The sequence below is a fragment of the Solitalea longa genome, from assembly GCF_002920915.1.
Lineage (GTDB): Bacteria > Bacteroidota > Bacteroidia > Sphingobacteriales > Sphingobacteriaceae > Solitalea > Solitalea longa.
In genome coordinates, this window is sequence record NZ_PQVF01000007.1 from 1 (window position 1) to 115,343 (window position 115,343).

At 38.7% G+C, this 115,343-nt stretch carries 92 protein-coding genes and 1 tRNA gene (1 of these 93 running past the window's edge); 60 read left to right on the top strand and 33 right to left on the bottom strand.

Going from position 1 to position 115,343, the window contains the following annotated elements; translation table 11 throughout:
- From C3K47_RS10575 to C3K47_RS10600, 6 genes are all read left to right on the top strand, one after another.
- On the top strand, nt 1–1,763 hold a 1,763-nt coding region (locus C3K47_RS10575; RefSeq protein WP_103789112.1), incomplete at its 5' end, for an eCIS core domain-containing protein.
- Nucleotides 1,764–1,868: 105 nt separating this feature from the next.
- Nucleotides 1,869–3,269 carry an eCIS core domain-containing protein gene (locus C3K47_RS10580; RefSeq protein WP_165784675.1) on the top strand — a complete coding sequence of 467 codons (1,401 nt, stop codon included), beginning with the start codon at nt 1,869–1,871 and terminating at the stop codon, nt 3,267–3,269.
- A 117-nt stretch (nt 3,270–3,386) separates the two neighbouring features.
- Complete coding sequence (locus C3K47_RS10585; protein ID WP_103789114.1) at nt 3,387–4,838, top strand: eCIS core domain-containing protein; 1,452 nt, start codon at nt 3,387–3,389, stop codon at nt 4,836–4,838.
- Between the two features lie 75 nt (nt 4,839–4,913).
- Entirely contained in the window at nt 4,914–6,251 is a 1,338-nt protein-coding gene (locus tag C3K47_RS10590; RefSeq protein WP_103789115.1) for an ATP-binding protein, read from the top strand.
- A gap of 308 nt (nt 6,252–6,559) precedes the next feature.
- On the top strand, nt 6,560–7,096 hold the full coding sequence (locus tag C3K47_RS10595; protein WP_103789116.1) for a dihydrofolate reductase family protein: 537 nt from the start codon (nt 6,560–6,562) through the stop codon (nt 7,094–7,096).
- Nucleotides 7,097–7,267: 171 nt separating this feature from the next.
- Complete coding sequence (locus C3K47_RS10600) at nt 7,268–7,861, top strand: DUF4886 domain-containing protein (protein ID WP_103789117.1); 594 nt, start codon at nt 7,268–7,270, stop codon at nt 7,859–7,861.
- Nucleotides 7,862–7,887: 26 nt separating this feature from the next.
- Here C3K47_RS10600 and C3K47_RS10605 read toward each other — a convergent pair whose 3' ends face one another.
- On the bottom strand, nt 7,888–8,769 hold the full coding sequence (locus C3K47_RS10605; protein WP_103789118.1) for a TraB/GumN family protein: 882 nt from the start codon (nt 8,767–8,769) through the stop codon (nt 7,888–7,890).
- A 227-nt stretch (nt 8,770–8,996) separates the two neighbouring features.
- Between C3K47_RS10605 and C3K47_RS10610 the strand changes: the two genes are divergently transcribed.
- Nucleotides 8,997–9,449 (top strand): DUF1569 domain-containing protein, encoded by a 453-nt coding sequence (locus C3K47_RS10610; protein ID WP_103789119.1) that lies wholly within the window; start codon nt 8,997–8,999, stop codon nt 9,447–9,449.
- 128 nt (nt 9,450–9,577) lie between these two features.
- Entirely contained in the window at nt 9,578–10,654 is a 1,077-nt protein-coding gene (locus C3K47_RS10615) for a serine hydrolase domain-containing protein (protein ID WP_103789120.1), read from the top strand.
- A gap of 63 nt (nt 10,655–10,717) precedes the next feature.
- On the opposite strand, the gene C3K47_RS10620 is transcribed toward C3K47_RS10615, so the two are convergent.
- From C3K47_RS10620 to C3K47_RS10645, 6 genes are all read right to left on the bottom strand, one after another.
- Complete coding sequence (locus tag C3K47_RS10620; protein ID WP_103789121.1) at nt 10,718–12,166, bottom strand: M20 family peptidase; 1,449 nt, start codon at nt 12,164–12,166, stop codon at nt 10,718–10,720.
- Nucleotides 12,167–12,204: 38 nt separating this feature from the next.
- Nucleotides 12,205–13,521, bottom strand: a complete 1,317-nt coding sequence (locus C3K47_RS10625) for a D-arabinono-1,4-lactone oxidase (protein ID WP_103789122.1) — start codon at nt 13,519–13,521, stop codon at nt 12,205–12,207.
- 42 nt (nt 13,522–13,563) lie between these two features.
- Nucleotides 13,564–14,754: an amino acid deaminase/aldolase gene (locus C3K47_RS10630; protein WP_103789123.1), complete on the bottom strand. Its 1,191-nt coding sequence runs from the start codon at nt 14,752–14,754 to the stop codon at nt 13,564–13,566.
- A 220-nt stretch (nt 14,755–14,974) separates the two neighbouring features.
- Nucleotides 14,975–16,408, bottom strand: a complete 1,434-nt coding sequence (locus C3K47_RS10635) for a glutamate synthase subunit beta (RefSeq protein WP_103789124.1) — start codon at nt 16,406–16,408, stop codon at nt 14,975–14,977.
- Nucleotides 16,409–16,514: 106 nt separating this feature from the next.
- Entirely contained in the window at nt 16,515–21,086 is a 4,572-nt protein-coding gene (gene gltB, locus C3K47_RS10640) for a glutamate synthase large subunit (protein ID WP_243392535.1), read from the bottom strand.
- A gap of 389 nt (nt 21,087–21,475) precedes the next feature.
- Entirely contained in the window at nt 21,476–22,375 is a 900-nt protein-coding gene (locus C3K47_RS10645; protein WP_207765279.1) for a 3-hydroxyacyl-CoA dehydrogenase family protein, read from the bottom strand.
- A 95-nt stretch (nt 22,376–22,470) separates the two neighbouring features.
- Between C3K47_RS10645 and C3K47_RS10650 the strand changes: the two genes are divergently transcribed.
- The 25 genes from C3K47_RS10650 (at nt 22,471) to C3K47_RS10770 (ending at nt 57,914) form a co-directional block, all read left to right on the top strand.
- Nucleotides 22,471–22,977 (top strand): ferritin, encoded by a 507-nt coding sequence (locus C3K47_RS10650; RefSeq protein ID WP_103789125.1) that lies wholly within the window; start codon nt 22,471–22,473, stop codon nt 22,975–22,977.
- Between the two features lie 163 nt (nt 22,978–23,140).
- On the top strand, nt 23,141–25,366 hold the full coding sequence (gene purL, locus C3K47_RS10655) for a phosphoribosylformylglycinamidine synthase subunit PurL (RefSeq protein WP_103789126.1): 2,226 nt from the start codon (nt 23,141–23,143) through the stop codon (nt 25,364–25,366).
- 81 nt (nt 25,367–25,447) lie between these two features.
- Nucleotides 25,448–26,080 (top strand): YiiX/YebB-like N1pC/P60 family cysteine hydrolase, encoded by a 633-nt coding sequence (locus C3K47_RS10660; RefSeq protein ID WP_103789127.1) that lies wholly within the window; start codon nt 25,448–25,450, stop codon nt 26,078–26,080.
- Nucleotides 26,081–26,123: 43 nt separating this feature from the next.
- Nucleotides 26,124–26,828, top strand: a complete 705-nt coding sequence (locus C3K47_RS10665; protein WP_103789128.1) for a tRNA1(Val) (adenine(37)-N6)-methyltransferase — start codon at nt 26,124–26,126, stop codon at nt 26,826–26,828.
- 65 nt (nt 26,829–26,893) lie between these two features.
- On the top strand, nt 26,894–27,388 hold the full coding sequence (locus C3K47_RS10670) for a metallophosphoesterase family protein (protein WP_103789129.1): 495 nt from the start codon (nt 26,894–26,896) through the stop codon (nt 27,386–27,388).
- A 222-nt stretch (nt 27,389–27,610) separates the two neighbouring features.
- Entirely contained in the window at nt 27,611–28,654 is a 1,044-nt protein-coding gene (gene fbp / locus C3K47_RS10675; protein ID WP_103789130.1) for a class 1 fructose-bisphosphatase, read from the top strand.
- Between the two features lie 401 nt (nt 28,655–29,055).
- Nucleotides 29,056–29,622 carry an RNA polymerase sigma factor gene (locus C3K47_RS10680; protein WP_103789131.1) on the top strand — a complete coding sequence of 189 codons (567 nt, stop codon included), beginning with the start codon at nt 29,056–29,058 and terminating at the stop codon, nt 29,620–29,622.
- Between the two features lie 65 nt (nt 29,623–29,687).
- Nucleotides 29,688–30,830, top strand: coding sequence for a FecR family protein (locus C3K47_RS10685; RefSeq protein ID WP_103789132.1), 1,143 nt, complete (start codon nt 29,688–29,690; stop codon nt 30,828–30,830).
- Between the two features lie 112 nt (nt 30,831–30,942).
- On the top strand, nt 30,943–34,314 hold the full coding sequence (locus C3K47_RS10690; protein ID WP_103789133.1) for a SusC/RagA family TonB-linked outer membrane protein: 3,372 nt from the start codon (nt 30,943–30,945) through the stop codon (nt 34,312–34,314).
- Nucleotides 34,315–34,331: 17 nt separating this feature from the next.
- The gene (locus C3K47_RS10695; RefSeq protein WP_103789134.1) at nt 34,332–35,771 is read left to right on the top strand and encodes a RagB/SusD family nutrient uptake outer membrane protein; all 1,440 of its coding nucleotides are present in this window, start codon (nt 34,332–34,334) and stop codon (nt 35,769–35,771) included.
- 14 nt (nt 35,772–35,785) lie between these two features.
- Nucleotides 35,786–36,559, top strand: a complete 774-nt coding sequence (locus C3K47_RS10700) for a DUF4843 domain-containing protein (RefSeq protein WP_103789135.1) — start codon at nt 35,786–35,788, stop codon at nt 36,557–36,559.
- 16 nt (nt 36,560–36,575) lie between these two features.
- The gene (locus C3K47_RS10705) at nt 36,576–38,045 is read left to right on the top strand and encodes a PKD-like family lipoprotein (RefSeq protein ID WP_103789136.1); all 1,470 of its coding nucleotides are present in this window, start codon (nt 36,576–36,578) and stop codon (nt 38,043–38,045) included.
- 156 nt (nt 38,046–38,201) lie between these two features.
- Nucleotides 38,202–39,635, top strand: coding sequence for a TlpA family protein disulfide reductase (locus C3K47_RS10710; protein WP_165784676.1), 1,434 nt, complete (start codon nt 38,202–38,204; stop codon nt 39,633–39,635).
- A 20-nt stretch (nt 39,636–39,655) separates the two neighbouring features.
- The gene (locus C3K47_RS10715) at nt 39,656–41,005 is read left to right on the top strand and encodes a TlpA family protein disulfide reductase (RefSeq protein ID WP_103789138.1); all 1,350 of its coding nucleotides are present in this window, start codon (nt 39,656–39,658) and stop codon (nt 41,003–41,005) included.
- A 56-nt stretch (nt 41,006–41,061) separates the two neighbouring features.
- A complete protein-coding gene (locus tag C3K47_RS10720; protein WP_103789139.1) occupies nt 41,062–42,546 on the top strand; it encodes an aspartyl protease family protein in 1,485 nt (494 codons plus the stop codon).
- A 388-nt stretch (nt 42,547–42,934) separates the two neighbouring features.
- A complete protein-coding gene (locus C3K47_RS10725) occupies nt 42,935–43,498 on the top strand; it encodes a hypothetical protein (protein WP_103789140.1) in 564 nt (187 codons plus the stop codon).
- Nucleotides 43,499–43,532: 34 nt separating this feature from the next.
- Complete coding sequence (locus tag C3K47_RS10730) at nt 43,533–48,764, top strand: MBG domain-containing protein (RefSeq protein WP_103789141.1); 5,232 nt, start codon at nt 43,533–43,535, stop codon at nt 48,762–48,764.
- Between the two features lie 25 nt (nt 48,765–48,789).
- Nucleotides 48,790–49,689, top strand: coding sequence for a PorP/SprF family type IX secretion system membrane protein (locus C3K47_RS10735; protein WP_103789142.1), 900 nt, complete (start codon nt 48,790–48,792; stop codon nt 49,687–49,689).
- A 68-nt stretch (nt 49,690–49,757) separates the two neighbouring features.
- Entirely contained in the window at nt 49,758–50,870 is a 1,113-nt protein-coding gene (locus tag C3K47_RS10740; RefSeq protein ID WP_103789143.1) for a TlpA disulfide reductase family protein, read from the top strand.
- Nucleotides 50,871–50,880: 10 nt separating this feature from the next.
- A complete protein-coding gene (locus tag C3K47_RS10745) occupies nt 50,881–51,981 on the top strand; it encodes a TlpA disulfide reductase family protein (protein ID WP_103789144.1) in 1,101 nt (366 codons plus the stop codon).
- A gap of 238 nt (nt 51,982–52,219) precedes the next feature.
- Entirely contained in the window at nt 52,220–52,822 is a 603-nt protein-coding gene (locus tag C3K47_RS10750; protein ID WP_133159365.1) for a hypothetical protein, read from the top strand.
- 75 nt (nt 52,823–52,897) lie between these two features.
- A complete protein-coding gene (locus C3K47_RS10755; RefSeq protein ID WP_103789146.1) occupies nt 52,898–55,081 on the top strand; it encodes a TonB-dependent receptor in 2,184 nt (727 codons plus the stop codon).
- A gap of 117 nt (nt 55,082–55,198) precedes the next feature.
- Nucleotides 55,199–56,065 carry a heme/hemin ABC transporter substrate-binding protein gene (locus tag C3K47_RS10760; RefSeq protein ID WP_103789147.1) on the top strand — a complete coding sequence of 289 codons (867 nt, stop codon included), beginning with the start codon at nt 55,199–55,201 and terminating at the stop codon, nt 56,063–56,065.
- A gap of 18 nt (nt 56,066–56,083) precedes the next feature.
- Nucleotides 56,084–57,145: a FecCD family ABC transporter permease gene (locus C3K47_RS10765; protein WP_207765280.1), complete on the top strand. Its 1,062-nt coding sequence runs from the start codon at nt 56,084–56,086 to the stop codon at nt 57,143–57,145.
- Nucleotides 57,138–57,914, top strand: coding sequence for a heme ABC transporter ATP-binding protein (locus tag C3K47_RS10770; RefSeq protein ID WP_103789149.1), 777 nt, complete (start codon nt 57,138–57,140; stop codon nt 57,912–57,914). Before C3K47_RS10765 ends, C3K47_RS10770 begins: the two co-directional genes overlap by 8 nt.
- Nucleotides 57,915–58,043: 129 nt before the next feature.
- On the opposite strand, the gene lgt is transcribed toward C3K47_RS10770, so the two are convergent.
- Nucleotides 58,044–58,877, bottom strand: a complete 834-nt coding sequence (lgt, locus tag C3K47_RS10775; protein ID WP_103789150.1) for a prolipoprotein diacylglyceryl transferase — start codon at nt 58,875–58,877, stop codon at nt 58,044–58,046.
- Between the two features lie 165 nt (nt 58,878–59,042).
- Between lgt and C3K47_RS10780 the strand changes: the two genes are divergently transcribed.
- From C3K47_RS10780 to C3K47_RS10790, 3 genes are all read left to right on the top strand, one after another.
- Entirely contained in the window at nt 59,043–59,525 is a 483-nt protein-coding gene (locus tag C3K47_RS10780; protein WP_103789151.1) for a TlpA disulfide reductase family protein, read from the top strand.
- A gap of 4 nt (nt 59,526–59,529) precedes the next feature.
- The gene (locus C3K47_RS10785) at nt 59,530–60,132 is read left to right on the top strand and encodes a thioredoxin family protein (RefSeq protein ID WP_103789152.1); all 603 of its coding nucleotides are present in this window, start codon (nt 59,530–59,532) and stop codon (nt 60,130–60,132) included.
- Nucleotides 60,133–60,234: 102 nt separating this feature from the next.
- A complete protein-coding gene (locus C3K47_RS10790; RefSeq protein ID WP_103789153.1) occupies nt 60,235–61,047 on the top strand; it encodes a 3'-5' exonuclease in 813 nt (270 codons plus the stop codon).
- A 63-nt stretch (nt 61,048–61,110) separates the two neighbouring features.
- Here C3K47_RS10790 and C3K47_RS10795 read toward each other — a convergent pair whose 3' ends face one another.
- The 3 genes from C3K47_RS10795 to queG form a co-directional block, all read right to left on the bottom strand.
- Nucleotides 61,111–61,515 carry a response regulator gene (locus tag C3K47_RS10795; protein ID WP_103789154.1) on the bottom strand — a complete coding sequence of 135 codons (405 nt, stop codon included), beginning with the start codon at nt 61,513–61,515 and terminating at the stop codon, nt 61,111–61,113.
- Nucleotides 61,502–62,647, bottom strand: a complete 1,146-nt coding sequence (locus C3K47_RS10800) for a sensor histidine kinase (protein WP_103789155.1) — start codon at nt 62,645–62,647, stop codon at nt 61,502–61,504. The genes C3K47_RS10795 and C3K47_RS10800 overlap by 14 nt, the downstream gene beginning before the upstream one ends.
- Nucleotides 62,648–62,714: 67 nt before the next feature.
- Nucleotides 62,715–63,638, bottom strand: a complete 924-nt coding sequence (gene queG, locus C3K47_RS10805; RefSeq protein ID WP_103789156.1) for a tRNA epoxyqueuosine(34) reductase QueG — start codon at nt 63,636–63,638, stop codon at nt 62,715–62,717.
- Between the two features lie 93 nt (nt 63,639–63,731).
- Here queG and C3K47_RS10810 point away from each other — a divergent pair, with 93 nt between their 5' ends.
- Nucleotides 63,732–64,274, top strand: coding sequence for a phosphoglycerate mutase family protein (locus C3K47_RS10810; RefSeq protein ID WP_103789157.1), 543 nt, complete (start codon nt 63,732–63,734; stop codon nt 64,272–64,274).
- Between the two features lie 10 nt (nt 64,275–64,284).
- A tRNA-Thr gene (locus C3K47_RS10815) sits at nt 64,285–64,357 on the top strand.
- Here C3K47_RS10815 and C3K47_RS10820 read toward each other — a convergent pair.
- From C3K47_RS10820 to ndhC, 3 genes are all read right to left on the bottom strand, one after another.
- A complete protein-coding gene (locus C3K47_RS10820; RefSeq protein WP_103789158.1) occupies nt 64,357–65,493 on the bottom strand; it encodes a BamA/TamA family outer membrane protein in 1,137 nt (378 codons plus the stop codon). The two genes, C3K47_RS10815 and C3K47_RS10820, sit on opposite strands and share 1 nt — an antisense overlap.
- 116 nt (nt 65,494–65,609) lie before the next feature.
- Entirely contained in the window at nt 65,610–66,095 is a 486-nt protein-coding gene (gene nuoB, locus C3K47_RS10825) for an NADH-quinone oxidoreductase subunit NuoB (RefSeq protein WP_103789159.1), read from the bottom strand.
- Between the two features lie 15 nt (nt 66,096–66,110).
- The gene (ndhC, locus tag C3K47_RS10830) at nt 66,111–67,769 is read right to left on the bottom strand and encodes an NADH-quinone oxidoreductase subunit A (RefSeq protein WP_103789160.1); all 1,659 of its coding nucleotides are present in this window, start codon (nt 67,767–67,769) and stop codon (nt 66,111–66,113) included.
- A 136-nt stretch (nt 67,770–67,905) separates the two neighbouring features.
- On the opposite strand from ndhC, the gene C3K47_RS10835 reads away from it, so the two are divergent.
- Complete coding sequence (locus tag C3K47_RS10835; RefSeq protein ID WP_103789161.1) at nt 67,906–69,129, top strand: BaiN/RdsA family NAD(P)/FAD-dependent oxidoreductase; 1,224 nt, start codon at nt 67,906–67,908, stop codon at nt 69,127–69,129.
- A gap of 87 nt (nt 69,130–69,216) precedes the next feature.
- Here the strand turns inward: C3K47_RS10835 and C3K47_RS10840 are convergent, their stop codons facing one another.
- Nucleotides 69,217–70,089 carry a TraB/GumN family protein gene (locus C3K47_RS10840; protein WP_133159366.1) on the bottom strand — a complete coding sequence of 291 codons (873 nt, stop codon included), beginning with the start codon at nt 70,087–70,089 and terminating at the stop codon, nt 69,217–69,219.
- Between the two features lie 80 nt (nt 70,090–70,169).
- Between C3K47_RS10840 and C3K47_RS10845 the strand changes: the two genes are divergently transcribed.
- From C3K47_RS10845 to C3K47_RS10875, 7 genes are all read left to right on the top strand, one after another.
- Nucleotides 70,170–70,853, top strand: a complete 684-nt coding sequence (locus C3K47_RS10845; protein WP_103789163.1) for a TatD family hydrolase — start codon at nt 70,170–70,172, stop codon at nt 70,851–70,853.
- Nucleotides 70,854–70,896: 43 nt separating this feature from the next.
- Nucleotides 70,897–71,619 carry a tRNA threonylcarbamoyladenosine dehydratase gene (locus C3K47_RS10850; protein WP_103789164.1) on the top strand — a complete coding sequence of 241 codons (723 nt, stop codon included), beginning with the start codon at nt 70,897–70,899 and terminating at the stop codon, nt 71,617–71,619.
- Between the two features lie 83 nt (nt 71,620–71,702).
- On the top strand, nt 71,703–72,065 hold the full coding sequence (locus tag C3K47_RS10855) for a cupin domain-containing protein (RefSeq protein ID WP_103789165.1): 363 nt from the start codon (nt 71,703–71,705) through the stop codon (nt 72,063–72,065).
- A gap of 111 nt (nt 72,066–72,176) precedes the next feature.
- Nucleotides 72,177–74,213, top strand: a complete 2,037-nt coding sequence (locus tag C3K47_RS10860; protein ID WP_103789166.1) for a S9 family peptidase — start codon at nt 72,177–72,179, stop codon at nt 74,211–74,213.
- A gap of 247 nt (nt 74,214–74,460) precedes the next feature.
- The gene (locus C3K47_RS10865; protein ID WP_103789167.1) at nt 74,461–76,497 is read left to right on the top strand and encodes a M13 family metallopeptidase; all 2,037 of its coding nucleotides are present in this window, start codon (nt 74,461–74,463) and stop codon (nt 76,495–76,497) included.
- A 136-nt stretch (nt 76,498–76,633) separates the two neighbouring features.
- Nucleotides 76,634–78,670 (top strand): M13 family metallopeptidase, encoded by a 2,037-nt coding sequence (locus C3K47_RS10870; RefSeq protein WP_103789168.1) that lies wholly within the window; start codon nt 76,634–76,636, stop codon nt 78,668–78,670.
- Between the two features lie 125 nt (nt 78,671–78,795).
- A complete protein-coding gene (locus C3K47_RS10875; RefSeq protein ID WP_207765281.1) occupies nt 78,796–79,290 on the top strand; it encodes a DUF4399 domain-containing protein in 495 nt (164 codons plus the stop codon).
- Between the two features lie 54 nt (nt 79,291–79,344).
- On the opposite strand, the gene C3K47_RS10880 is transcribed toward C3K47_RS10875, so the two are convergent.
- The 5 genes from C3K47_RS10880 to C3K47_RS10900 form a co-directional block, all read right to left on the bottom strand.
- The gene (locus C3K47_RS10880) at nt 79,345–80,397 is read right to left on the bottom strand and encodes a nucleoid-associated protein (RefSeq protein WP_103789169.1); all 1,053 of its coding nucleotides are present in this window, start codon (nt 80,395–80,397) and stop codon (nt 79,345–79,347) included.
- 145 nt (nt 80,398–80,542) lie between these two features.
- Nucleotides 80,543–80,998, bottom strand: coding sequence for a DinB family protein (locus C3K47_RS10885; RefSeq protein WP_103789170.1), 456 nt, complete (start codon nt 80,996–80,998; stop codon nt 80,543–80,545).
- Nucleotides 80,999–81,055: 57 nt separating this feature from the next.
- A complete protein-coding gene (locus C3K47_RS10890) occupies nt 81,056–82,471 on the bottom strand; it encodes a carbohydrate porin (RefSeq protein WP_103789171.1) in 1,416 nt (471 codons plus the stop codon).
- 117 nt (nt 82,472–82,588) lie between these two features.
- On the bottom strand, nt 82,589–83,449 hold the full coding sequence (locus tag C3K47_RS10895) for a hypothetical protein (protein ID WP_103789172.1): 861 nt from the start codon (nt 83,447–83,449) through the stop codon (nt 82,589–82,591).
- 241 nt (nt 83,450–83,690) lie between these two features.
- Nucleotides 83,691–84,563 (bottom strand): hypothetical protein, encoded by an 873-nt coding sequence (locus tag C3K47_RS10900; protein ID WP_103789173.1) that lies wholly within the window; start codon nt 84,561–84,563, stop codon nt 83,691–83,693.
- 177 nt (nt 84,564–84,740) lie between these two features.
- Between C3K47_RS10900 and C3K47_RS10905 the strand changes: the two genes are divergently transcribed.
- The 3 genes from C3K47_RS10905 to C3K47_RS10915 all read left to right on the top strand — a co-directional run bounded on the left by C3K47_RS10905 (nt 84,741) and on the right by C3K47_RS10915 (nt 87,192).
- Nucleotides 84,741–85,886: a trans-sulfuration enzyme family protein gene (locus C3K47_RS10905; protein WP_103789174.1), complete on the top strand. Its 1,146-nt coding sequence runs from the start codon at nt 84,741–84,743 to the stop codon at nt 85,884–85,886.
- 104 nt (nt 85,887–85,990) lie between these two features.
- Nucleotides 85,991–86,290 (top strand): YbaB/EbfC family nucleoid-associated protein, encoded by a 300-nt coding sequence (locus C3K47_RS10910; RefSeq protein WP_103789175.1) that lies wholly within the window; start codon nt 85,991–85,993, stop codon nt 86,288–86,290.
- 131 nt (nt 86,291–86,421) lie between these two features.
- A complete protein-coding gene (locus C3K47_RS10915; protein ID WP_103789176.1) occupies nt 86,422–87,192 on the top strand; it encodes a TIGR02757 family protein in 771 nt (256 codons plus the stop codon).
- Between the two features lie 97 nt (nt 87,193–87,289).
- Here C3K47_RS10915 and C3K47_RS10920 read toward each other — a convergent pair whose 3' ends face one another.
- A complete protein-coding gene (locus C3K47_RS10920; protein WP_103789177.1) occupies nt 87,290–87,844 on the bottom strand; it encodes a cupin domain-containing protein in 555 nt (184 codons plus the stop codon).
- 103 nt (nt 87,845–87,947) lie between these two features.
- On the opposite strand from C3K47_RS10920, the gene C3K47_RS10925 reads away from it, so the two are divergent.
- Both C3K47_RS10925 and mnmE read left to right on the top strand, forming a co-directional pair.
- Nucleotides 87,948–88,460: a YdeI/OmpD-associated family protein gene (locus C3K47_RS10925; RefSeq protein WP_103789178.1), complete on the top strand. Its 513-nt coding sequence runs from the start codon at nt 87,948–87,950 to the stop codon at nt 88,458–88,460.
- A 443-nt stretch (nt 88,461–88,903) separates the two neighbouring features.
- Entirely contained in the window at nt 88,904–90,292 is a 1,389-nt protein-coding gene (gene mnmE / locus C3K47_RS10930) for a tRNA uridine-5-carboxymethylaminomethyl(34) synthesis GTPase MnmE (protein WP_103789179.1), read from the top strand.
- 181 nt (nt 90,293–90,473) lie between these two features.
- Here mnmE and C3K47_RS10935 read toward each other — a convergent pair whose 3' ends face one another.
- Entirely contained in the window at nt 90,474–90,713 is a 240-nt protein-coding gene (locus C3K47_RS10935) for a hypothetical protein (protein ID WP_103789180.1), read from the bottom strand.
- A gap of 303 nt (nt 90,714–91,016) precedes the next feature.
- Between C3K47_RS10935 and C3K47_RS10940 the strand changes: the two genes are divergently transcribed.
- The 3 genes from C3K47_RS10940 to C3K47_RS19530 are packed head-to-tail and all read left to right on the top strand — an operon-like array spanning nt 91,017 to nt 92,343.
- Nucleotides 91,017–91,772 carry a hypothetical protein gene (locus C3K47_RS10940; protein ID WP_103789181.1) on the top strand — a complete coding sequence of 252 codons (756 nt, stop codon included), beginning with the start codon at nt 91,017–91,019 and terminating at the stop codon, nt 91,770–91,772.
- Nucleotides 91,772–92,167 (top strand): DUF5675 family protein, encoded by a 396-nt coding sequence (locus C3K47_RS10945; protein ID WP_103789182.1) that lies wholly within the window; start codon nt 91,772–91,774, stop codon nt 92,165–92,167. Before C3K47_RS10940 ends, C3K47_RS10945 begins: the two co-directional genes overlap by 1 nt.
- Nucleotides 92,168–92,172: 5 nt before the next feature.
- Nucleotides 92,173–92,343, top strand: coding sequence for a hypothetical protein (locus C3K47_RS19530; protein WP_165784677.1), 171 nt, complete (start codon nt 92,173–92,175; stop codon nt 92,341–92,343).
- Nucleotides 92,344–92,890: 547 nt separating this feature from the next.
- Here the strand turns inward: C3K47_RS19530 and C3K47_RS10950 are convergent.
- The 7 genes from C3K47_RS10950 to C3K47_RS10980 form a co-directional block, all read right to left on the bottom strand.
- A complete protein-coding gene (locus C3K47_RS10950) occupies nt 92,891–93,436 on the bottom strand; it encodes a hypothetical protein (protein ID WP_103789183.1) in 546 nt (181 codons plus the stop codon).
- Nucleotides 93,437–93,664: 228 nt separating this feature from the next.
- Nucleotides 93,665–94,036: a hypothetical protein gene (locus C3K47_RS10955; protein ID WP_103789184.1), complete on the bottom strand. Its 372-nt coding sequence runs from the start codon at nt 94,034–94,036 to the stop codon at nt 93,665–93,667.
- A 319-nt stretch (nt 94,037–94,355) separates the two neighbouring features.
- Entirely contained in the window at nt 94,356–94,718 is a 363-nt protein-coding gene (locus C3K47_RS10960) for a hypothetical protein (protein ID WP_103789185.1), read from the bottom strand.
- A 645-nt stretch (nt 94,719–95,363) separates the two neighbouring features.
- The gene (locus C3K47_RS19870) at nt 95,364–95,657 is read right to left on the bottom strand and encodes a pPIWI-associating nuclease domain-containing protein (protein WP_394341682.1); all 294 of its coding nucleotides are present in this window, start codon (nt 95,655–95,657) and stop codon (nt 95,364–95,366) included.
- Between the two features lie 207 nt (nt 95,658–95,864).
- Nucleotides 95,865–98,480: a S8 family peptidase gene (locus C3K47_RS10970; protein WP_103789187.1), complete on the bottom strand. Its 2,616-nt coding sequence runs from the start codon at nt 98,478–98,480 to the stop codon at nt 95,865–95,867.
- Nucleotides 98,481–99,476 (bottom strand): AAA family ATPase, encoded by a 996-nt coding sequence (locus C3K47_RS10975; protein ID WP_103789188.1) that lies wholly within the window; start codon nt 99,474–99,476, stop codon nt 98,481–98,483. It abuts the gene before it with no gap.
- Between the two features lie 212 nt (nt 99,477–99,688).
- A complete protein-coding gene (locus C3K47_RS10980) occupies nt 99,689–100,093 on the bottom strand; it encodes a helix-turn-helix domain-containing protein (protein WP_103789189.1) in 405 nt (134 codons plus the stop codon).
- A gap of 365 nt (nt 100,094–100,458) precedes the next feature.
- Here C3K47_RS10980 and C3K47_RS10985 point away from each other — a divergent pair, with 365 nt between their 5' ends.
- The 3 genes from C3K47_RS10985 to C3K47_RS10995 all read left to right on the top strand — a co-directional run bounded on the left by C3K47_RS10985 (nt 100,459) and on the right by C3K47_RS10995 (nt 107,516).
- Complete coding sequence (locus tag C3K47_RS10985) at nt 100,459–101,781, top strand: TlpA family protein disulfide reductase (RefSeq protein ID WP_103789190.1); 1,323 nt, start codon at nt 100,459–100,461, stop codon at nt 101,779–101,781.
- Nucleotides 101,782–102,242: 461 nt separating this feature from the next.
- Nucleotides 102,243–105,455: a SusC/RagA family TonB-linked outer membrane protein gene (locus C3K47_RS10990; protein WP_103789191.1), complete on the top strand. Its 3,213-nt coding sequence runs from the start codon at nt 102,243–102,245 to the stop codon at nt 105,453–105,455.
- A gap of 699 nt (nt 105,456–106,154) precedes the next feature.
- Nucleotides 106,155–107,516, top strand: a complete 1,362-nt coding sequence (locus C3K47_RS10995) for a RagB/SusD family nutrient uptake outer membrane protein (RefSeq protein ID WP_103789192.1) — start codon at nt 106,155–106,157, stop codon at nt 107,514–107,516.
- Between the two features lie 659 nt (nt 107,517–108,175).
- Here the strand turns inward: C3K47_RS10995 and C3K47_RS11000 are convergent.
- The 4 genes from C3K47_RS11000 to C3K47_RS11015 all read right to left on the bottom strand — a co-directional run bounded on the left by C3K47_RS11000 (nt 108,176) and on the right by C3K47_RS11015 (nt 110,701).
- A complete protein-coding gene (locus C3K47_RS11000; RefSeq protein WP_103789193.1) occupies nt 108,176–109,219 on the bottom strand; it encodes a hypothetical protein in 1,044 nt (347 codons plus the stop codon).
- A gap of 68 nt (nt 109,220–109,287) precedes the next feature.
- On the bottom strand, nt 109,288–109,485 hold the full coding sequence (locus C3K47_RS11005) for a DUF6520 family protein (RefSeq protein WP_103789194.1): 198 nt from the start codon (nt 109,483–109,485) through the stop codon (nt 109,288–109,290).
- Nucleotides 109,486–109,598: 113 nt separating this feature from the next.
- Complete coding sequence (locus C3K47_RS11010; RefSeq protein ID WP_103789195.1) at nt 109,599–110,021, bottom strand: MauE/DoxX family redox-associated membrane protein; 423 nt, start codon at nt 110,019–110,021, stop codon at nt 109,599–109,601.
- A 113-nt stretch (nt 110,022–110,134) separates the two neighbouring features.
- Nucleotides 110,135–110,701 carry a Crp/Fnr family transcriptional regulator gene (locus C3K47_RS11015; protein WP_103789196.1) on the bottom strand — a complete coding sequence of 189 codons (567 nt, stop codon included), beginning with the start codon at nt 110,699–110,701 and terminating at the stop codon, nt 110,135–110,137.
- A 655-nt stretch (nt 110,702–111,356) separates the two neighbouring features.
- Between C3K47_RS11015 and C3K47_RS11020 the strand changes: the two genes are divergently transcribed.
- From C3K47_RS11020 to C3K47_RS11030, 3 genes are all read left to right on the top strand, one after another.
- Nucleotides 111,357–111,887, top strand: a complete 531-nt coding sequence (locus C3K47_RS11020) for an RNA polymerase sigma factor (RefSeq protein WP_103789197.1) — start codon at nt 111,357–111,359, stop codon at nt 111,885–111,887.
- Between the two features lie 66 nt (nt 111,888–111,953).
- Nucleotides 111,954–113,114 (top strand): FecR family protein, encoded by a 1,161-nt coding sequence (locus C3K47_RS11025; protein WP_103789198.1) that lies wholly within the window; start codon nt 111,954–111,956, stop codon nt 113,112–113,114.
- Between the two features lie 691 nt (nt 113,115–113,805).
- A protein-coding gene (locus C3K47_RS11030) for a SusC/RagA family TonB-linked outer membrane protein (protein ID WP_165784678.1) crosses the window boundary here: on the top strand, nt 113,806–115,343 show its 5' portion. Its footprint extends 1,702 nt past the window's final position; only the first 1,538 of its 3,240 coding nucleotides appear in the window; it begins with the start codon at nt 113,806–113,808; its stop codon lies off the right edge, out of view.

Consider the following 115,343-nt stretch of genomic DNA (forward strand, 5'->3'; position numbering starts at 1 on the left):
GGCCTGTTGATGATCCATTTGAACGGGAGGCCGATGCCATGGCTGAAAAAGTAATGCGGATGCCATCTACTGAATCAGTTCCTGCGTATCAACCACCTCCCGATATCCAGAAAAAATGTGCAGCATGTGAAGAAGAGGAACAGATTAACAGGAAAGAAACGAAGCAGAATGGAACTTCCGTAGTATCTCCATTAGTAACACAGGTATTAGCATCAAGTGGACAACCAATGGATGAATCAGTTAGAAACTTTATGGAACCACGGTTTGGCTATGATTTCAGTAATGTTCAAATTCATAATAACTCACTGGCTCATCAATCGTCTTCAGCAATCAACGCCCTTGCATATACACACAAAAATCATATCGTGTTTGGAAACGGTAAGTATCAACCGGAAACTACAACCGGGCAACACCTACTGGCGCATGAATTAACTCATGTGGTGCAACAAAATGTAGGTATTAGTAAAAAAAGAGAGCCTACGGAACAAAATATCCAGCGACATACTTTAGAAAATGATCCGGCAACAGCACCTCCAATGACCTGTCAGGTAGCAACTTCTTCGCCACTGGGAACAAGTTTGGACATTTTATTTGCAAACAATAGCAGCACAATAAACCCAACTGACCTAGCTGCAATCGACAATTTTGTTAATAACTGGCATTTATCAGGAGGCACTGATCTGGTTAGGGTAGATGGATATGCCAGTATTGATGGAGGGCCAAGTTTAAACTGGCCATTGTCCTGCAATAGAGCTGAAATTCTTGCTAATGAATTAGAAACGCCCACAAGTGGCGCCACAGGCATTCCGCCGGCATTTGTCGAAGTATTTGCCAATGGCGAAACAGAGCAATTCTCCACCTCATTAGCTCCAAACAGAAGAGCTAGTGCAACCCTTCCACCAGCACTACCGCCACCTATACCGGCAACAGCGGCGATATTTTCAGAATCACTCATTCAGATATTTCAGGGATATGATGACTCTGTTACGCCTAATTTCCAGGTAATACCAGTAGGCGAAGACAGGATAGCAGCCGTAACTATTACCCCTGTTGGGGCTTCACCAACCTTTGTATCTTTGAATACAGGCATTGCAACCGTAGTAGCAATTGGTGCCGGCGTGAGGATAACAGGTGTTGCCGATGGTGCCACACGAATTGAAGCACGCCAAGGAGCTACGGTTTTGGATACTTTACGTATTGAGGTTAAGAATCAACGTCCGGTAACTGTCGATTATCATTTTATGAGTGATACAGCTCAGCCTGCCAGATTCTTTGGAATTATACCTGCGCAACCGCAACATCGTACAACACGCGCCGTAGGAACTACTCCTGCACTGACAGCAACTTTAAACAGAATTTGGCAACGACAGGCAAATGTGCAGTTTACTACAGGTACAGTAGATTCTCCGGTAGTAGCTTCAAATCTCGGGCCTCAGGTTGTATTTACAATTAACCCTCTTACAGACGAATGGAGAAAAGTGATTGCATTTGCTACTGGGGGTAATTGGAATGTGTATTTAGTTTGGGAATATGAACAGGATGCTACTCCGACAATCGATGATGCAAACGCGGGTACTCTTGGCTCTGACACTTTATTAGAAGATAATGACTGCTTTGATGGATTAACACTTTCCCATGAAGCGGGACACTTTTTGAGTACAGCATCGCCACTTCCACATACAGCTGCCGGTATTATGGGACCTTGTGGTTCTCCAAATTACGATAGAGTAAGGAAAAATGAAGCAGATGTGGTAAATCCGTGAGGAAATAAAAGCTAAAAAATTGAAAGTAAGAAAGAAGATCTGTAAGGGATGGTTAAACGAATTAACATACAGAGAATCTCAAGTTGTTATTCGAATATAAATCGGTTGAATTCCTTTTTTCAGCCTAAGTATTCTATCAATCAACCAAATGACATTTACGAACAGGAAGCTGATGTCATGGCCGATAGAGTAATACAATCTCCTCAAGTTGCAAAATCATTTTTTCAGCCTAAAACAAGCATAGAAAATGGTTTACAACGAAAATGTGCCCATTGCGAAGAGGAGGAAAAACTTCAACTTAAAGAAGCTGGAGGCAACCATTCTATTGGGGAATACACATCAGATGTTGCTGAGGTAATTAATTCCAATGGTCAATCTCTTGATGGCTCTACACGCGGTTTTATGGAGCCAAAGTTCGGTTATGATTTTAGTAAAGTTCAAATTCATTCTGATGCTAAAGCTAATGAGTCATCCAAAGCCGTTAATGCCAAAGCCTATACACATCAAAATCATATTGTTTTTGCTTCGGGCCAATATCAACCTGAAACTTTGGAAGGAAAACGATTGCTGGCGCATGAACTAACGCATGTAGTGCAACAAGGAAATGCCCAAAGCCCAGCAATACAAAGGGCCTGTGCCGACAAAAGCGTAAAATCAAGCGCTTGGGTAAGTGTAAAGAACCAACACGATTTTGCCGCTTTAGATGGATACACACCAATAAAAGGAAAGGCACACGACGTTTACTTTGATGGCAAGCATTATTTCTTCTGTTTCAATGACAAAAGGATCTATTTTAAATACGTTAAAACCGAGGATGGAGTAATTCCTGATTTCGAAGCAGCTTATAATATTAAGCTTGAAAATGATGGAGCAAAATGGCTAAAAAAGGAAGTTATTTTGTTGTCGGAAGCACTTTCTATGCTGAATGATACCGAGGCAGCTCAACTACGTGGGTACCGATTTATCAAACAAGGTGGTGTAATGCTTACAGATGACAACAAGGTTGTTGCCGGACTTACCACACAAGATATAGTTAACAATGAATATAAAATTGAATTTTGGAAGTTCTGCTTTGACGGAACATCAGATACCGAAGTAAAACATAAGCCAGGTATTTCTCAGGGTGTTTCGTGCATACTACATGAAATTGGTCACGCTCTGATGGCTTCAAGGCGACGACCTTACATGGAAGCCATGTATTTTAAAAGCAAGTATCAAAAGGAGTATGATAAAGCTTCACCCGAAGTGAAAAAAGGCATGAACCCTAAGCTTGATGAATTAACAGCCCGGGAAAAAGAAGCAGAAACCACCGACAAGAAGCAAGCGAGAGTTGAAACGGAGTTTTTAAAACTTGTTAAAGGTAAAAAGGCATTGACTCCCTATTCCGAGAAAAATGTGCGTGAAGCATTTGCTGAAGCTTTCTCCATTTTTAAGGTAAATCCGGGTCTTTTGGAAAAAACGAATCCTAAGCTTCATGAATACTTCGTAAACAGCAGCTTTAAATAGTTGTTACAGATTCTTACTAACTGATTTATGGTAAAAAAAGAAATCAATAAATAGTTAAGTTTTAATTCAGATATTAGCAATACACTGTATATCAATAGTTTGAAACAATAAGCAACTATGAGAAAGTGTCATAAAATATCAACTGGTGCTTCAAAACAACAGCGTTCTACCGAAAATAGGCTTTTCTTTAATCCCTCAGCTCAAAGTGAAGAACAGGAAGCCGATCGGGTTGCGGGTTCAATTATGCAATCATCCACTTCTCAAACAAGTGACCCTTTTTTTCAGCCTAAAGCCGTTGCTTCAACTGCTTCTCAAGCTGCTAGTTTACCAGTACCTCAGAGTGTTTCTCAAACTCTTAATTCAAGTGGACAGGTATTGGATAGGTCAGTCCAGCAGTTCATGCAATCGAAGTTTAATTATGATTTCAGTAAAGTGCAGGTGCATAACGATGCCGAAGCACAACATTCAGCAGCTGGGATCAATGCAAACGCTTATACCGTTAAAAATCATATTGTATTTGGAAAGGATCAATATCAACCTAATACGATAAATGGCAAACAGTTATTGGCGCATGAACTCACGCATGTGATACAACAGTCGAATTCAAATACCGCTACAGTTCAGCGTCAGAAAGCTACACCTATTCAATCCGACATTGAGGATCTGGTAAAAAAAGGACAGTGGTGCCGTGATTCAGCGGAATCCGGAAAATTGCATCCCGGTTTGCAATGCTATCGGGAGATTCCAGCCACAGAAGGTCATCCTGAGGGACAACAATATTGTTTTAGTAAAGAAACAGGAGCGTTTAAAGAGGAAAGCCCTGATTTTGTTTCAGCCGTTTCAGGGCAGCTAAAAGATGGCACCTGTGATATACCTATGTCGATAACAGACCCTCCGCAGCCCTTTACACAAAGGGGTCGAAGAGCTATGGGACACTTTATTGCTGATATTGCAACAGAAGATGCAAATCTTATTGGTCGTGGCTTTGGTGGATTTGCCGGTATAACCATGGGAATCGGGCTTCCAAAACAAGGATTTGGAGCCGGCAGTTTTATGATTCCGGCAATACTGGGTGGACTGGGTGCATACATAGGAGCTAAAGGATTGCCCCGCTTAAATAAGTTTACTCAACGATTTGGATTTTTACCTACTATTGGCTTAGGGGCAGGTACTAATTTTGATTTAAAACTAGGTATTGGCTTAGAAAAAAGAGACCGGCCTTTGCCACTAATACCTTTAAATTCATACCTGACATTTGGTGTTGATACTAGCTTAGGAATAAACGATGAACCCGGAATTGATGCCAGTTTCTTGGCAACGGTAGGTATTCGTATTGATCCGGGCAAACAAGGTGGAGGCTTTGGTTTTAGTTCAGTTGGAGGTGGATTCCAGGTTGGTAAAGATGCAAATTCCGTTAAATCTTACAGCGTGGGCGCAGGTTATCGCTTTACCGATTTCTTAGATGTACAAATAGAGCGTGAATCTATTTCAGGAGGTGATAAGGATGGTTCAACTTATTGGCTTACATTAAAATTGGTGGCTCCTCAAAACGTCCTTAGAGGTCATTAACAAATCAGATGACCATTAATATGTATTGCATTTGCTCTGTTTTAAAAGTAATTTTAGTAAAACAGAAACAATACCTTGGAATACTACCATCTGAATATTGCACACTCTCTTGCTTTTCTTCGCGAAACCATCAACCGAAGACTTCAGCAATTCTTTCAAAAGGATAATGTAACGCCTTTTATCTATCCTGAAATAAAGATAGAAGAAGATAACGCTCCATTGAATCTTTTCCTGGTACACTACCAGCTAAACATTGAAGAATACATTATTTTATTGTTAGCCCTGCTGCCTCATATCCAACCTAATTTTTTAGATAATATCATACAGGAATTTTTACCCAACGGTGGTGAATTTCCGGAAATAGGAGGAGTGAAAGGAAATAATCACCGTGGCACACTGCCAACTGGAGAAACCGCTTTATTCATTTTAGCCGGAAATGATATTCGGAAGCGTATGGAAGTGTCATTTTACTTATCACCTGAGCACTATTTCGCAAAAGATCAAATACTTGAATTAGAACGACTTGGCAACGTTGAACCCCGCATGAGCGGTCGTATTATTCTTCAGCCCGATTTTATAGATCTGTTTACTACCGGCACGGTTGCTAAACCCATTTTCGGCCCCGATTTTCCTGCCAAAAACATTTCAACAAAACTAAATTGGGACGACCTGATCCTTAATCCTAAAACAGCATTACAGATCAATGATATTAAAATATGGCTGGATCATAACTATTCCTTGTTGAATGACTGGGAAATGGGTAATAAGATAAAACCCGGATACAGGGCCTTGTTTCATGGCCCATCAGGAACAGGAAAAACGCTAACAGCCACGCTCTTGGGTAAACACTTTCAGAAAGAAGTTTATCGTATTGATCTTTCGCAGATAGTCTCGAAATATATTGGCGAAACCGAAAAGAACCTGGAAAAGATATTTAATAAGGCGGAACATAAAGACTGGATCTTATTTTTTGATGAAGCCGATGCCTTATTTGGAAAACGTACCAATGTGCAAAATGCACATGACAAATACGCTAACCAGGAAGTTTCGTACTTGTTGCAACGGGTAGAAGATTACCCCGGCCTTATAATTCTGGCATCCAACTATAAAAGCAATATCGATCAGGCATTTGTCCGCCGATTTAACGCTATCATCCATTTTCCTATCCCCAATGCTAATGAGCGATTGGAAATTTGGAGGTCATCTATACCACCAAAAGCCGGACTCGCCCAAGATCTCGACTTAAAAAATATAGCCCAGAAATATGAACTTAGCGGTTCATCCATAGTAAGTGTAATTCATTATGCAGCATTGCAAACCATACATAAAAAAAGCCTTACCATTGAACATAAGGATATCATTGAAGGGATAAAACGGGAATATGAAAAAGAAGAAAAAGTGTTTGTAGGTTGATTCTAATTTTATGCAAAACTTGGTATCAAAAATAAACCGCTACAACCATTTAGCTGCAGCGGTTTGGGGTTAGAGTAATATAAGGGTCGGTTTAATTAATTGACTTTTTGAAAAACTTGTTTTTGAAATATGGGCAAAAGATAGGTGCTTATTATTTAAATTGTATACACGCTTAAAAAAAATGACGAATTTGTATGTGAGCCAGCTATAAGGATTTAGCAAAACTAGCTTTCCTCTATTTTCCTTATTAATGACAAGTCCTAATTGTAGAAACCACTGGATTTGATTTAAAGAAAGTTCGATAGTAAATGTCTAAAGTAGTATTATTTACAGCAACAAGTTTAGATGGATTTATAGCTAAGCCGGATGGGAACTTAGATTGGCTTAACTCATTCCCCAACCCCGAAAACGGCGACTATGGTTATGAAGAACTTTTAGCCAATATTCAAACAATAATTATGGGTAGAAAAACCTATGATGAGGTGATGGGTTTTGGAATAGAATGGCCCTATGTCGGATATACAACCTATGTGGTAACTAATAATGTCAATTTCAAAACCAATAGCCCCGATACATTTATTTTTACCGGGAACATTAAAGATCTTGTAGTAGAAATAAGTACAAAATCTGATAAAGACATTTGGCTTGTTGGTGGAGGTCAGTTAACAACTTCCTTCATAAATAGCGGACTTATAGACAGAATGGCCCTTTCCATTATTCCAAAATTGATTGGTGAGGGTATTCCATTATTCGCCCCTAAACCAGCTGAAACAGAATGGAAGCTTGTGAAGATTCAGCAGTTTGATACCGGCCTGGTAAACCTAATTTACGACAAAATGGACTGAGCTTAGCACTTAAAATCCAAACAAAATTCCCTGCCATGAAAAAAATACATCTACTTAAACTGCTGTTTTTAGTGTTTCTTTTTTCGTGTAAAAAAAGATGAACGCAGTCCTTTCAAATCTCCCCAATCTATATTATTTATCGGCAACAGCTATACTTACTACAACCACGGTTTGGCTCATCATCTTAAGAACTTTGTGCTTAACGATCCTTCCATTCAATTTCAAACAATTGAGGAAATTGCTAAAGGAGGATATACCCTTGAAAATCATTGGAACGATATAGCAACCATTAATAAAATAAAAAATGGTTTATGGGATGTTATCATTTTACAGGAACAAAGCCTCAGACCTATAAACGAAAAGGAAAAAATGCTGCTGTATGCCCATAAATTCGATTCGCTGATAAAAAGCACGGGGAAAGCTAAACTCTATTTTTTCATGACCTGGGCCTACAAAGATTATCCGGATATGATTTACCCCTTATCGGAAGCGTATAATGAGGTTGCAAAAGACACACGATCTTCGATAGTTCCCATTGGTTGGCAATGGGATGAATTAATAAAATCAAAAGATTCAATGGAATTATACGATTCGGATGGTATTCACCCTAACCTTAAGGGTACTTTTTTTACGGCTGGTATATTTTATAAGATCCTGTTTAATAAAGATCCACTAACTAATCCATACACAGATCCTTTGGTAGCTATTGATACGGCCAATATTTTAAAAAAATGGGCCAATCATGCAAAGGTGATAGCATATTGACCATTAGACTTTTGATTTAATAGAGGTTAATTCAAAACATAATTCACATCCCGCAGATTAGGATCAATTGCTTTAACTTCAAACCCTTTAGCTTCCAATTGTTTTAAAATGCCTTTTTTACCGGGTAAAAGATACATTGGCACAACAAAAAAATTGGTTTTATTATTCATAGCTGCTTTCATTTTGTCGGTCCAGGCTTTAACTCTATCCTCTACAATGTATTTATAATGTGGTTTTGAAAAATAGGTTGAAATACCTTTTACATAAGTAAAATCTATTTCTGATGGACTTGCATATACATTTTTAACCTTATTAAAATTAGTAGATGCGGTTCTGTAGTTTCTCACAAAGTTCAGGAAACATGCCACCCTGTCTTTATTACTAATTTTCGCAAGTTGCTCAAAAATGGCTGTAGGGCTTTCTAATTCAATGATTTTTTTATTGTTTTCATTGGCAAATCTGATCAGGGTTGTCTCGGCCGATTGAGGTTCACAACCCACACTGCGACTTACGATCAGATTGAATAAAGCGTAATTATCCGGATAATTATTTATATCCACGCCAAGTGAATCTTTACAAAATGATTTCAAAAACGTGTATTCTTCTGGTGAATATATCTTTTTTAGCTCAAACCCTTTATGCTTTTCTTTGTAGGCCAGAATGGATGTAATAAATTCCGGCTTACTTATATCATTTTGAAAAAAAACCTGGTCGGCTGCCAACATCATTTGTTTTTCAGCATCGCCAAACACTAACTGGTTTGCGCATAGCACATAAGGAACAGCTAACAGATATGATGTTTTCGAATTATCTTTTGATTTGATTTCCCAATAAAGCGGATCGTATTGGGCAACAGCGAATTTTACTGAAACAAACAACAATACACCAACAATCACTAATCTCTTCATTTGTAATTTGTTAAAGTGTCGCAAGGTAAGTTGACAACTTTCTTTAAAAAATGATTTTTATCAACTTTTAATAATGCTCATTTCAACGGTTTGACTAACTCTAATCTTTCTCCACTTTACTAAAAAGAGTGTTATTGGTTCTCCAAACAAATTGATAAATTCGGTCAGTCTAATGAAAAACCGGATTTTGATTTAAAGTCAAAACAATCAACTATTTACAAAAACACGTGGAAAAAAACTTATTTAACAACGAAACTGCAGAGAAAATAATAGAAAGAGTAAAACAATTAGGCGCTGAAAGCTCGGGTTTATGGGGTAAAATGACAGCTGAAGAAATGTTGATGCATTGCAACTCTTGTAACCGGGAAATTTTAGAGGGTAGCAGGGGAACTCAAAAAACATCACTAAAACAATATTTGTTGAGAATTCTTGCTTTATATCTCGCACCCAATTTTAAAAAAGGGATTAAAAGTGAAGATCATCATATTATTGGACACAAAATCAACAATTTGAATTTTGAAGAAATAAAGGATGAATTTATTGATCTTATTCATCAATTTCCTCTAAATAAAAAGGAATTAACGCTTTCTCATCCTGCATTTGGTAATATTTCAACAAAACAATGGGGTATTGCAGCTTACAAACACATGGATCATCACTTGAGACAGTTTGGAGTATAACTCAGCAGTTTAAGTTAGATTTATTTTGATGTTTTTAAAGTTTTTATGCCATTAGGGAGGGATTATTTTGCTTTATTAATCATAATCTATTCTGGTTATATGATTTACCAATCTGAAATTAATACGTTATGAAAAAACTGTTTTGGGTATTTATCCTGCTGATGCATGCCTTACTTTCATCAGCGCAAACTCCAAAGGTTAATTCATTTATCGAATCCTTTGTATCAAAAAACAACTTCAATGGAATTGTTCTGGTAAAGCAGAACGGAAAAACAACTTATTATCAAAGTTTCGGTTTTGCTAATCTTTCGTTTAAAATACCCAATACAATTGATACCAAATTCAGGGTTGCTTCCATAACGAAGGCTTTTACAGCCGTTTTAGTTCTTCAGTTATCTGAAGAAGGATCGATCGATCTGAATAAAACAATTTCAGCCTATTTACCTGATTATAAAGGAGCCGGAAAAAATAAAGTTACCATAAAGCAATTACTGAATATGACCTCCGGGATGCGAAATATGGACGCTGGGGTTTCACTCGAAAGTGCCCTAAAAAATGGCATTCCACAGTATCAGCGACCTTTCACTTCAGATGAACTACTGGCAAAATTTTGCAGCGATACACTTGTTACCACTCCGGGTAAAGAGTTCGATTATAATAATGCCGATTTTATAATTCTTGGTAAAATTATAGAACGAGTAACGGGTAAAGGCTACGAGCAATATTTAAAAGAAAAATTGCTGGATCCATTGCAAATGCTGAATACAGGAATGTTATCACAAGAAAAGATAATAAGCAAACTTGCTGATAGCTATTTCTACAGGGATGATTTGAAATCTTTATCCAATGATTTACCGGTATATTGGGAAAATTGGTATGCTGCCGGATCTATGTATTCAACCGCTGGTGACATTTTAAATTTTTCAGACGCTTTATTTGAAGGAAGTCTGTTAAAACCGGAAACGATGAAGGAAATGTTCTGTTCGGGTTTAGGGGAATACGGCTATGGTGTTTGGGTTTATAAGGATTATGAAATTGGTCAGAAGAAATATACCATTATAAAACGTCCCGGATCCATTATGGGCGCACAAGCCATGTTGTTTCAGATTTTGGAAGCCAATTCTACGATCATTATTCTTACCAATACCGGAAATGTAAGCTTAGATGATTTTGCAGCCGATATTGCCAAACAAATAATTAATTAATTAATCACGATAGGAATGCTTTTAGATAAAAGGGCTCAAGTTTTTCGCTTGAGCCCTTTCAATTTATTTTATTTCATTTAGATTTTTGATCAATTGGTAATAAAAGGCAATTGCGCCTTTATAATCTTTCACTGCAATTCGTTCATTAATATCGTGATAACCAATAAGCTTTGAAGGCACGTAACGGTAAATATTGTCGGTAATATCTGCATAATAACGAGAGTCCGTTACGGCAATCAACAAAAACGGACTTACCGGAATATCAGGATTCAATTGTTTGTTGGTTTTAGCAATGGCCTGAAAACCTTTAGCTTGTGTGGATGATATTTTTGAAGGATTTGCCTTAGATTCAACTCTTTGGATAATTTTTACCCGTGGATCATTCACTGCAGCCTTAACATGCTCTAAAACGGTCTCAGGAGTTTCACCCGGAAGAATTCGGAAGTTGATAGTAGCCGTAGCCACTGTAGGAATCACGTTATCTTTAAAGCCACTTTTTAGAATAGTAGGAGCAATGGTAGTATGAAACTGGGCCGCCCCACGAGCGGTTTTTTCGTATTCTTTCTGGATCAAAGGTTTGGTGATCCATTTGTTTGCAAATACTGCCTTTAAAAACGGTGACATTTCCGGCCCTAAATATTCTACCAGTTCTAAAGTTGGAGTAGTAAACGAACTCTTAAAAGGATGGTTACGAATTTTAGTAACGCTCGAGATAAGGATATCTATTGCGGATTCTTTACCGGGTGCGGATGAATGTCCTCCTTCTGCATTTACTTCCAAATCAATGGAAAGATAGCCTTTCTCTGCAGTTCCAACTAAGGCAATGGTTTTATCTTTTACAATGCCGTCAATCATCAACCCTCCTTCATCCATAACAAATTCCGCTTTAACGCCACGTTCTTTCAATAAACTGGAGATTTTTGAAGCGCCCGCTTTACCGCTGATTTCCTCATCATGGCCAAATGCTAAGTAAATGGTTTGCTCAGGCTGGAATCCTTCCGAGACAAGCTTTTCCACCGCTTCCATAATGGTAATCACTGTGATCTTATCGTCTGTTGCTCCACGCCCCCAAATAGTGTCCTGCTTAATCTCTCCACCAAATGGATCAGCTTTCCACTTATTTCTTGAGGCTTCTTCTACCGGAACCACGTCCATATGGCCCATTAATACAACCGGTTTTAAAGAAGGATTTTTTCCTAGCCATGTGTACAACAAGCTGTATTTGCTGATTACCTCCCGTTTTAAGGTTTTATTCAGGTTAGGGTAGGTCGTTTCCATGAATTTTAGGTTCGCTGCAAATTGTGCAGTGTCAACCAGGGAAGTATCTTCAAAAGAAACTGTTTTTATACGAATAGCATTTTGAAAGTTAATAACCGATTGCTGATCAATCTCAATAGGTTTTATAGCTGCAACATCAGGCTGTTTCGATTTGAAGGTTAAAGTTTTGAAGGTCATGATACCAATAATGACTACCAAAACGGTAAGAATAAAAAGTAGAATCTTCTTTAGCATGGATTGGTTTTAGTATTTTATCAATAGTTAAGTAACTGTTAACGATTCATTGAAATTGCTTCTCCGCAAATTTGTTGCATGTAAGGTGAAAGAAAAATGCCTTCCGGATCCATTTCCTGGCGGGCGGCTTGGAAATCATTCCATTTAGGATACAGTTTTTCAAAATCGATGCCTGTGCGCGTATGCATTTTACCCCAATGAGGTCGTCCTCCAACGCCTAAACAAATATCTTCCATCACTTTAAAGTACTCTTTATAAGGGTTTGGCTTATAAACATGAAAAGCGATATAAGCCGATTCACGCTCAAAAGCAGGACTCAACCAAATATCATCCCCTTTAACAAAACGATTTTCAGTAGGGAAGTGCACGTCAAATTTATGCTTATCAAATGCTTTTTGAACCTCGCGTTTTACGTCTTTAAAATTCTCGATCGGAATGTTGTATTCCATTTCATGAAATTTCACCAAACGTGGTAAAGCGTATACTTTATGGCTCCAGTTAATTTTGTGGCTGGTTGAAACTGCTTTAGCCGAAATTTGAGCTATCGATTTACTTGCTTTAGGAAACCAATGAGTAATTTTTGATAAAGCACCAAACGCATGATTTTCCAACAACATATCAGTGATGTAATTGGCCGTACCATATTCTTTAGCCGGTAGATCACTAGCATTACTGAATTTGGTTTGAACAATATTGGTACCCGGAAACCAGTAAAACTCAAAATTCCGGTTCTCTCTATTGTACCGTTCATAGTTATTCAACACTTCATCCAATGATTCTTTTCCGGAGGTAAACTCCAGTTTATAAGCCGGTATGGCTTTAAAGGTTAGTTCTGTTATAATTCCTAATGTACCTAAACTAACCTGGGCCGCTTTAAATAACTGTTGGTTTTCGGAATCGGAGCAGAAAATTACTTCGCCCTTTCCATTGATAAACTTAATAGCAGTAAGCTGAGTTGAAAGGTTGCCAAAAGAAGTTCCGGTACCGTGTGTTCCGGTTGAGATGGCTCCTGCCAGCGATTGAACATCAATATCTCCTAAATTTTCCTGGGCTAGCCCGTTTTCGAAAAGTAGATTTCCGAATTCCTTAATTTTTGTTCCTGCTTTTACAGTAACCTCTTGTTTGCCCTTATCTATCGAAATAATCCCACGTAAATTATCAAGACTAACGATGTAATCATTCGTTTCCACTAGGTTTGAGAACGAATGTCCTGAGCCAACCACACGAATCTTTTTCCCTTCCGTAGTGGCCCTGTTAATGATCTGAATAATTTCTTCTTCCGATGCAGGAAGTAAAACACCCAAAGGCGAACACTGAACACTTCCGCTCCAATTGCTCCAGGTTGTAGGTTTCATTGATATAAAATGGTTTTTAGTTATTTAAATTGATAGCTGAATCTACAAAAAGCATTTTCCCTCGCCCCGATAGGTTTTAACACGATCTACAATCTGTCCTTTGGAAACAAGATAAAGTTCATTAAAACGCTCACACAACTCACCGGCTTTACTATGACGGAAAAACACCGGATCGCCTAATTCTAAATTTGTTCCGTTTATGAACGTCAATGGCGTTTGCACTTCACCCGCTCCTTCATTTTGAGTCAATTTTATGCCTTCAGGCAAATAGGGTAGCGGTTGCTTTTCGTTTCCGGTACCGCCAGAGGCAATATATCCGCCGCCTAAACAGGTAACCATACCAGCTTTTGGTCTGCGTACCACTTCAACGGCAAAACCTGCGGCTGGCTGATGTTTAAAGTTTTGATAATTATCAAACAAATGAGAATTAAAAAAGCCTGAGCCAACGGTTACCTCGGTTACATCTGTTTCTTCACGTGTGCTTTCCAAACTTCCGGTACCACCACCATTTACAAGCTGTATGTTATAACCTAATTGCTTCAACTTTTGAACGCTTTCTTCGCGGCGCTTTTTTAGTTCGTTTATTGATCTCGTTTTAAGCAAACGAACCACATGATTCTTTAAACCATTAGCCGGAAGATTATCAACTAATCCTGCAATTTGAGCCTCATAACCCATTATAGCACAAACAGATATATAATTGTATTTTAATAGATTTTTACCTAGGATTTCAACCGAAGTTGCAGAGCGAAGATTTGATCGCCAAACACCAAAATGTAAACCGGGAAAATCAGAAGACATATCTATATCCAAGCAAACCGGAACCTTTACGTTTAATTGCTTACCCACCTCATCTATTCGTTTAGCTTGTTCTTCGCTATCGATCATCAGGCAAATGTTTTTACCTTTTGAAACCCGATTTGCAACCTGTTCAATCTGACTTAAATCAGTGGTAGGATATCCGATCAATAAATTATCATAGCCTAAATCGCTTAACCATAATGCTTCAGTAGCCGTGTAACACATCAATCCTTCAAACTGATTATGGGCTTTTAAAACCCGGTCGATAATGGTACGACAACGAATAGACTTTGAAGCCACACGAATTTTCTTGTCTCCTGAGCGTTTTCTCAACGCTTCAATATTCTCGTCCAATAGATCTAAGTCAACGTAGGCAAAAGGTTTGGGAATGTTTTTAAATATTTCCTTGTAATATTCGTAACGGTTAAGCATTGATACAATTGATTATTTGCCTAACATATGAAAATAAATTAATTATGCAGGCATAAAAAATCAGGATTAAACCTAATTTAATCAGTCAGCAATATCATTTTATAACAAAAAAAAGACACCGGTCGTTATGACCGATGCCTAGTAAGCTATGAGAATTGGTTGATGAATGATGAAAGTACGCAGCACTTCAGTTCATCAACTGAGATTGTCTCTTTGATAGCTATTTGTCGCTTTGCGACTTAATGTATTTTTTAAGTGTGCTAGCCATTTGACGGCCGCTGTTTATTGCGGTTACAATCAGGTTTGCACCTTCAATCATATCACCAGCAGCCCAAATCTGAGGATCTGATGTACGGAAGTTTTCTACTTTGATGTTTCCACGTTTGTCTTTCTCTAATCCAAGGTAATCAACTAAACCTTCGTGAATTGCATGTTCAAAACCTAATGAGATCAATAAAATATCGCAAGGGATATCATATTTCTCTCCAGCGATCTCATAATTACGTTGGCCCGATTTGATCTCGCCATCAGGCCATTTGATTGGCTGAAGCTCAAATGCTTCGATCTTATCTCCACCTTTTACAGCGGTATTTACCACTGAGAAAATACGCTCACAACCTTCAGCCTGCGAAGAAGAAGTTGCAAAGGTTTTAGGCCACATTGGCCATGGGTTGCTTTCGTAACGCTCTTCTGGTAAAGCCTTGTGAATCTGAATTTGAGTAACGCTTTTTGCACCCTGACGAATGGAAGTACCAATACAGTCAGAACCGGTGTCACCGCCACCTAATACAACCACATGTTTATCTTTCGCATCAATTTTTACTTCCGGATGCAACTGGTCACCATGGTTTTCTTTGTTTTGCTGAGTAAGGAACTCCATCGCGAAGTAAATACCTTTTTTATCAGCATCAGGAATGTTTCCTAAGCCACGAGGTTTTTCAGAACCGCAGCATAAACAGATATAATCAAATTCAGCCTTAAGATCATCGATAGAGATGTTCTCTCCCACGTGCGCATTGGTTTTGAAGGTAACACCTTCTTCTTCCATTAAAGCAACACGGCGATCAATTACCCATTTCTCTAATTTGAAATCAGGAATACCATAGCGCAATAAACCGCCTAATCGATCATTCTTTTCGAATACAGTAACTGAGTGACCAACCAAATTCAATTGCTGAGCAGCCGCTAAACCTGCCGGACCTGAACCAATTACCGCTACTTTAATACCGGTACGGTAGGGAACCAGGTTAGGTTTTACCCAACCTTCGGCAAAAGCTTTTTCAATAATCGAAAGCTCAATTTGCTTAATACTAATTGGTTTTTCAACTAACGATGCTGTACAAGCCGGTTCGCAAGGAGCAGGGCAAACTCTACCTGTAAATTCAGGGAAGTTATTGGTACTCATTAAGGTACCATAAGCGTTTTTCCACTGACCTTTGTAAACAAAATCATTAAACTCCGGAATTAAGTTTGAGACCGGGCAGCCCCAGTTACAAAACGGTATTCCGCAGCCCATACAACGGGCAGCCTGAGTTTTTACACGCTGCTCGCTTTGTGGTTTTTCAAATTCATTAAAGTGCTGAACGCGTTCCATTGCCGGCGCTTTCTGCATATCTTCTCTTGGGTAATCAATAAATCCTGTAGGTTTTCCCATTGTATCGTTGATTTAAGAGCTTTTCACTCTTATCGTTCTACCATTTAATCATTTATCTATCCTGGTTTGAAATCCTTTATTGATCTCAAACCCGAAAAAGAGCGCTTTACTTACTTTCAACAGCTAAAGTCTTTATCGGCTGATTGCTGAAAACAGTTGGCTGTAATGCACTTGAAGTTCTCCTATCAAGCTGAACCTGAATCTTTCTGTATTCAAAAGGAATAACCATTACGAAATCTTCAACTCTGCGAGCCCAGTTGTTCAGAATAACTTTTGCTTTAGGGCTACCGGTATACTCATAATGCTGTTTAATAAGCTCATACAACTCTTTCTGACGAGCGTCATCAGTTACCTTTTCAACAGCAACCATGCTCAGGTTACAATTTTTCTTAAAGGTTTTATCCTGATCAAACACGTAAGCAATACCACCGCTCATACCAGCAGCAAAGTTTTTACCTGTACTACCCAGTACAACTACAATACCACCAGTCATGTACTCACAACCATGATCGCCTAAGCCTTCAACAACTGCTTTTGCACCTGAGTTGCGAACCGCGAAACGTTGTCCGGCCAAGCCCGAGAAGAATGCTTTACCTGAAGTAGCACCGTATAAGCAAGTATTACCCACAATTACGTTTTTGTGCGGCTCTAAAGATGATTTAAGAGGGGGAGCAACAATGATCTTACCTCCTGACAGACCTTTACCTACATAGTCATTGGCATCACCACGAAGATTTAATGTTAATCCGCTAGGAATAAACGCTCCAAAACTTTGTCCGGCAGTACCAGTTAGGTTCAATACGATATGATCTTCCGGCAATCCTTTTGCACCATGGCGTAGGGTAATTTCACTTCCCAGCATGGTACCAAATGTGCGGTATACATTAAAAATCTTTTTCTCTACTACGATTGATTTCTTACCATCAAATGCATCTTTAACATCTGCGATCAATTCATTGTCCACCGCCTCGCCTATAGCATGAACTTGTTTTTTAACATTGCGATAAACGTTATCAACAGAAGCAGGTTTTACAAACAGAGGGCTAAAGTCTAAGCCATGTGCCTTGTAATGGTCAATAGCTTTATGAGTACTTAAGCGTTGAACCTGGCCAACCATGTCTTCGAACTTACGGTAACCTAGTTTAGCCATTATCTGACGAACATCTTCAGCAACAAGCATCAGATAGTTCTGAACATACTCAGGTTTACCATGATATTTAGTACGTAAGTATTTATCCTGCGTTGCCACACCAACCGGACAGGTATTCAAGTGACATTTACGCATCATGATACAACCGGTAGCGATTAGAACTGAAGTTGCGAAGCCAAATTCCTCAGCGCCTAATAATGCGCCAATAACAACGTCTCTACCAGTCTTCAGCTGACCATCAACCTGTAAGCGAATTTGTCCTCGTAGTTTATTTAACACCAGGGTTTGCTGGGCCTCGGCCAAACCAATTTCCCAAGGCATACCCGCATGTTTAATTGAGGTAGCAGGAGAAGCTCCAGTACCGCCATCGTATCCAGAAATGGTAATTGAATCAGCAAGTGCCTTGGCAACACCTGCCGCTACTGTACCAACTCCGGTAGAAGAAACCAGTTTCACACTGATATCTGCCCAACGATTGGCATTTTTTAAGTCGAAGATCAATTGTGATAAGTCTTCGATCGAATAAATATCATGATGTGGAGGAGGAGAGATCAAGGATACTCCTGGAATAGTGTGACGAAGTTTAGCAATATAATCGTCCACTTTAAAGCCAGGTAACTGACCACCTTCTCCAGGTTTAGCACCCTGAGCCACTTTGATCTGCAACTCATCGGCATTAACCAGGTAATTTGAAGTTACACCGAAACGGCCAGAAGCTACCTGCTTAATTGCTGAACGACGAAGGTTACCATTAGCATCCGGTTTAAAGCGGATCTCATCTTCACCACCTTCTCCAGTATTACTTTTTCCACCTAAATTATTCATCGCAATCGCCAATGTTTCATGGGCTTCGCGAGATATAGAACCGATAGACATTGCTCCCGTGGTGAAACGTTTGACGATCTCTTTAGCAGGTTCAACTTCATCTATTGAAATTGATGGAAGCTCTGTTTCGTCTAAGTCAAATAATCCACGTAAGAAACTCAGCTCCTGAGTACGGTCATTTACTAAAGCGGAAAACTTGTTATAAATTTCCGGGTCGTTTTTCCATGCAGCCTGTTGCAGTAAGTGAACAGTTTCAGGGTTGTAAGCATGGTATTCGCCCTGTTGGCGCCAATGATATTCTCCGCCAGTTGACAATTTGTCGAAGTAGTGCTTTTCAACTTTGTATGCATTTTCATGACGAGTTTTTAATTCTCTTTCTAACCCTTCAATTCCAACACCTCCAATAGCTGAAAAGGTGCCCTCAAAGTAGTTATCAATAACTTCCTGATTAATTCCTATGGCTTCAAAGATTTGACCACCCTGGTAACTTACCAAGGTAGAGATACCCATTTTGGCCATAATCTTTAATAAACCTTTTTTGAGAGCGCTTATGTAGTTTTTATGTGCTTTACTTTCGTTAATACCTTTTTCAAGCTGACCGCTCATTTCCATGTCGGTTAGCGATTCAAAAGCCAGGTAAGGATTCACACCGCCGGCACCAAAAGCTAAGAGTAAAGCTAAATGATGTACTTCGCGAACCTCCCCACTTTCAACCACAATACCGATTTTACCACGTTTGCTTGCGCGGATCAGGTAATGGTGTACTGCTGAAACGGCTAATAAAGTTGGAATAGGAGCATGCGTGCGTGAATGATTACGATCTGAAAGAATTACCAGACGGTAACCCTGATCAACTATCTCTTCTACTTTTTTGCAAAGTTCGGCTAAAGCCTGCTCTAAAGATTGTTCGTAAATCGGGTAGCTGATATCAAGTACTTTTGAGCGGAAGCCAGCTGTTTTCAATTGTTTTAATTGCTCTAACTCATCATTGGTAAACACCGGCTGACTGATTTCAAGCATTTTACAATTGATCGGGTTGTCTTCCAGAATATTATTAGCACCACCGATCTCAATACGTAATGACATTACCAGATCTTCACGAATAGAATCGATAGGAGGGTTGGTTACCTGTGCAAAACGCTGTTTAAAGTAGTTATATAATAGTTTAGGACGTTCAGATAAAACTGCTAATGGAGTATCATTACCCATTGCATACGTAGCTTCCTGACCTTCATCTGCCATTGGCTTCATTAACATATGCAGCTCTTCGTAAGTGTAACCGAATACACGTTGAGCCAAACGAAGATTTTCGTGGTTAGGCTGATTTACATGGGCAGGAGCAGGAAGATCTTTTAAACGGATACGGTGCTCGTCGATCCACTGTTTATAAGGTGCTTTTTCTGATACGCGTTTTTTAATTGCCTTATCATCCATAATATCACCTGTTGTGGTATCAATTAAGATCATGCGACCAGAACCCAGGTTGCCTTTACGCTTGATCTTCTCTTCTGGAATAGGTAAAACACCACTTTCAGAAGCCATAATGAAATAGCCATCATACGTTTCGGTAAAACGAACCGGACGCAAACCATTTCTATCTAAACAAGCTCCAATTTGCAAACCATTAGTAAACATCATGGCTGCAGGACCGTCCCAAGGCTCAAGAATTGAGTTAGCATATTCATAGAAACCTCTTAGATCTGGATGGATCTGGTCATCATTTTCCCAAGCCTGAGGCATCATTAACATCATGGCATGATCTAAATCGCGACCGCATTGAACCAATAATTCAAGATAGTTGTCAAACGATGCTGAATCTGAATTTCCTTTTTGAATGGTTGGAAATAAGCGCTCAAGATCATTACCAAACAAACTCGATTCAAGGTTGCCTTCACGCGACTTGGCCCAGTTAATATTTCCTTGTAAAGTGTTGATCTCACCGTTATGCGCAATATAACGGAACGGCTGAGCCAAACTCCAGGTAGGGAAAGTGTTAGTTGAATAACGTTGGTGAATTAACGCCAATGAACTTTCAAAAGATTCATCTTTGAAATCGTGGAAATAATCTTCCAGCTGCCATGCGTTAAACATTCCTTTATAAACAATCACCCGAGAAGAAAGAGAGGTGATATAAAAGAATTTCTTTTGCTCAATATTACTTGCCGCTACTTTCTTTTCAATTTGACGGCGAATAATATAAAGCTTACGTTCAAACGCTTCTGAATCGGCTTCAGCACGTTGAACAAAAAACTGGTAAATAGAAGGTTCTAAATGAAGTAGATTTTTTGAAAGGCACGAATTATCGCAAGGAACCAATCTCCAGCCTAAAAAAGTTTCCTTTTCTTCGGCTACCACCTCTTCAATTAACTGTTTGCAAAGCTCGGCATCCTTTTCGTCACGTGGCAAAAAAGTCATACCTACTGCATACTCTTCTTCGTCAGGAAGTGAGAAATCAGCCTTCGCCAATACCTTTTTAAAGAAAGCGTGTGGTAATTGGGTTAAAATACCTGCTCCATCACCCGCATACGGATCTTCACCCGAAGCGCCGCGGTGTTGCAGATTCTTAAGAATTTGTAAACCGTTATAAACGATTTCATGTGAACGTTCACCGTTCTTTTGTACGATACAGCCAACTCCGCAAGCGTCCTTCTCATGTGCAGGGTCGTACAGTCCTTGCTTCTCTGGTAATCCGTGGTTGTTCATTCTAGTTCTCCTAACTTACTACTTTACTAATCTTTGTCTGAGAACCTCATTTAGTTTATTGAAAAATTGGTTCCTAAAAATACAAATGTTTATTATAATTTCATAACAGATGGTTAAAATTTGTTTATTTTATAATAAAATATGTGATTTTGAACGTTATTATTAATAAACACACCTTTTTTCAACACTTGCATTGATAAAGTGGAAAATTTAGAATTAAGTTTCAAAAAGAAAAGCTCAGTCAAAATAAATGACTGAGCTTTTGTTTTATGTAGAAATATTATTCTGAATAGAAACACTTTACATATAGTATCATTGTGTAAATAATACACTAAGTTAAAGTTTTCCGAATTTTATTCTGAAAATTATTTTTAAACACTGTTAAAGGTTTACTTTTTAAACTTGTCAGAAACCACCAGATCTTTACTTCCGGCAGTGTATTTATAAAATCCTTCACCCGATTTTACACCTTTATAACCTGCCGTTACCATATTCACCAACAAAGGACAAGGTGCATATTTGGGATTCCCGAATCCATCATACAATACATTTAATATAGACAAACAAACGTCCAATCCAATAAAATCAGCCAGTTGTAAAGGCCCCATTGGATGGGCCATACCTAATTTCATTACCGTATCGATCTCTTCCACACCGGCAACGCCTTCATATAATGAATAAATAGCCTCATTGATCATCGGCATTAAAATACGGTTGGCAATAAAACCAGGATAGTCGTTAACTTCAGTAGGAACCTTATTCAATTTTTTTGAAAGCTCCATAGTGATAGCCGCAACCTCATCGCTGGTAGCATAACCTCTGATAACCTCAACAAGTTTCATAACCGGCACCGGGTTCATAAAATGCATACCTATTACTTTATCAGCTTTTGTGGTAACCGAAGCGATTTTAGTAATTGAAATTGATGATGTATTAGTAGCTAAAATGGTATTAGGTGACGTGCAGGCATCCAGATCTTTAAAAATCTTCAGCTTAAGATCAATATTTTCTGTAGCGGCTTCTACCACCAGCTCAACGTTAGCAACACCTTCCTTTAAATCAGTATAAGTAGTAATATTAGTTAGAGTAGATTCTTTATCCGATTCGGTTAATGAACCTTTAGCAACCTGACGATCGAGATTTTTAGCAATCGTTGTTAAGCCTTTATTTAACGCATCCTGAGAAACATCAATTAATGAAACTTTAAAACCGAATTGGGCAAACGTATGCGCAATACCATTCCCCATGGTTCCGGAGCCGATTACAGCTACATTTTTAATATCAGACATATAAGGTTAATGATTAGTAATTTGAAGTTCAAATATTCTATAAATTATAGGATAAATAAAACCCAGCATATAAATTTGATAAAATTTGAGAAATTATGATCAGTAAAAACATGGAAAACATGCTCAATGAGCAGATCAACGCCGAACTCTTTGCCGCCAATTTATACCTATCTATTTGTTCTTATTTTCAGGATCAGGAGCTGGATGGCTTTGCCAATTTCTTTCGTGTTCAATCAAAGGAGGAACTTTTTCATGCAGGCAAGCAATTCGATTACCTTCATGCAGTAGGAGGAAAGGTTACCATGAAAGGGGTTGATGCTCCCGAAACTGAGTTTCATTCGATCATTCATGCCTTTGAAACTACACTTGCGCATGAAAAAAAAGTAACAGCAAGTATAAATAACCTTGTAAAGCATGCATTAATTGAGAATGATTTTGCCACACATAATTTCTTGCAATGGTTTATAGCAGAACAGGTGGAAGAAGAGGCGTCTATTTCAAACTTGCTTAAGAAATTGCGGATGATCGGCGACAATAGCTCTGCATTATATTTATTAAATACTGAATTAGGCAATCGGGTATTTACTGAACCAACAGCTTAATTAGGTAATATATCACAAAAGGTCCGGTTGAATTAAAGCACCCGGACCTTTATTTTTTACACTTTCGAGTTCCAGATAATTAATTCAATCAATTGTCATTTCACTTTCCCCTCCAGTTTTCTTTTTATATCTTTGCGCTTTCATTTCAAAAACCACTGTTACATTGGAACATCTGGAGTTAACCACTGTTGAAACCGCAAAAGATCTTGGACTTTTGCCTGAAGAATTCGAAAAAATCAAAGAAATTTTAGGACGCACGCCTAACTTCAACGAACTGAGCATTTTTGCCGTTATGTGGAGTGAGCACTGCTCGTACAAAAATTCAATCGTTTGGTTGAAAACTTTACCTAAAGAAGGTGCACGTATGTTGGCCAAAGCAGGTGAAGAAAATGCCGGCTTGGTTGATATAGGCGACGGTTTGGCTTGCTGTTTTAAAATTGAATCTCATAACCACCCATCGGCCTTAGAACCTTATCAAGGTGCCGCTACCGGTGTTGGTGGTATTAACCGTGATATTTTCACCATGGGTGCCCGTCCGGTTGCCCAATTAAACTCATTACGTTTTGGCGATATTAACCTCGACCGTACCAAATGGTTGGTTAAGGGTGTTGTTAAGGGTATTGGAGATTATGGTAACGCATTCGGTATTCCAACCGTAGGCGGTGAAGTTTTCTTTGATGAAAGCTTTAACGTAAACCCACTGGTAAATGCAATGTCGGCTGGTATTGTTAAGGTAGGAGAAACTGTTTCGGCTACTTCATACGGTGTTGGAAATCCGGTTTACATTGTTGGGTCTGCAACAGGTAAAGACGGTATCCACGGCGCTGCATTTGCATCAAAAGATATTACTGAAGACTCTGTTAACGATTTACCTTCTGTTCAGGTAGGTGATCCTTTCCAGGAAAAATTGTTATTGGAAGCTACACTTGAAGTGATCCAATCAGGTGCAGTAGTAGGTATGCAGGATATGGGTGCGGCGGGTATTATCTGTTCGAACTCTGAAATGTCGGCAAAAGGCGAGCATGGTATGCGTATCGATTTAGATAAAGTACCTACCCGCCAGGAAAATATGAAACCTTGGGAAATCCTTCTTTCTGAATCTCAGGAGCGTATGCTTATTGTGGTTGAAAAAGGTAAGGAAGCCATTGTTGAAGCTATTTTCGATAAATGGGACCTGAACTGTGCTATTATCGGTGAGGTTACTGATACTAAACGCTTACATTATTATATGCATGGAACCTTGGTTGCTGATGTTCCTGCGGAAGATTTAGTATTAGGTGGCGGAGCTCCGGTTTATCACCGCGAATACCGCGAACCTGCTTATATGGCTGAACACAATGCCTTCAAAATTGAAGATATTAAACAGCCTGAAAACTTAAAAGAAGTTGCTGATCATTTGATCTCGCATCCAAATATTGCTTCTAAACGTTGGGTTTACAATCAATATGACTCAATGGTTGGAACGTTGAACATGACCACCAATCGTCCTAGTGATGCAGGTGTTGTTGATGTTCGTGGAACTGACAAAGCATTGGCATTAACGGTTGATTGTAATTCGCGTTATGTATATGCTAACCCTGAAGAAGGTTGTGCGATTGCAGTTGCCGAAGCAGCCCGTAACATTGTTTGTGCCGGTGGTGAACCTGTGGCAATTACTAACTGCTTGAACTTTGGTAATCCTTATATTCCTGAAGTTTACTGGCAGTTTGTTAGCGCCATTAAAGGTATGAGTAAAGCTTGTACTAAGTTTGAAACTCCTGTAACAGGTGGTAACGTAAGTTTCTACAACCAATCAAGTGATGAAGGACCTGTGTTCCCTACACCGACCATTGGTATGTTAGGCGTTTTAGATAATAAGAAAACCCTTACCACTATCGATTTTAAAAATGCCGGCGATGCGATTTACCTTATCGGTGAATCTCAAAACGATATCGCTGCGTCTCAATATTTAGCTTCGTACCATAAGGTGGATAAATATCCTGCTCCTTATTTCAATTTGGATAAAGAGTATGATATGCATCAGGCTATTAAAGGTTTAATTAAAGAAGAATTAGTTGCTTCAGTTCACGATGTGGCTGATGGCGGTTTATTCATTGCTTTATTTGAATCGGCAATGCATAATGGTTTAGGCTTTGAAATTGAATCAGATGATACAATTCGTAAAGATGCCTTCTTGTTTGGAGAAGCACAGGGACGTGTAGTTGTTTCTGTTAAACCTGAACAACAAGAAGCTTTTGTTGAGTTTATGTCAACAAATGAAGTTGAATTCAGTTTATTGGGAACAGTTACCGAATCGAACGAAATGATCATCGACGAAGAGTCATTTGGTAAAGTACCTGCAGTAAAACAAGTTTACGATAATGTTTTACACGGTTATTTAGGTGAATAATCTCAAAAACCATAATATTTTAATAAAGAGCCTCGATTATTCGGGGCTTTTTTTCTGAAATTTAATTTATTAGTGTTTTATATGATCAGAGGAATTTGCTTTGCAATCGCTTGGGTGTTGTTATTCAGTTCCAATGTTTGTGCACAAACATTGGATAACATTCAACTTAAAAATGGTGATCTACTATTTGAAGACCTGGATTGTGGCCCCTTGTGCGATGCTATAGAACAGGTAACGCAAAGTTATGGCGATAATCACTTTTCGCATATTGGTTTGGTCTATTGGAAAGCTGATTCGGTATTTATTATTGAGGCAATTGGAGCAAAGGTGCAGTTGACGCCTTTAGAAAAATTTACCGGCAGAACTATTCATAAAATTTACATTGGCCGACCAATAGTCAAGCAAGAAGTTATTGAGAATGCCATACAGTTTTCTGTTTCGAAACTAGGCGTTGAATATGATGATAATTTCCTTTATGATAACGGAAAATATTATTGTTCGGAGCTTATTTACGATGCTTTTAAATATGCAAACCTGAACAAAGATTTTTTCAAATTAGAGCCAATGACTTTTAAGAAACCGGGAAGTAATGAGTTTTTCCCTGTTTGGATTGATTATTATAAAGACCTTGGTGCAGAAATTCCGGAAGGAAAACTAGGGATCAATCCTGGGGGTATCTCGAGATCAAATAAGATTGAAATTTTAAATCCATAAAAGCAATAATCCGTAACCCATAACCAACAATTCTAAATCATCAATGTCTAAAGAGTATTTTCAGTTTAAGCAGTTTAAAGTTTATCATGACAAATGTGCCATGAAAGTGGGCACTGATGGTGTACTTTTAGGCACTTTAACAGAAATCGGTAATGCGAAACAGATTCTTGATATTGGAACCGGAACCGGCTTAATAGCGTTGATTTTAGCCCAACGATCAAATGCATCTATCGATGCCGTTGAAATTGATGATGAAGCCGCTAATCAAGCTAAAAACAATTTTGATATTTCACCTTGGGGAAATAGGCTTCAATGCATTCATTCTTCCATTTTTGATCTTGCTACAAATAAGCAATATGATGTTATTGTTTCGAACCCTCCTTATTTTATCAATTCATTAAAATCCGAAGGAAAAAAGAAGGAAGTAGCAAGGCATGTTGACGATGAATTCTTTCTTCAGCTTTGCAAAAAAATAGAATCCTTGCTAACAGCGGATGGTTTATGCTGGATTATTTTACCCGTGAACGAAATGCAGCATTTTACAAACGAAGCGCTCAAAACTGGCTTCTACCCTTACAAGACCATTGAAATTCATTCATTTGATCATTCTGGTGTAAAGCGAATTATTCGTTCATTCTCAAAAGCCATGAAGGAACCGAAATTAGAGAAATTTGTGATTTATGACGCACCAGGCAAACACTCGGAGCAATACAAAGCAGTAGCAAAAGAATTCCTAACCATCTTTTAGAGTGCAACAATGTCCAATCTAAAATCACGCATCACATATCTCAAGTCTCATATCTAAAATCTCAAATGAAAAAAATAGGATTACTTTCCGACACCCACAGTTTTATCGATGATGCTCTATTTGAACACTTTAAAGATGTTGATGAAATATGGCATGCCGGTGATGTTGGGGCTGTGGAGGTATTAGAAAAGCTTAAGAAATTTAAACCCCTTAAAGGTGTTTGGGGAAACATTGACGGGCAGGAGATCAAATTGGAATTGCCATTTACAAACCGTTTTACCTGCGAAGAAGTGAAGGTGCTGATGACACATATTGGAGGCTATCCGGGTAAGTACAATCCAAAGTTTAAAGCTGAATTATTAAAGGAACCGGTTGATTTATTTATTTGCGGCCACTCGCATATACTTAAAGTTATTTACGACAAGCAATACAGCTTTCTGCATATCAACCCTGGGGCATATGGAAAAGAAGGGTTTCACCAGGTAAGAACGTTGATCCGCTTTTCAATAACCGGAAAAAAGATCCATGATTTGGAAGTTATTGAACTCAAAAAGTGGTAAAAAACTTAAAAATGCTTAATAATTTAAAAAACCTGAATTTTTCTCATGTTTTTATACTTTCAGATAATGATTTTCAATTTCATTATAAATTAGTCTGATTGTTTAGCTTTTTTTCATAAAAAACCTGTGTATTTGCTACACTAAGGCCTATTTATGGCCTTTCTTCAATTTCCCTATACCTAAAATTTGGCTTAATTTCGTAGCACCATATCAATAAACTTTATGACAAAAGTAATGACGCTTGGACAGTTCATTATTGAGCGCCAGGCTGAATTTCCTTATGCGAAGGGGGAGCTTTCCCGATTACTACGCGACATTGGCATTGCTGCCAAGATCGTTAATCGAGAAGTAAACAAAGCAGGACTTGTAGACATTTTGGGTGAAGCTGGTACGATGAATGTACAGGGTGAAGCCGTTAAAAAACTGGATGTTTACGCTAACGACCAATTTATCTCTGCTTTACAAAGTGGCGGCGAATGTTGCCTCATCGCATCAGAGGAAAACGAAGACGTGATTCAAATAAACAGCGAAGTATCACGTAACGCTAAATACATAGTAGCGATCGATCCCCTTGACGGTTCTTCAAATATTGATGTAAATGTTGCCGTAGGTACAATCTTCTCAATTTATCGTCGTAAAACAGAATCTGGTCCTTGTACAAAAGAGGATGTTTTGCAAAAAGGAGTTGATCAGGTTGCTGCCGGTTATATAATTTATGGTTCTTCAACCATGTTGGTATATACTACCGGTCATGGAGTAAACGGATTTACGCTTGATCCATCCATCGGTGAATTTTGTTTCTCACATCCAAACATGCAGTTTCCGAAATCAGGGAAAATGTATTCTTTGAATGAAGGTAACTATGTACACTTTCCGGAAGGAGTGAAGAAGTACTTAAAATACTGCCAGGTGGAAGATAAAGAAACCAACAGGCCATATACTTCACGTTATATTGGTTCAATGGTAGCTGATATACACAGGAATATGATCAAAGGAGGGATTTTCATTTATCCTACCACGGCAAGTTCACCGAAAGGAAAATTACGTTTGGTGTATGAATGCAACCCATTAGCTTTTATTGTTGAACAAGCAGGAGGACGTGCAACCAACGGATTTAAACGTATAATGGACCTGGAAGTACATGAAATTCATCAACGTACGCCAATCTTTATCGGATCAGAAGATATGGTAAAAAAAGCGGAAGAGTTCATGAGCGAATATTCTGCTGAATTAGAAGAATCACTAGAGGCTGTTGAAGCTAAATAATTCGAAATTAAATAAGATTCATTTGTAAAAACGAGCAAAAAATTTGCTCGTTTTTTTTCTCACATTTTCTTCTTTTGCGAGACCATGACTGTAACATATTGGTTATAGTAGGACTAAACTGATTCAAATCATTTCATTTTCTTAAAAAATAAAACATTTTTGAGATGATTTAACCTAAGCTTAATGAAGGAAGGACATTCAAAACCCAAAAGAATTTGAATGCCTATATAGCAATTTTAAAATCCTAAATCTTATCGCCGATCATTTTGTCGATAATCCGGACCTTGCCAAAGGTCTGGAAAATAGTTTTTTGCATATGTGTAACAGGAGAGAGCGTTTCTCTCAACTTCCTCATTTGAAGCTTTTGTCGATCATTTGACGTTGAAACAGTGCTTCAGAAAATGAACTACGAAGAGCAGAGTATTACAAAGGATCAAATAGAGGAACTCTTCCAGGCAAATTATAAAAATTTATGCATGGTGGCAGTTCGCTATGTGCATGATGCTGATGTGGCTCAAGATATTGTGCAAGAGTTTTTTGTGTATTTGTTAAACAAGCATGAGCAAATTCATTTGAAAAGCGCTTTTGAAGCATATGCTGTCCGTTCCATTAAATACCTCTGCATTACCTATCATCGAAGACAAAAGCGCCAGAATACAACTTCTTTAGTTGATGATTTACCCGAAACGCTATTTGACCCCTATGGTTTAATGGAAGATGAAAACGAGCGTACAGAAATGTTCGGCAGGTTGAATGCTGCATTAAATAATTTACCGACTGAAAGGCTCAAAATATTTTTAATGAGTAATATTGAAGGGCTCAGTTATGCTGAAATAGCCGAAAAAAACAATATTTCGATTAATACTGTAAAAACTCAAATTAAAAAAGCGTACTCTACACTTCGCGCCGAACTTTCTGTTCGTGCCATTGTTGGCCTAATATTATTCTTCAAAAAGAAAGATCTATAAAATTTTTTTAGTTTTTTTTAAAAATCCAATCACCCTTTTTTGCACTACGAGCGACTTGTGTGCATATGAAAAGAAAACAAGTCGATTTTAATAGCAAAAAATGGATTCATGATATCTTAGAGGAGCAATCATCTGAGGAGCATTTATTTCCTACCAACGATTCAGAGATTTTAAATAAGGAAAAGAAATGGTTTAATGATACCAGGTTAAAAGCACTTTTTGCAAATAAAATTGATGAGAAAGCTGCTTGGCTCCAAACACAAAATAAACACAGGGCTCCTCGTATCATTACGTTAAAGCCATTCTTGAAATACGCGGCCATTTTAGCTATCCCTCTTTTAATAGGGTCAGTTTTCTTTTTTAAATACAATCCCTCAAAAACTAACATAGCATTAGCTCAGAATACCTACCAACCGAAAAAAGTGACTTTAATACTTCAGGATGGTTCGAATGTCGATCTGGGGCAGACAAAAAATGTAACAGGGCTTTCAGGGCTTGTTAATCAAGACAGTACACTTGATTATACCAGTACAGAAAATATTGCAAATTCCCCGGTGTTTAACACCTTAGTAGTTCCCAAAGGTTTTGACTATAAGTTAGTACTTGAAGATAGCACCCAAGTGTGGGTAAATGCTGATACACGTATCAGGTATCAAGTCAATCTGAGTAAAACAGATACCCGTGAGATCTATTTAGAAAGTGGAGAGGCTTATTTCAAAGTGACAAAAAATCCCAAAAAACCATTCATTGTGCATCATGGAAATATGAACGTGCAGGTTTTGGGCACTTCATTTAACGTTAACGCCTATTCAAATACGATTCAAACCACATTGGAGGAAGGAAAAGTGAAGGTTAGCGCAGGTTCAGACAATAACTTGATTTTAAGTCCGGGTCAGCAGGCAAACTTTAATAAAAACAACGGCCTACTGCAAAAGCAGGAAGTGGATGTATATTCTTTTGTTTCATGGAAAGAGGGAGTAATTGTGTTTAACAATGAAACAACTGCCGAATTTATGGAGAGAGTTGGCCGCTTGTACGATTACGACATACAGATCAAGGATGAAGAAATCAAGCAATGGCATTATTCAGGCATAGTCAAAAAATCATCATCTGTAACAGACGTTCTAAACATGATTCAAGATATCTCAAAACTTAAGTTCACGATTAAAGAAAGGAGCATTGTAGTAGAAAAATCAACCGGAAATTAAAAAAAAACAGGCGATGCAGCAACATCGCCCGGACAGGTAAGTTTTATAAATCAATCGCTTCTGGACAAAGTGAAAGGATTTATCTGTTTTTTCTAATACCTAATCAAATCTAATGAAAAAAAATTACTTAAGATTTATACCAATCAAAAGCCTGAAAGGGTTAAGAAAAAAAGGGTTAACCGCCATTTTGCTTTTGACCTTATCCATAAATGTAATGGCCCAATCGGCGCCTAAAGTGAGCTTGAATGTAAAAAACGCTCAGGTTTCAACCGTTTTTGAGACACTAAAAAAGCAGACAAAAGTTTACTTCGTTTATAATCATGAAGAAGTAAATGCATTACCTAAAATTACGCTGAATGTAAAAGATCAGCCGATTGAAAAAGTGTTGGATCAGATACTTGAAGGCTCTGATCTAGTATATTCAATACAACAGGGGTCTGTTATTATCAGATTAAAAAATTCGAAAGAATATAAACTATCTCCTGCCCGTAAAAAAATAGCAATTAGCGGTGTAGTGACCGATGAAACTAATGCACCATTGCCAGGGGCGAGTGTGGTTGAAACAGGAACCAATAATGGTACAATGACCAACGAAAAGGGCCAGTTTCAATTGAATGTGGAAGATAATGGCAGCATAACGGTTAGTTCTCTGGGCATGGCTCCGCAAAAAGTTCAGGTAGCAGGAAAAACCAGCTTCAAAATCTCGTTGAATGTGACTAGCAATGGCCTTAAAGAAGTAGTGGTTGCTACCGGTATGTTCAAAAAGGCTACTCAAAGTTATACAGGTGCCGCTACAACCATTACCGCTAAAGAACTGGAAACGGCCAGCAACCGAAATCTTATTGCAGCCATCCGTAATATTGATCCATCTTTTAACGTGTTGGTTAATAACCAGGCTGGTTCTAACCCGAACTCGATACCGGATGTTACCATCCGTGGAGCTTCCAACCTGCCAAATGTAAATCAGGTGGGATATGATGATCAAGTGCGCGCCTTAAACGCTCCATATGTTATCCTTGACGGCTTTCCATCAACCATGCAAAAACTGTATGATTTGAACGTGGATCAGGTAGAAACCATTACGATTTTGAAGGATGCTTCGGCAACCGCTATTTATGGCTCTAAAGCGGCAAATGGTGTAATAGCCATTACTCTTAAAGCGCCTAAAGCCGGAAAACTTGAAGTAGGTTTCCGCACTAGCGTAAGTTTGGAAGCGGCTGACTTAAGCGCCTATAATCTTTTAGATGCCAGACAAAAGCTGGATCTGGAGCAAAAAGCAGGGCTTTACAGTGCTGCCCGCGTTGATGATCAACTCACAAGGAACAACTATTATAATTATTTACTAAATGAGGTAAACAGGGGGGTGAACACCTATTGGTTGTCTCAGCCTATTCGTACTGGAGTAGGGCAGCAACATAGCCTTAATTTGGGAGGGGGTGACCAGTCGTTTCGTTATTCGGCCAATGTGTCCTTGAATGATATTCAGGGGGCAATGAAAGAGTCGGGCCGCAAAACCTATTCTGCATCGATCAACCTTTCTTACACTTTTAAAAAATTTAAATTCAGCAATAATGCATCGTATTCTCAAGGTTATTCACAAGATTCACCTTATGGAAGCTTCAATGAATACGTGAAACAAAACCCTTATTGGAGAGCCTTTGATGAAAAAGGGAAGGTATTAAAATATTTGGGAGATCCTGGTGATGGTAGTTACTTCGGTCGTTGGAGTAAATTGCCAGTGAATCCTTTGTATAACGCCTCGCTAAATACCTTTAATAAAAGAGAAAACACAGGTCTTACAAACAATACAAGCCTTGAATGGCAGGTGCTTAATGAATTGGTTATGAGGGGCCGTTTAGGCATTTCCAAAGGCACGAATCAAAGTGATATATACCGGCCTGCTGATCATACTGCTTTTGATGATTATGGTCCTGAGAATGTGTTTAGAAAGGGTGATTATCAGTATGGAACTGGTAAAAACATTAACTATGATGCGTCGCTCAATTTAGCTTTTACTAAAACCTTTGTTTCAAAGCATACCGTTTTCGCCGGATTAGATTATAGCATTAGTTCAAATTCAAACTGGAGTTACGGCTTTACAGCGGAAGGATTCAGCAATCCAAAATTTAACTTCCTCTCTATGGGTTTGCAATATCCGGCAAATGGTAAGCCTTCCGGATCTGAAAATACAGCCAGGACAATTGGTGTGGTGGGCAATTTGAATTACATCTACGACAATCGCTATATGGTTGAAGGCTCCTATCGCCTGGATGGATCTTCTCAATTAGGTGATCAGAAAAAATTTGCTCCTTTTTGGTCAGTGGGCGGAGGTTGGAATATTGATAGAGAAGCCTTTTTTCAAGACCAGTCGATCGTAAACCGACTTAAATTGCGTGGATCCGTAGGTGTTACCGGCGCTCAATTTTCATCAGGTAATCTGGCCATGAGTGCTTACCAATATGATATGGGGGACCGTTATTACAATTGGACCGGAGCTAACCTGCTTTCTTTGGGTAACGAAAATTTAAAATGGCAATCGACACTGCAGTCTGACATTGGTATAGATGCAGAATTCCTAAATAGCCGTTTAAAAATTAATGCGGACTATTACCAGAAACTAACCAAAGATCTGATGTCATCTGTAAACCTTCCTGCTTCGAGTGGCTATACAAGCTATGCTGAAAATATGGGCAATATGCTGAATAAAGGTTATGAGGTTAGGGTTACAGGGACTATGGTCCGTGACACCCGCCGCCAGTTATACTGGAATTTAACGGTAGGTGCTATGCACAACAGCAATAAGATCACGAAAATCTCTGAAGCCTTAAAAAACGCACAAAATGCGTTGGTGCGAAATAAAACCGCTACTCCTAATACCTTATACCGAGAAGGTCAATCAATTTCTACCATTTACGTGGTACCATCCTTAGGGATTGATCCAAGTACAGGAAAAGAAATGTACAGAACTGCCGATGGGAGCGCCACTTACACCTGGAACGGAGCTGATATGGTGGCTTACGGCTCAACCGATCCTGATGTTCTGGGAAATATAAGCTCAATGGTTAGATACAAGAAAATAACCTTTAATATTTCCTTTGGATATCGTACCGGAGGCCAGTTATATAACGAAACGTTAATTAACAGGGTAGAAAACGCCGATTTTAAATATAACGTAGATGCCCGTGTGTATAACGACCGTTGGCAGAATCCAGGGGATATTGTTGAGTTTAAAGGATTAATGGTGACAACTGAAACCGGTAAAACTTCACGCTTTGTAGAGAATGAGACCACCATTAACTGTCAGAACATCAATTTGGCGTATGATATCAGGTCAGACTATTTACAAAAGCGTTTAGGGGTTAGAAGAATGTCTGTATCGGCAAGTTGGTCTGATCCATTCTATATTTCAACCGTAAAACAAGAGCGAGGTACAAACTATCCTTTCTCCAGAAATTTTTCATTCAGCCTTAATACAACATTCTAATTATCAAGATCTTAGAAATGAAAAAAATTAAATACATAACGCTGGTATTGTTGGGTGTTTTATCGGTTTCTTCCTGCAAGGACTATTTAACCGTGGAACCACTAACCACTGTGGCTCAACCAGCCCTCTATGAATCCGAAACCGGATTTAAGGATGCTCTTACCGGTATTTACATGCAAATGAAATCTAATCAACTTTACGGGGAAAACATGACCATGACCACCATGGAACATCTTGTTTCCAGTTGGGAGACCGACGTAAGTTCAGTAGGATCAAACCTGAATTCGTTTAATTATACGGATGCGGGGGTACAAAACACTTTTGAAGGCATTTTTGGAGCAGAGTATAAAGTTATTGCCAACATAAATGCCATTCTTGATCATATTGATGAGAAAAAGGACGTGTTTCAACCAGGCATGTATGAAACGATCAAGTCAGAATGCCTGGCACTAAGAGCGTATTGCCATTTAGACCTATTGCGTTTATTTGGTCCGATACCGACCAATCCAACTGTAGGCAATAAGCTTCCATATGTTACTCATTTTAACATTACACCTAATGCCGGAGTATCTTTTTCAGTTTACCAGGAAAAGTTATTAAAAGATTTGGATGACGCAGCGGCATTGGCTCAAAATGTAGATCCTATTCTTAATTATTCGTTGGCAGAGCTTAAAGATCCGGGGCCGGCCAAAGCTTTTTATCCTTCCGACTACTTTTTAGCCTATCGCTATCTGCGTATGAATTATTATGCTGTTAAAGCGCTTCAGGCCCGCGCCTATTTGTGGTTTGGCAATAAAGAAAAAGCCTATGAGTGCGCCCGGATAGTTATTGATGCCAAAAACAATAACGGTACTGAAAAATTCCATTTAGGAACTAAGGCCGATTTCGATCCAGCTGCGGATTACGTTTTAACCTGCGAACATATTTTTGGTTTGTTTGATAACGGACTTTTCAGAAGGAATGATGCTGTACTGAATATCTTGAAAAGAAGAGAAAAAGACGCTGCTCTTTTCACTGCATCTCTATATGGAGAAACTGGAAAGGATATTCGTGGGGAGAAAAATATTCTTTGGAGAACGAAAAATAATAAAACAACTCTGTATAAATATTGGGTGACGGCAGAGGCATCTACTTTGAAACAAATTCCATTATTGCGAATCAGTGAAATGTATTTAATTGCTGTTGAAACGGGTCCGCAGGCAGAGGCGCAACAACTTTGGGATAAGTTTCGTACTGCCAGAAATATTGGCCCCCTCGCACTTCCAGCCGATGCCAAACTTCTACAAGACGAAGTTATTCAGGAATATCGTAAAGAATTATATGGTGAAGGGCAGGCCTTTTTCGCATACAAACGCGTAAACGCGCCTATATCGATGATAAAGTTTGCGTCAGCTGATGCTATCGTAAATTATCTATTGCCCATGCCTAAAACCGAAACCGTTAACCTTGACCGATAATAGAATCAACGAAGATGAAGAGTATTAAACGTTTAATAGCAGTTGCTTTGGTGTCAAGCGTCTTAGTTTCTTGCGAAAAAGAAAAATTTCCGTTCACTGATGTGGCCCGGGTGCAATTTGGTCCGCAGCAGAGTCAGTTTTATACCCCCAATGCTAATCTTGCCGACACCTTAAAGAACTACAATTTTGTTTACATAGGAAATAAAGCCAGCGACACGGTTTATTTTGATCTCTATGCTAGCGGAGGGGTGTCTGATCAAGACAGGATCTTTACGCTGAAGCAGGTAAAAGTTGACGGAGCTAATAATGCGGTTGCCGGCCAACATTACAGGGCCTTTGATAATGAGTTAATGAAAAATAAGTACTTCGTAAAGGCCGGCCAGGTACATGCCAGGGTTCCCATTATAGTGTATCGCGACGCTTCTTTAAAAAACATGGAGGTAGTCTTAAAATTCCAGGTGCAGGAGAATGCAAACTTTAAACTGGGTGAAGCGTCCAACTTGTGGCGTAAACTCATTTTATCAGATCGTCTAGGCCGTAATGCTCAATGGGATCTAAAGATCTACAAAGATCTTTTGGGGGATTATAGCCGGGTAAAACACCAATTCCTGATCGATCATACCGGTCAGTTATGGAGTGAAGATTGGATGATTAAGATATTAGAAGAAGATCCTGGACAACTCTTCAATTGGGTTAATATAACCAAAGCGGCTTGGGTTGATTATAATAATGCTCATCCATTAGATAAATTAAAGGACGAGAACGGGGTATTTGTTATTTTTCCATAATTAGCGGATTTCATCAATGAAAAAAATATATACTATAGCATGGGCGGCAGTAGCCTTATTGGCATTAAGCTGTTCCAAAGATTTAGGTAATTATGACTTTAAGCCCAAAGAAGTTATTAGCGTAGAAGGGTTGCAGAAAGCATACAGTATTCCTGCAGCCGAAAGGCTTATGATTGACCCCTCCCTAAGTTCTTCTGAAGGGAATGGAAATTTTGAGTGTTTTTGGGGAATTTATGATGGCAATTATCACGGATTAAACATCCCAAAGATGGACACCATCTCTAAAACCCAAAACTTGGATTACCTGGTGACACAAAGGCCATATGACGAATGGAAACTCGTGTTTTGTGCAAAAAATAAACAAACGGGATTCGCACAATACTGGCAAATGCCTTTAAAGGTCACTACTCCCTCAGCTGGAGGATGGTATGTTTTAAAAGATGACGGCAGCCAAAGCGATATCGATTTATTTAAGACCCCTACTTCCATAATACCTGCCAGTAAGCTTGAAAATATATATAGCAGCTACAATGGAAAAAAATTGGAGGGTAAAGCTTCATTTTTGGCTTATTCAACCGATTATTTAACGGGTACTAAAACATTGTTTGCCGGAACTGATAAGGATCTTTCAGCACTTAGTATTTATACTTTTAAGGAGTTTAGAAACTTAGGCGGACTATTTTTTGAAGCGCCAAGTGTTAAAGCTCCCGGCTTTTTAATGAATACTGGTCCTAATTATTTTTTACTAAATAATGGTCAGCTTCATGGTTTTTCGGCGCAAATTTTGGGCGGAGGTTTGTTTAGTGCACGAAAATTAATAGATAATAATGCGCCCTATAAAATGTCAAAGTACTTTACGGTAGATGATTACTTAAAGGTCCCTTATTTCTTTGACGACATGAACAGTTCGTTTTTTATAGGAGGCGATGCTACGGAAACTGCCTTAACAGCAGTGACTGATATTGAAAAGGACAAGAATGGTAAGCCACAAACGGCTATGTCAGCTAAAAACAATAACAAGAAATTGTTATTTATGGATGGACTATATGCCTATTTTCAGGATAAGACAGATGCTAACCTGAAAATTTTATCCAACTTAACATTAAGTAGCAGCTCATTTCAAATGGTGAATGATACGGTTAAAGCCACGGATAAATTTTTCAATGCCTCCAATATTGCCATTTTGCAAGCAGGAGATGAAAACATGGTTTACTTTGCCAATGGCAATGAGGTTTGGTCTCGTAACTTGTCAAACAAACAAGAAACAAGGCAGTTCATCCTTCCTGCCGGTGAGGAGATCACATTTATCAAACATCGCAAATCAGAAGATGAGCAGTACGCTTACAATTATGTAATGATTGGCACCAAGGTAGGGGGCAATTATAAAGTACGCATGTTTGAGAAATCGTCCGGTGACTTAAAGCCTAGTCCTAGATTCATCCTTGAAGGTACAGGTTCAGTAGGGGACGTATATTTTGTTAAGTAGTGTTTAATTATTCAAGCACCTTTTAAATAGAAGCCGGCAGCTTTCCTGCTGCCGGTTATCATAATCAAATAAAATAGGATAGCGTATTTCGCCTGCTAAAAAAATAGTAGAATGGGATGGCTAATGCCTAAAAGAATTACCAATTTTTTAAACCAAATGAAGAAAAAAATTTTAGCAGTTGCCCTTTTGCTTGCGAGCTTCAGTGCATTTGCACAGGTGAGTGTCGTGAAGGGTGTCATTAAAGCGGAAACAAAAGAGGGCGAAAAGTCACTCTTTAAGATAAATACACCGGTTGCGGAAAATGATAACCCTTTTTATATCGTTAAAGATATTTCGCTTTTAAAGTTGGAGGACGGTGAATTTAAAGTTGCAGCTACCACTCAACTGAATGAAGATGGCAGCTTTGCCTTTAAGTTTAAGCCATCTTATGAAGGATTTTATGCAATTGGGTATGGTGGCAGGGACTGGGACAAAGGCCAGTTTCTCTTGTATTTGAAGCCTGGTGATAATGCCGAGGTTTCCATTAACATGAATAAATTTCATGTTGATATGGTTGGAAAAAATACGCCTGAAAACCAGGTGTTGGTCTCATGGGGCAATTTAACCGAAGAGGTTAAAAACATGGCAGTATACTGGACCTCTTTTTCGGGAAAAAACTATCGTGATTTCTTCCCAGTTTTTGAAACAGTACTACCTAAAGCTGAAGCATTCAGAAAAACCATCAATACAAAGAACGTCGCCTTTAATACCTTAATGAAAGAGCTGACCTATTACGACCTGGATAATTTTGCTCTTCGATTTATTTTTACACCTCGAATGGAGCATCCGAAAAAGGAAGATATGCTCGCTTACTATAATGGGATAGTTATTAAGAATAAATTTCCAAACAACGATATTCTTTCATTGCCTTATGGAGCAAGCTTAATGCAATTATATGCTGCATATGCCACACTCAACAGCAAGCCAAGTGCGTCTTTGGAAGATAAGCTGGCCTTATTAAGCACTGATCTGCAAAAGGGCGAATTTATTTTAAGAGAGAAAGTTCCTTTTTTTAAATATACCGATGAGCTGGATGACATGGTAAGTAAGTATGGTAATTATTTGCAGACGGCCAGCCAAAAAAAGCGTATTGAAGAGTTTCGTCCGAAATTAAAAGTACCTAATAAAGGATTTAAAGCGCATGATTTTACTTATCCTGATAAGGATGGAAAAATGGTTTCATTAAGCGATTGCCTTGGCAAAGTGGTAGTGGTTGACGTTTGGGCAACCTGGTGCGGCCCTTGTAAAAAGGAAATTCCTTATTTGAAAAATTTGGAAAAAGAACTGCATGGCAAGGATGTCGTTTTTATGAGCGTTTCAACTGATAAACTAGAAGATAAGGACAAATGGTTGAAAATGGTAGAAGAGATGGAGATGAGCGGGGTTCAACTGCTGGCCGGACAGGGTACCAAAATCAGCCAGGATTATAAAATAAATTCAATACCGCGATTCCTGGTGATTGACAAGAAGGGAAATATCGTATCAGATGATGCCCCGACTCCTTCCGATCCAAGATTGAAGGAAATGGTTGTGACTGCACTTAAAAACTAGGGTTCTAAACGTATCAGAAAATGAAAAAACAATTCTTAATAGGCTCATTATTACTTTCAAACGTTTGTGCCTTTGCTCAACTAAGTGAAATACAGGGAGTAGTGAGTTCAAATAACAAAGACAAGGCAGCTGGGGTATCGCTCGTAAAAGTGGTAAATGGCCAGTATGAGGTTTTTGCTACTACCGGATTAAATGCAGATGGTTCATTCGCTTTTTTAGTACAACCATCGCAAGAAGGTTTCTATGCAATACAGACAAAAGATCAGGGTCGTCAATTCCCTATTTATTTAAAGCAGGGAGATCACGTAGAGGTAAAAATTGATGATAAAAATAAGGTTGAATTAGCAGGTAAGAATACTCCTGAAAATCAGGTGCTGGCTTCATGGTCAAAAATGACCGAAGAATTAAAGGCCAGATCAATTAGTGCTGAGGGATACCAGGGAAACATGAACGATTTTTCGAAATGCCTTGCCCAGGTAGCTGATCAAACCGAAACCTTTAAAAAAGGCATAAACACCAAGAATGCAACGTTCAATGGGTTAATGAAGAAACTTACCACCTATGATCTGGACCTCTGTGCGCTATATTATTTAGCGAACCAAAAGGAAATGCCAAGCAGAGAGGGACTTTCTGCTTACTACAAGCAAATAGTTGTAAAAGATAAATTTTCCAATGATGATATCTTTTTAATGGGAAATGGGAAAATGCTGATGAAAATCTATCCTTACTTTGCAAATGGGTTTGATAAGCAACCAACTTTTGATGAAAGGCTTCAGTATTTAACAACCAATCGTCAAAAAGCTGAGATGGTTTTGGCCGAATATAAGGGCATGAAAACCTATGAACAGTTTGAAGACATGAAGGCCAAATACGGACAGTACTTACAAGCTCCAAATCACAAAAGGATTGTTGAGGACCTTGATAAAAAGCTGCTTATAACGAAAGCCAAATTTAAAGCACCAGGCTTTACCTACCCTGATCTAAACGGGAAAATGGTTTCATTAAGTGATTTTACCGGAAAAGTAGTGTTAATGGATATTTGGGCCTCATGGTGTGGACCTTGTAAACAAGAGATTCCGTATTTAAATGCACTTGAAAAAGAGATGCATGGTAAGGATGTGGTATTCATGAGTGTTAGTATTGATAAGCTGACAGACAAGGATAAGTGGTTAAAAGCTATTGCCGATAATCAGGCGGGCGGTAATCAACTCTTTTCGGCAAATGATACCCAATTCGCGAAAGATTATATGATCACTACGATTCCACGTTTTGTGGTCATTGATAAGAAAGGAAATATGGTTCAAATGAATGCGCCGCGTCCTTCTTCTCCTGATTTAAAGCAATTACTTCTGGAAGAACTTAAAAAATAGACCTGTTAACAAAGGATAATTAATCTAAGTTCTGATTTCGAAAAGAAAATATTCAAATGCGTAAAATAGTTTATTTGTTGTTCTTGGGTATATGGGCCGTTATTGGCCCTCTCCATGCACAAACTGTGAAATCTGATTCAGTTTTCTTGAAGCTTCAACAAGCATTTATGGCTAAAAGTGTAGGCTTATTGGAGCCTGTTCTTAGCAATGATTTTTCAGTAGGTGTTTATAACAGCCCGATTGCAAAATATATGTTGCAAAATATAGTAAGCCATTTTGCGGTTGATTCAATGAAATTGAAAGCAGTAGAAAGGGTTTCTGGGAAAAACTCAGTGCTGTTTATTGTCTATCCCCATGGAGAACCGGCAATCACTACCCGTGCCTGGTTAAATGATAGCCATAAGTTGTTATACGTTGATCTATTTGATCAATTGTGCGGTTTAAACCGTTATAAGGTTTCTACCTTACAAGCCACCATACCCATAGAGGTTAAAGATGGCTCTATATACTTAATAGCTACTATTAACGATAGCCAGAAGCCTTTGCGTTTTTTGTTTGATACAGGTGCTGATGGGATGGCAATGCGAAAATCTCTGGCTGACAGTTTAGGACTGAGAGTAGCACGGGAGCAAAATACTTCGGTTGTTGGCGGTAATATGCAAATTCAGGTTTCAACCGGCAATACCATCCATTTCGACAAGTTTGCTGTGAATAACCAAAGCGTGGCGATTTTTGAGCACGTGCGTGAAGGTACCGCTGGAATCATTGGGATAAATTTGGCTTACCAATATATCGTAAAAGTTGATTTCGATAAAATGATCATGCAGCTCTACAGCATGGGTAATTATAATGAAGAAGACAAGGGGGGAACCACCTTGAGCATTAAGAACGGCAAAGGTATTCTTGAACTTCCCCTTAATTTAAAAGTGGGCCAAAAAGAAGTAACCGGTAATTTTATTTTCGATACTGGTGCAGGCTATTATGTGATAGGCTTTGGCGATTTCGTGAAAAGAAATGAGCTTTTAAGCAGTGGGTTCAAGCCTTATTTCAGCTCTACAACGGTAAGTATGGGTGTGTCATCGCCCACCTTTACCGGAAATTTTGAAAAAATGACGGTAGGCGCAATTGACCTTCGCAATGTACCGGGAACGTTAAAAAAATATCGTGAGGGTGATGAGAGGGCCACAATTGAAGATGGTTCATTTGGAGTAAAAACCATCAGTCGCTTTAATTTTACGATTAACCTTGCTGAGAAAACCATTCATTTAACCCCTAACCAACGATTTAATACCCCGATTGATTTTATGCTTGGCGATAAAATGTTCAGCTTCAACGAAAGAGGGCAGCTGGCTGTGCTAGTTGACATTACAGCAGAACAGCTATTCAAGCAAGGAGATGTGGTTTTATCTATTAATGATATTGAATCGGAAACATTAAAGAAAGATCCTGCACGAATTCTGAAACTTCAAGCAATGCCCTCGGGCTCCAAACTTTCATTTAAAGTGTTGAGGGATGGGCAGGTAGTAACTATTTCAGCTTAATGAGTAGTAGGCATTTTTGCAGCGCATAAAAAAAACGGCCGTTTCTATGGAGAAACAGTCGCTTTATGCGGCAGAGGTTTCGTCAAACATATTGCTTTCCGAGTTAATATTTTTCTTACGTGGCGGCCATTAAAATATTATTTCGTTTTTTTTAAAAAACCAATCACCCTTTTTTGCACTGCGTGCGACATGTCATTGTATGAAAGAAAACAAGGCAACCATGTTGTGCATTTAGAGCAGGTGATAAATAGTTCAGCCTAAAGTTTGACAATAAATTCATTGAAGTTAACCGAATAGAATTGTACGCTAAGAAATCGAATCAATCACCAATATCAATTCAATAATGAAAAAAGTTAAAATCGGGTCTACACTAAGGACTTTACTTCTTATGATACCAATCCTGGGGATTGCTCAATTTTCATTTGCCCAAAAAAATAAAGGCAAAAACAAAGAGGTGCCTGCATGGGTCAGGATGATGGACGAGCCGGGAGTAAATTATAACCAGGCCATTGCGGAGTTTGAGAAATTTTGGGCAGGGCGCCAAAGGCCTGAGGTGGAAAATGAATTATTTGAGAGCGCAGGAAATGAGGAACGTGAACGCGAATTAGAACGTAAGCAAAAGCGTTTGAGTAAAAACGATCCGGCTGTCATTTATGCAAGTGAATACAAGCAATTTATACAGTGGCAAATTGATATGGCCGGTCTTGTAAAACCGGATGGCACGGTGATGACGATGGAGGAGCGTTTGGGTGAGTGGAAAAAGGATCAAGAGTTTCGTAAAGCCTATCAGTATAGACATCACAGAAAAGATAAGGAGCCAGGGAAAGATCATCCGGTGGATCCTCAGAAAAAAGAAAAAGAGGTAGGTAAAGACAGTCCGGTGGATCCTCAGAAAAAGGAACCTAAAGACAAGCAACCTGCACCGATCAAACCCATTAAGGGCAAAAACTAAAAGTAACTCTATTACCAGATACTAAAAGCAAAAAATGAAAAAAATATACTTTTTCTGCATTCTATTGCTCTCCATATTCCTCGCTTTTTCCGCGAAGACCTATGCACAAAACTATACTTGGAGAAATGTAGGGCCCCAAGCTTTTCCTATTGATGCAGCCCAAGCGATTGCCGGGCAGGGGAGGGTGACCCATTTCAAATTCGATCCAGTAAATCACAACCGGATATATGCCATCTGTGGTCTTTCGGCCTGGGTAAGTGACAATAAAGGCGATAATTGGAAAACTTTGGGTACGGACAAAATGCCCTATCTCTTGACCAGTTCCTCTATTTGTATCGATTATACGGATAATAACACACTGTATTTGGGTACAGGTGAACCGTGTTACTATGGGGGAGGAAATGGTGTGTGGAAATCGACCGATGGCGGGGCTACTTTTCAGCCTTCTAATACAGGTATGACTGGTGGATGTGTCAGAGAGATTTTAATGGATCCTACCGACCATAACACGGTTGTTGCCGCTACAATGGATGGTATTTTCCGTACTACTGATGCCGGTGCCACTTGGACCAAAATTGTTAATGATAAGTTTGTTGATATGCGCTTCGCTCCGGAGCCGGGTTCAACAACGCTTTATGCGGTAACCTATAACAACGGTATCTTTTACAAATCGACCGACATGGGCCTAAACTGGACCTCTCAAACTATTAATACAATACCTAATACTAATAATACCGCAAGGGTAGCCGTAAGTGATGCCGATCCAAATGTGGTATATGTGTCTTATTTCGGTAGCAATAGCGGTGCTATAAACGTACCTTCAGCATCATCCTATGGAGGTGTTATCTACATGTCAAAAGACCGCGGGGCAACGTTTACGCTGAAAAAAGGAGATAATCAGCCTAACCTGGTTGGATATGCCAGAAACGCGGCCGGTCAAGGACTCTACAATTTCGACTTGGTGGCCGATCCGAACAATGCAAAAACGCTGTACTTGTGTGGGCACCTTATCTGGAAAAGTACGGATGAAGGAGTGAATTGGGTTCAAGCCTATCAAACCACTTGGCAAAAAACCATTCATACCGACATGCACTGGTTAAGGTTTAACCCTTATAATTCCTCAGAGATGTATTGTGCTACTGATGGAGGTTTCTATTTGAGTAAAGATAATGCCGTAACCTGGACACCAAAAACCCAAGGTATGGCTAACACTCAGTTTGCCAGCATAGCCAATAGCCCAATAAGTAAGCATTTAATTGCTGGCGGTACTCAGGATAACGGAGAGCTATTTTATTATAATGGTGTGTGGACGAGTAGCTATCCTGGTGATCAAAACTCAGTTTACTATCACGATAACTTTTCTGACTTTGTCTATTTAGTCGCCCCCGGAACCTCCTCTGCCCCTGTCAACGCCTCTAAGAAGGATTATAAGCGATGGCCTAACTCTAGTTTCGTATGGGACATCGGTGTTGATCCTAATACTATGGGTCCTACTCGAACAAATTCTGACAAATTGGCATTTTCTAAATTTCAAGCAAATCAGGCTTTTTGGTCATATAGAGAAGTGTGGCGTTCAAACAACATTGATGCTGGGCCTACCCCTAACAACACTAGCCTTCCCAAGCCAACCTGGACCAAAATTTACTCCAAAGTGCCGATGACAATGGCAATGGCTCAATCGCCGGCAGATATTAATACGCTGTTTGTACTTGGTGAGGATAAGAAGATTTACCGTAGTTATAATGTCAATGCAGCAACACCCTCTTTTTCGGCAGGTGTGAGTGCTCCGCAGCCTTCAGGGAATGCCAGTACAGGCGCATTGGCGGTATTTAAAAACGGTGTAATGTACATGGCGAGTAATGGTTATGCGTATAGAACAACTGACGATGGCACTACTTGGACAGCAATAGGTTCAGGCCCTGTTACCACCCGTCTGAATTCTGAAAACATAGAGAATATGGTGGCAGATACCACCCGCCAGGATATTGAAGCGATATATGCTCAAACCGGACGAGCCGTTTATTATAAAGATAATACAATGACCGATTGGGCCCTTTATTCAGATGGTTTACCAAGTTTGGTGGCTTTAAAAGGTTTTGATATTTTCTATGATCAGGACAATAAAGAGAATAGCTTATTAAGACTGGGCACTTATGGCCGTGGGGCATGGGAATGCTACCTGGTTAATAGTACTCCTGATCAGACAAATTCGCCTCCCGTTGTTAACATCTCGTCAATGGTAGATGGGGAAAGCTTGTATGCAAATCAGTCAATAAAGCTTACGTCAAAAGCAACTGATCTAGATGGCCACATTGTTAACGTTGAATATTTTAATAATGGAAAATCAATTGGTAAGGCATCCCAGCTTCCATATGAGGTACCATTTACCGTTCCAAATTTAAGCGGTGAACAGCTGACCATTACGGCGGTAGCTACAGATGATAAAGGTTTGCAAGGTGTTTCTACTCCGGTTAAGGTTACTTTAACAGAGCCACTATGTGGAAGCGGAAGCTCTTCATTTATTGCACCACAAACAAAATTAAAAGTACATTCTTTTGATAATGAGCTCTTTTTTAGTGGTATACATACAGCACCTAGGGTTATAGATAATAATAAAACCTTGGCTTGGAATACAAATTATCCAATTGTACCAACGCAGCCAGGTCCTTATCCTCCTTTTCCGCATTGGATTGCACTTGATCTGGGAGCCGACTATTCAGTAAATCAATTTATGGCCACTTGGGCTAATGCTGGAGACGGAAGGGTTAAGGATTACGAGTTTTATGTGTCCATGGATCCCAACGATTGGGGCCAACCGGTGGCCAAGGGGTCATTTGAAAACACCGCTGATGATAAGCTGGTTACTTTTGCCGATAAAAAAGGAAGATACGTTAAATTTGTAGGGCTTTCAGGTCAAACTGATGTACCACAAATAGCACTTGGTGAGCTTTATGTAGGGGGTTGCCCTTTTAACGAGCCTCCTGTTGTATCCATTTCTTCTCCATCAGATAATCAGAAATTCGGTCAGAGTACAGGCGCTACAATAGAAGCTTCGGCTACTGATGCGAATGGTTCGGTTGTTAAAGTAGAATGGTTCGAAGGAACAACTAAACTTGGCGAATCATTAACATCGCCATACACCTATACGTTTAACAGCACTGTACCAGGGGCATATAAATTAAGAGCGGTTGCTACAGATAATTTAGGTGCAAAAGCAGCTGCATATGTCAGCGTAACTATTTTTGATGATATCCTTCCGGTTATTAACACAGTAGCAGGTGCATTAGACGCTACACTGCAATGTAGCGATGCAACAGGCTTAACCGCAGCTTCGGCAATGGTTCCTGTGTCTACAGATAACGTTACTGTAAATCCGGAACTTCATGTAGTGAGTGATAACACTGTTAGGGCTAATGATGCTGAATTTGTTCGTACCCGCGTATGGAATTTCACTGACGAAGCAGGCAATGTTTCGGATAACTATACACAGGTTATTAAAGTAATTGATGATACGTTCCCTGTTTTAACAGGAACTGCACAATTTAACCATAGTTTTACGGGCTCAACCTACACCGTGCCATCTGTTACTGTAACAGATAATTGTGGTATTAATACATTAACCTATGAGATTACCGGTGCCACCACCAGAAGTGGTGCAGGGGTTAATGCCAGCGGTCAATTCAATGAGGGAGAATCAAACATTATCTGGACGGCTTTAGATCACGCCGGTAATGCAAGCACTTTTAAAACTTTTGTTGTGATTGGTGCTCAACCAGGTCAATCAATTATTTTCCCGGCCTTAACTGCAAAAACATATGGAGATGCAAGTTTTGATTTAACAGGAACCGCCACTTCGAACTTGAGCTTGACCTATTCATCAAGCGACCCTTCTGTTGCTTCTATCAATAACAATACGGTAACTATCCATAAAGCAGGAACTGTTACCATTACAGCCAGACAGGATGGAGATGAACTCTATAAAGCGGCAACTCCTGTATCGCGCACCTTAACAGTAGGCAAAGCGAACTTGACGGCAAGCGCGGATAATTTGTCAAAAACTTATGGCGATGTCAATCCTGACTTAACAGTATCATACAGCGGTTTTGTAAACGGCGATAATGTTTCAAGCTTAACAAGTGCTGCAACAGTTTCGACCAACGCAACAACTACAAGTGCTGCAGGTAACTATGCGGTCATAGCCAGTGGAGCTGCTTCTTCCAACTATACTTTTGTATATCAAGACGGTACCTTAATGGTAAATAAAGCGAAATTAACAGTAATTGCAGATAATAAGTCAAAAACTTATGGTGCAGCCAATCCAGCTTTAACCATATCGTACAGCGGTTTTGTGAACGGTGAAAATGTTTCAAGCTTAACAAGTGCTGCAACAGTTTCTACCAACGCATCAGCAGCAAGTGCTGCAGGCACGTATGCAATAACAGCTAGCGGAGCCGCTTCTTCAAACTATTCGTTGGTATACCAGGAAGGTACCTTAACAATCAATAAGACGGTATTAATGGTAAATGCTAATAATCAGCAGATGTGCCAAGGTAATAGTTTACCAGCCCTTACCATCAGTTATAGCGGTTTCATGAATGGCGAAAATCCGGCTAATTTGCAAACAGCGCCAAGTATAAACACCACTGCTAGTGCTACGTCCGTACCAGGAACTTATTCCTTAACGCCGGCGGGTGGAGTTTCCAATAATTACATCTTTAACTATGTAAACGGAACTTTAACGATCAACGGCAATCCTCAGCTGAGCATCAGCAGCAACAGGTTCCAAAGAATTTATAAAGGAGATATCGTGGAGTTGAAGGCAGAAGGTTCGGCTACGAAATATGAGTGGGATGAAGCTGCCGGAATACTATCGGGTAGAAACTCGGCGGTTTTGACGGTTCGCCCTATGCAAACTACAACCTTTATGGTTAGAGCATATAATGCTTCAGGCTGTTATGTAGAGCAACTTTATAATATTGAAGTGCTGGATGAGTTCAAAATACAGGATGTATCCAATGTTTTAACGCCAAACGGCGATGGCAAAAATGATAAATGGATGGTGCGCAATATTGAGTTGTATCCGAATAACATGGTGAAAATCATAGATAAGTCAGGACGACTCATTTACACTAAGAAAGGTTATCTGAATGAGTGGGATGGTACTTTTAATGGATCAAGATTGCAGGAAGGTACCTATTATTATGTTATTGATTTAGGTAACGGAATGGAGCCAGTAAAAGGCTTTATCTCAATCGTGCGCAACTAATTGAATATTAAAAAAGCCAGAATCAATGAAAAGAATTCATAAAAAGTGTATTTATAGCCTAATGACAATTGTATTGTCATTAGGCACCATCCTGCCGGCAATGGCGCAAATGAGCTCGATGCCGGGTCAGTATTTTTTTAACCCGTATCAGGCTAATGCAGCCCTTGCCGGTGCTGATTCCAGCCTAAGTATGGTCATGTCATACAGCAAACAAAACACTGGCTTACCCGGAGCACCCATTAACGCATTTATCAGTGTTGATGGTTTTTTGGGAAAACGTGTTGGTTTGGGTTTAAACATTTTGAATCAGAAAGCTGGTTTGTTTAATCAAACCCGAGTAGCCATGTCTTATGCCTATCACTTGCCGGTGGCCGAGGGCAAACGTCTGAGTTTTGGACTTTCTGCAGCGGTAGGTAATGGGAACATTTATTTAGATGAGGCAATTGGCGATCAGGATGATGGATCGCTAAGCGACTATAATGAGAGGAGTATCTATTGGGATATTGACTTCGGATTAGCTTATGTCGCCAATGGTTTGACTGTACAGGCCGTTGTTCCTTCCTTTCGAAATCACCTTATAAAGGATAGTTATCAAACCGCCGACCGCCCGTCTTTTTTCAGCTCGGTATCCTATAAATTTAATTTGGGCGAACAGCTTAACAGTATCGAGCCCAAGTTATGTTATACACAATTCAAAGATTATCCGAATGTTTGGGACTTCGGGTTCGATATGAGATTTGCAAAGACGGTGAATTTACAGGCCCTTTACCACACGACAAACAACTATTCCCTAGGTATGGGGGTTGATGTTTTATCAAGATTTAAGGTATTGGCCATGTATACTTCACAAGCCGGTGAACTCAAAAAGTATAGTGATGGAGGCTTGTCTCTTAATTTGAGAGTTAAATTATATAAAGCCAACTAAAAAATAACTTTTGCCGGAAGGCCTGCAAACCAGTAGGCCCTCCGGTAATTCAATTATATCAAAATCTAATGAAAGTAAAATTACTAGCGCTTTCGGCCTTATTAATGTCTGGCAGCTCTCTTTATGCCCAGAATAGAAATTTTGTGCTGAACGGGAAAATTAAAGAACTAAAGGATGGGGAGAAGGTAATATTGCTTTACCGCAATTTTAAAGAAATCGATACCATTAGTACCGCTGTAGTTAAGAACGGCAGTTTTACTTTAATGGGATCACTTGCAAGTCCAACTTATCTGAAGTTGAACGTGGCTGGGAAAGACGAGATTCCTTTATTTATAGAAAACACCTCGATGACCATAGCCGGAGAGTCCCTGTTGTTGGCCAAAATCGAGGGCTCAAAATCAAATGCTGAATTTGAATTATTCCAGAAGTCTATGCAAGCAATTCTACTAGAAATGCGCAAAATTGGGGACTCAGCACGATTGGCTTATGAGCAGAAGGATCAGGTTAAAGTGGATAAATTGATGGCCGATATTAACGCCTTGGAAGTCAAAAGAGTTCAGTTGGCGCGTACTTTTGCTATTGCAAATCCGAACTCTTTTGTTTCTCCTGTGGTTATTTTAACTACAGATAAATATGATTTGGACCCGGCGGTTTATCTGCCTATTTATGAAAAGTTTTCACCCGCTGTGAAAGCCGGTATTGCTGGCCAAACGATAAAAAGTCGTTTAGATGCCGCGTTAACAATCAATGTTGGAGATACAGCCCCTGCTTTAGCTGCTAAAACTCCGGATGGAAAAGATCTTTCGCTAGCCGAGGTGTTAAAAAAAGGAGAGCTAACTCTGGTAGATTTTTGGGCCTCTTGGTGTGGGCCTTGTCGCAGGGAAGGTGCGGAAATCCTAAAACTCTATAAGCAATATCATGAGAAGGGCTTTAATGTATTAGGTGTTTCACTAGATACCAATGCCGACTCATGGAAAAAAGCCATTGCAGAGGATAAAACAAACTGGTATCATATCGCTGAACTAAACAATACAAAACTTAAAGCTGCTTTTGGTATCATTAAAATTCCAGCCATCTTTTTGCTGGATAAGGATGGAAAAGTAATCGCCAAGGATCCAAAAGTTGAAGAATTGGCGAAGATCCTTGCTGAAAAATTGAAAACTGATTTAAGTAAAAATTAACCTGAGTTTAATGAAAAAGCGATTATTAACAATAGCAGTCTTGTTAATGGGAGGAGGGGTGTATGCTCAAACGAATCCAAGTTTTGTGCTAACAGCCAAGATTAAAAATTTGAAAGAAGGAGCAAGGGTTATTTTATTGAATTACAAACTTTCAAAGGGAGAAAAAAGTGACACATTAGGCTCAGCAATTGTTCATGATGGTAAATTTCAGTTGAAAGGATCTGTTCCAGGTCCTACCTATGCTAACTTGCTTATTAGCGGGAATTTGCCTTACCAGTTATTTGTTGAAAATTCAAAAATGGAACTCGTTGGCGACTCTGTTAAATCTGCAAATGTGGTCGGCTCAAAATCTCAAACCGATTATATTGTTTTTAAAAAAATGGTGGCGCCAATAGAAGAAGAAATTCTTGCTATGTCAAAACCATTGGCAAAGAAGCCAACAAATGAAGAGCGTGAGCAATTCATTAACAAAGCCGAGGCATTAGCGGCTAATCGAGTAGAACAAGCTTGCTCCTTTGCAACTCAGCATCCTACTTCATTTGTTTCGCCGGTTGTTCTTATAACCACTGCACAATATAAACTTGATTTTCCGGTGGATGCTTACCTTCCGATCTATAACAAACTCTCTGATGCGGTAAAACGTAGTTATGCAGGGAAATTGCTTAAGTATCGTCTTGATAATGCAAAGATGGTTAGGGAAGGAGATATGGCTCCAGCAATATCCGCAAAAACACCTGATGGTAAGGATCTTTCTTTAGCAGAAGTATTAAATGAAGGTAAGCTGACTTTAATAGACTTTTGGGCATCATGGTGCGGGCCTTGTCGGGCATATGGAGCAGAGGTTAGGGAATTATACGCTAAATACAATTCAAAGGGCTTTAATGTTTTAGGCGTTTCAGTTGATACGAACTTAGAGCAATGGAAAAAAGCGATCGCTGAAGATAGAACAGAGTGGCATCATGTTTCAGATGCAAATTTAAAGATTAAAAAGGTTTATGGCATCCTTGCCGTCCCTGCCACTTTTTTAGTGGATGCTAAAGGTAAAGTAATTGCCAAGAATCCTAAAGTTGAAGAATTGGAACAGATTCTTGCCAAAGAGTTGGGGGAGTAACTTTAAAGTAAACCTGGATAAAAAAGGGTAGGATAATCCATATAAATGCGCAAATAATCCATTGTTATTGTCGTTTGATAAAGTCAATTTTCAGAACCAAATCAAAATAACAATCATCCATAATATTCCGGGAAACGTAAAAAACAGTGTAAGGGTGATGAAAATTCAGGAGGATGTAACTCTATTGTAAATAAGTTTATTGTCAGGATGGGGGTTGTTATTAAACGACCATTTCCCAGTGACAACTATTGATCTAAAAACGCCTCAAATTAAATCAATAACCAATAACCAAACCGTTTTGCTTTTAAAAGCCTCTAAAAAAATAACAGTAATCCTATTGTTATTCATTCTGTTTTTTCAGTTTGAAGGGGCTGGTCTATTGTTTCTTTTAAGGCATCAGCAAATCAAGAATGAGGTCAATGAGCAAATTTCATCAGGATCAATAAAGGAAACAGTAACGCTTAAGCTCTCCAAACAGCAAGCCCAAAATGATCTTCAATGGAAGGAGGAAGATGAGTTTAGCTATTTAGGAAAGAGTTACGATGTAATTAAGCAGGAACAGCGCGGTGATTCTACAGTGATCTACTGTATTCTTGATACTAAGGATACAGAGGCTTATGCATTGCATGAGAAAATTCAAGAGCAAAAGGCTATAGATAAGGAGAAAAACCAAAAGCAAAAAGTAGAACACTTTGTTGCAAGTGTTTATTTGAAAAACGACTGCTTCTATCAGTTTTATGAAGGTATTTCAACTCCATCCTCCATTGTAGTAGAAAGTGATATTTTAGATAGGGCTATTCGTCCGCCCAACCCTCCCCCTTGGTTTTATTTTTCATCTTAAACATTCGTCCAAATTACCAATGCTTATGGCATTGGCTAATTTTCACATTTTTTTAAAATTGATTAATAAACCAAAATGAATAAATTTTTATTAGCATCTCTTGCACTTTTCGGAACTGTGGGTGTGCAAGCACAAAATTCAACAAATACAAAAACAACAGATTCGCTAAAAATAAAAGAAACAAGCCGTCTGTTAAACGAAGTTACTGTAACAGAAATGTCCAACAAGAACAAGTCTGCTGCAAAATTAGCATTGGCCGATATTAAGCGTGGTCAGGGTGTTTTTATGGATGATGCAATTAATACCAGCATGCCTGGTGTGTTAATGATGCGTCGTTCGGTATCAGGAGGGCAACAATTTAATGTCCGTGGTTACGGAAATGGTTTAGGAATAAGAGGAGCTAACAATAATTTTGATAGCCAGGGTCTAAAAATGTATCTAAATGGCATTCCGGTAACAGATGCGGAAGGCGTAACCATTATGGATGATATCGATTTCGGATCCATATCTAATGTTGAAGTACTGAAAGGCCCTGCTGGAAGTTCTTATGGTTTTGCAATTGCCGGCGTGGTGAATATGCAAACCCAGAAAGCCGAGCTTAACAAAGTATCAATTGGGCAGAATGTAATGGTGGGTGATTTTGGCCTCCGTCGTTACACTACCAGTTTACAGGTAGGCGGTAGCCATTCGTCGATATTGGTAAATTATGGAAAACAGTTATCAGATGGTTTCATGCCACATAACGAATCAACCAAAGATTTCGTTAACATAGTAGGCGATTTCCAATTGAGTGAAAAACAAAAGATCTCTTCTTATTTAGGTTATGCCAACAGCTATGATGAGCGTGCCGGAGAATTAACCGTTGATCAATATAATAAGAAAGACTACTCAGGTAACCCTTCTTATATTAAAAACAATGCACATTCAGAGATTATCGGGTATCGTTTTGGTTTAGGCCATTCTTATGCTTTCAATAAATACCTGGCTAATACTACTTCCGTTTTTGGTTCGTCAAACAAAAATACCGCTAGTTCTGCTGGTGGGTGGACAGACAAGTCTCCTGTTAATGTGGGTATCCGTTCTGCATTCGACTTGAGATTTAATGTATTCGGACGTGAGTTGTCTGGAACTGCAGGAATTGAAGCACAGCAACAAACTTATGAAAGCATTGGTTACAACATGGTGGCTAATAATTTAGATCCAAATGGATATAATCTTATTGGTTCGATGAAGAGCAATATGGCAGTTACCAGTAAAACCTATAATGCTTTTACCGAATGGAATCTGAAGCTGCCATTCATGTTTGATTTTTCAGCTGGGTTGAGTTTGAGCACTATGGATAATCATTTGGAAGACAGATTCTATAATGCCGCCAATAATACCGCTTCTCCTGAAACAAACAAACCATCAGCATACGGTGTTAAATATTCAAATTTGGTATCACCTCGTATCGCTTTAAACAGATCATTTGGTCAAAACTTTTCGGCTTATGCTTCTTACAGCGTAGGTTACAGAGCGCCAGTAAGCGGTAACTTGTTTATCCCATATACAGGTAAAATTAATACTGATTTAAAACCTGAGAAAGGTTCACAATATGAGATCGGAGCTAAAGGCTCATTGCTAAATAATCGTTTAGCTTTCCAGGTAGCATTATTTAATGCTGTTTTCTCTGATAAGATGAGCTCAGTTTCAGTGGCTAATGCCGGCAATACAGCAACTTTGTATTCTTACCTTGTAAATAGCGGAAGCCAGGATAATAAAGGTGCCGAGGTAATGGTGAAATACCTTGCTTACCAATCGTCAAATGGTTTGTTCAAAACCGTTCAGCCCTTTGCTAACCTTACTTACAACGACTTTAAATACGATAACTACCAATACCAATCAAGTTCTACAAGAGTTGTAGCTGATTATTCAGGTTTAGCAGTAGCTGGCGTTGCCCCTTTAACCTATAACTTAGGTGTTGATGCGGCAACTAAATACGGTGTATATGCTAATGTGAATTACAATTACAGAGATGCAATGCCAATTACTTCGGATGGTGCATTTAAAACAAAATCTTTCGATTTGTTGAATGCAAAACTGGGATATCAGCGTAGTTTCTTAAAGAATTTAATGGCTGATATGTACGTAGGGGCAAATAATATCATGGGTACGCAATACTACAACATGGTATTTATTAATCAAATGCCTGATGCATATATTCCAGGTCCGGATAAAATCAATTATTACGGCGGAGTTAATTTGAAATATACCTTCTAATAGTTAAAAAAAGGGATTATTTAGATTTGCACAAAGTCCTGTTATTTTATAATAACAGGACTTTGTTCTAAATTTGCCATTCGAACCAAAACCAATCATTCACTTCTCAAATAACTCATGAAAAAAACAGCCTTCATTATATTGTCTTGCGTCCTGGCCTTTGGATTGGGAGCATGCCATCGTTCTGGCCATAAAGAGCAGCCACTTAATACCGATCGTATAGTTTGCGTATCAAAACAATTAACTGAAATGATTTTTGCCCTTGGTGCCCAAGATAAGTTGGTTGGCACTGACCTTTCCAGCACTTTTCCTGAAGCGGCAAAAAAACTGACCAAAGTAGGCTACCATCGTTTATTAAGTGCAGAAGGGATCATTTCTTTAAAACCTACAGTCGTTTTTCATGATGGAAATATTGCTCCAGCAGCAGCCATTGAACAGGTGAAAAATGTTGGAATTCCAATGCTTGGTTTTGGAAAGACAAAAACGATTGATGATGCCACAAAATTAATAGATTCATTAGGGTTGATCTTTCATAAAGAAACAGCAGCCAAGTTGTTGAATGAAAAACTGTTGAAAGATATGGCTCAAGCCGAGATCCAAATAAAAAATTATAAGGATAAGCCCAAAGTAGTTATTGTGCATTACGGCCAACAGATGAATAATTATATGGCCATTGGGCAAAAAAGTACAGCTACAAAAATGCTGGAATGGGCAGGAGCTGTGAATGTGGCGGAGGTTCCGGAAGGAATGAAACCTTTAAGCCCTGAGTTGATTGCCAAGGCTCAGCCTGATGTTATTTTGGTTACCGATTTTGGATATGATCGACTGGGAAGCATTGAAAAGATCAAACAATTGCCAGGCATAGCCTTAACTCCTGCGGCAAAAAACAATAAGATTTTCCGTATTGAGGAATACGATTTGATTTACCTGGGGCCTAGAACCGGTGAAAATGTGTTGAAATTAGGAAAATTAGTACGTCAATAGTTTGTAAATCTGGAGTAAATGATGAAATCAATAAATGGCAGAATCTATGGAGGTTTGGCATTTTTGCTTCTGGGTGTAATTATTGTTGCGTGTAGCCAGGGTGCCATCCATTTTTCTTACAACCAGCTATGGGATTTTATTCTAGAGCAATCAGGAATTTCGAATAATCAGTGGCCCGCGCTGGATAAAGAAGTGTTTTTTCAAATACGTCTTCCCCGTGTATTGATGTGTGCGGTGGTAGGAGCGGCTCTATCAATGTCGGGAACGTTGATGCAGGCATTGTTTAGAAACCCAATTGTTGAACCCGGTCTGATTGGAACTTCTTCGGGTGCTGCCTTAGGCGCAGCATCGGTTTTTGTTTTGGGTAAGCAAATGACATGGGTTACAGGGTCTGTTTTCGAACCAATTTTATTACCTGCAGCAGCGTTTGCCGGAGGTTTACTCGCAACGATCATTGTTTTTAAAGTGTCCAATACTAAGGGGAGGGTTATTGTGGCTACCATGATTTTGGCCGGTGTAGCAGTTAATGCTATCGCTGCAAGTGGAACCGGTTTTCTGTCGTACATAGCACGTGATCCACAAGCAAGGTCAATTACATTTTGGAATTTAGGCACTTTTTCAGGAGCAGATTGGCTCGGTTTAGCTCTGGTTCTAACAGCAACGATAATTTCTTTCGTACTGGCACTTCGATATGCTAAATCGCTCAACGCACTTTTGTTGGGAGAAGCCGAGGCTTTGCATTTAGGAGTTAGTGTAGAATCTTTGAAATGGAAAATTATCCTGATCAACACATTGATGGTGGGAGTAGCTACAGCTTTGGTAGGAGTAATTGGTTTTGTTGGATTAGTAGTACCACATCTGTTGCGCATGATCGGTGGCAGTGACAATCGTTTTTTGTTGATCGGCTCCGCCTTGCTCGGTGCTGTTTGGCTAGTACTGGCTGATCTATTAGCTCGTATAGTGATGGCTCCCGCTGAATTGCCAATTGGAATTATTACCGCACTGGTTGGGGCTCCTGTGTTTTTAATGATGCTTATTAATCAGGTTCGATCTGAGAAAAAAGGAGGTTTTTATGCTTAAGCTGGAGAATCTGCGTTTTTCTATCGGAGGTAATGAGATCATTAAAGGTGTTTCAGGAGAATTTGAACCGGGTAAGTTATCGATGATCATCGGTCCAAACGGATCAGGCAAATCCACCTTACTAAAAATGATGAGTGGAACGCTCACACCTACTATGGGAACAGTGTGGTTGGGCGATTCAGTATTAAAGAAGCAATCGGAAAAAAAACTGGCAAAATACAGGGCCGTACTTTCTCAACAAACCGATATGCCTTTTCCCTTAACAGTGGAAGAAGTTGTGATGATGGGCCGTTATCCGCATTTTCATTATAAAGCTTCTGTAAAAGATGTAGAGATCTGCCACCTGGCATTAGAAAGGTTGCAGATGAAAAGCTTTGCCAATCGAAATTATTTGACACTTTCGGGAGGGGAGCAGCAACGTGTACATTTTGCCCGAGTGTTAGCACAGATCTGGGAGCCACCTAAGCAAGGGCTGCGCTATCTTTTTCTTGATGAACCGATCACTTCGCTCGATTTAGGCTACCAACATGAGTTTTTAAAAATCGCCAAAGAAATAGCATTAGAAAACACCGTTGTTGTAGCTATTATCCACGATTTAAATTTAGCCATGCAATATGCAGATTATTTAGTGGCCATTAAGGCAGGAAGAATAGTAAGTGAAGGGCGGCCAGGTGTAGCTTTAACAGAAAAATTAATGTTGGATTTGTATGGTGTTCCTGCTCGAATAATTTATCCCCAAGAGGTGGATTTTCCAATTGTTGCCATCTGATAAATAGCTCATTCAACTTTTTCTTTAATCAGAAAATGAAGAATGATAAAGCAATTATTACATCCGTAGTTTATAAAAAAAGCGACTGTTTCATTAAGAACAGTCGCTTTTTATTGTAATCAAAAAATTTTATGCAGCAGGTTTTTGCTGATCAGCAATCAGGTAGTTATGTGGGGTTGTTCTACTTTGTTTTATAAAAAGTAAAACACCAATCAATACGAAAGGTACACTTAACCATTGCCCCATGTTAAAAGTCATCCCTTTCTCAAAATCCACTTGCTCAGCTTTTAAAAATTCAACAAAAAACCGGAATCCGAAAAGCAGTATTAAAAAGAAAGAGAATATGATTCCGTCTTTCATTTTGGTAACATGCTTATAATAATATTTAAGTAGAAAATAGAATAAAGCAAAACAAAACAAGGCTTCATAAATTTGTGTAGGGTGTCTCGGCAATGCATTAGGCCCATCAGAAACTACAAAACGAAACGCCCAGGCCACATCTGTAACCTTACCATAGATCTCTGAATTAAATAAATTGCCTAAGCGAATGCATGCACCGCCCAAAGCAACAACAATTACAATACGATCTAATATCCATAAATAAGGAAGCTTGCTTACATTCTTTGAGAAGAGGTATAATCCGAATAAGATACCCACTGCGGCTCCGTGACTGGCCAAACCACCTTCCCAAATCATTAATATTTTAAGCGGATGCGCTAAATAATAATCAGGCTCATAAAACAAGCAATGACCTAAACGAGCACCTAAAACGGTTGAAACTACCATGTACATGGTAAGTTTATCAAGCACTTCTTCTTTAATACCTTCCTGTTTAAAGATCTTCTGCATAATAAAATAGCCTATTGCAAAGCCCGAGGCGAACAATAGACCATACCATCTCAAAACCAGAGGACCTAATGAAAATATTTCGCGGCTAACATTCCACGTGATGTAATTCAGCATTTATTCAATTTTAAAATCCGGCCTAAATTATAAAAATTTAAACAGTAGCGAATGAAAATTAAAGCTTAAATACAATAATGTTGTTTATGTAGCCAAGATTATTTATAGCCGTAATTTTTCCGTTACCTCCTCATTTTCGGCTAACAGATGCGTTAAATTGGTGTCATGAAAAATTTATTGATCATAGTTATGCTGTTGTTTTGTTCTTTTACAGGCTTTTCCCAGCAAGTAAAGCCTATAAAATTTGAACAACTGCGGCAAATCATTACATCCAACAATGATACTACCTATGTAATTAATTTTTGGGCAACCTGGTGTGCACCTTGTGTTAAAGAACTACCCAACTTCATTCAATTGCAAAAGGAATATAAAACGGATAAGCTTAAAGTGATTTTAATAAGCATGGACTTCCGGTCGAAACTGGAAAGTTCAGTTGAGCCTTTTGTTAAAAAGAAGAATATTCCTTTAGAAGTATACCTACTTGATGAACAGGATCAGGGAAGTGTAATTGATAAAATAGATACCAGTTGGTCGGGTGTTTTACCCGGAACGCTTGTATTAAACAATAAACAAGAATACCGTAAGTTTTACGAACGTGATTTTACTTACAGTGAACTGAAAGAAACATATTTATCCTCAAAAAAATAAAAACATGAAAAAATTAAGTCTGATTGCCTTTATGGCTGTATTAAGTTTATCCGCTTTCGCTCAGGGCTATAAAGTGGGAGATAAGGCTACTGATTTCAAACTAAAAAATGTAGATGGTAAAACTGTATCACTGGCTGATTACAAATCGGCGAAAGGATTTATTGTGGTTTTTACCTGTAACCATTGTCCTTATGCAAAAGCTTATGAAAGCAGAATCATGGAACTAAGCAAAGCTTACGCCGCCAAAGAATATCCGGTAATAGCTATTAACCCCAATGATCCAACAGCTTATCCTGAAGATTCTTTTGATAATATGAAAAAACGGTCTTCTGAAAAGAAATATACATTCCCTTATTTGCTTGATGAATCTCAAGCCATTGCAAAAGCCTACGGCGCCACTAAAACTCCACATGTTTTTGTGCTACAAAAAACGGCCAATGGTAATGTGGTTGAGTATATAGGTGCCATTGACAATGATACCGAAGGCGTAAATGCTAATAAGGTTAAATACGTTGAAGATGCAGTGAATGCATTGTTACTGAATAAAAAACCTGAAACCACCACTACTAAAGCAGTTGGCTGCGGCATCAAATGGAAGTCGATTTAGACTTTCATTAAAAAAGGAAGGTTAAAAATTTTATCTTTGAGCCTGGTTAATACCGGGCCTTTTTATTTTCTGTAAAGCACAATACATTCGTTTATTAATACCATGAATTTAAAATTAAAACGTCCTCTTGCATTCTTCGATCTTGAAACTACCGGGGTAAATGTTGCATCAGATAGAATTGTGGAAATTGCCATATTAAAAATAATGCCCAATGGATCTACCGAAATAAAGACGCGAAGAGTAAACCCTGAGATGCCGATTCCAATAGAATCATCGTTGATCCATGGTATTTATGATGAGGATATTAAAGATGAACCTACTTTTAAGCAAGTGGCTAAAAGTTTGGCTCAGTTTTTAGAAAATGCAGATTTAGGTGGATATAATTCCAACAAATTTGATGTCCCTCTTTTAATGGAAGAGTTTTTAAGGGCAGGAGTGGAGTTTGACATTGAGGGACGTAAATTGGTGGATGTTCAGAATATTTTCCACCAAATGGAACAGCGGACCTTGAAAGCTGCTTATAAATTCTACTGCGGTAAAGAAATTGAAAATCATCATTCGGCTGAGGCTGACATTAAAGCTACCTACGAGGTATTACTTGCACAGCTGGTAAAATATGACGGGGTTGAATACGAAGATAAGGCAGGTGTAAAATCAATTCCGGTGGTTAACGATGTGGATGCCTTACATAAATTTACCTATATAAGAGATGTGGTAGATTTTGCTGGAAGAATGGTCTTTGATGACCAAGGCAGAGAGATGTTCAACTTTGGAAAACATAAAGGTAAATTGGTTGAGGAGGTGTTTTCATTTGAACCAACCTATTACGACTGGATGATGAACGGTGATTTTCCTCTTTATACAAAGAAAAAATTAACCGAAATTCGGCTAAGAAATGCCTTTAAAAAGAAATAATATAAACAAAAATGCCGGTAGCTGATAACTACCGGCATTTTTTGTTACTATAATTGTTTACTATCAATTTGGCAGCTGATGAAAAATATCCATTATCAGGTCTTCATTAATGGGTTTAATATAAAAACCAGCCACATCAATATACTGCTTCGCTTTTTGTTTGTCTTCTTCCTGAATAGACGAAGTAATTAAAAATATTGGGATCTTCTTATTGATCCATGGACGTAGTTTTTGATATTCATCCAAAAAACTCCAGCCATCCATTATAGGCATATTAATATCCAACATAATTACGTCGGGAAGTTGAAGTACATTGTCTGATGTATTTTTTAAATACTCAAGGGCTGTATTGGCATCAGCAAAAATATGGGTATTCTTTGCCAATGCTTTTGCCTTTGCATACGTTTTTATGATAAACTGACAAATTCTATCATCGTCTATAATGCATAGATTTTCAATGATTTTCATGGTAATTGAAGATGAGCGTAAATTTAATACCGTAATTTGGGTTGCTATCTGCAAAAATTTTACCACCCATTGCTTCAATGTGTTTTCGGGTTAGAAAAAGACCAACACCCTTTGCATCTTTATTTCGATGAAAAGTTTTGTGTAGTCCAAAAAGGTTCCTTGAATTCTGCTCTAAATTAATTCCCAAACCATTGTCAGAAAAAACCATTATTTCCTGTCCTTCGTTACTATAGGTTTTTACCTCTACTTTAAGTTTTCTATCCGGAGAACGATATTTCAACGAATTAGACAACATGTTTTGCAGAATGCTCTTCATGTAATTCTTAGAATAAGTGATCTCTTCAAGTTCAAAATTGGTCGTTAAATCGAAATCCAGATCTTTTGCTTTACCCAATAAGCTTATTAAAACCGAGTTAAATACCTCCGAAAAACGCACATTTTCCTTTTTTACTTCTGTTCGATCTTTTATATCTAAAGCACCACCAATAGTATTAATGGTATCTAAAAGACTGTACGTTAAGTTGCGATATTGTTCTGAAAACACACCAATATTTTGTTTGTTATCTACCACGCCAGAATCATACAATTCCAATAAACCGATCATACTTCCAACCGGCGCACGTAAATTGTGTGAAATTAAGTGGGCAAATTCTTTAAGCTGATCATTTTGATATTTAAGCTTATTGATCAACGCTTCACTATACTTCATTTGCGCTTCGAGATTTAACAACGCCCTCCTTCTTTCATTGATATTTTTGGCCAGAATAATAAAATACTCCACATTATTTTCCGTATCTCGCTTTGCCTGTGCCATGAGTTCAACCCAAATGCGGTTGCCTTTTTTACAGATATACTCTTTTTCAAATGTAAAACAGCTTACTTCATTGTTAAGAAGTCTATTGTAGTAACTGATTGTCAACTCCTTATATTCAGGAGCAGAAAACTGGGTCCAGCTAGAGCCTACTAATTCACGGCGCGTATAACCCAGCATATCGGCAAATTGTTGGTTAAGCTCAAGCATGTAGCCCTGTTTCGAAGAAAAGGCCACGCCAATTAATGGAGTATTGAAAAGAGCCTCCAATTTGTTCTCTTCCCACACTGATTTTATAAAAGCCGATTTTGTATGCTTCATTTTCCTGATTAATTATCAGAAATTTAATGAAAGTCAGCCAATTAAAAGAGTTTTTTATAGAATTGTTTCAGGAAAGGAATTTGATATTTCTTTGTAAGCCGGAATATTTTGTTCGTTTAACTGCCGAATTTTTAAACACTTTTCTAAAAACATCTTCAGTTAATTCTACCCATTCCTCTTTTTTTATAGATAATAAATCAGGATGCGGATTAAATAATGGTTCATTATGTACTATAGAAAACCTATTCCAGGGGCACACATCCTGACATACATCACAACCAAACATCCAGTCGTCTACTTTATTCTTAAACTCTGTAGGTATTTCATTTTTGAGTTCAATGGTAAGATAGGAGATACACCTACTGCCATCAACAATGTAAGCAGAAGTAATAGCCTGCGTGGGGCAGGCATCGATGCAACGGGTACATTCGCCGCAATGATCTGCGACGGGTTTATCGTATTCCAAATCAAGGTCAATAACTAATTCGGCCAGAAAAAAGAAAGACCCTTTTTTCTTACTTAAAATATTGCTGTGTTTACCGATCCAGCCTAAGCCTGCTTGCTGTGCCCAGGCCTTATCCATTATTGGAGCCGAATCAACAAATGCCCGACCGTTAACCTCCCCAACAGTTTCCTGAATAAACTGTAACAGCTCTTTCAACTTATCTTTTATGACAAAATGATAATCGGTACCATAGGCGTATTTTGATAGTTTGGGAGCCTCCGGATCAGACTGAACCTGATCGGTATAATAATTTAATGCCAATGAAATAACTGATTTAGCACCATCCACCAACTTTCGTGGATCCAGCCGCATATCAAAGTAATTCTCCATGTATTTCATCTCACCATGCTTACCTTGATTCAGCCAGTTTTCAAGTCTTGGAGCTTCATTTTCAAGAAAAGACGCCTTCGCTATTCCGCATTGTAAAAAACCCAGTCGTTTTGCTTCCTGCTTAATAAGTTGAGAATACTTTTCTTTCAATGACATGCCTCAAAAATAATGATGTTTTGCTGATTCAGCTATCGCTTATCATTGATAATGCGTTATTAAGTTTATAAATTAGGATAAACCTTAATTTAAATGAAACATACGCTCTCTAAACTACTGTTGTTCTTATTGCTTTTTAGTTTGATGTTCGGCTGTCAAAGTTCGAGTACTACTGATCCTTCACCCGAATTAACTACCATCATATTGGTAAGACATGCGGAGAAATTGAACCTCGATCCGGATAGCCCATTATCTGAAAAAGGGGAAAGGAGGGCCAATGATCTGGCCAATTTATTGGATGATGTGCATATTGATGCAGTTTATTCAATTGGCTTTCCGAGATATATAAGTACTGTTCAGCCATTATGCGACCGAAAAGGGATCGCTCCAGTTATTTATCAACGTAATGTATATGCCGGGGTGATTGAAACTATTGTAAATAGCTATGAGGGGAAAACGGTGCTGATTTGTGGTGATACGGAAACGGTTCCCGGAATGTTGAATATCCTCTCAGCATCACAAAAATACTCCGTCCTTAAAGAATCTGATTACACCCATATTTACTATGCCTTATCCAGGGATTTAGGTTTATCCGAAATCATAGTTAATACTTACGGAGAAGCAGAAGGTAATTAACACTTTAAAAGCCGATTTAGCTCAGCTGGTAGAGCGTCTCATTCGTAATGAGAAGGTCGCAGGTTCGAAACCCGTAGTCGGCTCAAAAAGCTTCATTCAACGAAATATAAAATCCGGTAGAACGTTTTTCTCCCGGATTTTGATTTCCTACACCATAATCAAAACGAAGGGTCATACGGGCAACGGGCTCAAACATGTACCTAAAGCCTCCGCCATAATTGGGTTTTAAATCATTAAAGCTGAAGTTTTGATTCGAAAAAACCATACCCGTACCAACAAACCCTGCAAAGCTTAATCGCGACAACGAAAACCAGCCATGATCTTCTTGCTTCCCCCAGGGCCTGTACCTGAATTCACTTTGAGCGGCCAACATATGTTGATCGCGATAACGGCCAACATAATAACCCCTCATAATTTGATCACCTCCAATAAATGGCAGGTAATAGAAGGGAGCCGAACTGCCTTGGGCCGTTTGATAAGCAAATTGAGCACCAACGCACATGGTGGGATCTATTTTAAAAAAATGCCTTGCATCTAAATTGAAAACAGAGAATTTATAATCATTGATCCCAAGGCTTGTCCAACCAAGCATTGATAAATAACTTCCGGTAGTGGTTGAGTTCTCATAATCCCTGTTATCAAAAGCTCCACCATAACCTATAAGCATGCTGTTCCCGCCTTGTTTACCATAGTAATCACCTGTATTAAAAATACCTGCAGGATCATCAGCTGTAAATGAATCGTTTTGCACCCATAATCCTAGACCGGCATATAGATCTTTGATGATCTTATGTTTTCCAATAACCTGAAATTTGAAGCGCTTAGATGTAATAAGATCCTCATCGCTTTGCCTGGTATCATTGCCTACACCGTAAAAGAATATGGGATAATCAGTGTAAATTCCGTTTACCGTTATGTTCCATATGTTTTTTGGCGTCCAAATGCTTGACTGCACCGCATACTGTGCCTGATTTTTGACCGTCCACATATTAAAACTGTAAATGAAAGAATTTCGGGTTTCGCGGGGATCATGGTTGATGAAAAAAGTATAGATAGCGCCAAACCCAAACTGAAACCCGGTTTCGGGAGCATTTCCAACTACAGGATAGGGAACAAACTGGTTTTTCGTCCTGAAAGACGAATCTGCTTTCTGTGCTTTAGCAGAAATAATAAATAAAAATTGCAAGAATAGCAGAAAGATAAATGGAGAGCGATTCATCTGTTTTTACTTACCATAAGATAAGTTTTTTAACAGAAAACTGAAAACATAAAACCGAAGTCGGATATCAATAGTCGGATTTGAGTATTTTCAGACCCCTAAATTTGAATCTCATATTACATGGAAAAAATACTTTCCTGGCGGATCTTTTTTTGAAGTTCAATGATGCCCCCTATCAATGCTTCCGGACGTGGTGGACAACCCTGAACATATACATCAACAGGAATAACCCGGTCAACACCCTTTACAACATGGTAACCATGTTCCCAATACGGACCGCCACAGTTTGAACATGAGCCCATTGAAATTACATATCTGGGTTCAGGCATTTGCTCATATAAACGTTTTATACGCTCGGCCATTTTAAAAGTGACAGTTCCCGCAACAATCATAACATCGGCCTGGCGAGGCGAGGGGCGAGGGAATACTCCCAGTCGATCCAAATCATAGTTAGCTGCCATGGAGCCCATCATTTCAATTGCGCAACAAGCCAATCCAAAACTCACAGGCCATAAAGAAGACAACCTAGCCCAATTCAACAAGTCATCTACCTTGGTAATAACAACTCCATTACTTTCTACTTTATTTATCAGTTGTTCCATTATCGATATAAATGCTTAGTTATTCTCTTCTTTATTTTTCTTAATTGCGGCGGCACTAAAACGAGGTTTATAGGCGTTGGCGACTTTTGGACCTTCAGTTTGCTCTACTGGTGCTTCGTTACTATTATTCTTATCAGGAACTTCTCCATTTAGCTCAGTACCATTTGCTGTTGATTCAGCATTTTCCTGCTTTTTAAGCATTTGAGGCTTAAACTTAGGTTTATAAGGGGCTGCAGGTTTTGGAGCTTCGATTTCTTCAACCTTAGCTTCAGCGTTTTCGTTATTAGTTACAGGTGATTGTTCCACTGATGCCTCCTCCTGTTTTTTAGTTAACTGAGGCTTAAACTTAGGCTTATAAGGTGCTGCAGGTTTTGGAGCTTCGGTTTCTTCAACCTTAGCTTCAACGATGTCAATATTAATTACCGGAGATTCTTCTATTGATGCCTCCTCCTGTTTTTTAGTTAACTGAGGTTTAAACTTAGGCTTATAAGGTGCTGCAGGTTTTGGAGCTTCGGTTTCTTCAACCTTAGCTTCAACGGTGTCAATATTAATTACCGGAGATTCTTCTATTGATGCCTCCTCCTGTTTTTTAGTTAACTGAGGTTTAAACTTAGGCTTATAAGGTGCTGCGGGTTTTGGAGCTTCGGTTTCTTCAACCTTAGCTTCAACGGTGTCAATATTAATTACCGGAGATTCTTCTATTGATGCCTCCTCCTGTTTTTTAGTTAACTGAGGTTTAAACTTAGGCTTATAAGGTGCTGCGGGTTTTGGAGCTTCGGTTTCTTCAACCTTAGCTTCAGCAGTTTCGTTAATAGTTACCGGAGATTGTTCAACTGATGGCTCCTCTGACTTTTTAACAAGCTGAGGCTTAAATTTTGGAACATATGCCTGTTTAGGCGGATCTTCCTGTACAGATTCAGAAGCTTCTGGCTGTATTTCTTTATTTTCTACAGGTTCCTTTTTCGCTAATTGCGGTTTAAACTTAGGTTTATAAGTCGCTGGCTCTGTTAATTGATTTTCAACTGGTTGAACTGTTTCAGTCTTTACAGTTTTCTCCGTTTCAGCCATTGAATCGGCTTTAGCATTCATTTCTTTTTCAGCTTTTGCTTTTAAAAAGAATGCTTTTCGCTCCGAGATCTTTTCAACAGCTGGCTCGGCTTCCAAAACTTCCACATTTTCTTGCTGATAGGCTCTTACTTTATAAACCTGATTATTGATATTCTGATAGAGCAGGGCAGGAACCTTGGCATCAACAGTAGGTATAACCGGCTGTGGTTTTATCCATTCTAAATCGCCCTTTTTCCAAACGTATAATAAGCCAACCAATAAAACAGCAATAAATACCGTCATTTCAAAGAAACTTAACCATCCCCAGGCAGGGGCAGCTGCAATAAGTTCCTTGTTTCCAAAAACAGTAGACCATGGGAACAAAAACACCAGTTCTACATCAAACAAAAGAAACACCAAAGCAATTACATAAAATCGCATGTTAAATTGGATCCACGAACTACCGGTAGGATCTTCACCACACTCATAAGTAGTTAATTTTTCAGGATTAGGTTTATTGGGGCTGATTAATTTCGACATGAAAAGCGTAAACAGTACAAACCCGGTTCCTAAAACAAGGAAGAGTAATATCGATCCGAATGCTGATATTTGCGTGCTTTGAGGCATGAAACAAAGTTAAGTTATAAACACGAGAAAAACAGCTTGTGTTTCAATAATACCATTTTAATTGATGGTTTAAGTAGATTACTATTGTTAAGCTTTAAAAAGTATTAATTAACATTCTGATTTAAAGGATTTTTGTATGTCGGCAGTTTGGCCAAGGGAGTTTAGCAATTTAGATGCAATTATTTTGGGAGCCGGAGCATGTGGCTTAATGTGTGCTGTTCAGGCCGGTTATTTAGGTAAACGAGTATTGTTGTTGGAAAAAAATGCCAAACCCGGCGCTAAAATTTTAATATCGGGCGGAGGCAGATGTAATTACACCAACATGTTTTCATCACATCAAAATTTCATCTCCGAAAATGAGCATTTCAGTAAATCGGCTTTCGCCCAATGGACCGTACAAGATACCATCAGCTTTTTTGAAACCTATGGAATTTATGGTCAGGAAAAGACGCTTGGCCAATTGTTTCCAACCACTAATAATGCGAAAGATATTGTAAAAGTATTTACTGATCTATGTGATGATTTCGGGCAGCAGATCATTTGTAATGCTGAAGTTTTGCAGGTAAAAAATAATGAAAACGGTTTTGAACTAAGTGTTAAGGATCTTTCTACCGAAAAAACGCATACGATCAGTGCACCAAAGGTAATCGTGGCCACAGGTGGCTTACCGATTCCTAAAATGGGGGCTACGGATTTTGCCCTTCGTTTGGCCCGTCAGTTTAATCTTAAGCTAACGCAAACTGCACCAGCCTTAGTTCCTTTAACGGTAACAGGCAAAGATCATGAATGGTATGAACAACTATCCGGGACAAGTATTTTTAGCAGGGTTTCAAACGAAAAGATAAGTTTTGAAGAGAATATCTTATTTACCCACTGGGGGTTAAGCGGACCGGCTATTCTGCAAATTTCCTCTTACTGGCGCCCAGGTGAAAAACTAGAGATCGATCTTTTCCCTGAAAACTCAATCATCGATTTAATTGAAGAAGAGCGGACACAATCCGGAAAGAAATTACTTGCTTCATTCCTGGAGAAGTTTTATTCAAGAAAGTTTGTAGATGCATTAAGAAAATACCTGCCGATTGATAAAAACCTGGCATCGCTAACAAAAAACGACCTCGAAAATATCGAAGAACTCATTCATCGCTTTACTGTAAAACCCGCAGGCGATAAAGGTTATGATAAAGCCGAAGTGATGCGTGGAGGCATTGATACCAACGAACTTTCATCAAAAACCTTGGAATGTAAAAAAATACCCGGATTGTTTTTTGGCGGCGAATGCGTTGATGTGACCGGCTGGTTAGGTGGTTATAACTTCCAATGGGCCTGGGCATCAGGTTATGTGATAGCCCAGAATATTTAAATGGATATATTGTTAAATGGATAAATTGTTGAATTGAAATTTTTATCAGTATAACAATAAAACAATTTATCAATTACACTCAACAATTTAATTCACCGGCTCAACCTTAAAACCTTGATTACGTAAAAGCTTAATTACTCCCGAATCACCAGCTAAATGACCGGCTCCAACGGCGAAAAAAGTAGGTTGTTTTAATGCAATTGCTTTGATCTGTTCGATCCAGGTTTTGTTACGGTTATAGATCAAGGTCTCATTTTCATTCTCAGAAGTCCCAAATTCAGGATCAGAAAACAGTTTTTGTAAACCTTCAATATCCTGTTCTTTATAAACGTTGATTAGTTTCGTAAAGTAGGTTCGGTAAACCGGGTAGTTTTTTATTGCTTTAACCAGATCGTCTCCTTGTTTTTCAGCCGATATCTGATCTATAAAACTCATTTGTTGTGCAACGGTTTCCAAACCCTTTACCTCTTTTTGCTGTTTTTTAGCCATTTCAACGAAAGCTTGCTCATACGATTTGATGTTGCAGCCATTCATCATTTTAATTAATACGAATGAATACAACAGCATAGGTTTGGTATCATTAAAAAAATCGACATTCACACCTAATGAATCTTTAAAAAAACGACTAACCACTTTATAATCATCTGGCTTTAATACATTTTGCAACTTCTGTCCATTTGCCATTTTCATGTACTGTTGCATTTGTGCGTTCAAATTGGGATCATCCATATCGATCTCTAAATAAACCTGCGAAGCGTTTTTAACGGAAGTCTCTACAGCAGGGCTTACAATAAAGTCGTTTTCACAGATGAGATGAATAGTTCCGAAAAGATAAGATGGTTGGGTAATCCCGTTGCCTGATATTTTCCATAATAATGACTTACTTTCCTGGCAAAAGCCGTTGAAAAGAAAGGTAAAAAACAATAAACAAGTAAGAGCGATTGATTTTGAATTGAACATTGCAGGTAATTTAGCATTCCAAGATGCTGATTTGCCGGAAGGATTCAAAAAAAGATTAATTATGATTTACCTTTGAAACTATGCTAATCTATCCTCAGCAAACCGATTTTATTGATATTCACACACATAAAAAACCTAAAGCAGGCGAGTGGGCTTTGCGCAATGGCTTTCATTTTCTTCAACCCGAAAATATTCAAAAGTTAGGTTATAATGTTTCTGTTGGTGTTCATCCCTGGTTGGTTGAAAAAGTGATTTGGGATGCCATTTATTTCAGGTTGAATGAAAGCTTGAAACATCCCAATGTGTTAGCAGTAGGAGAGATTGGCCTCGACAGGGCGATTGATATCCCCATTGAATTGCAGAAGAAACACTTCGAATCACAACTGGTATTTGCCAATCGATTTAATAAACCTGTAATCATCCACGCTGTTAAAACCTACACCGAATTTATTCCTTATCTGAAGCAATCACAGATTCCATTTATTTTTCATCATTTCGCCGGAAACGAATTTGAGCTAAAACAATTACTAAATTATAATACATACTTCTCGTTCGGAAAACTATTATTCAGAGCTGCAAAGACGAAAGACATTTTTAAAAATATACCGCTTAATCGCTTATTTCTGGAATCAGACACAGCTCCAATTTCAATTGAGCAGGTTTACGAAAAAGCTGCTGAACTAAAGAATATGAAAGTTATAGAGCTAAAAGAGAATGTTTTTCATAATTTTGCGGCCGTTTTTGGAACATCAACACTCATATAAAATCGATATTATCATCAGGTGATCATCGAAATCAATTAAAAAAATGGAAGTACCTTACTGGATGAGCCGCACTAACCTGTTGTTAGGCGAAGAAAAAATTGAAAAACTGGTTAATGCCCACGTACTGGTAGTTGGTTTAGGTGGTGTTGGAGGTATTTGTGCCGAAATGATTGCTCGTTCGGGCATTGGAAAAATGACCATTGTAGATGCTGATACAGTAGACCCAAGTAACCGTAATCGTCAGATTCCGGCAACAAAAAGTACAGAAGGCAAATTGAAGGCTGAAGTATTGGCTGATCGTATTCGTGATATCAATCCTGAAATTGATTTAACTGTTCTTTGTGAATATTTACGCGACGAACGCATGTTTGAAGTGTTGGATAGTGGTACATTTGATTACGCAGTTGATTGTATAGACACTTTAGCACCTAAGTTATTTTTTATAAAAGGGTGTAAAGACCGTAATATTCCATTGGTAAGTTCAATGGGAGCTGGCGGTAAAGTTGACCCTACGCGAGTACGTGTGGTTGATCTGTTTGAAACCTTTAATTGCACCTTATCAAAACATGTACGCAAGCGCTTACGCCAAATGGGCGTGAAAGAAAAAGTTACTGTAGTTTGGTCGCCTGAAGATATTGATCATTCTCGGGTGGTTCCTATGCAAGGCACAAACAAAAGCTCTATTATCGGAACCATTTCCTATATGCCTGCGGTTTTTGGATGTACAGTAGCTTCGGTAGTTATCAGAGATTTGTATAATCGATAAAGAACTATTAGTGTATAGCAATTGCCTTTTAGCTGATTTATCTAAAACTAATAACTAACTTCTAAAAGCTAATCACCAACTATATGCCTACATTCATTAAATCACCTTCAGTAATTGAAGCAGCCGGCAATAAGCCTAAGATCATAAAAGAATTTATAGGGCGGGTAAATTCTAAAACCGAAACGCTTAGTGTTGCCAAAATGGAAAGCCCTTTTGGTTGGGTTGAGCCAGGGCAAACGCCCGAATTTGATGAATACACCCTGGTATTAAAAGGCATGCTACAAGTTACCACCAAAGATCAAACTGTGAATGTTCATGCCGGTGAAGCCATAATTACCCATAAAGGTGAGTGGGTGCAATACAGTACTCCGGAGCCGGAAGGTGCAGAATACATCGCTATTTGTTTACCCGCTTTTTCTATGGATACCGTTCACAGAGACGAATAGGCTTTTCATACTTAATCAGAATGAATGAATTATCTTCCAATAACATTCATTCATTCTGAATTTCCACATTCATACTTTCCGCTTATCTTCGCTTAATCTTTTATTAATCTTATGAAGAAAATTTTAATAGCTGTGGCATTACTCGCATCCACTCAGTTAATGGCACAGAATCGTTTAACTCCTGAATTATTAATGAAGCTTGGCCGGGTGTCAGAACCTAAAGTTTCTCCAAATGGCAAATCGGTTATTTACAATGTTAGGAATATGGATATTGCTGCCAATAGCGGCAATTCTGATATCTACATTGTTGATATCAACGGCAATAATGCTAAAGCCATTGCTAATGAATCGGCGAATGAAACCAATGGTAAATGGCGCCCAGACGGTAAAAAGATCGGCTATTTAAAAGGCGACCAAATTTGGGAAATGAACCCGGATGGTTCGGGGAAAGTACAGATCAGTGATATTAAAGAAGGCATCTCTGGTTTTGGTTATTCTCCTAAAATGGGTTATGTATGGTTTATTTCGGATGTAAAACTGGATAAAAATCCTGCTGAATTATATCCCGACCTGCCTAAGGCAGAAGGCGCCAGAATTATCGATGGTTTATTTTACCGCCATTGGACAGCATGGCACGACTATGCTTACAGCCATGTATTCATTGCCAATTATGCCGATGGTAAAATCAGCAATGCAAAAGATCTAATGCCAAACGAGCGTTTTGATGCGCCATTGCAGCCAAACGGTGGCGAAGAACAATTTGCATTTAGTGCTGATGATAAAAAGGTGGCTTATACCTGCCGTAAACTGAATGGAACCGCAGAAGCCTTAAGCACTAATTCAGATATTTATGTTTTTGATATTACTTCAGGAACCACTGAAAATGTAAGCGCTTTTAACACAGGTTATGATACCAACCCTCGCTTTTCTCCCGATGGCAAGAAAATGCTTTGGTTAAGCATGGAACGTAATGGTTACGAGGCCGATAAAAATCGAATTTTAGTTTACGATGTAACTTCAAAAGCCCACAACGAAATCACCAAAAACTTTGATAACAGCGTATCTAAGGCAGAGTGGGATATGGATAGCCAGCGTATTTTCTTTATTGCAGGAATTAGCGCTACTGAACAGATAATGCTATTCGATCCGAAACTGCGATCAGTGAGCCAGATTATTCCATTAACTGATGTAGTTGCCGATATAAACGATTTCGATTTCACCTATGTAAATAAAAAGCCGGTTATGGTTACATCAATGATGAATATATCATTACCAACCGAAATATTTACGTTGGAAGTAGGCAAAAAACAATTGACCCAAATTTCAAAAGTGAACACACAGGCTCTTTCAGCCTTAAAAATGGGTAAGGTTGAAAAACGCATGGTAAAAACCACCGATGGTAAAGACATGCTGGTTTGGGTAATTTTACCTCCTGATTTTGATCCTGCTAAAAAATACCCAACCTTATTGTATTGTCAGGGTGGCCCTCAAAGTACGGTTAGCCAATTCTTTTCTTATCGTTGGAATTTTCAGTTAATGGCTGCAAATGATTATATAATTGTTGCACCAAACCGCAGAGGTTTGCCTTCATTTGGCCAACAGTGGAATGAAGAGATTTCTGGCGATTGGGGAGGCCAATGTATGCGCGATTATTTAAGTGCTATTGATGAGGTAGCTAAAGAGTCATATGTAGATAAAGATCATTTGGGTGCGGTTGGTGCTAGTTTTGGCGGTTATTCGGTTTATTGGCTGGCCGGTCATCATGAAAAAAGGTTTAAAGCCTTTATTTCACATTGTGGTGTTTTCGACTTAGAATCGATGTATGGCACTACAGAAGAAACCTGGTTCCCTAATTTTGATATGGGCGGGCCTTATTGGAAAAGTCCGCAGCCTAAATCATACGAACAGTTTTCACCGCATAAATTTGTTCAAAACTGGGATACACCAATCCTGGTTATACACAACGAGAAAGATTTCCGTGTTCCGCTTGGACAAGGAATGGAGGCATTCAGTGCTGCTCAGCTTCAAAACATCCCAAGCCGGTTCCTGTATTTTCCTGATGAAGGTCACTGGGTAACTAAACCGCAGAACAGTATTTTATGGAATCGGGTGTTCTTCGACTGGCTCGATAAATACCTAAAAAAGTAATAGTTAAAAATATTAAAACGAGATTCAGATTTTTTCTTCTGAATCTCGTTTTTTTTATGGCCACTTGCGTATAAAGGATTATCACCCTAATAATAAACTAACGATTGGCCAGTAAGCAAAATATGAAGTTTGTGGATCCAGCTAGTATGCTCATTAAACTTCGATTTTGATCATTAGTTAATATATCAAACAACGATTATGTATTAATTACTAAAATGATATATTGGTTGCGTTTTATTGATAAGATATGAAGAAAAGTAAATTAGTTTGGTATGTATTGATTATTAGCTCAATAGCTACCACAACGAAAGCCCAAACCACTATCCGTAAATTCATCGACAAAGCCAATATGGATGAATCGGTTAGCCCAAGAGTAAATTTCTATCAATATGCCAATGGAGGATGGTTGAAAAACAATCCTATTCCTCCAACAGAAACGCGCTGGGGAAGCTTTAATGAATTAGTTTCAAGTACCAACCAGGTTTTAAAAGGAATTTTAAAAGAGGCTGCTGATAAAAATGCCACTTATGGTAGTAATAACCAATTAGTGGGTGATTTTTTTGCAAGCGGAATGGATAGCGTTGAAATTGAGAACGCCGGTATTACGCCTGTTCATAACTTATTTAGCGAAATTAAAACCGTTAATTCTACCAGGGATCTATTAAGTGAAATAACAAGCCTGCACAAATCGGGTATTCCTGTAGCTTTCAACTTTTCGGTTTACCAGGATGATAAAAACAGTTCACAGGTAATTGTTCAGTTATCGCAGGGAGGATTGGGTTTACCTGACCGCGACTATTACACCAACCTTCTTGATGAACGCTATGAAAACCTTCGTACCGAATATGTTAAACACATGGTCAACATGTTTAAGATCTTTGGCGATGATAACAAAAACGCAAAAAAGAATGCAGAAGCGGTAATGCGCCTCGAAACTTCATTAGCGGGTGCTTCAATGACCAGAGTTGAACGTCGTGACCCGAACAAGAACTATCACAAACTAAATATGATGGAGCTTCAGAAAATAGCTCCAATGACCACCTGGAAAGATATTCTGAGTGATTATACCGGTCAGGAGGTAAAAGAAGTGATCGTTAGGCAAACTGAATTTTTTAAAGAGTTCGACCGTCAGCTAGTGGCAACACCAGTTAACGAATGGAAGGCCTATTTAAAATGGACAGTTATAAGAACAGCTGCACCGTATTTACATTCAAAGGCGGTGGATGAGCACTTTAACTTCTATGGCAAAATTTTAACCGGACAAAAAGTTATGAAACCACGTGCCGACAGGGTTTCGATGGTAATTGATAATGCGATGGGAGAGGTTTTAGGTCGTATGTACGTATCCAGATACTTTAAGCCTTTGGCCAAAAGCCGCATGCTTGATCTGATCAAGAATCTTACAACAACCTACGAAGAACGCATCAATAGATTGGATTGGATGAGTGATGCTACCAAACAAAAAGCCCTCACCAAATTGCATGCATTCATCCGAAAAATTGGTTACCCTGATGTCTGGAAAGACTATTCAACTGTTCACATCAGCCGTACCTCTTACTTTGGAAACGTTTTGGAATGCAATCGGTACGATTTCAATTACATGGTGAACAAATTGGGTAAACCTGTTAATAAAGCTGAATGGGGAATGAGCGCACCAACTATAAATGCCTATTACAATCCGATGGTTAATGAGATCGTATTTCCTGCAGGGATCTTGCAATCGCCATTCTTTGATTTTAATGCAGATGATGCAGTAAACTATGGAGGAATTGGTTGCGTAATTGGTCACGAAATGACCCATGGTTTCGATGACCAGGGACGCCAGTATGATGCAGAAGGTAATTTAAATGACTGGTGGACAAAAGACGATGCCACACGTTTTAAAGAACTGGCCTATAGAGTTGTTGAGCAATACAACAGCTATACTGTTTTAAAAGGATCGATGAATGTTAATGGACAACTCACATTAGGTGAAAACCTTGCAGATCTGGGCGGAATCAATATCGCGTTTGAAGCTTTCAAAAAAACCAATCAGGCTAAAACAGGGGAGCAGATTGATGGATTTACTCCTGAGCAACGTTTCTTCTTGTCCTGGGCCCAAATCTGGAGGTCAAACATCACTGATGAAGCGCAGGCTCAACGGATTGTTACCGATCCACATTCGCCGGGGATTTACCGTTGCAATGGCCCGGTAAGTAATATGCCCGAGTTTTATGAAGCTTTTGGCATTCAAAAAGGCGATCCGATGTGGAAAAAACCTGGCGAACAGGTTAAAGTCTGGTAATTAGTTATAATAAAGCTTAAAGAAAGCCGCAAGGAAATAAAACTCCCCTTGCGGCTTTCTTTTTATCATTTGTAACGGAACTTTTATGAACACTATTTTCCAATCTGTGTAATTTGGACCATTAATTTTTTATTTTATGAAGAAAAGAGAAAGAATATTAATTAATTCCGCATTACTGCTAACGGTTTCGGCATCAGTATTTGCACAAAGCCGCACACAATTTATCGATCCCAAAAACATGGATCAAAGTATTAAGCCAGGCGACAATTTCTACAAATATGCTAATGGGAATTGGTTAAAAACCAATCCAATTCCGGCTTCTGAAACCCGATGGGGAAGCTTTAGTGAACTTCAAGAGTTTAATTACAACGCTCTTTATAAATTATTAAACCAAGCTGCAAACACCAAGAACGCTCCAAAAGGAAGCACTATTCAAAAGGTGGGCGATTTTTATAAAAGCGGTATGGATTCAGTTGGCATTGAAAAAAAAGGTTATGAGCCAATTAAAGCCGATTTAAAAAGAATAGATGGCTTAACAGATCATAAAAGCATTATTAATGAAATAATCTTTCATGCCAATAATGGAGGAAGCCTGTTGTTCGGAATTTTTGCCGCTCAGGATGCAAAGAAGAGCACCGATGTTGTTCCTCATTTGAGCAATGGGGGCTTAGGCTTGCCTGATAGGGATTATTATTTAAAAGATGATGATCGCTCGAAAAAAATCAGGGAAGAATATGTAAAGCATATTACCAATATGTTTAAGCTGATTGGCAACAATGAAGCTGATGCAAAAATCAAAGCTGAGAATATTTTAAAAATGGAAACAGCTTTGGCACAAGCAACCATGTCGAGAGTGGAGATGCGCGATCCTAACAAACGCTACAACAAGCTTTCGTATGCAAACTTAAACGCCATTAGCCCATTAATTGATTGGAAATTTGTAGCTACCTCGGTGGGCATAAATGGATATGATACATTGATTGTCTCGCAACCAAATTTCTTTAAAGAAGTTAACAATCAACTTTCATCAACCTCAATTGATACATGGAAAGCATATATTAAATGGAATATTCTCAGAAATGCCGCTCCTTTTTTAAGCAGTAGCTTTATAAAAGAAAACTTCAATTTTTATAGTACGGTGCTGCAGGGGCAGAAATCACCTAAACCACGTTGGAAAAATGTGATGAACGTGGTTGACGGAAATATCGGTGAATTATTAGGTCAGATGTATGTGGATCAATATTTCAAACCCGAAGCTAAGCAGCGTATGATGAGCATGATCGATAATATGTCGAACACATTTGCTGATCGTATTCAACGTTTGGATTGGATGAGCGACGATACCAAAAAACAGGCATTGTACAAATTGAAATCATTTACACGTAAAATTGGTTACCCCGACAAATGGAAAGACTATACCGCCATTTCAATTGTTGCCGATAACTATATTTCCAATGTTCGTTCATGTGCAAAATGGTCACGTCAGGAGAACTTAAAAAAACTAGGTAAACCGGTTGACAAAAACGAATGGGGTATGACACCTCCAACAGTTAATGCCTATTACAGTCCAACTAAAAATGAGATCGTTTTCCCGGCAGGCATTTTACAATTCCCATTCTTCGATTTTGGTGCTGATGATGCTATAAATTACGGTGGAATTGGAGCAGTGATCGGTCATGAAATGACCCATGGATTTGATGATTCGGGAAGTAAGTTTGATGCTGAAGGAAATCTTAAAAACTGGTGGACCGATGATGATGGTGTTCAGTTCAAAAAAAGAACGCAAATGGTTGTAGATCAATATAATGCATATACCGTTATAAATGGTACGATGAATGTAAATGGTCAATTAACACTGGGTGAAAACCTTGCTGATTTAGGCGGATTAAATATCGCTTATGAAGCGTTTATGAAAACCAAAGAAGGTCAAAGTACTAATAAAACAGACGGTTTTACACCTGTACAGCGTTTCTTCTTATCATGGGCGCAAGTATGGCGTGCAAATATTACCGACGAGGCGCAGGCCCAACGAATTTTAACAGATCCACACTCACCTGGAATGTATCGTTGTAACGGTCCGCTCACAAATATGCCAGAATTTTACCAGGCATTTGATGTAAAAGAAGGCGACCCAATGTGGAAACCTGAAAATGCAAGGGCTAAAGTTTGGTAAGTAGAACAAATGATTTAAACAAGGCACCTTTTCGGTGCCTTGTTTGTTTATGATTAATCCATCAGCAATAAGTTATTCAAAATCTTTTACTTAACTTCAAATTCATTATTCAAAACCTTATAACTATGAAAATTCAATTGTTATTATTTGCAGCATCAGCTACCATTATGGTTTCATGTGGTGAAGGCAAAAAATCTTCAACTACTGAATCCACTGATACGGTGCAAGTGGATACTACGCATATGCACAATACAGAAGCACAAGTTGATACAGTTGTAATTAAAGACGGACAAAATGTTTTTTTTGTTAATTTAAAAGATGGCCAAACAGTAAAAAGCCCGGTTAAGGTAGAAATGGGAGTGAATGGAATGACGGTTGAACCTATTGGGGCCGTTAATCCTGACAAAGGTCATCACCACCTGATCATCGATGCAAGCTTTATTCCGGCCGGAACCACAACTCCAGCCGACTCAACCCATATTCATTTTGGTAAAGGCCAAACAGAAACAGAGGTAAAACTTTCTCCAGGTAAGCATACACTAACACTTCAATTTGCCGATGGCATGCATACCTCTTATGGAGTTAGAATGAGTAAAACCATTACGGTGGAAGTAAAATAAAGGAATTTTAAGAATAGAAAAGCCGCTTTGAATAGTTCAAAGCGGCTTTTTCATTTATGCTTCTTCTTTAAAGAAAAGCTTATAATAGTTTAATCCAGTGATATCATCAAAGCCTTTTTCAATCATATCGGCCCGGCCATGGATATAAACATGGAAGTTTTTATCGAGCTTTAAAATACTCTTAAATATTTTTGCCTGCTTCTTAAAGGCCTGATTCGAGATCTCAAAGCTATCTGGTAATGAAAGTTCATGGTTAGTTTCAAACTGCTGCTTAAACTCTTTAAAGGTTTCAATCACAGCAGGCTGTAAAATCACTTCTTCAGTAAACTCGTCCAGGTCAAAACGTTCTTTTTCCTTAAAATAATTGGCCGATTTATTCAGCAGATCAATCTGATCGGCTCTGCTTACATCAAAGTTTTCAGTTAGTTTTGTGTTGATAAACGCCGTGCAAAGGTCAACGTAGTTTTCCGTTTGCAAATAAGTGTCTTCACGACGTTTAACTTTTAAAAAATCATCTTTCCAATATACCGCTTCGTTTTGCTTGCTTAAAGCATCAATAATGCTAACACGGTAACCGTTTTCCTTATCAATATTAAAGATCAGGCAACCTTTATCCAGTTTGCTGATATTAATTCCGTCTTCATAGTTTACCTCATAGTTGTCGTCATGCAGATAAACCTTAAGGTAGGTTTCTTTCGTTTCAGATTTAAAAATACCAATGGCTTCAACCTCTTCGCCATCTACCAAACACTTATTAAAATAAGCAATGTAAAGCTCACCGCCTTTAATTTTGGGGTGGGTTGAAGAATCATGCAAATGCTTGGCAATATGAAAAGACTGCTCCTGAAAATTGGCTTTGTCTTCGAAAATGCGCGAGATATACACATAAATATCGTTTAGAGCAATCTCAACAGCATGATATAAATGATAGTATTCACCATTATTAGCAAACGGCTGAATAAAATAATTTAGCAATAACCGGCTTATATCTTCGTTGCTTAGATCAATTGGGGCCTTTGAAAACACCAAAGGTTCATCTTTGCTTGGATTTCCTACTTTATGAATGGTTAAATACTGAAGATCATTAACGTCGGCAACGTGTATCATTTATTAATTTTAGATTTAAGAATTACAAATGTAGAATTTAATCGAACTAATGGAGATATATCGTGAACAGATATCCATCGCATTAATCTGTTAACTTGAAGACTTTTTTTAATTCCTCATTCTAAATTCTTAAATCTAAAATCCATTAAGGGTTTCGGGAAAACACAATGAAATCGGTATTTGGCAACGGTTCAATCAATCCTTTAATTGAATCGATGATTTGCCCACGGTGATAATTTGAATGTGCAAGTAAATGTGTTAGAATATCTGCCATCGGTGAATCGAATTGTTCACCCTTTGAATTTTTATAATGAAAAGGCACGGTAAGGTCATCATCCTGAATGGTCAAAAAAAAGTGACTCCACTCTTCATTATTACTTTTAAACAGCTCTTCACTTTTTTCTAAATCATACAAAAGCCAGAATTTATCGGTTGTACTTTTCTTTAAGATCCGATGTAGCCACTCTCTTTGGGCAATAAGTAAATGGGCTAATAATAACAATGATCTTTCTGGGGGGGTGTCTAATTTTTTTAATGTTTCGATGATTCGGCCATTTGCCCAGTTTTCATATTGATACAGACGCTGGAAGTATGCTTTCATATATAATAGCTAATAAAGTCTTTAAATTTATCAACTTAAACCATCAAACCAAAAGAATTAATACAACCACCATTCGGCTTTTACCCCAATGTATTGACCCCAGGATTTATTCCCTACTTGTTGCAAATAAGGTGAGTATAAGTTATCACGAGCAAAATCATTGTAGTGTGCCACAGTGTAAACTAAGCGAAAATGTGGCCTCGCCCATGGATCTCGTTTAGCAGAAGGAACCAGTGTTGGTATAATGCCGAATTTCACCATTTGCGCCGGATCCTGTGTACCATCTTTTCGGGAAGCAAAGCTTAACTCATTCATCAAATGCAGCCAGTCGGTTAAATAAACAAATGTTCGCACTCCAACTGCAATATCTGTTTTACGATTAAAAACCTCCCTGCCTAAATAATCGGGCGCTTTATTTGAGCTTTCGGCAGCACCTTTGCTATTCGTATAAATTCCATATCCGTTAATGCTGAATTTCTTCGATAGGTTGAATAAAAAATGTTCCACAAAGGTCCATGAGTAGGCATCATTAAATTTTTGCGTAGATAAATTGGGAGCTCCATACGTTAACCAGGTCTTAGAAGCACCTCCATCTCCGCCATTGGCTATTCCTTCACCATATCGTACAGAAAATTGGTTAAAAGAACCGGGTAATGTGGAGTTCATATCATAAATATGTTTTAATCCAAATACCCAACCATTATCTGAAGGATAGTTTAATGGTGTATTCTGATCATCGATTGTTGCGTCGGCCAAAAAATGATATTCACCGAGCGCCTTTAACGTATTTTTATCATTTAGTTTGAAATCATGTTCTCCAACCATAACTGTACGTTGCCTAAGCCCAAGGGTAGGAGTACCATTGACAATATTCAGGTAGAAATAGGGAGGAAGAGAACTGGTGGTGTCAACACTTCCCGGAAACAGCATTGAGAAGGCGGTGTTCTTATATTTAATACCAAAGCCCTGGGAAGAATGATCATCAAAATAAAAATAATCCGCAATATGAATATCATTATAACGCAGCAGTCGAGCTCCAACCCAGGCCGACCAATCACTGCCTAGTATATTGTTGGCTTCAGCATAAATTTCGGGCATGGCAAAGGTTATACCTCCAAAACTATTGCTGGTTACATTACCTAAAAACTGGCCTTGGGAGGTGAAAACAGCTAATCGGGTTTGAATATTGATTATGGTTTTTTTGTCATCAATTTTAGGGGTAAAATGCAAGGCTGTGACCATCTCCAGATAGTCTTGCTCCTCCATACGACCGCCCATGCTCCCCATTCCGTTTAAGTTTAATGATCGTCCTAAACTACCCTTAATAGCAGGAGAAAAACCAACACCTACACGTCCATAACTACCAAAGGAAAACATTTTATTGGTTACGGTTTGTGCGGATGAAGATTGAATGAATAAAAGAAGAAGGCTTAAAGTTAAGCCGGCGGCGGATGAGCAGTAAAATTTATTCATTGTGTAGAGCGTATTTCCTTTAAATATAAAAAATAAAGAAACGGTAAACTAAAATTTGAGGCAAAAAAAACGCCCTGCTTTAAAAGCAGGGCGCTATCTTAACTCTTATTTAATTAACTACTTATGCAGTGTAATTTCAACTGTTGCGTCACCAACTGTTACCTTAGCTTTGTTATCAATGGTTCCATCTCCGTAATCCAATGTAACTGTAGGACGGTCAGCTACTTTATGTTCGATGATACCTGAAACGATCCAGCGTGAAATAACCGGTTTTTTAAGCTCCTGGATAATTGTTGTTGTGAACGCTTTTCCTTTTCTGTTAGTGCCTGAAGTTGATCCTGTTACTGTAATATAATCATCAAGTGCAGTATTAGTACCTTTTGTAAAATAAGAAACGGTTCTGGTAGCACTCCAGGTAAATGAATTACCTTCTTCATTGATACGAGCACGATCAACACTTACATTGTATGAAAAGCTGTTGGTTTCAGCATTAAAGCCATTGCTGGTTAAAATTTTGGTTCCTTTAACCTGGATACCATTCACGTAATAGTCCTGCATGTCAATACGCAATTCAGCGCCACTAATCCACCAATGATTTGACAATACACCCACAATTTTACCTTTACGAACTACACCGTATTTATCAACAGTACCAGTACCAAAATTAATGGTGATAGTTTTTGGGAAAGTAGCATAATCAACTGGCGAAATGGTTACTGAACCGCTGGTAGTACGGGCATCCTCATTAACTGTTGCTTCAACTGCTTTACCTGGGGCCGAATTAGCTATCGCCATTTGGTTCATTGTTACCATGTTAAACTGATCTATAACATCTGTTGAAAGATCATCGGCCGCCTGATTGTCAACGGCTGTTACCTTATCCGAATCAGCATCCGAAGTTTCATCTTTTTTACACGCTGTAAATGTTAAAGCAACCGCACTAGCAAGAATTAATGTTTTTGTGGTGATAAGTTTCATAATTATTGTATGGTTAGTTTTCTTGTTCAGACCATGAGTTGGTTTAATAGTTTAACGATCTATTGAAAAAATCGTTACATTTTATAAAATTATTGTTTAAAAATATTAACTATTAATTTGATAATCAGATTTTTAAATAATATTTAGAAATAACTAAATAATATACAATTTTATCAACCGTCCATAAAAAAGGCGCTCCGATAAAACCGGAACGCCCTAAACACTATGAATAAAAAAACGCTTACAAATCTATTTGCTTAGTATTTCCATTTATGGTGAGGGTTGCTTTTTTGTCGCAATCGCCATTTCCATAATCCATTGTGCATAATGAAACGCTATTGGTCTTAAGTTCAACAGTTCCCTCACAGATCCATGCACAAAAAGCTTTTTTCTTTAACGCCTTGGTGATTTTCTCCGAGAAGAAATTTCCTTTACTATCAGAACCTTGTCCCCAGCCAGTAATCGAATAGTAATCATCAAAAATGTTTAGAGCAGTTTTACTATTACACCAAACGATTTCTTTTTTGCAGGCCCATTTTTCTACACATTCGCAGTGAATTTTGGTTCCTTCACATTCTAAACTGAATTTCAGATACCCCTCTTTGGTTAGGCCGGTAGAACTGATTTTGCAGAAACCATCGAATTTGGTATCTCCGCACCAATAGTCTTCAAATGTAATGCTTACACTACATCCAGTACTTAACCATGCTTTATCGTAAGAAAGAATGATCTTACCCTTGCGAAGTTTTTGGGTTTTAGGGTCTTCACAACCTCCTGCGCCATAATCTAAAACTACTTTCAAAGGCCATTTAAACGGAGCAGATTCAATTTTTACTTTTGCACATGAATAATCGTCCAAATGGTCGAGAAGGTCATCTCCAAAACCTTCAGTAGATTTAGCAGAAACACTTTCCCCTCTTATTTCTGGAAAGCTGTGAGAAATTAAATTGATCTGTTCAAACAAATCAGCAGTAATAACGTCGTTCTTAGCAACGCCGTGCATACTTTCTTCAACGTTTAAACTTTCGGGTTTTTGTTCTTCCTTTTTACAGGCAGTAAATGTTAAGCCAATCATGCCTAGCATGACCATAGCTTTAATTGAGAATAATCTCATGGAGCGTAATTAAATTAAGTTGATAGGTGATTTTAAATGAATAGTTTTTCTTTCTTTTGCGTATTAATAAAAAAGCTTTTAAATAAAAGATAACAGATTGAAATTAAGCACTAATCAAATTAATTGCCAAATTATCAAAGCTTTTAACAATAGATTAAATTCATCAATTTTTACGATATGAAATTCGGTACCAAAGCCATTCATGCAGGTGTTTTCCCTGATCCAACAACGGGAGCCATTATGACTCCAATCTTCCAAACTTCAACTTACGTACAGGAAGCTCCTGGAAATCACAAGGGTTATGAATACGCACGTACACAAAACCCTACACGTGCGCAGTTACAGGATAACCTGGCGGCACTTGAAAATGCCAAACATGGCTTTTGCTTCAGTACCGGAATGGGTTCGATTGATACCTTGATGAAACTATTCAATCCGGGCGATGAAATTATCTGTACAAATGATTTATACGGAGGTACTTATCGCATTTTCACTAAAGTTTATCAGAATTTAGGCTTGAAGTTTCATTTTATTGGGATGGAGGATGTTGCCAACATTGAAAGCTACATCAATTCAAATACTAAAATGATTTGGATTGAAACGCCTACCAATCCGACTTTAAAGATCATTGATATTGCAGGAGCTGCGGCAATCGGTAAAAAACATAATGTGTTATTAGGAGTTGACAATACTTTTGCATCGGCCTATTTACAAAATCCAATGGATCTGGGTGCTGACATTGTAATGCACTCTTTAACCAAATACATGTCTGGACACTCTGACGTGGTTATGGGTGCTTTAGTCGTAAATGACGATAATTTGGCTGAACGCATTGCTTTTTATCAAAACGCTTGCGGTGCCACACCTGGCCCCCAAGATTGTTTTTTGGTATTGAGAGGAATCAAAACCTTGCATTTACGTATGCAGCGCCATTCGGAAAATGGTAAAGCCATTGCACATTATTTAAGAAATCACCCTAAAGTAGATAAGATCTACTGGCCCGGTTTTGAAGATCATGCCAATCATGAAATCGCTAAAAAACAAATGCGCGATTTTGGCGGAATGATGTCCTTCTCATTAAAAGGCGATAAAATGGATGATGCATTGAAAATTTTAAGCGGAACTCATTTGTTTTCTTTAGCAGAATCATTGGGTGGCGTGGAATCATTAATTGGCCATCCGGCATCAATGACTCATGCTTCTATACCTCGTGAAGAACGTTTAAAAAGCGGTGTTACTGATACGCTTATCCGCTTAAGCGTGGGGGTGGAAGATGTGGAAGATTTAATTGCTGATTTAGAACAAGCACTGGCGGCAGTTTAATTTAGTCCATAGCTTATAGGTTTTAGATCATAGATTTTTTTGTACCTATTAATTATAGGCTATGATCTTCTAACTTTTTACTTTTAACTTTTTACTTTAAAATCATGCTAGGCAATTTATTTGAAGCGAAGAAAAAGGCGGAAGAGATCAAAAATCGCCTCGAACACATTACTGTTACCGGCGAAGTTGAGAATGGCGCTGTTGTGGTTACTTGCAACGGAAATCGTAAGGTAATGGATATTAAGATCAACCCAAGTGTTTTTAACGTTCGCGGTAGGGAAGAAGTGGAAGAGTTGATCACTGTTGCGGTTAACAGGGCCTTGGAACAAGCCGACCAGTTAATGGCTGCTGAAATGAAATCAATTATGCCAAATATTCCGGGCTTAGGAAATTTAGGGTTTTAATATTATTGAGGATTCAGGGTTACGTGTTGCGAGTTATTAGTTACGGATTAATTAAATTGTTCTGTACAACTCGTAACCCGAAACACGTAACTCGTAATCCAAGATCCGAAACCCGGAACTCATAATTCGTAATGCTACTAGATCTAAAGTCTTTCCTCGACGCAAAAGTTGAACAATACAATCAGCCCGGATTTATAAAAAACGACCCCATTTGTATACCGCATCAATTCACTAAAAAGCAGGATATAGAGATCATGGGCTTTTGGGCATCGATGCTGGCTTGGGGACAGCGCATTACCATTATCAATAAATGCAATGAGCTGATCGATCTAATGGATGGCGCTCCTCATCAGTTTATTACTCAACATGAAGAAAAAGATTTAAATCGCTTTCTTCATTTTAAGCACCGCACCTTTAACGCCACCGATACCCTCTATTTTATCGAGTTTTTCAAGAACCATTATTTAAACTCTGAAAGTTTGGAAGATGCATTTTTGACGAGCTCTAAGCAAGAAAACATTTCTATTGAAAATGCTTTAAATACTTTCCAACAGCATTTTTTTTCCTTGCCTGATTACCCTCACAGAACCCGTAAGCATGTCACCAGTCCGAATAATAAATCTACTTGTAAACGATTGAACATGTTTTTACGCTGGATGGTGCGTAAAGATGATAAGGGTGTTGACTTTGGCATTTGGAATACTTTGCGGATGAAAGACCTCCTTTGCCCATTAGACCTTCATGTGGAACGTGTGGCCCGAAAACTCGGACTCATTGAACGCAAGCAAGTCGACTGGCAAACCACACTAGAACTAAGCAATAATCTACGGCTGTTAGACGAAAATGATCCGGTTAAATATGATTTTGCCTTGTTTGGTTTGGGGATAGAAGAGAAATTCTAACCATTGTAGATTTATGATTTTAAATTTACGATTGAATTTGAGGCAGGTGATAATTGTAATTCTAAAATCTAAAATTTCTAATCTTTCTATTTAATTTCTACCTTCTCACAGGTTCTGGGGCATCCTTAAATTTTTGATATTTACCAAGTATCAAACCAACCCTATAAGTTATAGGAATGATTACTTTTTTAACAAATTTGGGTATTTCAGTGGTGTCGTATTCTGTTGAATAGCGAGTCATAAGGTAGGCGGCATCAAATGCTTCCGGCCTACCACTGCCCGTTTTGTTTTGAGCAGCATATATAGCTGATAAGTAAAAAACAATTGTATTTGCCGACTTTAGCCAACCTTTGCAATTAAGGATATCATCACCTGCGTTCCAAAAACGATGTGGTGTTCCGCGCTTAAAAAGAACAGTTTCACCCTCATTTGCATATTTTTTCTCCTGCCCATAAATTTGATAGCCGATCTTTCCTTTTACCACCGTTAAAGATTCATCCTGTAGCCAATGAGTATGCATAATAGGGCCGCTTCCTGGAACAACAAAATTTTCAACCAATACCCGGTCTCCATCAGCCTCATGTTGTACTTCTTGAAATATTATTTTCTCTCCAATGCAATTTTCAATTGTGTGCGGATAGACTATTTCCATGACATGTTTAGTTAGTGTAGATTTATGATCTTAAATTTACGATTGAATTTGAGATAGATGATAACTTTATTTCTAAAATCTAATATTAAAAATCTAAAATCACTTGGTCATTTTCGAAGGCATCATTTTTAAATTCAAACAAAAGGGCGAAAAAACCGGCTGGACCTATATTGATGTTCCATTATACCTGGCTAATGAAATTAAACCAGGAAACAGAAGGGAAATTCGTGTACGAGGGTTATTAGATAATTTACCGGTGTCAGGCATGGTGCTTTTCCCGATTGGGGATGGCAACTTCATATTAACGTTAAATGCTACTCTACGTAAAAGGTTGGGAAAATCGGAGGGAGCAATGATTCATGTGGAGCTGGAGGAAGATGTTGATTTCAAGATTGAAGTTCCGGAAGACCTATATGAATGCCTTTGTGATGAGCCTGAAGCCATTCAACATTTCGAAACCTTCAATAAATCAAACCAAAACTATTTCATCAATTGGATCAATAGCGCAAAAACAGAGCCTACACGGGCCAAACGTATTTCCAAAACGGTGAATGCCATGCTAAACAAATGGGATTTTGGCTTAATGATGCGCGAAGGAAAACCGCGTGAATTGTAATTACCTTGAGAGAGGGACGATCAAACAGCGCGTATATGGGATTCATCAAATCACTGAATTTCAAACAATCAGTTTTAATGGAACTTTCCCTACATAACCTTTAAATAGTTTTTGCCATCCCTACCATTTGAACCGAGAGACCGACCCAACTACCAAGAGAGAGAAGAGTGCCTGAGCGGAGGGTTGACAAAACGGCGGGCCTTGCGTAGGGTTTGTGGGAGGAAGCTTCGTTTTGTCTTGATTCTTTGGTTCCTTTCTCATCAAGGAGAAAGGAACTAGGCCTCGGCCGGCTATGAGGCCGACCATCAGATGTTAAAATGTAGTATTTTAATTAAGCTACCGAATTCATATAACTAGTTTATCAACCAATAAATCTTGGTTCGTACTTCTAACGCCTAAAATCTTAATTCCTTAAATTCTATCTTTGCGCAAATAATTAAAATATGCTACCCGTAAGTCCGTACGCCGAAGATACCATTGTTGCTCTTGCTACCCCAGCCGGAACCGGCGCCATTGCCGTGATCCGCTTATCGGGTCCTGAGGCCATTAAAATTTGTAACAAGGTTTTCTTTGGAAAAGACTTAGAAAAGCAAGCTTCCCATACTGTTCATTTTGGCACTATCCGCGAAAATGATGTGATCATTGATGAAGTTTTGGCAACGGTATTCATTGCACCAAGCTCCTATACACGCGAAAATTCAGTAGAAGTTTCCTGTCACGCTTCACCGTACATTATCCAGAAGCTCATTAATCTCTTTATTAAAAACGGAGCCAGAACAGCTAAACCAGGGGAGTTCACTTTACGAGCTTTCTTAAACGGACAGTTGGATCTTTCGCAAGCTGAAGCGGTGGCCGATCTGATTGCCAGCAGAACAGAGGCCTCACATAATATGGCGTTAAAACAGTTGCGTGGCGGCTTTTCAAATGAACTGAAAGCACTGCGTCAGCAACTGATTGACTTTGCCGCTCTAATTGAACTCGAACTCGATTTTGCTGAAGAAGATGTGGAGTTTGCTAACCGTCCGCAATTAAAAGCTCTGATTGGCAGTATTCAATCAGTTATTCGTAAACTCATTTCATCTTTTGATTTAGGTAACGCGATCAAAAATGGAATTCCGGTGGTAATTTCGGGAAAACCCAATGTGGGTAAATCCACTTTGTTGAATGCATTGCTGAATGAGGATAGAGCCATTGTTTCTGAAATAGCTGGTACCACCCGCGATACCATTGAAGACGAAATAAACATTGGAGGCATTAACTTCCGTTTTATCGACACAGCCGGTATACGGGAAACCTCCGATAAAATTGAAGCCATAGGAGTGGAGAAGGCTTATGAAAAGATCCGTCAATCGGCTTTGGTTATTTATTTATTTGATCCGGAAGAAACTTCAGCAACTGAGTTAAAAGCAATTGTTGATGAACTATCAGCTCATACGTCAACAGATTCGATCCTTTTAGTTGCAAATAAGCTGGATAAAGGAAACGAAGCGGAATGGAAAAAACGATATGAAGGCCTCAATGGCATGCTATTCATTTCGGCCAAAGATCGTATTCACCTCGACTTATTCACCGAAACCTTATTGCAAAAGGCCCATGCCGACCAGCTCAATAACGACGAAACCGTAATTTCAAACGTACGTCACCTGGAAGCCCTTCAAAAAACCAATGAAGCTTTAGATGATACTTTACGCTTAATGGAGCAACCATTTGGTGGTGAACTGCTTGCTTTTGAAATTAAAAGAGCCCTGCATCATTTAGGTGAGATCACAGGAGACATATCGAACGAAGACCTGCTGGATTCTATTTTTACCCGTTTTTGTATCGGAAAGTAATCGAACAAAACAAGCAAGAAAACAAAATGAAAAAGAAGTTGAGAGTTTAATTAAAAGCTTGAATTTCATCAAAGAAAATGATTCGTTTAAGAATGGCCTTTGCTCGAGTGTGTTTGAAACTTTTCAAGGGCTCCCAACCCTTGAAAAGCGCAATATTTAGATGATTTTGATTTTTTTACATTTAGGCTGATTGCCGCAGTAAAAGGTGTTGAACTAGAATAAAGAGAATAAAAATGTTTTTTCTTACGTTTTCATCGTCCAAACCCAGGTACTTGGCAAACTCTTCGATGGTTACGGCTTGATGCTTCTGCTTGTTTAAGAGCTCTCGGATTTTGTTTAATAATCGGATGGCTTGCCGCTCGCTTTTTCCGGTTAACATGCTTACATCTTTGGGATAGATACATAATCGTTTTGTTTTCATATTTAAATGGTATGTGTAGTGCTGTCTTTACATAGCTATTCATGCAAAAAAATAAGAATGATGCTCTGGTTACGCACTATCCGTGCTTTATCCATGCTTTATCCATGCCTTTGATTTGCTTGATTTATTTTCCTTCTTTCTTTTCCTTTTCTCTGTCTTCGTTCGTGTTTAACAAATGTAAAACTCAAAATATCGACTCACAATTGACATTTGATACCATTTTGGACAACTAATGCCATTTACGACACGGTCTTTTGTAAAAGGCTAGGGTTCGTTTTAACTTGGTTTCAACATGTAGAAATCATGGCAGAACAAAAAGGTATCATTAAGTTTAAAGGAAGTATCGGGGATATTTCCTTTTACAAAAGTAAAGATGGTTATATGGCTAGAGAGCGAGGAGGAATTGATGCGAGTCGTATTGCCAATGATCCTAAATTTCAGCGAACGCGTGAGAACGGCGCTGAATTTGGCCGGGCGGGTAAAGCCGGCAAGTTATTACGGAGTGCTTTACGGACAGTTGTGTATCAGGGAGCCGATAGTCGAATGACTGCCCGTCTAATGCGTGATATGATGAAGGTAATCAAGGCTGACGCTGTTAACGACCGTGGACAACGACAGGTGATGGATGGAGAGGTGGAACTTCTTACTGGTTTCGAATTTAACGAGCAAGGGAAAGTAAGTACCACTGTATTCATGCCTTATACCCCTGCGATAGATCGTGCTACTGGTCAGCTAACAGTTAGTATTCCTGCCTTTGTGCCTAACCAAACTATTGCAGCTCCTACTGGTACAACACATTTTACGTTAAAGGTCGCTGGTGCTCTTGTTGATTTTGAAGCTGAAAACTATGTAGTGGATGTAAAGGATACGGGAATGCTGGCTTTGGACAATACAGCGACTACTATTCAGCCTCTTGTTTGTGCAGTGACGCCTGCCAGCACAAAGCCACTATTTATCGCCTTGGGTATTGAGTTCTATCAACAGATCAATAGCAAGTTTTACTTGTTGAGTAATGGTGCTTTTAATGGTTTGGCGCTTGTTAATATCAGTGGTCAGTAATGGAGTTGCAGCTTTATCGTCAGTACTTTCCAAACGGGACGAATGGGAAGTTATTTAACAACAATACGTTTATGTGTGAAACCATTGAACTACCCTGGCGCAATAATAAGCGTAGCATCAGCTGTATTCCGGAAGGTCGGTACCGAATACGGCCACGAGAACACCCCAAACACGGTCACCAGTTGGAAATAGTGAATGTGCCTCTTCGTGAGGCCATTCTTATCCACCCGGCCAACTTTGCTTTACGTGAATTGCAGGGTTGCATTGCTCCAGTAACCAAGTGTACGGCTCCGGGTATTGGAAACTATAGTAAACTGGCTATGAAAAGGGTGGAGTTATTGGTGAAAGAAGCTGTTGCAGCGGATGAACCTGTTTTTATTACTATCAGATCGTAATTTGTATGAATAATGAAGAGATTAAGGCGGGTACAGCAGGAGGGACCCTGCTGACAGTTTTGTTGCAGCTGCAGGCGATTGATTTTGTTAAAACGGCGTTGTTTGCGGCTGTGGGTGCTGCGGTGAGTTTTGGTGTAACGTTGTTTTTGAAATGGGTTATTAAGCAGATGAAGTAGTCCATGTATTGGTGGAGTTAATTCATATGAACGATTTGCCCTCCGCGGTCGGGCAGACCGAATATTCACGACGGAACTGCGTCCAGTTTGCCTACAGGCTTATCACACAGGCCGAAACTGGCCAAGGTTCCTTACGTGAATATTGAATGATATGTCTTTATTGTAAAATTATCTCATATGAGCGCTTTTGCCTTCCACGGTCAGGCGGACCGAATATTCATGATCCCGGTTGAACCGGGACGTCCAGTTTGGCTGCAGGCTTACCGGACAAGGCCGAAACTGGCCAAGGTTCCTTACGTGAATATTGAATTATAAAAGAGTACGCTTGAATTCGAAACTTTAGGAATGAATAAAATAAGGCAGTTTGAGGTGTTATTGAATGGGTAATTAAACAATTGAAATAGAAGTTTATTTTAAATATTAATAATTATTATATTTAAGATGAAACACCCTCCCCGGGTGTATTTTTCATAGGTAGATGTGGCCTGCTCGTTAATTTGAGTGGGCTTTTTTTATTGCTTAGTGTCCGAAAAGGGCTTAAACAATACTATAAGAATGTATTTAATTTTAGTTGAGAATTTGCTAGATGATTCAAATCATGTTTAAAATCTTGAATGGATTTCTCTATCTCTAAAAATCTAAATGTGCAAATTGAATCTAAGGTTAATCGAAAAGCCCTTATTAATCGGATTAGAGGGTTTATGTCATACTTTTTTGATAAATATGGGTAATCGCGATTAATGCCTCTTGAGCCTCTATAAAAGATACAAATTAAGTCTTTATAGATGAAGCTATGCAACATATGGTCAATTACTGTTGATTGAGAAAGATCAATGTGATATCCGTTAATTCTAAAATCTAACTTTAAAAGCAGTATATCTAAATATCTTATTAACTCCCTAACTCTTTCTTCCGTTTCGCCTCCATCCAACAATTGTAGTTGTTTAGAATTATAATTAAAACGTTGTCTTAGGGTATTCAATTTAATTCTTTTTTCGGGATCATGATATCGGGATGCCTTATATGCAACTTCTTTAATTTCGTCAGCTAAAACTAATCTTTCCAAGGATAACGGCATTACAAACCTTTCCATAACTACAATGTTGACAGTCAATTATTTAATTGATATAAAAATACTGGCTAATTGCAAATTGTCAAAGTTGTTTTTATTAAGTTATCAACAAAATAAAATTAAGAGTGAAATTATTTTTGGTTGAGAATACTTAGCATAACTTTCGATAATAAGTGCCTCATTGTTTAGGCCAATTAAAAACTTTGGTTTATTTACTATTAGAAGAGGCGCTGCGTTTAATTTCTTGGTTTACTTGACGGATACTTCATAATTTCCCAATGATTTTATGATGTCAAAGTAAGCGTCCCAATCTCCACCCTTGTTTGTTGGGTTTAAGCGATCGTCATAAAAGAAAACGGTTAAAATTTCTCCGTTTTCATTGTAGTGAATTAGCTCTTTGTTTTTGATGAATTTCAAAATTGCCTCGTCAGTCAGTCCCTGGTATTTCGTATGAATAGGGTAAGATAGATAAGGTTTTAAAGCCCCCCCAGTGCTTTCAGCATTTTGTTTAGAGTTCCAGCCTAATGGAACATACTCTCTGTTAAATGCAAACCAAGTGTTGTCAGGATTTTTTTTGATACCGTAAGGTAGGTTAATCCTAAAGAAGTTGAATAGTCCCATAATTATTAATGTTTGAATATTTGTCGCCCAAAATTTGCCGATAAATTGTTTTTACAAGAGTTTTAGATGCATGTATATTTTATATAGTAGCTAAAATATAGATTAATTCAATGGAAATATATTGCCATTTTTCAACAAGATGGAATTTACTTAACGTATGGCCCATCGCTTTGGTTTGCCTATACTCATGCAGGAATGGATGTTTTCTGTTTTTGGATTGGTCTGAAGACCTTGTTTTATTTGCAGTTGAATGTGACACTGTGTTTAACACTATCCATAACGAACACTTCGGATAACAGAGAGAGTAACCCTGACCACTTTAGATAACAGACGCACGCGTTGTAACGCTCGCGAGCAAGGGTTTTGTGTTGAGAAATTCTATTAATTGCTTTTTTGAGGCAAAAATAAATAAGAAATCATCGTCAAAGAGTTTCTGAATTTCCCATTTATTAAAAGGAATAGGATTTAGATTATATTTATATAAAAAAGAAAATTCTTTTTTTAGTTCTTCATAATCGTCAATATCTTTAAAATAAAGTCTATCCTGATCCTGAAATTTAGGTTTATCCAATCCTGTTCCAATGAATTCAATTATGGCTATTTCACCTTTGTAGAGGATTGAAGATTCACCACCTACAATAACTATAAAATTTCCTTTATTAAATTGCACTTGAATACTCATTGTTCTGAATGATAATTATTTACAAGATACATCTAGTTACTGTATACATGTATGTATATTTCTCATTATTAAAAATATAAACTCAAATAGTTATAAAAGTGGACACTATAATAGGTTCTGATGGCCGACCTCATTGCCGGTCGAGGGCTAGATACTTTTTTTCTTGACAAAAAAAGTATCCAAAAAAGTCAAGACAAAACGAAGCTTCCACCCACAAGGCCAGCACATGGCCCGCCGTTTTGTCTGGCCTGCGCTCGGTAGCAATGATATATGTTTTTCTGGTTTAAGGTCTGAAGACCCTTGTTTTATTTGCAGTTGAATAATAGAACGAGTTAAAAACTCAATGCAGTATTTAGCACGCCTTGCAAACGCGCGCGAGCAGGGGGGTAACTGGGGACAGTTCGTTTACACTTTCAACAACAACGGAACACTTCGGATAACAGAGGAATGATTTCGCTATATGAAAGTAGTACTGAAATAAAGTGAGGTTTGAACTGATATGAACAGTCAGAGACTTGGGTTTATTTACTATCCGAAGAGACGCTGCGCTTAACTCTTCGGATAACGGGGGTGTGATAATGTTTGTTTTGTGGTCTGAAGGCCTCGGCTTTCTTTCCAGTTGAAATCGACACAGCCTTAACACTTTCAACAACAACGGATAACCAGGAAGACTTCCAAGAACAAGTCTTCTGTCTCATAGAATGTTTCAACAAATTTGTCAGGAAGTCCTTTTTGAATTGCGTATTTAACCCTCTCCGCTCTTGTCAGTTGCCCTGGTTTTTTACTATCATTTTTATACCAAACACAATTTATTACTTCTTTGTCTGGCGAAAGATTATGAAGTATGTGTCTTGATAGTTCTCTAATACCATACGCAAAGTTGTTAAAACGCAGTTTATTTCCCTTGTCAAGAAGGTTGTCCAAACTTGCAGATAACAACTCCTATTCAAAGTCATTATTTGTTAACGGAGACAATGTCAATTTATATGTTGATATGTCGCTTGGTGTCATTTTAATATTACTGCTGACTTGTTTCTATAAGCATTTTAGGTCGATGGGTATTTTATATACTAGGTTAAAAACAAAGATTAATTCAATGAAATATATCTCCATTCTTATAAGAAAAGAAAGTGGGTAACCTCGGGATTAATTAGGAATTACAACAACTTCCTCTATTTCAATACGGTTTGCAACTTCAATTTTTTCATATATTTCTGTTTCTTTACTAATAGCTTCAATGCTGATTGCCAATGCAAAGGGAAGTTCTTTAGTGGTATCTTTGTCCCACCCTTTGTGTCCAATCACGGCAAATGACAATTCATTCGGTAATACGTTCGACTTAAGAATGGCCCAGTCTTTTTGGGTTGCGCTGTCCTGTCGTTTGAATTCGGCTACGTAACCATAATTTGGTGATGTTGAGATTGACCAACGGATCGACTTATTGTCAATTCTCTCTTCCTCATCAGGGTCATCAAGATCTTTTAGTACTCTGGAAGAAAAGGCTTCGAAATTCTCGCCAAGTTTTGAAGATTCCCATGTCAACCATGAGCTAAAATATGATTTTAATTGTTTTCTTGTTCGGCGTGGTGTGGCTGTGTATGTCAAAGTAACCTCAATTAATATATCGTAATCATTACCCGCACGTGTTATTTCCTTCGGTATATTAATGGAATAAAGATTTGCCTGCTGTGCTGCTACATTCCCTTCAACGACAAAAGTGATACGGTATGGTGTATTCTCGAGCGCTTTCTGTGCATCAGGTATGCCATAACCTAATACTCGCAATGCTTCCGTTTGAGGATTGTGAAATACGTGTTCAGGTAATCTAGCGGATTGGATTACTAATGCTTTATATAAAAGTGTGCTGTCATTGGGGAACTTCTTAGCTAGTTGAGCAATGATGTGTCCCACTTTAGGGGCTGCAAAAGAAGTGCCTACGGCGAAACCGGTTCTGTTCGCTCCCGTTTTGATGATAGGTGATGAAGTGACATTATGTTGGGTGATCAGAAATCCATTTTTTTCTCGCAGAAAGTCGCCTCCATATTCAACAACATCTGGTTTTATACAACCCCACATGCCCGGTCCACTTCGGGAAAATGAAGAGACATGGTCTCTTTTTCCGAAAGATATTCGGTCAGCATCTTCGAATTCAGCTAAGCATACGGAACCAACTGTTAAGCTTAATAGGCTTTGAGCAGGATTAGAGATCCTTGATGAAGGTGTTGTAAGGTAATCAGGATATTTTCTTCCTGCCTGTAAGTGCTCTGACACACCCGGTTTATCCCATCTGCCGGTACTGCTGTTGATATTGCCAGCTGCTAACAAAAATAAGATCTTTCGGTCATGGATCAGTTTATCAATTGTAGCAGCCCAAGTCGACATATGGGTTGTCTTACAAGGGCCATGGGAAGCGACAGACATATTAAATATTCGAACACCGTCATAGTCCTCGATAATTTTGGTCATTAGCTCTGGAGGAAATATACTGCTTGGCAGAAAATTGTTTTTGTCTAGCACCCTAACATTGATTAAAAAGCAAGGGGGCTGATATTGACCTGCAGTTGGAATATCATTTCCAAATAATATAGCTCCAGCTACTTTTGTTCCATGCCCTCCATTTGTTACTTGGTCAGAGGTGGTATCTTCATATGGAACATAATTTTTGGAATAAGCCGTAGCTATTGCAGGTGCCAATAGTAAATGTTGTTCCTGAATGCCACTATCAATCACGCAAACAGTAGGAGAATTATTACTTGGCTTAAGTATTTCAATGTCTTCCTGATTGCCAATATCATTTATCGGCTCATCAGCCTCAATCTGCTCACTTTCGATGATCTCAAAGACATATGCATAGCCTAAAATAAGATCTTTGAGAGCCTGTCCAGACATTCTCGCTCGAAACCCAAAACTATCTTCCAAATCAATAAAACTACTTAAAAGTTCACCGCCATATACATTCACGATAAAATTTGTAAGATAATCTTGTCTATCACTAGCGATCTGGTCTCTTTCCAACTCTGCTGTTTGGAGGGCTCTCTTCCAACGATTAAGACGTTGAGTGAAATGTTCGTCTGATTCTGCTAAACGTTGCGGCCGAAGAGCCTTTTTATCGATTCTAAATTGGTTTTTTTCGTCATTCTTTGCTTTAGCTACCGTATAGTCCTCATCGGATTCTGCCTCAGTACGTACTGGACGCACAGGAAGTTTTAAATAGCAAGCTATTGAAATATCAACAATAAACTGATCATTATCATCGATTCCAGCGATGTATTTTTCTTTTAATTCCTCTGATAAGAGATAATCAACCCGCCACTGAGTACCCTGAACAATTTGCCAAAGTTTTGCTGCCTGATCTTTTGAGCGTCCTTCCTCATTCAAGAAACTTGAAATTTTATCGGCAAGTAACCGGAAATTATCTGTGTTGGCACCAATAATGAAACCATCTTCTTCTTCAGATACAATTTCAATTCCAAAACCCTTTAAGGCCTCAATGTCAAAGTCCTTGGGGTCTACTTGCAAAAATACAGGTATAATATTAGCATCGAAAATTTGAGGCAGGCCCATTTCCTCTCTTTCGTGGAGGAAGTTTACACGATCCTGCATTAGTGAATGAGTGGCATCCGTTAATTGAGTGCCATGCGCGACACGGTTATTTAAGTTAATCTCTGTTTGAGGATCAACTTTCTTATCAATTCTCTTTCCTGTAAATTGATAACGACCATCGAGTTTTTGTTTAAGAGGTAGGTGGGGAAAATCAGGCATTTATTTATTGTACATTTGGTTCTCTTTCAAGGATTGCTCAAAAAAAACATTTTTCAAAACACCATCTCCCTGGATTACGGAAAACTTCGCTGCATCAGTAGCGACTTTGACAACCAATGCTGAAGAGAATCCTTCTAGTTTTTTGGCGATATTGCTCCACTTCACATCTTTATCAGATTTGATAGATGCTAAAGTGGATTTCAAGATACGTTGTATTTCAATTATACCTGGTTTAGGTAGTTCTATTATATCATCAAATCTTCTAAAAATTGCTTTGTCGATCGCTCCTTCAAGATTAGTTGTAGCTATGATCAATCCAGGTCCGTCAAAATCCTCTAATACGTTCAATAAAATATTTACGATCCTATGCATCTCTCCAACGTCTTGCTTGCCGTCCCTTGATTTCGCTATAAAATCAAATTCGTCTAGTAAAAGGACACAAGGAAAAGTTTTAATTGATTCAAAAAGTTTTGACAAATTGCTAGCAGACTCACCGAGATAAGAAGAAACAATAGCTTCAAATTTTACTTTTAAAAATGGCAAACCAATATTCCAAGCTATTCTTTCCGCGCTCATACTTTTACCACAACCCGGATATCCATGGAGTAAAATGCGTCTTCTCGGATGTAATCCAAAATGAGCTAATCTTTCGCGTGCAATGAATTCCTTTTCAATCCGTTCAATTTTTTCTTCAATCTCACTTGATAAAATCATTTCATGTCGCAAAGCATCTCTTTGAACTTGAATAGCTAAAGGAATATTACTTCTTTTATCTGTAGGAATTAAAACAGAATTACCAAATATGTTTCGTAGTTCTCCTTTAAAAGATTGATTTGTTTTAATATTCTTATTTAATATACTTTTGAGCCTCTCTGCCAACTTTTCATGACCTTTTTTGCGCTCATCCTCGATAATGGACTCAGCAACCATAACAATATCGTCACTATGCTCGCCATCAATGGATCGAAAAAGTCGTATTAGTAGATCTTGGTTCATAAATTAAATAATTTCAATTTATTATAATAACAATAAAAAGCACCAACCAATCCAACCAGCTGTATTTAATCCAATTAATTGATTTGTGTAAATGTAAGCTATGATTTAAACGTTCAAAAATAGAACTTCAATTCAATACTTTGTAAATAGCTCTAATGAAGTTAAGTTCAATAATGATTATGTAGTTTATCTTCGAATTTTTATTTTGGGATTTAACTCTTGTTTTGCTTTTTCAGAAGCTCGACCTTCTCTTTTTCGCTTTCTAATAAACGTTCTAGCAATTGAACTTTCTCATCATACAGCTCTACAATTTTATCAATGGGATTAAACGTGCATTGATTATTGTAGGTGTAAGCCGATGAATGATCATACATATTTTGAATATGAAATATTAAAGACTCTTCAGTGAAATGTTTAATAGCTTCTGAAGTAACCCCCAATATTTTACTAATCTTTTCCAAGGCTTCATCTTCAATAATTTCACTCTGCTCAATCTTTGAAACTGCTTGCTGGCTGATGCCCAATTCGGCCGCTAAAGCTTCCTGTTTTATGCCACGAAGTTCGCGTATGCGACTGATCTTACGGCCAATGTGAGATTTAGGTGATGATGTTTCCATGGTATCAAATATAAAATTTTAACTGAATGTAAAAAACAACCTGATAAGTTGTAAGATACAACCGGTTGTGGTTCGGTACGGTACAACTGTTCGTTTCTTTTGCTTTATAGTTTTAAAGTATTCAAGGTGTTTGCTGGTAGTAAAGGGTGTTAACGGGTTATGCTAATGTTGTCGGCCTCATAGCCGGCCGAATGCCTAGGTACTTTTTTCTTGACAAAAAAGTACCCAAAAAGTCAAGACAAAACGAAGCTTCCTCCCGCATACCCTGCGCGTGGCCCGCCGTTTTGTCTTCCCGACACTCAGGTGCTTCTATTGTTAAGGAAGTGAGCTATTCACCAATTATTTCAACATAAACATTAAAAGCTATGAATGAAAAAGTAGACTTAAGGGGAGAGCTATTACCTAAAAGTTTTGTGAAAAAGACAACCTCTGATATTCTTCTTATCAGAGAAGTTCACTCAAAATCATTAATCATTTGCCTTATATGTTGCTGCCTGGTGGTGTCGGTTTCCAGTCAGCCGTTGGAGGCTAAGCCTGCCCAAATTAAAGTGGGCAGTAAAGTACCTGAAATTTTCTTTAAGACTTTAATCAACTTTCCGTTAAGTTCGGCCAAGCTTTCTGATTTTAAGGGTAAGCCCATCATCCTTGATTTTTCGGCTTCATGGTGTGCGCCTTGTGCCATGGCTATTCCCAAAATGGATTCGTTGCAGCGTGGGTTTGGTTCGAAGGTTCAGTTTTTAATGGTGAACAATGAGGGCAAAGAAAAGGCCGCCAAATTCATTGAACGCATTAAGCAAACGCGTCCGCTTTCCATCCCAGTAATAGTTGATGATAATACCTTGTGGGAGTTGTTCAATGTGCGTTTTCTGCCGCATTATGTTTGGATTGATGGTAAGGGCATTGTGCGAGCTATTACCAACCAGGAGCAAATTAACACTGCCAATGTCCACGCTTTTATTAATGGGAACTACCAGTTTTCGTCTTCTTCTAAATCTGTAGCTATTTCTGCTACTGCTCTTTTTTACTCTTCGGCTATTAGTGGTTATAAGGATGAACAGCCTAGCTCGTGCTTGATTCAGCCTGCAAAAAACGACCAACAGCAGGGAAAGATCATTGCCACGAACTGTTCAGTCGAAATGCTGTTTCGTATTGCTTTTTCTGATAGTGCTGCTAAGACTTTTCCTCTCTGGAAAACAATACTTGAAACTAAGGGCAATCTGCACTACAGTCTGGCTACGGCTACTGCCTGGGATTCATTGAAGCAATCGGCTACGTTTTGTTATGAGCTACAGTTACCTGGTGCGGATGCTAAGACCTTAACACAAACGATGCGTCAGGATCTTTCTCGATTTTTTCCTTTAAGGGCTTCGTTGCAACAGCGTAGGCTTTCTTGTTTGGCGTTGGTTGCTACTGGTAGGGTTCCTTTTTCGGTTGGGGGTAAGTCGGAACTGGAGAGCAACTATTTCGGGTTGAAGTTGCGGAATCGCCCTGTATCTGGTCTTATTGAGGTATTGCAGCAATATAATAGGCGTGGGATTATTGATCGCTCAGGGATTCTGGTTCCTGTTGATGTTGAGTTGAAGTGTGCTCTTGGGTATGTTGAGGCGGTACGGGTTGAGCTTGCAAGGCTTGGGTTGGGGTTGGAGGTTGTGGAGGAGGAGATGGAAGTATTGGTTATTGAGGATTGAAGGTTTTGCTTTTGGGATACTGATTTACATAAGAGGTGCTGGTGGTCGACCTCATAGCCGGTCGAAGGCCTAGGTACTTTTTTCTTGACAAAAAAGTACCCAAAAAGTCAAGACAAAACGAAGCTTCCTCGCTCAAGGCCTAAGCTTGTCCCGCCGTTTTGTCTGGCCTACACGCTGAGCTAGCCTAAGGGAGTAGAGAATGGCGGCTAAAAATGCTGGGTCTTAAGTATATGGAGGTTTTTACCTTCCGCGGTCAGGCAGACCGAATATTCACGACGGAACTGCGTCCAATTCGCCTACAACCCTACAGCACTGGCCGGAATTGGCCAAGGTTCCTTACGTGAATATTGAATTGATACGAACGATGTTGTGTCATAATGGCCATGGAGAGCAGTTACGACTGGCTGTCGAACTGATAGGCGTTGGAGTGTGAATTATTAAATAACTAAATCTATAAAACTATGAAGTATCTATTAACACTGTTGATGGTTTTTTGTGTTTCGTTGCCGGGGAGGGCGCAGACGAAATCTTATCTTGTTAAGGGGAGGGTGGTTGCTGATGGTGATTTTTTGCCTTTGGCTGGGGCGAGTGTGCAGCTGAAGGGGAGTTCGGATGGAACTTCGACAGATGGGGATGGTGTTTTTTCGTTAAATGTAACTGGCAATAGTGCTACCCTATTGGTGTCTTTTATCGGTTATCAGCAAAGAGAGGTTTCTATCAGGGTACCTTCAACTGATCTTAGGATCGTGCTTAAGGAGAATTCTTCGTTGCTGAAGGAGGTGGTGGTTTCGACTGGATACCAATCGTTACCGCAAGAGCGGACAACGGGATCGTTTTCTAAAGTGGATAACGAGTTGCTGAATCGTGTGGTGGCTACGGATGTGTTTAGCAAACTTGAGTATGCTGTGCCGGGATTAACGGTGAACCGTTCTTCATTTGGGGCTCCGACTATCAGTATCCGTGGGCAGAGTACCATCATGGGTAATTCTCAGCCACTGATTGTGGTGGACAACTTTCCGTATGACGGTGATTTGAATAATATTAACCCTAATGATGTGCTGAGTGTTACTGTGCTTAAAGATGCTGCGGCTGCTTCGATTTGGGGCACCCGGGCTGGGAATGGCGTAATTGTAATTACCACCAAAAAGGGGAGAGCAGATGAACTATTGAGTATTGGCTTTACATCAAATCTTTCGATTGGACAAAAGCCGGATTTGGGTTATTTGCCTTTGATCTCGTCAAGTGATTTTATTGATTTTGAACAGCATCTTTTTAATAAGGGTTATTATACCTCTATTGAGCAGTCGCCTTCACATCCGGCGCTTTCTCCTTCGGTGGAACTGATGATTAAGCAGCGGGATGGTCTGATCAGTGGGGCTGAAGCGAACAGTCAGTTTGAGGCTTTAAAGGGGCAAAAGGTGCAGGATGATATGAACCGCTATTTCTTTCAAAACAGTATTAAGCAACAGTATGCGCTGAACTTAAAAGGTGGGAGCAATTCTATTCGCTATTATTTTTCGGGTGGATATGATCATAACCAGGAGAACGAAACCCGCAATAATTATAAGCGTGTGACGCTGAACTCTTCGATGGTATTTAACCCTCTTAAGCAGTTGGAGTTGCAGGCTGATATTAACTATAACCAAAGTAATGCGAGTTTAAATAATCCGGGTATCAGTTTAATGTCTTCTTCATCGGCCTATAGTGGGAAGAAGTTTTATCCTTATGCTTTACTTGCTGATGGCAATGGTAATGCCTTAGCGATTGCGAAAAGTTATGATGTAAGTTTTGTAAACAGTGCTATTGAAAATGGCTACCTGGACTGGAACTACCGTCCGCTGGAGGAACTACAACTTTCTAATAACCAATCGGACCAGTATGATTTGCGTAGTAATGCCGGGGTTAAGTATTCTTTCAATTCAAACTTCAATGCTGAACTGAAATACCAATACGAGCGTGCCTTTACGAATTCGACCAATTTGCAGTCGGAGGGTGCTTATTATAGTCGTGATTTGATTAACCAGTTTTCTGAAGGTACGGGTGCTTCATTAGTTCATCATATACCTGTAGGGGGGATTTTGGATCAGGGTTCTTCCACTTTAAATTCCCAGAACTTAAGGGGGCAACTGAATTTTCTTAAGGACTGGAACCAACAGCATTTACTGTCTCTCATCGGTGGAGTGGAAGTGAAGCAATTGGATGTTACAGCCAGACAAAGCAGGGTGTATGGTTATGATTCTGAAACGCTGCAAACACAGCAGGTGGATTATACTTCGGCTTTTCGAGTTACGCCTAGCGGTTACTATAATTTTATCCCATCTATGAGTGGCCAATCTTCTAAAACGGACCGTTTTCGTTCCTTTTATGCCAATGGTTCCTACACTTTTAAAGAACGTTATACTTTAAGTGCCAGCGGAAGGATTGATCAGAGCAATTTCTTTGGAGTGTCTACCAATCAGCGTTCGGTGCCATTATGGTCGGCGGGATTGAGCTGGAACATTAGTAAAGAGCCTTTTTACAAACCTGACTGGCTGCCGCAACTGAAGCTTCGCGCCACCTATGGCTACAATGGCAATATTGATAAAACGGTTACGGCTTATACCACTGCCCGTTATACTTATGACTGGCTGAAATATATGCAGGCGCTGGAGATTATAAATCCGCCGAACCCTGAGCTACGCTGGGAGAAAATCGGTATCACCAATTTCGGACTTGACTTTGAGACCAAGAATAGAGTTCTCTATGGCTCGATTGAATATTACCTGAAGCAGGGGAAAGACCTGATAGGTAATATGAATCCTGATCCGACTAGTGGGGTGATGAACTATCGTGGTAACCTTGCATCGATGCGTGGGAGTGGCGTTGACCTGAATTTGAATAGCCGTATTATGGATAAGGCTTTTACATGGAACGCTGCCCTGCTGTTTAGCTATGTTACTGATAAGATCACCCATTATACCAAAGAAGACCTTGCCTATAACTATACGGCTCTTTCCACTGGCATTGCTATTTTTCCGATGCAGGGAAGACCTGTGTATAGTGTGTATAGTTACCGGTTTGCTGGTTTGGATACTCAATCGGGCGACCCTATGGGATATGTGAATGGTGAAAAAAGCACTGACTATGCTTCTATTTTAAATACCAAGCCTGAAGAGCTTATTTATAACGGCCCCGCAAGACCTACCTATCAAGGCGCATTACGCAATACATTTGGTTATAAGCAATTTCAACTTTCCTTTAATATTGGCTACAAGCTTGGTTATTTCTTCCGCCGCAATTCAATTTCTTATTCTCAATTAGCCGCTACCTGGAGTGGTCATAGTGATTATGCTTTGCGCTGGCAGCAAGCGGGTGATGAGCAACGGACTTCAGTGCCTTCGGTTTCTGGGGTTTTAAATGCAAGTCGCGATGACTTTTACCTGAAATCGGAGGCTTTAGTGGAAAATGGGTCTCATATACGTTTGCAGGATATTAACCTGAGTTATACGCTTGATAGGAAGCGGGTGCCGGGTTTGCCGTTTCAACAGCTGCAACTGTATGTGTATATGAATAATGTTGGGATTTTATGGAGGGCTAATGATCAGGGGATTGATCCGGATGCGGTGCCGAATGGTGGGGCTTTGTATTTACCGCAGGCAAGGAGTGTTGCTTTTGGGGTGAAAGTTGGTTTTTAGCTCCCTAGATATCTTCTCCTAGACAATAGTAATTGTTCATATGAGCGTTTTGCCCTCCGCGGTCGGGCGGACCGAATATTCGCAACGGAACTGCGTCCAGTTTGCCTGCAGGCCTTAACGCACAAGGCCGAACTGGCCAAGGTTCCTTATGCGAATATTGAATGAGGGTGTTTTGGCGTAAGGGCTAATTGTTATCAAAGGATGGTTAGTTGCTAAGGTGAAAGGACTGCTTAGTATGAATCTTTTTGCCCTCCCGCGGTCGGGCGGACCGAATGTTCACGACGGCGTTGCATAGGCTTCGCCTGCAACCATGCCACACAGGCCTGAACCTGATGAGACGCCTTTCGAGAACATTGAATGAAGACGAATGATGTTCTGCCCTAAAGGTCCTTCGTTTTGTCTGACCTGGGTTCAGGGTGGAAGTGGATAGGCTGAGATTCCTAACGTGGACACTGAATTGGTTTACTTAAATGAATGGTATGGCAAAGTAGGTTCTGATGGTCGACCTCATAGCCGGCCGAACGCCTAGATACTTTCTCCTTGATGAGAAAGTATCCAAAGAATCAAGACAAAACGAAGCTGCCGCCCACAAGGCCTGCGCATGGCCCGCCGTTTTGTCTGGCCGACGCGCAAGTGCTTTTATGTGATTGATGGAGCTGGGGTATAAGTGTTATTAAATAATGAAAATGAATAGAAGACATGAAAACTAAAATCATAATTGCTGTTATTATATTTCTTGTTTTGGGATTGGTGGGGTGTGAAAAGGAATGGCTAGATGAGAAGTCGGATAAATCATTGGTGGTGCCGAGTTCGTTGGAGGATTTTCAAAAGTTGCTGGATTATTCGAGTCCGGTGATGAATGCGAATTTTATTTCACTGGGTGAAACGGGGGCTGATAATTACTATCTAAGTGACCAGACGCTGCAGTTTGCCTTAGCTCGTAATCGTAATGCTTATCTATGGGCCAAAGAGATTTATGAGGGGCAAACGGAATATGACTGGAACTTTGCCTATCAACGGGTTCTTTATTGTAATACGGTGCTTGATGGGTTAGGTAAGATTGCTGTAGATGAAAAGAATACCTTGTTGTTTGAGAATGTTAAGGGTAGTGCTCTTTTCTTTCGCGCTCTTACTTTTTATGATGTTGCCCAGGCTTTTGCTCCGGTGTACAAACAAAGTTCTGCAGCCACTGACCCTGGTATTCCCCTGCGACTAAAAGCGGATATTAATGAGGTGTCAACAAGGGCAAGTGTTAAGGAAACTTATGAACAGATTATCGCTGACCTTAAAAGTGCGATTGATCTTTTGCCTTTGACCCAGACTTATAAAACCCGACCTACAAAAGCTGCTGCAAATGGGCTGCTTGCGCGGGTTTACCTTTCTATGCAGGATTATAGCAATGCCTTTACTTATGCTGATGCTGCCTTGCAGCTTGACCAAACGCTCTTGGATTATAATCAGCTGGATTTTATTGGTTACAATCCTTTTTTACCTTATAATGAGGAAATGGTGTTTTACAGTGAGCTTTCATATAGTGATATTCTTTACCCTGATTATTTTATGGTGGATAGTAACCTGGTAAAAAGTTATTCAGCAAATGATTTGCGCTTTAAGGCTTTCTTTTCACAAAATACCAATGGTAGTTATAGGTATATTGGAAGTTACAGTCCTCAGTATTTGTTTGCAGGTATTGCTAATGATGAATTGTTTTTGATTCATGCTGAATGCCATGCTCGATTGGGCAGAGTTACAGAATCAATGAATGATTTGAATACATTAATGAGGAAACGGTTCAAGTCTAGCAGTTTTGTTCCTTTTACATCTAATTCTGCAGAAGAAGCTTTGGAGTTGGTATTACAGGAGCGTAGGAAGGAACTAATCTTCCGTGGCTTGCGCTGGACGGATTTAAGGCGTTTGAACCTGGATGCTGCATATGCTAATACGTTAAAAAGGTACTATAAGGGTGAGTTTTATGAGTTGCTGCCGAATAGTGCCAGGTATATTTATCCTATTCCTGAGGATGTGATTGCTGCTTCTGGAATGAAGCAGAATGAAAGATGATCTTTCTTTTATTTTTTAAGTTTTGATTTAGGAGCCGAACAGGGATGTTCGGCTTTTTTGAGTTTTGTTTGATGAAGAGGAAGTGCTTGATCGTTCGGATGGTCGGCCTCATAGCCGGCCGAGGGCTTAGGTACTTTTTTCTTGACAAAAAAGTACCCAAAAAGTCAAGACAAAACGAAGCTTCCTCCCGCAAGGCCTACGCGTGGCCCGCCGTTTTGTCTTCCCAGCGCACAAGTGTTTGACCAGAATTGTCCAAGGTTTCTTACGGGAATATTGAATGGTTTTGCTTAAATGAATGGTATAGCAAAGTAGGTTATGATGGTAGGCCTCATAGCTCCCGATAGATCGGGATAGACTCTCGAACGCCTAGATCCTTTTTTTCATAGAAAGTAAAGATATATGAATATGAATGTTGTTGCCTTCCGCGGTCAGGCAAACCGAATATTCACAACGGAACTGCGTCCAATTCCCCTCTAGGCCATACAGCACTGGCCTGAATTGGCCAAGGTTCCTTATGTGAATATTGAATGATGGTGCTTTTTTTGAATGCGATGTGTTAGTTGTTCTAATAATCTTAATGGATAGGTAAAGATTTTCTAGTATAAAAGTTTTTTCCTTTCACGGTTAGGCAAGGTAGGCTTTAGAGTTATGTGGCATCGCTAAGGTTTTATGATTGTATAGAGGACTATTGTGTTGGGGTAGAGGGTGATGATTTTGTTTTGGTGGATGTAGAAGGAGATTAATCGTTTTCCGTTTTTGTTGGGTATGTGGAAGCTGCCTTGGTAGGCTCCGGTTGTTTTGTTGTACATATCGATGGTTGAATTTTGGAGGAAGGTTGCTTTGTTTTCATTATCGGATTTTAAGAGAGAGTGAACATATAATCGGTCTTTATAAATGGTTGCTGTTGCGTTTACATAGGTCGGAGGGGCGCTTAGGTTGTATACGGTTTTGTTGCCATCGGTCTTTTTTGTGAATTTTATTTGTGAAGTAGTACAGGTATCGATGGTATGAAAGCTGGCCATGGTGTTTAAGTTGTTATCAAGTTTTTGTACCCCATTTTTATAATAGTGGATGTAATAAAGGTTTAACTGTTCATCTGATATAATTCTTCCATCATTTGAAAAACCTCCATCATCGATTGATGCAAATAAGGATTTATTTTCTGCTTCGTTTTTACCTGATATGAAGTTATACTTTTTCATCACCTGGCGTTTACTCTTAGGATCAGTTGTTTTTAGGATACCCGTTTGATTGGATATAACAATTCCTTTGGTAAAATAGAAGGGAAGGCTTTTGAAAGAAACCTGGTTTGATAAAAGGTTATAGGTAATTAGGCCTGGAACGTTTCCGCCAAGAATATGGATTTGGTTGTTTTTGATGTATGTCCAATAGGCGGGAGCAAGGTTATTTAATTGGGGGAGTTTGATGGTTAACGTATCAGGATTGTCAAGTAAACTATCGGTTATGAGAAAAGTACCGGGTTCGTTTGTTTTGAAGTATAGCTTATTGTTATAGGAGCCTACTAATTGATCATATAGATCACTAAATTGAATTTCCTTTTCTTCTTTCAGTTTTATATGTAGGAACACTCTGTTGAAACCATTATTTTTTTCGTTTTTGTTAGTTAACTGGTACAAAATAAAAATTGAACTAATGGCTGTAACTATTGTCAGGAGAATTGACAGGGTTGTATTGTGTTTCATGGGTTTAGCAATTAGATAATAATAAAAGTACAGGAGCCTCTCACTCCAAGCTCCTGTACCAACTCCAATTAAGGTTGAACTCTGAAGACGGTTTGAGTTCCCTGAGGTGTGGTGATGTAACAACATTCAACGGCACCGCCATTACAATTTGCCGGTTTTACATTGTTTGGACATTGGTCTAACAATGCTTTTCCGCTGGTTGCAAATGCGGAACCAATGCCAACTACCATTGCCGCTCCGGCAAGTGTGATCTTTAAATTTTTCATGCTATTGATGCTTTTATACTCTTAAAAAGCAATAAAAACTCTTAATGAAAATTTATGCTTACTCTTTTCACAGGTTTTCAGCTTTTCCCTGATTGGCCAATATTTTTGATTTTTCAAACTAAACTTTTTCTTAAGGAAGCGGAGAGGAGGATACCTGTAATGGATAGGAGGATGAAGAAGAAGTTTAAAAGAATGTGTTGATTCCATGATAGTTGAGAGATTACGCCCCCGCAACTGCAAGGCACATAAGTGCTGTAATTAATCGTAATAATTAAGTAGGCAGTAAATGAAGTTAGGAGGAAAAGCGATAGAATAAATCCGGTATGTGAGGTTTTTGAATAAAGCAATAATGAACAGATAAAAAGCTCAATACTTGGGACTCCAATGGCTAACAGTTTGGCAACTGCGTGTAGCATTGGCGATTTACTGAGCTCTTGTTGGAAATCATGAATCTCGACCAGTTTACTAATTGCTGCATAGAGAAACAGAACAATCAGGAATGCTTTGATAATTTCGATGGTTAGTTGCTTTTTCATCGCTTGATAATTAACGATTTAAAGTTAACAGACTGGGTTGTTGGGGCATTTATACTTTTGTCAATAAATAAAATGCTAATTATCAATAAATAAAGTATCGAATAACAAAAAAGCTAATGCTTTTTAGCCCTGTATCTACTTAATGTTTCCTTGGTAATGCCTAAATAGGAGGATATGTTTTGTAATGCAGATTTGCGGATAACATCGGGAAATTGGGCTTCTAGTTTTTTATAACGCTCTTCTCCTTTTAGCGTTTGAAAATCGCGGATCCTTTCTTCATAAAACTCATAGCGCATTGCAACTAACCTTCTTTCAACTTCTTTAGCAGCTTCGAATAATTCGTTAATTTCATTCAAATCTTCATAATCCAATGAGTAGAGAGTGCTATTTTCTCCCATTTCAATGTATTCGGTGCTTCTAGCTACATTCATAAAATCAGAGGCGGTAAATAGAAAGTCGCCTTTTTGCCAAAATCTACTAGTGAATTTTTGACCTTCTTTGAAATAATAATTGACAGCAAATCCTTCTTCAATAAAGTAGACTTTTTCGATTTTCTGACCTTCCCTAATTAAAATCTGATTTTTTAAATAATACTCTTTTCGAATCACATTTCTAAGTTGTTTTTCATAATCAGAAGAAACTGTGGTTAATGCAGCTAACGCTTTAATTAATGCTTCCATGGCAACTATAAATAAAATTTTTAGATAGACAGGCGACCAAACTAAGGCATTAAATTATTCTTAACAATTTCTTAATCATTTTTTGATATTTATCAAATAGTTAACTAGTGTACAATTGGGTTTTGTATGGGCGTTTTTATACCAGTTTTAAAATTAAATTTGACGTTTAATCAGAAGTGATTTATTGGTCTTAATTTTTTGATATCTAGGTTGTGTTTTTATGGCCGGCCTCATAGCTCCTGATAAATCGGGATAGACTGGCCTAGTTTAGATACTTTATTCACAGATGCTTTTTCTTGACAAAACCCAAAAAAGTCAAGATATCCCGATTTAACTGGACCCATTCAAGGCCGGCATAAACCATATTGATAAGTTAATAATGAATGAAAACCATTATCCCATATTTAATGTTAGGTTAAATGAGGCGAAAAAGAATTTGTTGTTAATTATAAATCCTACATATTTGTGTTGAACAAAGAGGTTTACCGCAGTTAGCTGAAGTAGTTCACTGACAGACTTGTATCGATCTCTATCAATTTAATAAAACGTATTATATTAACCCCTATAAGGGGTTTTTCATTAATGGTATGCTTTAACAGGTATAACAACCATTTTTCAGAACATAAACCAAGAAATTGAGCTTTTTCAAAATTGCATGGATGATAGCTTTATACTAGAACAGTTGTTTGCGGATGAGGCAAAAGGTTTTAAAAGTTTATTTGATAATTACTATAAACCCCTTTGTTTACAAGCTTTCCTCATGTTAAATGACGAGGGGGAGGCGCAAGATATTGTGCAAGCGTTTTTTGTTAAACTGTGGCAAGAAAAGCAATATCTTCAAATTAACACCTCCTTAAAATCATACCTGAAATCAGCCATCAGAAATACTTGCTTAAATCGAATTAAGCAAAGAAAACTTTTCAAAGAAGGTGAATTGGAAGAAGCCTACATAGTTGTTGATGAATCTGCTGAAAAACTATTAGAAAATAAAGAACTTCAATATCAGATGGATAAAGCGCTAAATACCTTGCCGGAGCAGTGCAGAGCAGTGTTTACATCGGTTGCACTTGATAACAAAAAATATCAGGAAGCTGCCGATGAAATGGGGATCAGCATAAACACCGTAAAAACTCAGCTCAAAAGAGCTTTTTTGAAAATGCGCGAACAAATGGTAGAATTTAAATAATAATTTACAATCTTCTGTCACCCATTTTTACGTTTAAATTGTCAATCTAATACTAAAAGATGCATAATGCATAACCTACCGGACGAACATATTGAACAATTATTCCTCGATCACTTGAGTGGAAATATTTCTACCCAGGATGAAGAACTATTGATGCAATTAATAAGTGAGGATAAGCCCATTGCAGAACTGTATGCGAGTTATAAAGAATCGTATCAGACAGCTAAGGCAAGTTTGTTTTTGCATCGTATTGACCAAAGCTCTGCTTGGGACAACATAAGTCAAAAAATAAAGGAACCTGTAAAACCAGCTTCAGCCCCTAAAATAATCCCATTTAAAAAATGGCTGGTGGCGGCCTCCATCTTATTGCCCTTAGTCATGGTTTCTATTTTTGTCGCAAAAAACTATTTTTCAAATAAACAACAACCCCAACTCACTTATAAAAATGAAAAAGTAAAACTCTTTTTAGCATCCGGAGAATCAATTGCTTTAGATCGTACTGCTAAAAGCAAAACGGTAAACACAAATATGGCTGTTTTGCACAATGAGCAAGGGACACTGCAATATGAGCTAAAGGATCAGAAAGAGGCATTGAGTTATAACACCCTGGTGGTTCCACGAACTAAAGATTATAAAATCAAATTATCTGATGGTACTGAGGTTTGGCTTAATTCTGATTCGGAATTAAAATTCCCTTTGGAGTTTAGCGCAGATCAACGGGTGGTTTACTTAAAAGGTGAGGCCTTTTTTAAAGTAGCGAAGAACCCGAAGAAACCATTTATTGTTAAAGTGAGTGAATCATTGGATGTTCAGGTGCTGGGAACTTCTTTCAACGTAAATAGTTATGCTAGTAGTGCCATAAAGGTTGCATTGGTGGAAGGCTCAGTTAAATTAAATTCAAAGGGCGACGAATCATTACTGAAACCAGGATTTATGGCCACTTATTCTCCTGCTAGCGGATTCTCACAAAGTACATTTGATGAACAACAAGTGCTTTCATGGATGCAAGGAATATACTTCTTCAACAATGCGGATCTGAGTGAGATTAATGAAATTGTCCAACGCTGGTATGATGTAAAAATTATGGCTGAATCGGGTGCTGACATTAGTATTTCAGGCGCTATTGAAAAAGGTAAACCGCTTGAGCAGTTTTTGCAGAATTTATCCGCCACCTCTCAATTAAAGTACAAAGTAACAGAGAACAACATTATTATGCTCCATAAATAGAAAAGCCTGCTTTCTTAAAGTAAAACAACTATTCCTTTCGCCCGACTTATACAAATGGTTTTTTATAAACGGAATTACCACAATGGAAGGATGTAAGATTTTCTTCATATAATAATCATAATAACAAAGGCCCTCACTCAACAGCAGGGCCTTTGTTATTACAATGGTTTACAAGCAGTTATTAACCATAAAAATCTATTCCAAACTTCTCTCAATACTATTTATAATACTTCTAATACAAATCGACCTTTTTGTAGCAAGAAAGTAGCACTAAGCCTGGATGCAACAGGCGCACTGTAGTGATGTTGTAGCAACGAATTATCCATTATTAATCACAAAAAAAGTGCTTATTTATTGTGTATTAATGACTTAAATAAACCAAATCTATTAACTGACATAATCAGAAGATCTCGTCATACTTATCAATACCAATGCTCATTAACCGACAGATTTTGTATTGAATAAAAAAAGTACAAATAAAAAAAAATGTTGTCACCCGATTGCCAAATTTTATTGTCTTAATACGTAAATGAGCAAAATTTAACCCAAGTAACCGATTATGAATGGAGAAAATTTACAATTAAAGAAAACATTACCGCGGAGTCGGCAACTCATTGTGTGGCTAACTTTGTTGCTTTTTATTTGTAATTCTTTGCCATCCTTCGCTTTTCAACCTAAAGCGCAGGTAACATTGAAAGCAAATAATATAAGCATTGGCAGAGTTCTCACCGAAGTTAAAAGGCAAACAGGGTTGATTCCTTTTTACAGCAATAAAGTGCTGAATGATAAAGAGAAGATTTCTGTTAACTTTCAGCAGCTGGAAATTGAGAAGGCGATGGAAGCAATTTTGGCGGGAAAGAACCTTCAATATGAGGTGAGTGATAAATACATCCTCATAAAAGCTGCAAGCGCGCCCTCGGCTTCATCGACTACATCATCACAACAAGTAGTTAATAGCGATATTACCGGTAAGGTAATTGACGAAAAAGGAGCGCCACTAGCGGGAGTTAATGTGGTAGTTGTAGGTACTAACCTTGCAACTCAAACCGACGGAGATGGTCAGTTTACCTTAAAGAATGTAAAAGAAAATGCGATCCTTACTTTTTCATTTATTGGTTATCGCAGCTTACAGTTAACGGCGAAAGCTAAAATGAAGGTAAAGCTTGAACCTACTGAACTTAACCTCAAAGAAGTAGTTTATACCGGTATGGGTATTAACCGTGATGCAAAAACGTTTACGGGTGCTACAGCTACTTATACCGGTGAACAATTAAAGGCCATCGGGAACAGTAATATAATTCAAAGCTTAAAAGCATTAGATCCTGCTTTTATCGTTGTTGAAAATAATTTAAAAGGATCGGATCCGAACAGCACACCGGTAATTGAAATTCGCGGTAAAACCGGGGCAGCAGGCTTGACTTTACAAGATCAATATGGCACTGATCCCAATCAGCCATTATTCATTTTAGATGGTTTTGAAACCAAACTTCAAACCATTATTGATTTGGATATGAACCGTATACAATCTGTTGTAATCCTTAAAGATGCGGCTTCTACGGCTTTATATGGATCAAAAGCGTCCAATGGTGTTGTGGTGGTTGAAACAATAAAACCTAAAGAAGGTAAACTCCGATTTTCCTATAACAATGACTTTAAGGTAGAAGCACCTGATTTGACCGTCTATAATTTAATGAATTCAACTGAAAAACTTGAGTTCGAAAAGCTTTCAGGAAGATATACAGCTAATCCTGGCGTTCCTGAAGATCAGATTGGTTTGGATCAATCGTACAGTACCCACCTTACCGCGGTTCAGCAAGGGGTAAATACGTATTGGTTAAACGAACCTGTTCGTATTGGGTATACTAAAAATAATTCAGTTTCAGTGAGCGGTGGCGATCAAAATCTTCAATATGGTGTTGGTTTTAATTACAGACAGCAAGACGGTGTAATGAAAGGATCGAATCGTAATGGCTGGGGCGGAAATATGAATTTAGCTTATCGCAAGTCAAAGTTATCTATTACCAATAACTTTTCAGTAAGCGGTACTTCTCAAGCTGCTTCACCTTACGGTAGTTTCGGGACCTGGGCAAATCAAAATCCTTATTATAAAAAGGATCCGGACGCCAAATGGCTTGAGCAAACCAGAGCCCCTGCTTTAAATTCGACTTTCATTCTTCCACTGAACGTTCCAAATCCTATATATAATGCTACGGTAGGCTCATTTAATAC

Coding starts and splice junctions, on each gene's coding strand:
- C3K47_RS10705 (WP_103789136.1), top strand. CDS start 36,576: ATGAAAAAAATATATACTATAGCATGGGCGGCAGTAGCCTTATTGGCA.
- C3K47_RS10630 (WP_103789123.1), bottom strand. CDS start 14,754: ATGCTTAACCGTTACGAATATTACAAGGAAATATTTAAAAACATTCCC.
- C3K47_RS10695 (WP_103789134.1), top strand. CDS start 34,332: ATGAAAAAAATTAAATACATAACGCTGGTATTGTTGGGTGTTTTATCG.
- C3K47_RS10880 (WP_103789169.1), bottom strand. CDS start 80,397: ATGATACACGTTGCCGACGTTAATGATCTTCAGTATTTAACCATTCAT.
- C3K47_RS10710 (WP_165784676.1), top strand. CDS start 38,202: ATGAAGAAAAAAATTTTAGCAGTTGCCCTTTTGCTTGCGAGCTTCAGT.
- C3K47_RS10730 (WP_103789141.1), top strand. CDS start 43,533: ATGAAAAAAATATACTTTTTCTGCATTCTATTGCTCTCCATATTCCTC.
- C3K47_RS11010 (WP_103789195.1), bottom strand. CDS start 110,021: ATGAAAAAGCAACTAACCATCGAAATTATCAAAGCATTCCTGATTGTT.
- C3K47_RS10650 (WP_103789125.1), top strand. CDS start 22,471: ATGATCAGTAAAAACATGGAAAACATGCTCAATGAGCAGATCAACGCC.
- C3K47_RS10895 (WP_103789172.1), bottom strand. CDS start 83,449: ATGAAACTTATCACCACAAAAACATTAATTCTTGCTAGTGCGGTTGCT.
- C3K47_RS10585 (WP_103789114.1), top strand. CDS start 3,387: ATGAGAAAGTGTCATAAAATATCAACTGGTGCTTCAAAACAACAGCGT.
- C3K47_RS10985 (WP_103789190.1), top strand. CDS start 100,459: ATGAATGAAAAAGTAGACTTAAGGGGAGAGCTATTACCTAAAAGTTTT.
- C3K47_RS10820 (WP_103789158.1), bottom strand. CDS start 65,493: ATGAATCGCTCTCCATTTATCTTTCTGCTATTCTTGCAATTTTTATTT.
- C3K47_RS10660 (WP_103789127.1), top strand. CDS start 25,448: ATGATCAGAGGAATTTGCTTTGCAATCGCTTGGGTGTTGTTATTCAGT.
- C3K47_RS10890 (WP_103789171.1), bottom strand. CDS start 82,471: ATGAATAAATTTTACTGCTCATCCGCCGCCGGCTTAACTTTAAGCCTT.
- C3K47_RS10615 (WP_103789120.1), top strand. CDS start 9,578: ATGAAAAAACTGTTTTGGGTATTTATCCTGCTGATGCATGCCTTACTT.
- C3K47_RS10595 (WP_103789116.1), top strand. CDS start 6,560: ATGTCTAAAGTAGTATTATTTACAGCAACAAGTTTAGATGGATTTATA.
- C3K47_RS10920 (WP_103789177.1), bottom strand. CDS start 87,844: ATGGAAATAGTCTATCCGCACACAATTGAAAATTGCATTGGAGAGAAA.
- C3K47_RS10990 (WP_103789191.1), top strand. CDS start 102,243: ATGAAGTATCTATTAACACTGTTGATGGTTTTTTGTGTTTCGTTGCCG.
- C3K47_RS10685 (WP_103789132.1), top strand. CDS start 29,688: ATGAAAAGAAAACAAGTCGATTTTAATAGCAAAAAATGGATTCATGAT.
- C3K47_RS10635 (WP_103789124.1), bottom strand. CDS start 16,408: ATGGGAAAACCTACAGGATTTATTGATTACCCAAGAGAAGATATGCAG.
- mnmE (WP_103789179.1), top strand. CDS start 88,904: ATGCTACCCGTAAGTCCGTACGCCGAAGATACCATTGTTGCTCTTGCT.
- C3K47_RS10870 (WP_103789168.1), top strand. CDS start 76,634: ATGAAGAAAAGAGAAAGAATATTAATTAATTCCGCATTACTGCTAACG.
- C3K47_RS10780 (WP_103789151.1), top strand. CDS start 59,043: ATGAAAAATTTATTGATCATAGTTATGCTGTTGTTTTGTTCTTTTACA.
- C3K47_RS10885 (WP_103789170.1), bottom strand. CDS start 80,998: ATGAAAGCATACTTCCAGCGTCTGTATCAATATGAAAACTGGGCAAAT.
- C3K47_RS10785 (WP_103789152.1), top strand. CDS start 59,530: ATGAAAAAATTAAGTCTGATTGCCTTTATGGCTGTATTAAGTTTATCC.
- C3K47_RS10765 (WP_207765280.1), top strand. CDS start 56,084: ATGATGAAATCAATAAATGGCAGAATCTATGGAGGTTTGGCATTTTTG.
- queG (WP_103789156.1), bottom strand. CDS start 63,638: ATGTCATTGAAAGAAAAGTATTCTCAACTTATTAAGCAGGAAGCAAAA.
- C3K47_RS10810 (WP_103789157.1), top strand. CDS start 63,732: ATGAAACATACGCTCTCTAAACTACTGTTGTTCTTATTGCTTTTTAGT.
- C3K47_RS10720 (WP_103789139.1), top strand. CDS start 41,062: ATGCGTAAAATAGTTTATTTGTTGTTCTTGGGTATATGGGCCGTTATT.
- C3K47_RS10960 (WP_103789185.1), bottom strand. CDS start 94,718: ATGAGTATTCAAGTGCAATTTAATAAAGGAAATTTTATAGTTATTGTA.
- C3K47_RS10980 (WP_103789189.1), bottom strand. CDS start 100,093: ATGGAAACATCATCACCTAAATCTCACATTGGCCGTAAGATCAGTCGC.
- C3K47_RS10735 (WP_103789142.1), top strand. CDS start 48,790: ATGAAAAGAATTCATAAAAAGTGTATTTATAGCCTAATGACAATTGTA.
- nuoB (WP_103789159.1), bottom strand. CDS start 66,095: ATGGAACAACTGATAAATAAAGTAGAAAGTAATGGAGTTGTTATTACC.
- C3K47_RS19530 (WP_165784677.1), top strand. CDS start 92,173: ATGAATAATGAAGAGATTAAGGCGGGTACAGCAGGAGGGACCCTGCTG.
- lgt (WP_103789150.1), bottom strand. CDS start 58,877: ATGCTGAATTACATCACGTGGAATGTTAGCCGCGAAATATTTTCATTA.
- C3K47_RS11005 (WP_103789194.1), bottom strand. CDS start 109,485: ATGAAAAATTTAAAGATCACACTTGCCGGAGCGGCAATGGTAGTTGGC.
- C3K47_RS11015 (WP_103789196.1), bottom strand. CDS start 110,701: ATGGAAGCATTAATTAAAGCGTTAGCTGCATTAACCACAGTTTCTTCT.
- C3K47_RS10955 (WP_103789184.1), bottom strand. CDS start 94,036: ATGGGACTATTCAACTTCTTTAGGATTAACCTACCTTACGGTATCAAA.
- C3K47_RS10855 (WP_103789165.1), top strand. CDS start 71,703: ATGCCTACATTCATTAAATCACCTTCAGTAATTGAAGCAGCCGGCAAT.
- C3K47_RS10940 (WP_103789181.1), top strand. CDS start 91,017: ATGGCAGAACAAAAAGGTATCATTAAGTTTAAAGGAAGTATCGGGGAT.
- C3K47_RS10760 (WP_103789147.1), top strand. CDS start 55,199: ATGAAAAAAACAGCCTTCATTATATTGTCTTGCGTCCTGGCCTTTGGA.
- C3K47_RS10935 (WP_103789180.1), bottom strand. CDS start 90,713: ATGAAAACAAAACGATTATGTATCTATCCCAAAGATGTAAGCATGTTA.
- C3K47_RS10740 (WP_103789143.1), top strand. CDS start 49,758: ATGAAAGTAAAATTACTAGCGCTTTCGGCCTTATTAATGTCTGGCAGC.
- C3K47_RS10860 (WP_103789166.1), top strand. CDS start 72,177: ATGAAGAAAATTTTAATAGCTGTGGCATTACTCGCATCCACTCAGTTA.
- C3K47_RS10605 (WP_103789118.1), bottom strand. CDS start 8,769: ATGAAGAGATTAGTGATTGTTGGTGTATTGTTGTTTGTTTCAGTAAAA.
- C3K47_RS10850 (WP_103789164.1), top strand. CDS start 70,897: ATGGAAGTACCTTACTGGATGAGCCGCACTAACCTGTTGTTAGGCGAA.
- C3K47_RS10910 (WP_103789175.1), top strand. CDS start 85,991: ATGCTAGGCAATTTATTTGAAGCGAAGAAAAAGGCGGAAGAGATCAAA.
- C3K47_RS10670 (WP_103789129.1), top strand. CDS start 26,894: ATGAAAAAAATAGGATTACTTTCCGACACCCACAGTTTTATCGATGAT.
- C3K47_RS10700 (WP_103789135.1), top strand. CDS start 35,786: ATGAAGAGTATTAAACGTTTAATAGCAGTTGCTTTGGTGTCAAGCGTC.
- C3K47_RS10620 (WP_103789121.1), bottom strand. CDS start 12,166: ATGCTAAAGAAGATTCTACTTTTTATTCTTACCGTTTTGGTAGTCATT.
- C3K47_RS10945 (WP_103789182.1), top strand. CDS start 91,772: ATGGAGTTGCAGCTTTATCGTCAGTACTTTCCAAACGGGACGAATGGG.
- C3K47_RS10665 (WP_103789128.1), top strand. CDS start 26,124: ATGTCTAAAGAGTATTTTCAGTTTAAGCAGTTTAAAGTTTATCATGAC.
- C3K47_RS10900 (WP_103789173.1), bottom strand. CDS start 84,563: ATGAGATTATTCTCAATTAAAGCTATGGTCATGCTAGGCATGATTGGC.
- C3K47_RS10800 (WP_103789155.1), bottom strand. CDS start 62,647: ATGAAGCATACAAAATCGGCTTTTATAAAATCAGTGTGGGAAGAGAAC.
- C3K47_RS10845 (WP_103789163.1), top strand. CDS start 70,170: ATGCTAATCTATCCTCAGCAAACCGATTTTATTGATATTCACACACAT.
- C3K47_RS10755 (WP_103789146.1), top strand. CDS start 52,898: ATGAATAAATTTTTATTAGCATCTCTTGCACTTTTCGGAACTGTGGGT.
- C3K47_RS10950 (WP_103789183.1), bottom strand. CDS start 93,436: ATGGAAAGGTTTGTAATGCCGTTATCCTTGGAAAGATTAGTTTTAGCT.
- C3K47_RS10790 (WP_103789153.1), top strand. CDS start 60,235: ATGAATTTAAAATTAAAACGTCCTCTTGCATTCTTCGATCTTGAAACT.
- C3K47_RS10995 (WP_103789192.1), top strand. CDS start 106,155: ATGAAAACTAAAATCATAATTGCTGTTATTATATTTCTTGTTTTGGGA.
- C3K47_RS11020 (WP_103789197.1), top strand. CDS start 111,357: ATGGATGATAGCTTTATACTAGAACAGTTGTTTGCGGATGAGGCAAAA.
- C3K47_RS10645 (WP_207765279.1), bottom strand. CDS start 22,375: ATGTCTGATATTAAAAATGTAGCTGTAATCGGCTCCGGAACCATGGGG.
- C3K47_RS11000 (WP_103789193.1), bottom strand. CDS start 109,219: ATGAAACACAATACAACCCTGTCAATTCTCCTGACAATAGTTACAGCC.
- fbp (WP_103789130.1), top strand. CDS start 27,611: ATGACAAAAGTAATGACGCTTGGACAGTTCATTATTGAGCGCCAGGCT.
- C3K47_RS10690 (WP_103789133.1), top strand. CDS start 30,943: ATGAAAAAAAATTACTTAAGATTTATACCAATCAAAAGCCTGAAAGGG.
- gltB (WP_243392535.1), bottom strand. CDS start 21,086: ATGAACAACCACGGATTACCAGAGAAGCAAGGACTGTACGACCCTGCA.
- C3K47_RS10625 (WP_103789122.1), bottom strand. CDS start 13,521: ATGAAACCTACAACCTGGAGCAATTGGAGCGGAAGTGTTCAGTGTTCG.
- C3K47_RS10745 (WP_103789144.1), top strand. CDS start 50,881: ATGAAAAAGCGATTATTAACAATAGCAGTCTTGTTAATGGGAGGAGGG.
- C3K47_RS10905 (WP_103789174.1), top strand. CDS start 84,741: ATGAAATTCGGTACCAAAGCCATTCATGCAGGTGTTTTCCCTGATCCA.
- C3K47_RS10715 (WP_103789138.1), top strand. CDS start 39,656: ATGAAAAAACAATTCTTAATAGGCTCATTATTACTTTCAAACGTTTGT.
- C3K47_RS10915 (WP_103789176.1), top strand. CDS start 86,422: ATGCTACTAGATCTAAAGTCTTTCCTCGACGCAAAAGTTGAACAATAC.
- C3K47_RS11025 (WP_103789198.1), top strand. CDS start 111,954: ATGCATAACCTACCGGACGAACATATTGAACAATTATTCCTCGATCAC.
- C3K47_RS10875 (WP_207765281.1), top strand. CDS start 78,796: ATGAAAATTCAATTGTTATTATTTGCAGCATCAGCTACCATTATGGTT.
- C3K47_RS10865 (WP_103789167.1), top strand. CDS start 74,461: ATGAAGAAAAGTAAATTAGTTTGGTATGTATTGATTATTAGCTCAATA.
- C3K47_RS10835 (WP_103789161.1), top strand. CDS start 67,906: ATGTCGGCAGTTTGGCCAAGGGAGTTTAGCAATTTAGATGCAATTATT.
- C3K47_RS10725 (WP_103789140.1), top strand. CDS start 42,935: ATGATACCAATCCTGGGGATTGCTCAATTTTCATTTGCCCAAAAAAAT.
- ndhC (WP_103789160.1), bottom strand. CDS start 67,769: ATGCCTCAAAGCACGCAAATATCAGCATTCGGATCGATATTACTCTTC.
- C3K47_RS10680 (WP_103789131.1), top strand. CDS start 29,056: ATGAACTACGAAGAGCAGAGTATTACAAAGGATCAAATAGAGGAACTC.
- C3K47_RS10840 (WP_133159366.1), bottom strand. CDS start 70,089: ATGTTCAATTCAAAATCAATCGCTCTTACTTGTTTATTGTTTTTTACC.
- C3K47_RS10795 (WP_103789154.1), bottom strand. CDS start 61,515: ATGAAAATCATTGAAAATCTATGCATTATAGACGATGATAGAATTTGT.
- C3K47_RS10970 (WP_103789187.1), bottom strand. CDS start 98,480: ATGCCTGATTTTCCCCACCTACCTCTTAAACAAAAACTCGATGGTCGT.
- C3K47_RS10975 (WP_103789188.1), bottom strand. CDS start 99,476: ATGAACCAAGATCTACTAATACGACTTTTTCGATCCATTGATGGCGAG.
- C3K47_RS10770 (WP_103789149.1), top strand. CDS start 57,138: ATGCTTAAGCTGGAGAATCTGCGTTTTTCTATCGGAGGTAATGAGATC.